We start from the raw sequence: 115,343 nt of genomic DNA, 5'->3' as shown, positions 1-115,343 counted from the left end.
CACAATCGGCAGCCCGCAAGCCATCGCCTCCATAATATTGACGGGCAGCCCTTCGCGCAGGCTGGAGGCAACCGCGACGTCGCACATCGGCAGCAGGCGGTCAATATCGCTGCGATAGCCTAGAAAATGAACCATGGAGCTGATTCCAAGCTGATACGCCAGCTCTTTGCACGCATCGAGCAGCGGCCCCGTTCCCGCAAGGAGCAGCCTTGCATGCGGCACCTGCTCTTTGATCGAAGCAAGCGCATGGATCAGCAGCTGATGGTTTTTGTTGCGATTAAACTCAGCGGCATAGAAGAGCAGGAAATCATCGGTCCGATAATCCAGCTCCTGCCTAAGCCGCCATTTATCGATTTTTTGCATCGGCTTATATTGCATCGTGTTTACCCCAACGCCATGTACCTGCGCAATTTGCTTCGCTCTAAATTTTTTGGTGACGGCAAGCGCATAATCCTCGTCATTTATCGTGATTAGGCAGTCGGTTAAGCGCGACAGCCTTTTTTCAATCGGATAATACAGCATCCAGTTAAGGAGCGACGCCCCTTTGCAAAAATGGAAGCCATGCGCCGTATAAATGACCTTCGTGCCGTTTTTTCTAACCGACGCCGCCGCAAGCCTCGCAAGCACGCCGCCCATCGGCGTGTGGCAGTGAATGATATTATAATTCTGCTGCTCGACGATGGCCTTCAGCTCTTGATGAGCCTTTATATTGTTCAAACGCAAAGGCGACCGCTCAATGGACAAATTAAACTTCCGATCAACGAAAGGGAGGTCCAGCTCGCCCTTTGCGGCGACATGAACCTCCCAGCCTTGCTGCTTGAACCATTCCATAATAGGCAGATGAAAGGCCTTGAAATGATAATCAACCGTTGCGCAAAATAATATTTTATTAGGCATAAGTTTACCATCCTATACTAGAATTATTTTCTAGCGGCTTCTCTTTCAACCATTTGAGACAAATAGTTTAATAGCTCATATCGCAGATCCTCGCGCTGAAGCGCAAATTCGATCGTCGTCTGGATGAAGCCCATCTTCTCGCCCACGTCATAACGCTTGCCCTCGAACTCGTAAGCATAAACGGCTTCGGATAAATTCAAAGCGGCAATCGCATCGGTAAGCTGGATTTCGCCTCCCGCGCCAGGCGTTTGATTGCCCAAAATGTCAAATATCGCAGGGTTTAAAATGTAGCGTCCCATAATCGCCATATTGGACGGCGCCGCTTCTCTTGCAGGCTTCTCTACCAAATGCCTGACCCGGTGGAAGGAATCCTCCATCAGCGTGCCGTCAACGATGCCGTAACGGGAAACTGCCTCGTCCGCTACGCGCTGAACGCCGATTATCGAGGTGTGATACTGCTCATATTTTTCAATCATCTGCTTGATGCAAGGCTTCTCTGCGGAGATAATATCATCGCCCAGCAGTACAGCGAACGGTTCGTCTCCAATGAACTTGCGGGCGCACCAGATGGCATGCCCTAAGCCTTTCGGCTCCTTTTGGCGAATATAGTGAATATCCACCATATCAGCCGATTTGCGAACCTCGCTTAACAATTCGTACTTATGCTTAGCCTCTAAAATTTGTTCAAGCTCCAGCGAATTGTCAAAATGATCCTCAATCGCCCGTTTGCCTTTGCCTGTCACGATAATAATATCTTCAATACCCGACTCGATCGCTTCCTCGACAATATATTGAATTGTCGGCTTATCGACAATCGGCAGCATTTCCTTCGGCATCGCTTTTGTTGCGGGCAGAAATCTGGTTCCGAGTCCCGCTGCTGGAATAATGGCTTTTCTAACTTTCATAACGTTTAGCAACTCCTTCGTCTTTTTAACCTGTAACGGATGCAAATTCGGGAAGCTCCACGATGTTGTTCGCAAGATCAAGCAACCTGATCCGCAATTCCGCTTTGCTCATACTGTCATGGAGGGCGATTATTTCTTCGATCTGTTCAAAATAAATCTCGAATGATTTCCCTATGTAAATTTTCGGGTAAACCTGCTTTTCATTCATTTCATTGTCCTTGAGCATTTCCTCAAAGAGCTTCTCGCCCGGTCTGATGCCCGTGTACTGGATGCCAATCTCCTCGACCGTGTAGCCTGACATACGAATGACGTTTTGGGCAAGATCGGTTATTTTGACCGGATCACCCATGTCTAGAACGAATATTTCGCCGCCTCTAGCGAGTGCGCCCGCCTGAATAACCAAACGCGAAGCCTCCGGTATCGTCATAAAATAACGAACCATGTCGGGATGCGTTACGGTGACAGGGCCGCCCTTCTCGATTTGTTTCTTAAACAGCGGTATAACGCTTCCCCTGCTGCCAAGGACATTGCCGAAGCGAACCGCCACAAACTTCGTCGTGCTGAACCGGTCCATATGCTGAATGACCATCTCCGCAATTCGTTTCGTCGAGCCCATCACGCTGGTCGGGTTGACCGCTTTATCGGTAGAGATCATGACAAAGGTATCAACGCGCGCCTGGCTTGCCGCTTTCGCCGCATTTAAGGTTCCCATTACGTTGTTTTTGAACGCTTCCTCCGGATTTCGCTCCATCAACGGCACATGCTTATGCGCTGCCGCGTGATAGACGACCTGTGGCCGATGAGCTTGCATGACTGCCATCATTTTGTTCGCATCCTGCAGGTCGGCGATTTCGGTAATAAATTCGATTTGGGTATGACCGTAAAGCTCCTTAAGCTCCATCTCTATGGAGTAGATGCTGTTCTCCCCATGTCCGAGCAAAATAAGCTTCTCCGGTAAAAAACGGGAAACCTGCCGGCATACCTCCGAGCCAATCGAACCGCCCGCTCCCGTTACCATCACGACCTTTTGGGTGACATAACCCGAAATGCTCTCGATATCCAGCTCTACAGGCTCGCGGCCTAACAAATCCTCTACCTGCACATCACGAAATTGGCTGACAGAGATTCTCCCTGTAGCCAAATCCTCCAGCATCGGTATAATTTGCGTCTTTGCTTTCGTTTTCGCGCATTCGCTAAAAATCGTATTCAGCTGTTTCTTGCTGAGCGATGGAATCGCGATCACGATATTGTTGATGTCATGCTCAAGCGCAACCTTGGCGATGCTTGCAACCCCGCCGAGCACCGGCAATCCCATAATGTCGAGATTATGCTTGTTGACATCGTCGTCTATGAAAGCCATCGGAATTAACTCCGTATCGCTGTTGCTAAGCAGCTGCCGAGCAAGCATCGTACCCGCTGAACCGGCTCCAACGATTAATGTGCGCTTGCGCAGACCGGCATGCTTATTGTAGCTGCCTCGGAAGATTCGCCAGCAAAGCCTTGAGCCTCCGATCAGCAGCATATGAATCATCCAAGTCACTGCGAGCAAGCGCATAAACACATCGCCCAGCACGACCTGCTGAATGACCGCTGCTGCAAGAATGGAGAAAGAGACTGATTTTGATATGATCAGCAGCTCCCCGACGCTTGCATACTCCCATGCCTTCTTATACAGCTTGTAATAGAAGGAGAAAAAATGATGACTCAATAAGAGCGTGATCGAGCTGATCACGATCGGCGCCGTTACCACATCAAGCGAAGCGCTAAGTAAAAAACGGCTAAAAAAGATGGCGGTAAGAACGATAATTGAGTCGATTAAAATCAATAAAGACAATCTTTGCCGGTACGTCAAAGCCATTTCACCCTTTCCTGTCATACATCAAATAAAGTGGATGCTAATGAAGCGTTAAGCTTTCGCCAATAATCGAGGAGTTTTGATGTAACACCCCTTTAGAGTGTTTAACTAAAAGGCTTTGAACAAAACCATTTAGTTAAAAACTCTAATGCAAAATCCAGGGCATTCAACCCCGCCTCACACCACACTCTTGACGACTCGCGTCTAAGGTTTTTCGTAACCCACAGCATGGCCGAGTGCCTCCATTGATAACGGTGAGGAGACATTACCGAACGTGACTGCCCTTATTAAAAGCATCTTTTGTGCTTTATAAAGAACAGTCGCCCCGTAAAAAAAGCGCTATCCGATTGAGATCATCAAACGCTCTTTTTGTTAAGTATGACGCCGAGAATATTCGCTTTGGCGAACAGCAAGGCACGTTTTGCTTCAATGGCATGCTCTTGCTGCGTTTTGCCGGTTTGCAGTAGCAGGAGCACGCCGTCGCATTTGCTAACAAGCGCATTCGTATCCGGTACGCCGAGTACGGGCGGGCAATCCAGCAGCACCATGTCGTAATGCTCGGATGCATACTGCATCACATCGACCATAAGCTGTGAATCCAGCAGCTCTGTCGAATTATAAAGGCGCTGCCCGCTCGGCAAAATATCCAAGCCTTCGACTTCCGTATTGTAGATAGCCTCGCGAATTTCGAGCTGTTGGCCTAAGATGTTCGACAGCCCTGGCGAGGTTTGCACACTAAAGATCTTGTTAATAATCGGGTTTCTGAAGTTTGCGTCGATGATGAGAACGCGATCGCCTCGCTGCGCCATGCATACCGCCAGATTGACAGTCGTTGTCGATTTGCCTTCACCCTCAGAGGGGGAGGTGACAAGCAGCGAATGAACCTTGCTGCCGTTTGAAGCATACTGAATATTGTTCCGAATGGTTCGGTACTGCTCTGAAATAGAGCCGTGAGGATTAATGTAAGCAAGCAAGCTTCTATTTACATAAGACTTTGACGCTTTTTGCCGTTCACGAACCAATCGTCTCACCCCGCGCAACAATGCTTTTTTGTTTCTTTGATTTTCTGGCATAATCTTTTCGTTTCATTTTGGTTACTTGACCCAGCATCGTTAAGCCGAGCAGCTCTTCAATCTCTCGTTCCGACTTCATAGAATCATCAAGCGAATCGAGCAAGAAGATTAAGCCTATACTTAAAATAAGACCTGCCATAAATCCAACGAACACCATCGTGTTGCTCTTCACGTTAATCGAGAAAGGATTTTCTTCCGCTTTCGTTAATAGCTGAATGTTCGTTACACCGAGCGTAGCTGCCGCTACTTGCCGGAAAGCTTCAACGCCGACGTTGGCAATCTCAGCAGCAAGCTTCGGATCACTGTCCACAACCGATACGACCGTAACAAGCGAACCTTCTACGCTATCGACTCTGATTTGGCTTCTTAGCTGCGAGACAGAACGATTAAGCTCCAGCTCCTCTATGACCTTGTTAAGGACGATAGGCTCGCGAAACAGCACCTTCACCGTGCCCATCATTTCTGAGGACGCAGCAATAATCATTCTTGCGGATGAGGCATACATGGGCGTTTCGGGTCTAGAGTTGTAAACGCCTGCTAGCACTGTAACGGCCATCGTAATGAGCACAACGATCCATAGCCGCTTTCTAACCGTGGAGTATAAAGCTTTGAGATTAATTTCTTTGACCTTTACTCTGTCTATCTCGTTGCGTGACGCAGATAGATCCTCTAACCTTTTCCCATCCATTCGCACACCTGCTTAATATGTTTGTTATAAAGAACGATAACACAATATTAGTTCTTTATATAGAACATGTCAATACACGTTTTTCTTTTTTTTCACTCAGCTTCAGTTATCGATATGAAGAATAATGATATTTGATGTTTTCTTTTTCTCGCTCAAATAGACGCTGTCCTCCGTCCTGTTTTCCTTCCACATGTTCGAGCGGATCAGGTCCTTTAAAGCTTGAAAATCGCCTTTGCTCATTCCCTCATCAACAGCGTTTTTAATAATGGATCGCCATTCCTCGTCCAATACTTCATCGTCATGAATTTTTGGTAAATGCTCTTCTCCAAGCAAATACTCAATGTTAGAATCCAAAGGAGCTGCAATTTTTGCCATTACCTGAAGAGATGGGTTGTTCTGCATATTGCGTTCGATGTAGCTCAAATAGGACTTGGATACGCCTGCTAGGTCGGCAAGCTTCGTTATCGAATAGCCCTTTTTTTCCCGTAGACTTTTAATCCGTTCCCCAATCATAAGATTCTCCTTCGGCCAGTTTAGATCCTAACGATAAGCTAACAACCTGCAACCAAAATAAAAGACGTTATAACAGACAATATAGCTATTGTAGTTCTTTAAAAAGAACAGGTCAATACAATTCCGCTTTCTTTGTCAAAAAAATGCGCTTTGAAAAAAGAAAAAACACCGATTACCGGTGTTTTTCTCGAACCTTTTTATAGGCAAAATGCGGGAATGCGGCTTTCTTATTCCTTGTTGCCCTGTTCCTTATCCTTCTCCTGCAGCTCGAGCAAATAATCTTCAAGACGATCGTATCTCTCTTCCCATAGCCGGCGGAAAGAATCCAACCAATCATCCAGCTCAATGAGCGGCTGATGCCGCAGCTTGTATATGCGCCTGTTTGCGCTAGGCTGTACTTCAACAAGTCCGGATTCATAAAGGACCTTAAGATGCTTGGACGTTTGCGGCTGATTAAAGCCAAGTTGTTCAGCTACTTCTCCCACGGTCAGCGGGCCGCTGCGCAAGAGCTCGACAATATGCAGACGGTTTGGTTCGGCAAGCGCGCTAAATAACGTTTCATTCATACTCAAAACCTACTCCAAAAAAGCGATTATAGTAACGATGACCTTACATGACTCTATACGTATTTTGTTCATTTCCTGCTTCGAACATACACTAGCCGGAATATTCCTGTCAAGGAATGCATTTGACAATTAGATGAACATGCGAAAAAAAAGGCTGAACTAGGCTAAGCCATGTTCAACCTTTTTTGACGGCTGTCTTGATCGATACAGAGCTCCATCAGCTCATCCATAATGGTTTGCCGCCCAATAGGCGTCCAGCTCATTACGAACCAATTTTGTATGAGTTTGGCATTATCATTCGGTACGGCCGGTATACGATTCCATGTGCTTGTCTGTATCATTCGCTGGTACATCCTCTCGCTGCCTGCGAGCACATGATGCTTATGTATAAACAAATGCTCGGTTTCTAAAATAGGCATAGACTCTGGCAGCATTTCCTGTCTCCAAATATCGCCGATTCCCGGAGCGCCTGGCTTCAATGCCAGATCACTATAAAGCAATTCATTTAACGGATGGCCTGCCGTGCCTTGAATGCCAATCATCCGATGATTGACCTGCATAACCGTCACCCGGCGATCTCCCAAAGCTTGCTGCAGCGCCTGCTTGACCTCCGCAGTCCGCATCTCCAAACGGGTTAACGTTTGAGCCGCTTCACTCTCGCGGCCAAGAAGCTCTGCAATTTTCAAAAAATTGCGTTTCCAGTCCCATACCGATAAGTCGAGAATAACCGGAAATGCGATTTCTTTTAAGGTCTCACGGAAATCCATTTGATAATGGTCGGCGATAATAAGGTCGGGGGCAGAGCGCTTCAACTGTTCCCGTTGGCTGCGGAACCGTTCCGCATACTCCTTCTCCCCTAATCCGGGATAATGGAAGAGATCAAGCACGCATACTGGCTCAATCCCTAAAGCTTGCAAATATTGCTGGAAATCCAGTGAAGAGGCTACTGCTACTCTTAGCGTCTCCCGCTTCATATAGATAGTAGGAGACACGCCCACCATACGCTGGAACATTCGGCTGAAATAAAACTCGCTGCGAAATCCGACAGCGGCAGCAACCTCCTTGACACGGTTATGATTTTTGCTCAGAAGCTGCTTCGCTTTGTTCATTCGAATCGTGCCCAAATATTCCACAGGAGGGCAACCGGTAACTTTAAGAAACAGACGGGAATATGCGACTGCCGGCATCCCCGCAGTTTCTGCAAGCTTTCCGATATTTATTTTGTCCGTATAATGCTGCTCCATATAAGCAATGCTTCGGTTAATGCGCTCATCGCTTTGCTCAGCTGGCTCCGGCGCACTCTTGATTATCGCTTGGATAAATTGTTCCAGCTGCAGCCGGAGCGATAACCGGTCCTTATTCCCCTCTTCCCTGCTGCTTTCGTACATTTGAAGAATTCGCTGCAGAATCTGCTGAGGTTGAGGAACAGGTATTTTACCGGGAAGAAGAAAACCCGACAATGATATTGAGCTGGACAAAATCATGTTTCCTTTACCTTTTACTAGCGTTAACGGCTGAAAAAACACACCGTAGTATGCAAAACCGCCGCTTTGCTCCGATATCTCCACAACCATGCCTGGCACCAGCAAAAACAGCTCGAATGGACGAATTCTGCACAGTGCGCCATCTATGAGAACAACGCCTTCCCCTTCTGTAATAAAGCATAATAGATAGACAGGAATCCGATAGGCGCGAATGCCCGGCTTGCCCGCGAAACTTCTCTTGCGCACCGATGAGAATAGGTAGAGTGAATGGGTATGCGTGGAATGAGGCATCATTTAGCAAAAATAACCTGCCTTTCGTAGAGCCTTAACCTTTTCCATTTATTATAATGCTCTACGGCGAATCAGCAAAGTAATCATATATGGCGCGCCTATCAATGCAGTAATTAACCCCACAGGGATCTCAAATGGCGAAAAGAGCACTCTCCCCAGCAAATCTGCCAGCATCACGATGAGCCCTCCGAGTAGTGCGGCAACCGGCAGCCTTTTCATACTCCGCGTGCCTACCAGATGTGAAGCCATATGCGGAGCCATCAGCCCGACAAAAGCAATCGTTCCGGCCATCGAGACGGCTGAGCCTGCCAAGCCTACACTAAATAAGATGAGTAAAAATCGGACTCGTTCGAGCCGTATCCCCATGCCAATTGCCGAGCTGTCACTGAGCAGCAGTAAATCCAATGAACGTGTATATAACATAAGCAGCACAAATAAAATAACGATCCATGGAAGCAGCGGCCAAAAATGCTCCCACGTCCGGCCATATAAGCTGCCGGCCATCCATACAAAGGCTTGGGATACGCGGAAAATTTTGCCCACTGTCAGCAAGTACGTAATAAGCGCGCCTGCCATTGCAGATATGCCAACGCCAACCAACAGCATGCGCTCGGTTGAGCTTCCTTTTTTCCAAGAGAGCCTGTAGATGGCTAACGCGACCAGAAGCGCACCCCCAAAGGCAACCCAAGGAAGACGGCTCATTGGAAAGGAAGGGACAAGCACCAGCACGGCTACCACAGTGGCAGCGGCGCCTGCATTCAGTCCAATGACACCAGGCGATGCCAGCGGATTACGGGTAACGACCTGCAGGATCGTCCCTGACAAGGCTAAGCCGCAGCCTGCCAGAAATCCGGTTAGCACCCTTGGCAGCCGCACCTCGCGAATCGTAAATGCAAATTCATCATTCCCCATGCCTATAGCTGTCTGGATGGCGTCCATAACAGTCACATTTCTTTCACCGATAGTAATGTTCAAAAGAAGCACAACTACATTCATGACAAACAACGAAATAACGATCCACAGCCAGCGTCCCTTTATAATAGAAGAAGTTATGTCGTCCCATCCTTTCTCTGAGCCAAATAAATTAAAAATGGCGCTCCGAAGAAAGCAGTGACGACACCTACAGGAATTTCTTGTTCAGGCAGTACAAACCGCGCGCCAATATCCGCAAGCAGCAAAAGCAGAGCGCCGAGCAATGCGGAATAAGGGATAATCCAACGGTAATTCAGTCCTACAAGGGAACGTGCAATATGCGGAATAGCTAGACCGATGAATCCGATAGGACCAGCGATGGCAACCGCGCTTCCTGCAAGCAGCACAATAGCGACGATACAGATTGCTTTAATAAAAAACACGCGTTGACCAAGTCCTTGCGCCATTTCCTCTCCAAGACCGATCACATTCATATGATTGCTTAGGCCAAACGCACAAACCAAACCAACCAGCATATAAGGAAGCACCTGCATAAACAATTGCAGATCCCGTCCTGTAAGCGAACCAGCTAGCCAAAACCGCATCGTATCCAAAGATTGTTCATTTAATATAAGTATCCCTTGCGTTAGGGACGTGAGCAAAAGGTTAATCGTAGCGCCGGCAAGGACTAGCTTGACCGAAGTCAATGAATCTCTGCCAAGCGAACCAAGCAAAAATACCGATGCGCCTGCAACCGCAGCGCCGAGTAACGCCGACCAAGAGAAAACGGCAAGCGAGGTGGAATTTAATACAATAGAAGCGATAACTACTGCTAAAGCAGCTCCGTAGTTCACTCCGAATAGTTCGGGGCCTGCCAGCGCGTTTCGGCTAAGCGCCTGCATCAAGCAGCCGGCAACCGCGAGCGATCCGCCTACCGCCGCGGCGATCAGTGCCCTTGGCAGCCTAACGGATCGGATGATCAGCTGCGCTTCTTGGGAAGCATCGTAAGACCAGAAAGCATTGGACACGGCGCGTAACGGAATTTGTACAATTCCAAACATAATACTTCCAACTAAGGCAGCACCAACAAGAATAATAAGAACAGCCACTCCCATCAATCTGGGCTTCACTTCCCATACCTCCAGCACATGATTGTCAAATAAACGAAGAAAGATTGGGTCGCCACTCGGACGGCCCAATCTTTAATTATTTTACAAGAAATGTTTGCAGATCATCGACGACCTTATTCACTGCTTGAATGCCAAGACCGCTCATCCAATATTCCCAATCTACCGCATGGACGCTATTGTTTTTGACCCCGTTCAAGGAAGCCCATAGCGCGCTTTTTTCAACCTTGGCAAACGCATCCGGCTCTCTGTTGAACCAAAGGATCACATCTCCATCCAGATTGCTCATTTGCTCTTCAGTCACGTCCTTGGAGAAACCTTCGATGTTCTGTGATTCGGGACGAGCAATGCCAGCGTCACTCATGATGGTTCCAGCGAACGTATCCTTCAAATAAATTTGAATTTTGTCGGCGCGTGGACGGAATAGCGATACCGTCTTGCCTTTATCAGCTAATTTTGATTTTAACTCCGTTATTTTAGCATCGTAGGCTTCCTGCAGCTTTTTGCCTTCTTCCAGCTTGTTCACTGCCTCAGCATGCAGCTGCAGGTTGGCTTTCCACGTTACGCCTAACGTTTCTACGAATACGGTAGGCGCAATTTTTGCCAGCTGATCGTGTATCGCATCATGCGTATCCTTGTTGCCGATAATCAGATCAGGCTGTAATGCATCGATCGCTTCCAGATTAGGCTCATTGACCGAGCCGATGTTCGTAATTCCGTCTGTCCCCTTCAAGTAAGCCGGATAAGGATCTCCGGCAGCTAGAATGGATGGCGCTCCGACAGGCGTAATCCCTAGCTCCAGCAAATTATCAAGCGCGCCGATATCAAGCACGACGATTTTCACCGGATTAGCTGGAACTTTCACGTCTCCGTATGCATCTTTGACCGTCCGCTCCGTTGCTGGCTCAGTTGATGCTTCGGAGGTTTCCTCTCCCGCATTTGCAGCGTTGTTTACTGCATTTTTTTCTGTGCCCGATTCGGCATTGCCGCATGCAGCCAACACCAAAATCATCAGCGCGATAAGGGAAAGCGATACCCCTAATTTAAAATTTCGAATTCGATTGCTTAACAACATTCCTTTATCCCCCTGTGTCTAATTAAGAATGATAACCATTATTAATAAAATAGCCTACATGCTATAACGCTGTCCATGCATAAACTTTTTCATTTCATGTACTATTTTTTCATTCAGTAGCTATCTACCCATAAATACCCATTTTTCTAGCTGCTATGCCGTGATAAGGGATTGGCCACCTGGTGGATGCGGAGCTCTGTATCCGGAAACAATCGGCGTGCAGTCAATTGTTCTACCCCGATCAAAGGCTCAAATAAATAAAATTGGCTGTACCGCTCGTTATGCTCAGGGAATCGCATCTGATATTGTTCAATCAGAAGACGAGCCTTGTTCCAAAACGTGATTTCATCCAATCCGAACTGCTCCTGCAGGAAAATAGCCAGCTCTCCGAGATTAATAAAAAAGAATGCATCATGCACAAAGTCGCGTACAGCGGAAAAATCCGGTGTCTCGATAAACGAATTGCGATTAATCCGCTGATGATATTCAGGAGTTTGAACCAGATCCGGGCAATCCGCAGCATCGCTCAGCCCGTCCCTCGTAAACCGGATGCCATCATGGAAATCTTTTAGCGCTACGCGGACCGGCAGCCCTTCCCGGTGGACAAGCGCCATGTTCTGGGCATGTGATTCCAAAGCGAGCCCGTGCGCATATAAAAAATGAATGATCGGGCTGATGCTTGCCTTCAGCAGCTCATCAAGCCAGCGCTCGATTCCATAACGTTCAATCCAAGGGGCGATAAACGGCCTCTCATCCGTATCCAAGGCGCACAAAGCGTTAAACGGAATCGCCGATTCTTCGTTTTCCAGCTGCGTATGTATGCTCTCCCGCCAAATACAAGCGAGCGCCCCATAGGATTTAGGCTGCAAAGGTGAGGGAATATGGCTGTTGTCATAGGAGATGCCAGCGACCTCGCCTAACAAAATGACACGTAATTCGTCGCGCAAATAGGGGTCATGACTCGTTATCCGCTTTAGCCAGTCCGTAATAATAGGCGCATTCGCTACCGTATGAGGGGCAAGGACTCTTCCCGTCGACGTATTCAAAATGCTGAGCGGCAGCTTGAGATATGCTTTGCTCGGCGCGGTGCGATTAGCCAGCGTACGAATAGACTGCTGGGCGGTATATAACTCCACCGCACTGCCAAGCGGCAAAATATGATGATTGTGAATGTCGGATGCAAGCACCGAAGTTAAAATAACTCTCCATTGCCATGGATGGACAGGCAGCAAAATATATTGATCGGGGTCAACGCCAGCCTGCCGGATTCGAGCGGTAAACTTATCCAACGCCTGCTCGCCCAATTGATCTTGAAGCCACTTTGTTGAACCAGGATTCGGAGTGCCGAAGGAATGGCTTATTTGAGCGCGCTCACGGCGGATAGCTACCCATAGCGGAGCAATAGGCTCGGCGAATTCAGGTCCAAAAGTCTGCTGATCCGACATGTCAAAGCCGATGCGCGACTTATAGCTCGGATGGTAGGGATGTCCGTCCATTATGCCGCTTTCCCAATCATCATAAGGCAGCTCATGCAAGTTTAGCTTTTCTTGATGGCGCTTGTACTGAGCCATCGTATCGTTAATCAAGGTCTGCTCCAGCTCTTGTATAAAATGCAATACCTTCTGCTCATCGGCGCCGATTGCGCCCGCAATCTCCAGCAAGAAGAGCCCGATGGATTCTGCCTCCGAAGCCGATTCTTCTGCCTGCCTTATGACAGGTCCTTTATTCAGCCTAATGCGGCCGAATGTATGACGCCGCGTACCATCGAAGGCGTATACAACCGGCTGCCCCGATAAGCTCATTCCTGCAATGGTCCATGTTGTACCAGCCACTCCATCCATCACGGTGTGGGCAACAATGTCCTCAAACAGCATCGACTCTACCAACTGGCGAAAAATTCGCCTTCTAACGGTTACGTAGTAAGGCGACAGCATCGCTGCCTTATAGAAAGTAAACCTCTTATGTGTTGCCCGCTTGTCGCTGGACGTATCTTGCTCGCTGACGATCCGCACCTCTCTCACTCCTCGCTGTATGAATAGCGCTCTAACCAGTAAGCATGAAGCGGATTGCTTACACGGTGAACACAATCGATCGTTCCATCATCAATTCGGCGTCTGGCTAATTGCTCTACCTCGATTTCGGGTGTAAAAACATCAAAACAATCAAACCGGCTCTGCAGCTCAGGAAAATCTTTTTGATACGCGATAACGGCTTCCGCCGTCACTGCCCAAAAACGGCGTTCCGCAAAGCCGTAATGCTTCTCCAAGAAAAACGCAATCTCAGAGAGATTGATGAGAAACAGAGCGTCAAGCAAGAAATCAGTCAGCTCCTCCGGCCGATCCTTCTCGATAAACGAGTTTCTGTTCAAGCGCTGGTGATTCGCAGGCGGATATTCAATCGCCGGATACCCTAGCGGATGAGGCACACTCGGTGAATAACGTATGCCGTCATGAAAGTCTTTCAGCGCAATACGCCGGGCAATCCCCTGCTTCATCATGACAATCATATTTTGCCCATGCGACTCCAAAGCCGCGCCGTGCGCATACAGTAGATGGACTAAAGGCAAGACTGATACTTGGATCAGCGTCTCCAGCCACTTTTCAAGGCCATGCTCCTGAACCCAAGAGTCAATAAAGGGGCGCCCATGAAGATCCGTATGAACGAGAGCGTTAAAGGGAATCGCTTCTTCACCCGGCTCCAAATAAGGATGCAGGCTTTCCCGCCATATGGCGCCAAGCGAGCCGTAAACCTTTTGCTCCAAAATATTCGGAAGCTTCTGATGGTGATAGGACGCGCCAACCACTTCTTTGAGCACGATCACTCTCTGCGCATCCCGTAAATAATCATCGCCCGCTACCACTTTACCGAGCCAGTCCGAGATGCGCGCCGCATTCATAATCGTATGCTGGGCTAAGATCCTGCCCGATGAGGTGTTCGTTATGTTGAGCGGCAGCTTAACGTAAGCCTTCCGCCGGTCGCTCCTATTGGCCATAGTCCGTATCGACTGCTGCGGACGATACAGCTCATTGCCCCTGCCGAGGAAGATCAATTCACCGGTACGCATCTGTTCAACGAATTCTGTTGCAATAACATGGTCCCACTGCCAAGGATGAACGGGAATCATGATATAGTCCTCGGGGTCTTGACCGCGTGTTTTGATCATTTCGTTGAACAAGCCGTAATCCGATTCCAGCTCGCAAGCCATATAAACCTCATAATCCAGTGCTTCCGATACCGAGAGCTTTGCGGCGCTGCGGCGAACCGCCGCCCAAACAAGCCTGACATCCTTTTTGAATTCAGGCCCATAAGCCGCATTATCGCTTAGCGTAAACCCAATTCGCGATTTGTAGCAGGGATGGTACGGATGACCGTCCATCAGGTCGCCTTCCCATTCGTCGTAGTCCGTCAGCTTTGAATTTTGCGGATTCTTGCTCAGCTGAAGAGACATCGTATCCTTCAAAAGCGTCTGCTGAATTTCATCGATGAAGGAAGAAAGCTTATCCTCCTTTGCCGGAATGGAAGTGGACATCTCTAGTAAAAATCGGGAAAGTGATTCCGCCTCTCGCGATTCTCCTGCTGCAACCCTTATAACAGGCTCCTCTGACAGGCGGATGCGTCCAAAGCTCCATTTTCGCGAGGCCTTGAACCGGTATTTTACAGACTCCCCCCGCTCGCTTACCCCGTGCAGCACATACTCGGCTTCCGCTTCCCCGCTAACGACTGTGTCTACTAAAATCCGTTCGTACAAAAATGACTCTATCAATTGCCGAAAAATGCGCCGTCTGACCAAAATGATCTCATCCGACTGTACTAATGACCAAGCTAGTTCGCTCATGCTCCACCTCCAAAGTAAATGCCAAAACCGCTGCATGCCGCCGAATCAATGCTTCTGCTATTCCAAATAAATATGCTCCGGATGCGGATGACTCAAAAAATCATGGTGGGATATCGCCCAGCCGTATGCCCCCGCAAACTCGAATAGCAGCACATCACCTGCACGCACCTGCGCCACTTCAACGTCCTGGGCCAAAATATCCTTTGGCGTACATAATTGGCCAACAACGGTAATGGCGGCTTGGGTAAGAGAGGGACGCTCATAGGAGTGAGGCCAATCATCAATCGGAACCAGTTCGAATGGATGGCTGTGCTGCCAAGATACAGGCAGGCGAAAATGATGCGTGCCTCCCCTGACAATGACGTAAGACTTGCCATGGTTTCGCTTGATATCCAGCACCTCAGCGGCATAATAACCGGTGGAAGCCGTAATATAGCGGCCGCACTCAAAGAGAATCGTCAAACCATCGCTTTTCTCTTTCACTACCTCTTGCTCCAATCCATTTACAAAAAGGCTCCAATCAAACTGCTGCTCCAGCTCGGAATAGTTAACGCCAAGGCCGCCGCCTGCATTCAAATAACGAAGCTCGAGGCCATACTCTTCTGCCCACTGCCGCGCTATTACGCAATAATATTGGACTAATTGCACATGCTGCGCCGCATCCAGATTGTTGGATAAGGAATGAAAATGAAATCCTTCCACCCGAATATGCGGAAGCTCCTTGATATGCTCCATCACTTGCGGCAATTGCGATTCGTCAATGCCAAACTGCGTAGGGCGTCCGCCCATCGCCAAGGTAGCTTTAGGAAGCGGCCCTTTTAGGTTAATGCGCAGCAAAACCGAGGCAGTTCTGCCATAGCGGCCTGCGATCGCATTTAGCTTGTTCAATTCATGGACACTCTCGGCATGGATCAATTGCACATTATGCAGCAAGGCGCCTTCCAGCTCAGCCTCTGTTTTGCCGGGCCCGCCGAACAGAATCGGAATATTGGGAGACACTTGGCGCACCTTCACCACTTCCCCGAGAGAAGCAACCTCGAAGCCATTCACAATAGGGGCAAGCGCCCGTAAAATCGTTTCCTCCGAATTGGCTTTAATCGCATAAAATAATTTGCAGAATTCGGGCAACGAACGTACCCGGTCCGCGGTTTGCTTCCGCAGAGCGGTCATATTGTGCAAATACGCACAGAATGGTCCGTTCTGCTGCTGCTTCCGCTCACGTATGACATCAGCAATCCGCGCTATCTCTTGCTTTTGTCCCGTAAACGTTATAGACATAACCGGGTCCCCTTCCCTGCAGCTAGCGCCTTTGTATACAGCTCGGCCGCACTCGCGATATCCTCAACGGCCATACCCATCGGATTCAGTACAATAATTTCGTCATCCGTCTCGCGACCAGCCTTGCTGCCAATAAGAATCTCGCCTAGCTCAGCGTGCAGCTGCTCGCGAGAGAACTTGCCTTCAAGCACCAGCTGGTTAATCACCTTCTTCTCCCTGTTCGACTGATCCCAGTCATCTACAACGACTTTATCCGCTTGCGTGAACACATCCTTGTGTAGATCCATGATCGAAATGTTGCTGACAAACGTGCCTTTTGCGAGCCATTCAAAAGGAATATGCGGCGCGGATGCTACCGTTGCGGTTACGAGAACCTCCGCCTGACGTACGGCTTGCTCTGACGTTTCTTCGATTTTAACCTCGACATGATTGAATTTATCGCCAATCTCCTGGGCTAGCTGAAGTGCCGCAGCCGGTTTTAGATCGAACAAGTGAACGGTGTGAATCCCCTCAAATTGTTCAAGCAAGGAATTGATTTGCATCTTGGCGATAACGCCGCACCCAATTACAGATACTACGCCAAATCCTTCTCTAGCCAGAAGACGTGCCCCGATTACCGTAACGGCAGCTGTGCGCATGCTGCTGATCAAGCTGCCTTCCATAACGGCAATGGGATAATTGGACTCGGGATCATTCAAAATAATTAACGCGCTTGCCCGCTCTCTGCCTCGTTTCGCGGGATTATCATGCTTGCTGCCTATCCACTTTAGGCCGCTTACGTTAACATCTCCGCCTACATAAGCCGGCATTGCGATAATCCGATCGGCAATATGGCCTTCATTGCCCTCCATTCGCAAATATGGCTTAAGCGGCTGCACGTACTCGCCTTTGCAATGCAGCATAAGAGCCCTGCTGACAGCAGCTACATATGGCGCCGAATGCGCGCCGCCCAAATCGATAATATCCTGCTTGCTTAAATACAAAATCTCTTGCTCCTCAGTAACAACCATTCTCCATTCACTCCCTGATTTAAGTTTGATAATTAGACAACTTCAACATGTTCCGGCAGCGCATTTACCCATTTTTCGTCGTATACGCTGTCAAGATAACGCTCTCCGCGATCTGGAAAAATAGTAACCACCTTGGAATTCGGCGGTATGGTAGGCAGCAGCTTTTGCAGCGCCGCAACGATGGAGCCTGTTGAGCCGCCTGCAAAAATCCCTTCACGCTCCATTAGCAAGCGGCAGCCTATTACCGACTCACGGTCATCTACGTGAATGACATGGTCGATTTCTCCCGGCGTATACAATTCGGGAACGCGATTCGCACCGATTCCTGGCAGCTCGCGCTGGCGGGATGGCGTTCCGAAAATAACGGAGCCTACCGCGTCTACCGCAACGATTTTGACATTCGGATGCGCTTCCTTCACCCTTCGCGAAACGCCAAGTATGCTGCCTGTCGTACTGACCGCGCAGACCAGATAATCGACTTTATCGCCCATTTGCTGTACAATCTCCTCGCCCGCTCCATGATAGTGTGCCTGCCAGTTAAGCGGGTTGGCATACTGGTTAATCCAATAGGCATGTTGATCCTGCTCCACCAATTCCTTGACTCTGCGGATGCGGGTTTGCAGGTAGCTTCCTTGTTCGTCAGGTGTTTTCACCATGTCCACGTTAGCTCCCAAATACGTAATCAAGCGCAGGTTGGTCGACGTTATTTTGGGATCGACAACGCAAGTGAACTTCAAACCGTATCGCTTAGCAGTCATCGCTAGCCCAATCCCTAAATTGCCTGATGTACTCTCGATGATATGAGTGTTCTGCTTTATGGTTCCATTCTTCAGCCCTTGCTCGATAATATAACGGGCTGGACGATCCTTCATGCTTCCGCCGGGATTCATCATCTCCAGCTTGGCATAGACCGATGCTCCATTCGGAGCAAAGAGAGAACCCAAGCGAACCAATGGCGTTCGTCCGATACAATCGATAATGCAACCAGCTGCCTCGGGCAACTTTTCCGTTAACTGCAAAGAACTTTTTTCCATAAGTACACCAGCTTTCCTTCGGTTTTTATCGCTTATTTTCGCGTAAGTGATAATGATTATTATTTTCATCACAAACACATGCCCATTATGATATCCCTTTTTGTGCATGTCAACATAAAATTTTCCATGGATAATTTTTAATGTTTTCTAATTGACAATGATTATTATTCTTGATAGTCTGGATTCGCAAACCATATCCCCCATCGGAATAAGGCAGGTGTGTTTACGTTCATGCAACAACCGTCATGGAGAAAGAATGCCAGAATTTTATGGGGAGGCCGTTTTTTAACGAGTATGGGATTGACGGGGATCAGTCCATTCATTCCTTACTACTTGGAAAATCTAGGCGAGAATAGCCCAGAGAATGTCCTTCTTTGGACAGGTCTTGCCCTTTCCGCGCCAGCTGTATCCTACGCTTTGCTCACCCCCTTCTGGGGAAAGCTTGGCGATCGCTGGAGCCGGAAATGGATGGTCGTCCGAGCGTTGCTCGGTCTCGCAATGAGCATGTGTTTAATGGCGGTGGCGCAAACCCCTTTGCAATTTTTTCTGTTTCGCTTATGCCAAGGCGCTTTCGGCGGCATATCGGATGCAAGCAGCGCCTTTATCGGCAGCCACGCCCCTCGCAAGGAACAGGGACTTGCACTTGGCCGCTTGGAACGCGCATCCGCAATGGGGCTGCTCCTAGGGCCATTGCTTGGAAGCTTATGCGTCAGCACCTGGGGAAGCCGCCCCTTGCTGTTTATTACCGCCGCCTTGACCGGACTGCTTGGCCTGCTTTCCGCATTCGTATTATCCGACAAGGGCGAAGAGAAGACTGTGAAAGCGGATGCGGATGCCAAGAGCAGCGGCGTTATTAACGCTTTTCTTTCCTTGTTCCGACAGCCCGTTGTCAGACGCTTTGTCGCAGCAGGGATCTTGTTTAAGCTAGCTGATTTTTCCATATTCGCGATTTTCACCCCATTTATTCGCGAGATGTTCCACTCTCCCGCCAGTGCCGCAGCGACTGTCGGCATCCTGCTTGCCGTGTCCTCGCTAGGGGAATTGATCGGCGCTCCATGGTGGGGCAAAAGAAATGATCGCAGCCGTCTCGAGCGCAATCTCATCATGGCCGGTGTATTATGCGCCATCTGCTTAGCTGCTCAAACGATGCCATTTGGGATAGCTTGGCTGTTGTTTGTCCGTTTTTTCCAAGGGTTCTTTTATAGCGCCCTGCTGCAAACCGTCATGCTTAGCGTCTTACGATCCTCCTCCGCCCATGATCGCGGAGTGCGGGTCGGCGCTACGAACAGCCTGCTGATGATCGGCCAAATATCAGGCCCGTCTATCGGTGTATTTATTGCTGCCCAAATCGGGCTGCCATCCGTTTTTCTCGTCATGGGAGGCGTCATGACTGCGGCATCGCTGCTGCTCTGGCAGCTGCCAATGCAAGCGAAGCAGCCAAAAGTTCAACTGCCATCTAAATAACCAATCGAAGGGAGCCTGAGTATGATTCCGCTCACGCCAACCAAAGAGCTGTCAGCGCTAGAAAGCTCCGCGGCATTATCGCAAACAGAAAGCATAAGCCGCCTATTGAATACCTATCTTCGCGAGACTGATCAGCATATACCAACATACAGCAATCCTGAACGGCCCGACCTCACCTTGATCGTCTCGCTCCCGCAATTGCAGCAGACAATATACGGTAACTTGCTGCATTTATCAGACGGCGGGCATCACGTTTACGGCGACGTTTTTTATACCGAAGAAAACGGGCAATGGCAGGAGCTAACCGCAAAAAAACTCATCACGCTGCTGCTCGATGAAGTTTCTTATGCAGAGCCAGAACCAGTCTCTCGGCAATTGAAGAAGCAAGAGCTGGAGGAGCAGCTCCTAAACAGCACGCGGCGTATGGAGAGTTACTTTCGCTATGCTGCTGATCAACCCGCTGCGCCGCTTGATTTCCGTACTTGCGAGCAGTCTTTGCTAAGCGGGCACCCTTTTCACCCTACGCCAAAGAGCTTAGAGGGATTCACCGCGGTGGATGCACAAACGTATTCACCGGAGTACGGCGCCGCTTTCTCCCTTCATGGCTTTGCTGTAGCGCTGGAATATGTGGTGGAGGACTGGCTGCAAACAAGTGGTACTCAGGTTGACTGGATTCCGAAGGAAATGTTAGCGGCTGCAAAAAACAAGCTTTCGGACGATTACGAGCGCTATGCTCTTATACCTTGTCATCCCTGGCAGGCGAAATATTTGCTATCGCTTGAGCGGGTGAAAGAAATGATCCAAAACAACACCCTTGTAGATTTGGGGCTTACTGGCCCGCTCGTTTATCCGACCTCATCGGTTCGAACCGTATGGGATCCGGGTCAAAGCTGCTTTTACAAGCTTTCGCTTCATATCCGGATTACCAACTTCGTTCGGGAAAATACCTATGAGCAGCTGCTGCGCACGCTTGATGCCGCGAAAGTAGTCAATGAGGTCAGATCGGCTTACACGAATGAGCAGTTCAAGATTTTGCTGGAGGAAGGATATCGTACGATTGGTATGCCGGGAGAGGAAAAATCGGGGGACGAGGAAATCCGGTCAGGCTTTTCTATGATTTTGCGGGAAGCGCCAGAGGCCTGCAATGATTCAGATCGGGCGCCTTATGTGATCGCTTCTTTGCTGGAGGTGCCTCCCGGACATAACGAGCCTATTTTGTTCCGGGCATCACGTGATGGGATGGCTGCCGGACAACTAATCTGGAACGAATGGCTGAGACAATATCTCCAAATTTCCATGAAGCCTATTTTGCATCTATTCGCGGAGAAGGGAATCAGTCTGGAAGCCCATGTCCAAAATTCGATGGTAAGTCTGTTTAATGGAATGCCGGCTGTTTTTTATGTGAGAGATCTCGAAGGCATCAGCGTGAACAGCGATTTTGCGAGGCGTGAGGGCTGGATCGGCAAACTAGTAACGGCAAATAGCCCCGTCCTTTATTCCGAATCAGAATCACGCCATCGGTTAAAATATTATTTTTTCGTCAACCATCTTTGCCACCTGATTCAGCGGCTGGCGGTATATTCGGGTCAGGAGGAGCGGCCCTTCTGGCTTGTTGTAAATGAAACGCTGGAGCAAATGAAGCTGGACTCGGGCAATCTTTATTTGTCGAATGTTATCGATGATTTGTTAAGCAGCGACACGCTTCCTGCAAAAGCGAATCTGCTCAGCCGGTTTCTTAAGCGGGGAGAAACGCCTCTGTATGTAAACATCCCTAATCCGATCAAATTGTAATCAAAAAAAAGATCTCCTGATTACGGCATTAACCGTAGTAGGAGATCTTTTTGATTAACTAATAAGCGATATCAAGCTTTTAAATTCCAGCTCTTCAAACTTCAGCAGCACGCTTTCGCGTTTATACGCCCAGCAGCAGCCGTCAAGCTCAGCCGATACCGGCACATCGCAGCGAATGGTTGCCAAATCGCGTGATAGATGCAGCATATCCAGATCCGCTTCGATTTTTACCCGTATCGTTTTGGACACGGCCTCTAAATTAGCAAGCAAACCATCGATGGAACCATGCTCCAAAATAAGCTTATGAGCCGTTTTCTCGCCAATGCCTTTAACCCCCGGGTAATTGTCCGCTGTGTCGCCCATTAGGCCTTTGATGTCGATAATTTGAACCGGCGTGAGCTGGCGTTCCTCCATCAGCGTCTCCGGCGTATACACCATATAGTTGCCGATCCCCTTCTTCATAATGGCAACCGAAACCCGGTCGTCCACCAGCTGAAGCATATCATGGTCACCCGTAACGACAAAAATTTGCGCTTGATCCTTAAGCGCGGCAGCGAGCGTACCGATACAGTCATCTGCCTCGTAACCCGCAATGCCGATATTCGGCACATCGAAGCTGGTGACAACCTCTTTCACAAGGTCGAACTGCGGCACCAAATCCTCTGGCGCTGCCGGACGATTCGATTTGTAGCCGTCATATTGCTCCGTACGGAAAGTGGTGCTGCCCATATCCCAGCAGCAAGCGACATGCGTTGGATTAAACGTATTGATGGCATCCATAAAGTATCGAACAAAGCCATGTACAGCATTTACGGGTACGCCTGTGCTCGTCTTGCGCACGCTGCCTCCGAACGAAGTAGCGAAATAAGCCCGAAACAAAATCGCCATACCGTCTACCAACAGCAAACGTTGTTCACTCATTAACTAAAACCCCTTTCTAGCATTTCGACTTTCATTGTTACTTGTATTCCCCGCGTATGAACTTTCCAATACGTTTGGCTGCTTCCTGCAATCTTTCTTCGCTTTCTACAAGCGCAATCCGCACATAACCCTCGCCTTCAGAGCCGAAAGCCTCGCCCGGAACGACGACTACTCCACTCGCCTTAAGCATTTCCTGGGAAATTCGCCTTGAATTCCATGGCTCGTCCAATGTCCACTCCATCGGAGGAAGCTTCGCCCATACAAACATCGTAGCCTTCGGAGCAATTACATCCCAGCCTTCGACTCGAAGCGCTTCAAGAAATGTATTCCTCCGCTGCTCGTAAAGCTTGCCGGCCTTAGGCAGCTCCGCGTTTGAAATCGCCTCTTGCAGCGCAACGATGCCTGCCTCCTGAATAGGATCAAATACGCCATAGTCAATATTCGCCTTCAGCTCGCGAAGAGCGCCAACCGCCGTCTTATTGCCAGCCAAAAAACCGATCCTGCAGCCTGCCATATTAAAGCTTTTGGATAAGGAATGAAACTCGACGGCTTGATCGATTGCGCCCGGCACCTCGAGAATACTTGGCGGCTCGCAGCCGTCAAATCCCATTTCGGAATACGCCAAGTCATGTACGACCAATACGCCATGTCGGCGTGCCTTCCCCAGAAGCCGCTTAAAAAACGCTAAGTCCGCTACAGTCGATATCGGATTATTAGGATAATTCAGTAAAATAAAAGTTGCTCGATCCCAATCCGCGTCTGGAATAGCGTCTAAGTCAGGCATAAAACCGTTCTCTTCCCTAAGCGGCATGAGCTTTGCTTCCACGCCCGCCAGCGCCAAAGATGCAGCGTATATGGGATAGCCGGGATCAGGCATCAGCGCCATGTCGCCCGGATCGCAAAGCGCCATGGCAAGATGCGCCAGCCCATCCTGCGAACCGAGCAGCGTTACGATCTCGCTCGCTGCATCCAGTTCTACCTGAAAGCGATGCTTCATCCAAGCTGCGGCGTGCTGCCGAAAGGGCAGTCCGCTTCTCGTCGCGGGATAGGCATACATATCGGAGCGCAGCGCCGCTTCGCTAAGCGCTTGTCGCACAGCAGGCGACGGCGGCTGATCCGGGCTGCCGATGCCAAGATCAATAATATCGAGACCGCTTTCCACCGCTGCCAGCTTCCAGGCTGCTACTTCAGCGAAGATGGAAGAGCCAAGCTGCGAGAGCCTGTCTGATCTCCATTTGGTTTGCGACATAAGTCCAATCACCCTTTTTTAGTTGTTCCAAGCTTCATTATATTGCTCTTCCTTATAGCCGACCGTTGCCTTCTTGCCATCGGTTACTATGGGACGCTTGATCAGCATGCCATTCGATGCCAGAAGCGCATATTTCTCATCCTCGGACATGCCCGCCAGCTTGTCCTTCAAGCCAAGCTCTCTATATACATCACCTGACGTATTGAAAAACTTCTTCAGCTCTAAGCCGCTTCTCGCAACGAGCACCTTCAGTTCTTCTGCAGTAGGCGTGTCTTCCACAATATCACGGGATACAACGTCATTGCCTTTGCTCTTGAGCGATTTAACCGCTGCCTTGCAGGTGCTGCATTTTGGATATTGAATAATCGTTAATTGATTTTGTTCCACCATACCATGAAATCCTCCATTATGCTTATGCCATTTCTTGTTTATTCGGACAGCGCCTGCTCCAATTGCTCAAGCTCCGGCGGCAAAGCCGCCTGCCATTCCATCCATTGCTTCGTAAGCGGATGAGTAAATCCAAGTATCTCGGCATGCAGCGCTTGGCGGCCGGCCACCGTCTCCCATGCCTCTACAGCACCTTGCTCCGGTCCATACATTTTATCCCCGATTAACGGACATCCGATATGCTTCATATGCACGCGGATTTGATGCGTCCGCCCCGTTTCCAGCTTCAAACGCACCGCAGCTGCTTGCATGTTTCCCCCTGCGGACTCAAAGCTCGAAATGGTCTCATAATGGGTAACCGACGGATAACCTTCCGGCGTTACAATTCGGATATGAGGCTGGGCTGGGTCCCGGTCAATCGGTTCATCCACCGTTCCCTCTGCCGGAACCGGGCTCGAATATACATAAGCGCGATACAGCTTTAGAAAACCGTTCGCCTGCATCTGCTCTGACAGCTGCTGATGCACGTAGGATGTTTTGGCGACCGCGACTAGGCCTGATGTTTCTTCATCCAGCCGGTGAACGGGCCGAAACCGTACCCGCTCCCCTTTCTGCTGCCAGTGATAGACGACGCCGTTAGCTAATGTACCGGTGTAATGTCCATGCGTCGGGTGGACGATCATGCCTGCCGGCTTGTTAAGGATAAGAAGATCGTCATCCTCAAACACAATTTGAAGCGGGATGGGCTGCGGCAAAATATCCTCCGATATTTCCCGCTCCATCCGAACGCGTATAATATCACCGGCGGCAACGGGAGCAGTCGTATAGGCGCGGACCTCGTTAACGGTAAGCCCATGCTCTGTCAGCTTTACCTGCGACAGCAGCTTGCGCGATACGCCAAGCTGCCGCTCGAGTACCGTCCGAACCGTCTTGCCATGCTCCGCCTCCGAAACGATCGCCACGAGTGGCGAATAATAGAGCGCCTCCAATGTTTCCGTCATTTTTTTGGCTTCCGAAACACTTCCGCGCTTCTTGCATATTCGGTATCCGGCACGCCTAGCTTCGCATTCGCAACTCTAGCGGCAGCGAAGAAAAAGTCAGACAGACGGTTTAGATAGGCTTGCACGTCAGCATTAATCGCATGCTCGGCAGCGAGCGTAACGACGCGGCGTTCCGCGCGGCGGCAAACCGTTCTGCATACATGGAGCAGCGCGGATACCGAGCTTCCCCCCGGCAAAATAAATCTCGTAATTTCCGGCGCCTCCGCAATATACTGATCGATCCAGCCTTCCAAGCGCTCGGCTGGCTCCGCGGTTATTTTCAAAGGAGCTCCCTCTACGGCGTACGCAAGGTCAGATCCGCAGTCAAACAGCTCTTGCTGGATTTCGATGAGCCATTCAGCCATTTCCGCCAGCTCTTCATGCTTAGCGGCATCCGCGGCAGCTTGCCCGACGAAGCAATTTAATTCGTCAATTGTCCCATACGCCTCAACGCGTATGTCATCCTTCCGAACACGCCCGCCTATCAAGGATGTCTGGCCGCTGTCTCCGGTTCTCGTATATAATTTCATCTTCCTTTTGGCCCCCTCTATTTGTCAGATGCTCTTAATCATGCAAACAGCAGGCCGGATGCGCTCCTGACCTGCTGTTCATTAAAGTGAAGTAATTGGCGCCAGATTAGCCTTGCTGCTTCAAGCGATGGACAAAGTTGCCGATTCGATCTAGCGCTTCAGTCAGATTCGTAACGGAAGTGGCGTATGAGCATCGGAGATGCCCTTCGCCTCCAAGGCCAAATACATCGCCCGGCACTGCCGCAACATTCGCTTCATCAAGCAGCCGCTGCGCGAATTGCTCACTCGTGAGCCCCGTCGACACGATCGACGGGAAAGCATAAAACGCTCCCTGCGGCTCATGGCAATCGAGACCGATATCCCGGAATCCCTTCACGACGAGGCGGCGCCGCTGATTATATGCTTCGACCATCCGGTTCTTCTCTTCTAGTCCGTGCTGAAGCGCTTCGAGCGCAGCATATTGTGCCATAATCGGCGCGCACATGACGGTGTATTGATGAATTTTCAGCATAGCTGCAATCAGATCAGGATGCCCGCAAGCATACCCCATCCGCCAGCCGGTCATCGCGAATGCTTTCGAGAAGCCGCTGACGAGAATGGTCCGATCCTTCATGCCCGGCATCGCCGCGAAGCTCACATGCTTCTCGCCATAAGACAGCTCTGCGTAAATTTCATCAGAGATGACAATGAGATCATTTTCTTCCACTAGCTTCGTAATAGGCAGCCAATCCTCATAGCTCATCGTACCGCCGGTCGGATTGCTTGGATAACATAATATAAGTACTTTAGACCGTGGCGTAATAACCGCTTGTAGAGACTCCGCCTTCAGCTTAAAAGCATCCTTCGCATAGGTTTCGATGCCCACCGGCTTGCCGCCGGTAAGCGCCGTAATCGGCGAATAGGATATATAACAAGGCTCAGGAATCAATATCTCATCCCCTGGCGCAATCAAAGCCCGAAGCGCAAGATCGATCGCTTCGCTTCCGCCGACCGTCACCAAAATTTCATTCGCGGGATTATACTCCACGGCAAATGAATCGTTCAAATATTGCCCGATCGCTTCGCGCAGCTCAGGCATACCCGCGTTAGAGGTATACTGCGTTTTGCCCATTTCAAGCGCGTAGACCGCAGCTTCCCGAACATGCCATGGCGTAACGAAGTCGGGCTCGCCTACTCCAAGAGTAATAACATCCTTGCGCGTGCTGACCAAATCAAAAAACCGACGGATTCCCGACGGTTTAATGCCCCGAACGAGCGGGGACAAATAATCAGCCATCGATTGATGCTGCAAAGGTGCGGAGGGTTGTTTTTCGTCCTCTTTAATCATTGCCATCACCCTCTTCTCACGGCGAAACCATCAACCGATGATCACCTTCATGCTCCTCGAAGATAATGCCGTCTTGTTTGTATTTTTTCAAAATAAAAAATGTTTTAGTCGATAATACCGCATCGATCGGCGATAAGGTGTTGGATACGAAAGAGGCAACCTCTTTCAGGTTTTTGCCTTCAACCTCAACCAAAAGATCGTAAGCCCCTGACATTAAGTAAACGGATTTTACCTCTGGATATAAATAAATGCGCTCGGCGATTCCTTCGAATCCGCGACCGCGCTCGGGTGTAATTTGTACCTCGATAAGTGCTGTTACCTTCTCGTCATCTATCTTGCTCCAGTTCACGACTGTTGCATACTTTACGATAATGTGGTCTTTCTCAAGATCCGCTATCGCCTGCTTTACTTCATCTGTCGGTACAGCAAGCATCGTTGCGATCAGCTCTGCATCCCGTCGCGCGTCTTCCTGCAGCAGTTCGAGCACTTTCAATTGTAATTCGGTCATTGTATAACTCCTTCCAGTACGACTGCGATTATAAAGAATATTTTACAACTTTTTTGAATCCCGTGCAATCAAAGCGTGAAAGGCAAATCATCCAAATCCCTTATAAAAAAAAGACCCCGAAGGGTCTTTTACGCGTGTTTACATGTAATATTGTTGATTGCTTTGCTGATGCTGGCCGGATTGCTGATGCGCATTCGGCGAATACATCGATTGTGTTTGCTGCTGACCTAGCGTTTGCTGCAAAAACTGGCTCGTCTTTTGTTTCGTTTGCTGGTATTCCTTCATTTGCTTATCAAGCTCCTGACGAAGCGCAGGCGATGAAGTATTGTACATATTCGCTTGCTGCATCGCTTGGAACAGCTGGCCTTGAAGCGCCAAGGTGCTGTCCGTTAATTTCGTGAACAATTGACGAATATCCGGACAAGTCGACTCCGTTGCCGCAGTCGCATACTCACGCACAACTCTTTTTAAATCGCTTAAAATCGTGCCTGCCAAATCTTCCTCAGTCAAAATCGATTGCTTTTGTTGTTGCTGGTACATAACGATTTCCCTCCTATACTTTTTTTCAAGCTCCTAATTGCTTTTATTGCTGCGGCTGGGTTGGAGCCAATTGCTGATGGTGCGAGATAGCGTGCAGTAAAGAATCATAATGCTGCTGGTGGGTATGCAGCATTTGTGAGCATAGGTTCGTAATCCCCGGTGTAGTTCCCGTAGCGATTACCGCTGCACACTGTTTAATTAATAAATCTTCGTTGGACATTGAATCTGCGATGTACTCAAGCTCTTTCGCCGTGATTGGCTGCAACATAGGTCTTCCTCCTCTTAAACTAGGTTCGTAAGCACATGCCATTCCATTTTTTTCGTGCCAAACGTATTATGAGCTAATTTTCCTTTATTTATGTGCCGTCTTCATCTAAACCAAAATTTCCGGAATGAGTGACATTAAATTTTACCACTATGTTTATCTGCTCCGGCTTCGGCAGCCATTCTTTGCCCTTGCATTCTTTTTTCCAAAAGGCATAGTGGTATCGATACAAGTTATGCTCGAGCCGGAACAAATCCATGCCCTTAGTCAGTCCCTTGCGGTACGTACTCTCTAACTGCTGCTTTACCTTCGCTTCAATAGACGCGACAATCTCGTCCTCATTCATGTTCTTTAATACTTCAGCAACAGCGCCAGACATCTTAACCTTTAGAACAAAATTCGGCGAATTCCCTTTGAAGCTCGTCTGAATACTGCTTTTTGAGCTGCTTATGTTAACAGCCGCGCTTCCATGCTCGCTTTCGGCCTTCAGTATAAAATGTTTGAATTCTGGATTGATCCAGCGCAAGCCGGAAGCCTCTTCTTCCGAGAGATAACCTAAATACTTAAGCTCCTTGAATACAAATACTCCCTCAATCATCTGAATTTGCAGCGGCAGCTTTTTCCTTGTCCATTGATTTTCATTGGCTGTCAGAGCAGCGAACGTCGTTACCATCGCTGGCTCCTTCAACGTTTGTACGGCAACCTGCAAGGAGGAAGGACGAATAAAGCTCCTTTGGCCTTCAAGAGGCTGAGGCATATACATGATACTGTTTAAAGGAGATTGGTCATAAAAGGTATCCGTCGTAAAAATCTTTTCGATCGTGTCCTTCGTCCCATAAATGAGCGACGTATACCGCGATGCCCGCTGACGATTCAAGCCGTCCATAATGTCATCTATCTTTTCGAGCGCTCTGGCTTGTATAACCACCGTTTTTAAATGCTCCAAGCTTAAAATCGATTGGCCGGATCTCGTGAGATTATTCAACGCTAGCAAAATAGAATCACCTGTTCCTCTGCCGATCCATACTGGATTTGGATCCGGCTGCAGCGATTCCGTCTTCGCGATGAGACCAAACTTTATCGTTTGCCCGTAGATTTCATATTTCCCATCCTTAAAGTCGATGCCAAGAGCCGAAATATAGCTAACATCCTGTAGATTGATTTCATCCCAGCAGCCTTGAAGCAGCAAGGTGCTGATTAGCAAACTAATCAAGGCAGCACTTTTTTTCCAAAGCTTAACCCGCCGGGATTGCGCAGCAGCATGCTTCATTTGTTCCTCCTATCGCTTCTAAGCTTCCACGGCATCTGCATAAGCGCCGGTATCAACTGCTTGAAGCGAAGCGGTGCAAGCGGCTCTAAGTAAGGGCGCCCGAATGATTCTAATTGACACATGTAAATGAGAACGGCAAGCGTCCCGACAAAAAATCCAAAGATGCCTAGTATGGAGGATAAAATAAGAACCAGGTAGCGAATGACGCTTACCGAGCCGCTTAATGACTGATTAACCAGCGTAAACGTAGACACCGCTGTAACCGCAGCAATGACGAGCATCGTAGGTGAAGTCAAGCCCGCACGGATAGCGGCGTCCCCTACAATTAATCCTCCCACAACCGAAACCGTTTGCCCGACTGCCCTTGGGAGCCTTACGCCCGCTTCTCGGAAGAGCTCGAACATCGTTAGCATGATAAACATCTCCATCGTAGCCGAAAGGGGCAGCCCAATTCGCGATATCGTTACGGTGGCGAGCAGCGTGAACGGAATTTGATCCGTATTAAAAGCGGACAGCGAAATCCAAAGCCCCGGCAAGCAAATAGACATCACAAGCCCGATCAGCCTCAGAATCCTCTCCAGCGATACATAGTAATAAGGCAAATGCGCATCCTCAGGCGATTTGATCAGCAGCAATAGATTGCCTGGAGCAATAATGGCTGCCGGGGAATCATCCATTAGAATCGCCACCTTTCCTTGCAGCAGCGACTGAACGACATAATCAGGCCGACCGACATATTCAACAAGCGGTAATAAAGATAAGCGGCGGTCCGATAACAGCTCTTCCAACTGACTTCCGCCAATCAATGCAGGAACCTCAATATTATCGAGGCGCCTTTTTGCTTCCGCTACGAGCTCAGGCTTCGCTATCCCTTCCATGTAAATAAGGGCAACCTCCGTCATCGATTCTTTGCCGATTCTTTGGTATTGGATATGCATATCCGGCGTTCTTAACCGCTTGCGGACCAAAGCCACATTCATTGAAAGCTGCTCGACAAACCCATCGCGCGGTCCACGGATCGAGACTTCCATCGTTGACTCATCCGGCGCCCTTCCGGGCTCGCTGCTTATATTAAATTCGAACAGACCTTTAATTTTCTCAAAGGATAAAATAACGCTGCCCGCAAACAATCTGGCATATAGATTGCTGCCATTATGTCCGCATCTCAATCTGCTGAATAACATGCTTGGCTTATGCTCTTCGCCTTCTATGACCGGAAAGGTGCGCAGCTGTTCCGCCCATTTCTCTAATAACGGCAGTAAACCTAGCTGCATTTGTTGATTGTCAATCAACCCTTCGCAATAAAACATAATGACTTCCACCGGGCCATGAATATCAAGCGTAATCTTGTATTCAATGACATCATGACAATCCTTCACATGGTTTCTAAGCTGCTCTAATGGCATGTCCCCCCAGTCATTTTCATCATGCTGCCCGTTCTCAACCCAATCGTTATGATTCATGGCTGCTCTGCCTCCTCGGAGCCGATAATTGCTGATCGATTGTTATTGCCTTGCTTTTTCTGGAACAGCGACACGATCCAAATGATACTGGTAAGCACCATTATGGCTACGCCTGTATACAAAAAGAATTTTTCCAAAATAACTTTAAACTCAAGCATATGGTTGATGCCAAAATAGGAAACGACTAAAATGATCACGCCTAGTATTGCCGGTGAGATCCATCTTTTTTTCGCATGGCGAAAAGGTCCGAACTCAGACAAAATATGAATGCACAGGGATAGGCGAATAAGCGCCCCCGACATCCATTGGAAGATCGCAAAAAAATCAACATGCTCAAAATATTTTCCTATTGAAACAAGCCGCCATTGCGAAAATGCTGGGTAACGCATCTTATCGGCTTCAACGGGCCCAAACTCTGAGATCGAACCCATTACAGGGCCTAGCGTTAACATGGATAAGAACACAACAAGAAATAAGAAGGGCCAGCGCTTGAACTTCCCGCTTACATGATGCTGGATGAACATAAACACAAACAGCTCTGTGGACGATGTTAGCGTATATAATAGGCCTTTTATAATGGACCACGGCGAATTCTCAAACATCGGCAGCAGATAATGGTAATCCTTGTGCGGCATATTCGCAGACATGACGAAATCACCTAGCAACACAACAATCGGCAGCAGTATGCAGCTTACATAGGCAATGGTGCGCAGGCCCGAGATGGAGGCGTACAAGCAAAGCGCCAAAAAAACGACGCATACCACAATCGACGGGGTATTCGGCAAATACGTTGTTGCAGTCCACGAGACCGTCATAATAAGCGTTTCAAAGGCAATTAACAATTGCACAAGCAAGAAAACGCCCATCATGATCCATGCCAAAAAATTCGGCATAATTTCCTTTAACCACTGATCGACCGGCTTGCCCTTCAATCGTTTCAATATGCCTAGCTGGGGGATTAGTGCCCAGGGCAGCACGACAACAAGTCCCATAAGCACGCTTATCCAAGCATCACGCTTAGCTGAATCAAACAATAACGGGATGACAAGGACGTGATTTACAAGCCCCACTGACAAAACGACCATCATAATCGAAGGCAATATACCAAATGGTTTCACTTTCATTTACCAATCACTTCCTTCCCCCTTAATGTTTCCAGATTCATCTATCTCATGCATCTGCTACTCTTTTTTTCGACATTATTTACAAAAAAAAAACTATGCTCATGCCATAGATAGGCAGAGAGCACAGCTTGATTAAATTAGGGGATATGCACGGTTTTCACATGGTCAAAGTGTAAAAAAACAGCGTTTCCGCTTGCATTTGCAAGCTCGATCATGCTTTGATCAACGCTTTTTAACACACCGATCTTGTTCGAATTTTCGCCTAAATCAAGCACGACGAATTCACCGACTAGTTTGCGCAGCTGTTGATCGAGGGTTCTTGCTAGTGTAATCGGGGAGGGTCTGAGCGGGAACTGCTCCGGCGTTAACGTATAAGGCGTTACGTTTGGATTATAGGGGATCAAATATTTCATATGGTGGAGAGATACAATAACCGTATGATAGACAGGCGAATAGAAAACAAAAAAATCATTCATAATCGTAGTCAGATAGCCGTGGATGGACTGATTCCCTGTTATATAAATCTCGGAGAACATGCCCTTGGCGTTCATTAGTATTTTGCGATAGGAGATTGGCTCATTGTAGGGCTCAAAGGGCAATTCAGGTATATCAACCTTTTCTTCTTCTTCTCTCGTCGAAACACGAAGCTGCTGTAGGTGGATAAGCGGTATATACAAAAATTGAGTTCCGTTGTGCAGCACTAAAATATCTTGGCCGAACTCGATCAACTTCCCTCGAATCGGTGCCACCTTCCCTGAAATCTCCAATTCAACCTGCCGGTCCAGCAGCGGATGACGGTTTTTCATGCGATCAACCTCCTTTCATCCGGGTAGATAGTGGAACCAGGCAAAGGTCAAGACCTTTGCCTGGCAAATCGGCAGACTTACTTCACGGAACGGCGAGCTGTTTTTACGGATGCTGCATTGGCACGATTTCTGCCGCCGCTGCGGTTGCCTTGCGTTCTGTTGTTGTTGCCGTTTCTGTTGCCGCTTCTGTTACCGCTTCTATTGCCGCTTTTATTTTTGTTGTCGTTTTTGTTGTCGTTTTTGTTGTCGTTTTTGTTGTTGTTTTTGTTGCCGCCGGATTTATTGCCTGTGCCAGCTGATTTAATTGTTTTAATATGATCGTTCTGGATTTGAATGGCTTGATTACCGGATACCAACAGGATTGATTCATTGCCAGCTTGTGCGATAAAGCCTTCTACTTTCTCAGGGCCGCCCCAGTTGATTTGCACGAATTGTTGATTGAATGCACGAATAACTCCGTTGAAGTTGTTCGCATTGATCACTTGTTGGTTGCGACGTCCGCTTCTGTTAATTCCGCCGCTAGCATTGCCGCCGCTTTTGCCACCGCTTTTGCCACCCATTTCCGTAATACTTTTAACGTGACTGGAAGCGACATAAACGACACCTTGGTTAGTACCTAATACAAGATAATCACTTCTTACTGCAATAAGCTTGCCTTCAAGCGAATCCGGGCCGCCGCGATTGATTTTCACATTTTTACCGACTAAGCTTTGTACAAAATTCTGATTATTATTACCGCTTCTGTTGCTCTTGTTGCTTTTGTGACAATTGTTTTCACCAGCGAATTGGCCGGCAACGAAATGATGGTTACAGCAATGATTCATAAAAAAATCCCTCCGATAATTCATAATTAGTAGTTTCAAGATTTGAATCTTTTCAAAACCGACGTATTGACCTTGTCACCAGCATCATGTTTGTGCGGCTTCTCATCCCCTCCAAACCTTCATTCATAGCATCTATCATGAGATACGTTATGTAATATATTTATATGTATACCGTGTACCAGTGGTACTAGATTACTATCTATTTATTAAAGATTGAGCACGTAACCGTTACCTATACTAGTTTCCTGTCATAGATTATATTATCTTCATCTTAGGAGGAATTAGATTTGGCCAAAAATAAGAAGAGCAAGCAAAAGCAAAAAGTGAGAGCAATTCAAAGCGATGCGAATTTATCAGACGGCAACCGAATGATAAATGAACGCACGAGCGGCAATCGTTCGGAAGGGCTTCTCTCTGATGGCAATCGTACCGTAGGTAATCGTACCGTAGGTAATCGTACCGAAGGCAGTCTAACAGGCGGTAACCGAACAAACGGCAATCGCACGGAAGGCAGCAGGCCCGGCAGTAATAGCGTTACCGATGGAAACCGCAGCAATCGCGACGTCCCGTTCTTTCGATTTGAAGAAGGCGTCGTCCCGGCGAGCTTTGTTTGGGAAATCAACATTTAACAAATAACAGTGACCATCTGGGCAGCAACCGAATAAGTTAAATAAGATCAAAAGCCTATCGTTTATCGGTAGGCTTTATCTTTTGCCTCGGGAGATGGTTAGATGGCTACTGAAACCTTGCCTGCTCGCACCATACGCATAAATGTTTCTGATCTTCAAGAGATAAAGAGCAACGCTTGGGGGCGAGACTTCAAGCCTGCGGAGCTGGAGATGGACGGACAAACCTTTAAAGCGGAATTTGGGCTGCGGGGCGGACATACGCGCAATTACTCGAAAAAATCATATGAAGTGCGGTTGGAAGGCGGCAAAACGCTGCATTGGAACGCCGAATATGACGATCCCTCCATGATGCGCAACGCGCTTTCGTTTTATTTTTTTAATAAAATCGGCGTTCCATCACCTGAAACAAACCACTTCTGGCTCATCATTAATGGCGTTCCGGAGGGCGTTTATTTGGAAATCGAAGCGGTCGATCGGCTTTTTTTCGAGAAAAGAGGCATCGGCTACCGCTCGCTCCTATACGCAGTCAACGATAGCGCTGATTTCAGCTTAACCGATCCGATCTCTAAAGATAAGAAGCCTTCACTGTTCGATGGTTATGAATTAATGAAAGGGAAGAAAGGGACGAAGAGCAGACTCGTATCCTTCGTGCGCAATTTGAATCGAATGTCGGGGAAAAATCTCGGTGTCCACACGGCTAAGCGGCTAGACGTAAACCAATATTTAAAGTGGCTGGCAGGTGCCGTCCTTACTGGAAATTATGATGGCTTTGATCAAAACTATGCGCTGTATGAGCATCTCTCTAGCAGGAAGTATCGCGTAATTCCATGGGACTATGAGGGTACTTGGGGCAGAAATTGTTATGGGAAGCCTTGCGGCAGCGATCTCGTACGATTGCAGGGGTATAACAAGCTGACCGAAAAGCTCTTTACGTTCCCGGCTTGTCGCCGTAAATACCGATCCATCGTAAAAAAACTGCTGCAAAACGATTTCACAGTCGAGCAGCTTGAGCCCGTAATTTCGCAGATGCATGTCGAATTATCCCCTGCCATCCGCAGCGATTATACGAGAAAGGCCAGCTACGACACGTTTCTGTCGGAGCCAGCCTTCATCCATAACTACATTCAAGAAAGAAGAGAAATATTGCATCAATCGCTGCGGGAGTGGCATTAAAATCCCCCCGTGCGCATCTCAAAAAATATCCATGCTCATGTAACGCTCACCGGTATCCGGCGCGATGCAAAGAACGCGTTTGCCAGCGCCGAGCCGTTTTGCGATTTGCATGGCTGCCCATACCGATGCGCCGGATGACGGACCAAGCAGCAGACCTTCCTTCGTCGCCAGCTCTCTCATCGTGGTTAACGCATGCTCGTCGGATACTTGAATAATTTCATCATATATGGAGGTATTAAGAATAGCCGGAACAAAACCAGGGCTCGTACCGACCAGCTTATGCGGGCCAGGCTGGCCGCCGGACAAGACAGGCGAGCCTTGTGGTTCTACTACGGCTACGTACAAATCCGGAAGCCATTCCTTTAAACGCTCGCCAGTTCCGGTTATCGTTCCGCCGGTGCCTGCCGTTGCAACGAAGGCGTCCAGCTTGCCGCCCGTTTGCTCCATAATTTCTAATGCAGTCGTCATTCTATGAATATGCGGATTAGCCTGATTTTCAAACTGATTCGGAATATAGCTGCCTGGGCGCTGCAATTGAAGCTCTTCTGCTTTGCGGATTGCTCCCGGCATTCGCTCCGCAGCAGGGGTCAGCACGACCTCTGCTCCGTAAGCTTGCAGCAGCTTTATTCGCTCTGCCGTCATATTGTCCGGCATAACCAAAATCATTTTATAACCTCTTGCTGCTGCATTCATGGCAAGCCCAATGCCCGTATTACCGCTTGTTGGCTCAATAATGGTATCTCCGGGCTTGATCAGTCCGCGCTGCTCCGCGTCATTAATCAGCGAGAAAGCGGCTCGATCCTTGACGCTGCCGCTTGGATTAAACCGCTCCAGCTTGACGCATACTTCGGCGCTGCCCTCCTCCGGAATGCGATTTAGCCGAACAACCGGCGTATTTCCGATTAATTCTGTAATATCCGATACGATTCTAGGCATTCCTTGTTCTCCTTATCCTTTTGTTTCTGCAAGCCGCTGCTCCTCCAAGAACGGCTTCATAAACCACCAGCCCGCTATGGGAACGACGCCAACGGCAAACAGCAGCCACGTAATCGCAATAGCCGAATGGTTCAGCGGCAGTACAATTAAGTACGACGTTAAGCCGATAACCCTGCCGGTGACGAGTCCTGCCTCGCGGAGCACGATAAATTCCTCCCGCTCCCGCGCGCTTTCCTCGGATTGTCCGATGAGATCAAATACTCTGGAGGTCATCGGTATAATATAAAGCGGCATAAATAGGGACGTGCCAATGCCAAACATCAGCAGCGTAGCGTAAGATACTTTCCAAAATAGCGGCAAAATAACGACCGCAATCATAATGGCGCCAATGAGCATCGCCAGCTTGCGATTGCTTTTTTTAAGCATTTTGCCAACGATCCAAAAGCTAATTAAAGCTACAAGGGACGTGATTAGCGAATAGGTGCCCAGCTTGCTTTCGTTTTGGGTGGCCACGTATACCGTTAAGCCAACCAAAAACATAAATACGCCCTCGCGCACCCCTTGAGCCGCTATTGCGGGCAGCATCCTGCGCCAAGGATTCCCTTTTTGCATCAGCTGCTGCACGCCATGTTTCCAATTGTAGATGCCTTGGACTTTCCGTTTTTTTAACCAGAAGCTGAGCACGACGCTTGCCGAAAATATAACGAGCGAGATGGTGAAAATAAGCCGGTAGCCCTTCTCTCCCTGCATCGACGTAATAAGCAGCCCCGATACCCATGGCGCAACGATGCCCGCTGCCGAGCCGAGCAAACCTGCCCAGCCGTTAAAACGGTCCCGGTTATCCGGGTCTGTCACTTCGAAATAGACAACGTTAAATGCGATCCAAAAAAAGCCCATCGCCATCCCGTTCAAAATGCCGAGCGGTATGTAATAAGCTTTCGCTTGTTGGCCAAGCAGCAGTACGGTGCAGTAAAAGACGCCGGACAAAATAATGCCTGCCCGCAGGCTATTCATTTTGTTATGCTCTTTCACCCACTTGCCTGCGACCCAAAACGTCAGTCCGCTCATGACATATTGGCCCAGCGTGAACCAGCCAATTAGCATATACGATTGGCTTGCTTTCCATAGGTATACCGGAACAAATGTCCCAGATAGCGCATTAGCCACACCATAAAGCGCCTGAACAATAAGTAAAAGAGCAGCTTGTCCATTCAAAGGGTTTGCCGATGTTTTAGCCAAAACGATTCCTCCTGCCTCAGGGCAGATCATGGCTTCCCATGTCCAACCCTTCACAAATCAGAATTTCGTTTTGTAAGGTTCCCTCTTTGACAGCTGCCCATGCGTTTTCTATTCCATGCAGAATATTACTCTTCCGGCGTTAACCGCTTGATCATTTGCTCTCGATCGCTAAGGCTTAGCATCGAGGAAGTGTGGTAGCAAGCGGGACAGACGTACAAACTAAGCTTGAATGGTGTCGTTAATACAGGACCGCCAAGCGATGGCGCAATTCGTGATTCGAAATTTTGATCCCCAACCATCTGCACGCCAGCCTCCACCATATACGAACGGCAAACCGGGCATTCCGGCACCTCGTCTTGATCATCAAGCACACGCTGGATGGTTTCTTCTACCGCAAACCGCGCGCTGTCAGCACTGCGGTAGCCATCACCCTGCTCCAGCCAGCGCTTGTGATTCGGATCATCCGAATCGTCTTCTTCCTCTTCCTCAGCCGCCTCATCCTCTGACCATTCATCCTGCTCGAATGCGCCATTTTGCTTAGCGGCTCTGCGTGCATCATTAATTTTCAGCGCTTGAACTGACCGTTCATGCTCATCTTCCTCGACCTCATCCTCATCATAACCAAGCTCAATCGTCCGATAAGCGCTTAGCTCATTATCGCAATGCGGGCAATGCGACTCCGGTCCAATCTCTTCATCCCATACAATTTCCGTTAAACACCACGGACAGATCAAATGCTCTTCCATCGTTTGACTTCCTCTCTAATGGTTCATTACATAAACGACGCCAAATGCAAAAAACAAAATAGCGGCAACGACTAAAACTCTCCATAAATATTTCAAAATATATTCCTCCGTTATATAATGACCGTTGCTCCGATGACGTAGGAAAGAGATACGGAAATAATCATCGCGATAAGGCCTACCGCGCGGTTATCGCGGGCGATCTCATCGTCAATCCGGAATACAGGCGTTAAAAACTCGAATAAAAAGTAAGCGGCCATCAATATGACAAATCCGAATGCGCCCCAAATAAGGCTTTGATACACCGAATCATTAGACTCAATCGAGAAGCGGAAAATATTGCATATGCCAAAAATTTTACCGCTAGTCGCCATTGCAACGGCTAGGTTCCCCTTCTTGATCTCACTCCAGCATTTATATCTGGTAACAAGCTCAAAGCAAGACAAAAACACGATGAGAGACAGCACCGTAACCGAAACATAAACAAGCGAAGCTGCGTATGGATTGCTTAGCAGGTTATCAACTTCATTACTCAATCAAAGCTCCCCTCCCCCATCAGGCCTTCCTTATGTGCTTTATTTCAACTCAGCAACGGTAACGCCTACGCCGCCCTCGCCGTAGTTGCCTAGACGATAGCTCTTGACATGGCTATGCCTGCGCAAATATTGCTGTATGCCTGTTCGAAGAACGCCTGTGCCTTTACCGTGTATGATCGCCACTTGAGCAAGACCAGACAAGAAAGCCTCGTCAAGGAAGCGGTCAACCTCAAGAATCGCCTCTTCCAGATTCTCCCCGCGCAGGTCAAGCTCCATTTTGAAGTTGTCATCTTTCGAACGCTTTAAGCTGGCCGCAAGCTTCGGCTGCTGCACTTTTGTCGCTCCATTTGATTTAAGCAGCTCCAAATCATCCAGCGCGACCTTCATTTTCATTATGCCAAGCTGCACGGTAGCATCAGAACCATGAACCTCTACGACAGTGCCCTTTTGATTCAAGCTGTATACCGTTACTTCATCGCCAGCTTCGATCTTCGCTGGCTTCGCAGAAGTTTTTGAACCACCGCGCTTCGTTTTTTGCTGCTCAGGAGCCGCTTCATCCAGCTTGCGGCGTGCTTCGATGAGCTTATGCTCCTTAACTGAGGCTCCTTCTTCCATCGCAAGTTTCCGCAGGTCGGCGATAATTTGCTCCGCCTCCCGCTTTGCCTTCGCAACGGCTTCGCGCGCTTCTTCCTGCGCTTTAAGCATCAGCTTTTCCTTCTGTTCCTCAAACCGCAAACGTTCCGCTTCATGGCGGGCTCTAAGCGTCTCCATCTCGCGGCGGAGCGACTCCGCAGTCTGGCGTTCGGTTTCAGCGCCGAGACGATTTTCCTCGAGCGAGGCAATCATATTTTCTACCCTTTGGTCCTCTTCGCTAACTTCGCCTCTTGCATGCTCGATAATCGAACGGGCAAGACCAAGGCGCTCAGCGATGGCAAAGGCGTTGCTTCGTCCTGGAACACCCACTAGCAGCCGGTAAGTCGGGCTTAATGTCGCGACATCGAACTCCATGCTCGCATTAATAACACCCTTGCGATTATAAGCATATGCCTTTAGCTCGCTGTAATGCGTAGTAGCTACAATTCGGCTGTCCATTGCATGCACATGCTCCAATATCGCAATAGCCAGCGCCGAGCCTTCTGCCGGATCCGTTCCCGCGCCAAGCTCATCGAGCAGCACTAAGCTTTTCGACGTCATCGAGCTCAATATGCGAATAATGTTTTTGAGATGGCTGGAAAATGTACTAAGGCTTTGTTCTATACTTTGCTCATCGCCGATGTCGGCATAGATCGCGTCAAACACGCAAAGCTGGCTTCCATCCTCAGCCGGTACAAATAAGCCCGACATCGCCATTAGGCTGAGCAATCCGATCGTTTTTAAAGAAACCGTCTTGCCGCCTGTGTTCGGTCCTGTTACGATTATGGCGGTATATTGATTGCCGAGCTCCACATCAATAGGCACAACTTGCTCCGGCGCAATGAGCGGATGACGGCCGCGCTTCAGCTTTAGGAAGCCGCGGTCGTTCATGCGCGGCAGCGTCGCCTTCATGCTATGAGCAAGGCGCGCCTTGGCATAAGCAAAGTCGATTTGGCCAAGCAAATCCAAGTTGAAAATAAGATCTTCCACATAGTCCGATGTGAGCGCGGTGAGCTTCTGCAATATTTTCTCGATTTCCCGCAGCTCGCCCGCCTTCAGCTCACGAAGCTTGTTATTCATGGCGACGATAGCTTCCGGCTCAATGAACAGCGTTGCGCCAGATCCCGATTGGTCATGCACAATCCCGCCAAAGTGAGAGCGGTATTCCTGCTTAACGGGGATAACGTACCGGTCGTTGCGCAGCGTAACGATAGAATCCTGCAGCATTTTTTGTACCGTTGAAGAACGGATCATTTGATCCATCTTCTCACGTATACGCGATTCCCCGTTCCGAAGTTCCCGCCTAATGGAGCCTAAAGCTGCGCTGGCGCTGTCCATCACCTCTGCCTGATCGTCGATGCATTCAAAAATCGCATCCTCAAGCTGCTTATGCTCGCTAATTTGATCCGCGACCTCATGCAGCATCGGAATCGGATTATCTTCATGCAATAGGCTGATATGCTTTTTCACACGGCGGCCGCCTCGTGCAGTTGCCGCTATATCAAGCAGCTCCGCCGGATTAAGCGTACCGCCGATACGGGCACGATGAAGCGGTGCCGAAATATCGACAACGCCGCCAAACGGCGCGCTTCCCTTAAGACGGTCAGCCGTATAAGCTTCATCGGTCGCCTGCAAAATCCGCTTAACCGCTTCCAAGTCGGATACGGGCTGAAGCGACTCCGCTGCTGCTTTGCCAAGCGATGTTGCCGCATGCTGTGATAATCTATGTATGATTTTGGGATATTCAAGTGTCTTCAAAATTTTAGTGTCCAACAAATAACACTCCTCTCGCCTTCCTATTATAGCCGAACCGGGACTTTCGTGCACGGGCTGAACCGTGGTTTCATACATAAATGATGCTCAATTGGTCACAATATAAACGAAAGAGCTGTTTTTCGACGTAACTTTTGCATTGTACCACCGAGGTAAGTGCTTCTGATTTGGTTTAATGCGGCCTCTAGCCGCAAAAAAGAAAAGAAATTGCATGCACTGCAGTTTCAATTCGCAAAACTTTAGGAGGGTATCTCAATGACATTTTTGGGCCATGTTGTTCGGTTTATTGTAGCCGCGCTAGTGCTTATGCTTGTCGGGTTCATCGTTCCTCAGTTTAGCGTTGGCGGGTTTTGGAGCGCATTCTTCCTCGCTCTTGTCATCGCTGCGCTCGGCTGGATCATTGAAGGCATCTTTGGCAAAAGAGTTACACCTTTCGGACGCGGTATCGTCGGCTTTATCGCCAGCGCAGCCGTCATCTGGATCGCTCAATTTATCGTCGGAGGCGTATCCGTAACGCTGCTCGGCGCCATACTGGCCGCGCTCGTAATTGGGATTATCGATCTGTTCATCCCAGTCAGCACGCCATATGAAGCTGGCAGACGAAGCCACGACTAGCTGAAAACCTCTAAATCCGGCCGTACAAACGCACAAGCCTTTGATTGCCATGCAACGGCGGTCAAGGGCTTGTGCGCTTATACGGCATTCCATTTTGATAGCGGATCTATATATTGACTTTTCACACGTTCTTCATGAGTTTGTCATATCACTGTCACTGCATTCAATGCCAAGTTGGAGTACAATGGATAAAGCAAACCGAAATGAAAAAGCTGGACAATCGAAAGGGGAAGCTATACAAATGAAAAAATGGCTGCTATTTGCAAGCGCAATGTGTCTTGTATTCGTTATCGCCGCATGCGGCGCGAGCAACACCAAAGAAGAGAATAAGGAAGCAAACACCACTGTCGCAGACAGCGGCGCAGCATCGTCCGACCTTGTAATAACAGCATCTAACTGGAAGTTCGACCAGAAGGAATATAAAATCAAAGCTGGCGAAACCGTTAATCTTAAGCTGGATTCCATAGACGGCATGCACAGCGCGCTTATCAAAAAAACCGACTATGAGATTAAAACAGGCAAAAGCGTTGCAGTAAACATCAGCGAGCCGGGTACTTATGAAATGGTGTGCAATATTCCTTGCGGCGCAGGCCACAGAGAAATGAAAACGACGTTAGTCGTTGAGTAAATAATAGTTGCAAAATAAAGGCTGCTCCGTTGGTTTACACAAACCTTCGGAGCAGCTTTTTTTTGTTTTTCCGGTCTATTTTTATAAGCAGCTCTGTCTTTTTTTCCATTCGCTTATATAATCATTACTTTGGGATTAACAAAAAAACTCTAATCGCTCAGCCTCTTCCACTGCCGCCCAGCCTCTGATAAGATATTCACAATACAAACTGCGAATGGAGGAATGGTGATGGGAGCACTGCAAAATCGGGTCGCCATTATTAGTGGTGCTGGAACAGGATTGGGCCGCGCAGCAGCCATTTCTTTTGCTGCCGAAGGCGCGGAAGTCGTCCTGCTGGGAAGACGTCTGGCGAAGCTTGAAGAAACGGCAGTGGTCGTGCAAGAGAAGACGGGCAAAACCGCCCTCGTGCTGCAAACGGACGTATCTGACGATCAGCAGGTACAGGAAGCGGTCTCTGCTGCAACCGCGCATTTTGGCCATATCGATATTATTTTGAACAATGCAGCCGTACTTGAGCAAGGAACTGTACATGAATTATCGTCTGACGAGTGGCAAAATCAAATCGCTATCAACTTAACGGGACCGTTTCTGCTGACAAAGGCTGCACTGCCGGTTATGCGCAAAGCAAAGTACGGACGAATTATCAATATAACCTCCGGTCTTTCTTGGAACGGAGCAGGCGGTTACGCAGCATACAGCGCAGCTAAAGCCGGACTTGAATCATTAACGCGCACGCTCGCAGATGAAGAGCATGAGCACGGCATTCTCGTTAACCTATACAATCCAGGTACTCTTCGAACCGAAATGCATGCAACAGGCAAAGATCCCGCCATCGTGACCCCTGATCTGATACGGCTAGCCAGCTTATCCGCCCTCGGTCCTACCGGTACGATTGTCTCTTATGGTTAATCTGATATATGAAAAAAAGCGTTACAGGGGTTTGTTCCTGTAACGCTTTTTTTAGCGTGGTATATGGCTGCTTGTTTAGTCCGATTGTGTTTTGAGCAAATGAGAGCGGCCGTCCAACCTTTTTATACGAGAAGCGGTACCGCTTTTTGTACATCACCTTTGCTGTAAATCAGAAGTTAGCTGTGCTCGATAAGCTCAATCCACTCGTTATATTCGGTTTGCAGCTTCGAGTATTCGTTTTTCAGCTTATGATGCTGCTCAAGCAAATCCGCGTGATCCTCGGCAAGCTTCTCCGCGGAACGCGTTGCTTCATCGCGCTCATACGACAACGACTCCAAAGCGCTCGCTGCCTCATCGCGCTCATAGGCCAGCTTCTCTGCTTTACGCGCAGCCTCGTCGCGCTCTTTCGCAAGCTTCGAAGTGTGCCCGCTAAGCTCTTCCTTCAGCTCAGAAGCTGAAGCGGCTTCCCGCCTTGCTCTCTCTAGCTGTTCAAGGAGCGCCTCTTCGTCCGCTTCGCGCGATTGCTTCTCTAGCTCCAGCTGCTTCGCCTCAGCGGCTATCTGCTCCGCATATTGCTGCTGCGCTTGCAGGCGCTCGCTTAGCTCGCGTTCGCGCGCTGCCGCTGCCTCGAGCTGCTGCGAAGCGATACGCTCGCGTGCTGCCGTAAACTCAAGCTGCTCGGTCAGCTCCTGCTCCCGCGCTTCCAGCTTCTCAAGCTCGGCCTTGTAGGCTTGCTCGCCGTCGGCAGCAGAAGCTGCTATCTGCTCGATTCGATCAAGCTGCGCCTGCAGCTTCTGAATCGTCGTCTCATAATCATGCTGCTGTTGAAGCAGCAGCTCCTCTTGATTGGCCGTGAGCTGCTTTTGCTGTTCATCGTATTGTGCAGTCAATTGCTGCAAGCGCTCCTCGCGCTCGTCCGCCAGCTGCTTAAGCTCTTCCTCCTGCTTCGCGGCAAGCTCATTGTAACGCTCCTCATACTCGTCAACCAGTTGTTCAGAGCGAGCAGCTTCCTTAGCGGCAATCACTTTCGCTTGCTCTTCAAATTCGCTAGCCAGCTGTTTATTTTGATTCTCATATTGAATCGCCTGCTCAAGCAGCTGTTCCTCATACTGACCGGCAAGCTTCTTGGACTGCGCTTCCAGCTCGGCCGCCTGTTTTCTTACTAGCTCATCATACTCACGAGCCAGTTGTTTATAACGCTCGTCATGCTCCTCTGCCTGCTGCCTTGCCCGTTCCTCTAATTCACGAGTAAGCTTGTTGTTTTGCTCCTCATGCGAAACGGCTTGCGCCAGCAGCTGCTCTTCGTATTGATCAACGAGCTTTCTATCATTTGCTTCACGTTCAGCAATTTGCTGGTTAACCCGCTCCTCGTATTCATGAGCAAGCTGCTTGGATTTTTCATCAAATTCATGCTTAAGCTGCTTGTTTTGCTCTTCGTATTGAACAGCCTGCTCAAGCAGTTGCTCTTCATTTTGATGAACCAGCTTCTGAAGCTGCTCCTCGTGCTTCGCGGCAAGCTCCTTTTCCCTTGCATCACGTTCGGCTGTTAGGCGCTCATAGCGCTCATTGCTTTCTGCGGACAGTTGTTTGAACAGCTCGTCGTTTTCCGCTTCTACCACTCGAAGCTGCGCTTCCTGCTCCAGTTGAAGCGAGCTCACGAGCTCACGCTTCTCTTCCTCCAGCGACTGCAACTGCTGCTCGTGCTCTTCATTCAACAAATCTCGCTGCTTCTCTAGCTCGGCGCGCAGTATATGCTGTTGTTCTTCGATATGAGCTAGATGAATCAGCTCTTTCTCTTCCTGCTCGAGCTGCAGCTTAAGCAGCTGCTCCTCAAGCTGGAGTTGCGCCTCCTCCTGCTTCTGCTCCAGCTCTTGCGCATCTTTCAAGCGCTGCTGCAGCTCCGTAGCACGCTTATCCGCTGCAGAGACGTGGCTCCGTTCATGGGCTAGCTTCTGCTCCAGCTCTTGCACCTGCGCGTTTGCTTGGCTATTGTGCTTTTGCAGCTCCTCAATTTGGGTTCGAGTCTCATTCAACTCGCTTTGGGCAAGCAGCAGCTCGCTCTCCCGCTCTTGAACATCCCTCTCCAGCTGCGCAAAAGACGTCCGGAACGTCTCTTCCTGTTCCATCGCCTGAACGAGCTGATCATCCGCTGCCGTTAGGCGCTGCTCCAGCGCTTCCTTATCTGCGTTCCAGCCTTGCTGAAGCTCGGCTATCTGAGCTTGCAGCCTGCTCCGCTCCTCCAGCCAGCCGTTTCTGCGTCGCTCAAGGTCAGCGCGGAACGCTTGCTCCGCCTGAGCGGCTTCCGCCTTCCATGCCTGCTCGCGCTCCTCGCTCTGCCGGGCAAGCGCAATCTGTGAAGACTCTGCATGTGCCAGCCAGCTCAGCTCGCGCTCATCCCATTTGCTCTGCCAGCTTTCTTCAAGCTTGGTCATTTGCGTCTCTTTCTCTGCCGCCTCGGCTGCCAAAAGCGCTTCGTGCTCGGATTGCAACGTGGATAGCTGATTATCCTTCTCGCTTCTTAGCGACTCCAGCTCTTCCGCTCTCACTCTTTCAAGCTCGGCTAGCTGTAACTCCTTATCCAGCTCAAGCTCCATCAGCTGATTTTCTTTGGCCTGCTGCAGCTCTGATAGCTCCGCTTCCAACCGGGTTTTCAGCTCAGTCAATTCGGCTTCCTTAACCCGTGCCAGCTCCATGAGCTCCGCTTCTTTTGCACGGCTTAATTCGAGCTGTTCCGATTCCATTAGACTATGCAGATCCGACAGCTCTGCATCCGTTCTGTTTCGAAGCTCAGTCAGCTCTTCTTCCTTCACGCGCGCAAGCTCGGCAAGCTCGGTTTCCTTAAGCCGCGCAAGCTCATCCAGTTCAGCCTGCTTCTCCGATTGAACCTTCGCTAGCTGTTCGTCTTTCTTCGTTCGAAGCGCCGCGATCCGCTCCACGTTCTCTTGCGTAAGCCGAAGAATCGTTTCCTCCTGCAGCCTGATTGCCTCCGCCGCTGCCGCTTTCTGGGCCGATGACTGCTCTTCCGCGAGCGCAAGCATTTCGGCTAGCTCCGCCTCCGCAGCCTCCTTCGCCTTCTGCAGCTGCTCGCTCGCCATTCGTTTCGTTTCGGCAAGCTCAGCCTTCAGCGAAACTGCCTGCTCGCTTATTTTCTCAAGCTCCTGAATCATGAGGTTAAGCTTTGCTTCCTCCTCCAGAAGCCTCGTATTATCACGCCGCAGACGGAAAACTTCCTCCGTAATTTGCACGGCTGAGAGCACCGCGAGCTTCGGCATGTCGAGTCTCGGATAACCTTTTGCCAGCTTTTTCATGCTTTCGTCGATTGCTGCTGCAACCCTTTTCATATATTCCACATTGGAATGACCTTTTAATTTATATTGAACTCCATATATATCAACCGTAACTACTGTTTGTTCAGCATCCATTAAGGCGAATCCTCCTATTGTCCAAGTAGAGCAAGCGTAAACGGCTGACCGCAGCCTTTGGCTTCAAAAGTTCGTTTCACGTTGAAATACAAGCATAATCATCGAAGAAATAACAATTATGCCTTGTATTACAAGGAAAAAAGCCGCATCAATAGCTCACTAGGAACTATTTCGATGCGGCTTTGAAGGTTTCCTGCCTACTTACGCAATTCCGCTGCAAAAGATTGTTCTAATTGTAATACAACCTTCCCATGCAGCTCCGTTACCTCTTCATCAGTCAATGTACGCTCGCCGTGACGGTAAACTAGCGACAGCGCAACGCTCTTTTTGCCTGCTCCAAGCTTCTCTCCGGTATATACGTCGAAGACGCGGACAGATTCGAGCAATTCTCCTGCAATCTCCCACGCTACGCCCGTTAGCTTAGCAGCCGCAACCTCTTGGTCAACGACTACCGCGATGTCACGCTGCATAGCCGGATAACGAGGAAGCACCTTGTATTCGATCTCCGAATCAGCCAGCTCATAGATCAAATCAAGACCGATCTCAAGCACATAAGTGTCAGCTAGATCCGATTCAATTTGAAGCGCGGGATGCAGTTGTCCGACATAGCCGATCACTTCATCGCCCTTCGGCGTGTGAAGGCGAACGGCAGCAGTTCTGCCCGGATGGAAATGCTCAGGTTGAGCCGCTTCATACGTAACGCTTGCCGTTAAGCCAAGCACCGCAAATATCGTCTCCAAAATCCCCTTCGCATCGTAGAAATCCACTTGAGCTGCCTTCATGTTCCACTGCGCCTCCGAGCGGTTGCCCGTAAGGAGTGCTGCAAAACGATGCTTCTCATGCGGCAAGCGCGTCAGCTGCTCTTCATCGGTATGGAATACGCTGCCGATTTCAAATAGTGATGCAGATTCATTTTTACGGTTGCGGTTATAGGCCGCTGTTTCCAGAAGCTGAGCGACAAGCGTCGTGCGCAGTACGCTGCGGTCTTCGCTCATCGGCATCGCAAGGCGAACCGGAACCGTTTGCTCAGCTAGCGCCGGGAATAGCTTCGTGCGCTCAGGCCCTGTGAAGGAGTAGCTAACCACCTCGTGAAGGCCCGCATCCGAAAGGCGCTTGCGCAGCTCGCGGCGAATCGCTTGCGGCTTCGTCAAGGAGCCCGGCACAACATCGCCATGAATGAGCGTTGTCGGAATTTCATCGTAGCCGTGAAGGCGAGCGACTTCCTCTATCAAATCAACCGCGCGCGTAATGTCGCCGCGACGAGTCGGTACATTTACCGAAAACACATTGCTTTCAGACAGCTCATATTCAAAATGCAATCGGCCAAAAATCGTTTGAACCTCTAGTCTCGAAAGCTCCGTACCGAGGTAGCCGTTAATTTTGTCCAAGGAAACCGCCACTTTGGCTGGCTTCGCTTCTCCCGCCGTTACTTCTACGATACCTTCCGCAACTAAGCCTTCTGCAAGCTCAGCGATAAGGGATGCAGCGCGGTCAAGCGCAGGAATGACTCTCGCCGGATCAACTTCTTTCTCAAAGCGGATGCTTGATTCCGAACGAAGTCCAAGCTGACGAGACGTTTTTCTTACCGTGCCGCCATCAAATTTAGCCGATTCGAGCAAAATGTTAACCGTCTCGCCCGATACCTCCGTGCTTGCTCCGCCCATTACGCCCGCAAGCGCGATCGGCTCCTTGCCATCCGTAATGACAAGCATATGCGGCTCAAGCTTGCGCTCTTGGTCATCCAAGGTTACAAGCGTTTCGCCTGCTTTCGCTAGGCGCACATCAATGCGTCCGCCCGGAAGGCGGTCTGCATCAAAGGCATGCAGCGGCTGTCCATATTCGAGCATAACAAAGTTTGTAACGTCAACGACATTGTTGATCGGACGAACGCCGGCAGCGATCAGCCGGTTTTGCAGCCACAATGGGGAGACGCCGATTTTTACGCCTTTAATATAGCGTGCCGAGTAATGCGAGCATTGCTCCGGCGCACTGATGCTGACCGACACAAGGCTGTCTGCGCGCTCAGTTGTGTGATTAATGACTGCGCTTGGCAAACGCACCTCGCGGCCAGTCAAAGCCCCGATTTCATAGGCTACGCCCAGCATGCTCAGGCAATCCGAGCGGTTCGGCGTCAGATCGAGCTCAAGCACTTCGTCGTCAATAGCCAGCACATCGCCGATTGACGCTCCAATCTTCGTTGCTGCCGGAAGGACCAGAATGCCCTCCTGCTGCTCCTTCGGAAGAAGCTTATCGTTAAGGCCAAGCTCCTTCGCCGAGCAGATCATCCCTTGGGATTCAACGCCGCGCAGCTTCGCGCGTTTTATTTTGAAATCGCCGGGCAGCACAGCGCCAATAACAGCAACCGGAACAAGCTGGCCTGCATCGACATTTTTCGCGCCGCATACGATTTGAAGCTCTTCGCCCGTACCAACGTCCACCTTGCAAACGTTCAGCTTATCCGCATCCGGATGTTTTTCCTTCGACTTCACATAACCGACTACGACGCCGGTTACGCCCTTGTTGCGAGATTCGACAACGTCGATTTCAATGCCGCCGCGCGTCATTTTCTCAGCAAGCTCTTCTCCGCTGAATCCGGACAGGTCGATATATTCATTTAACCATTTATAGGATACATTCATCTCTCTTCTTCCCTTCTCTCATTGCTACATTCTTGCGAATTGGCTTAAGAAACGCAGATCGTTCGTATAGAAATGACGAATATCGTCAATGCCGTATTTCAACAACGCGATACGCTCAACGCCCATACCGAAGGCGAAGCCGCTTACCTCTTCCGGATCATAGCCGCCCATTTCGAGAACGCGCGGATGAATCATGCCGCAGCCAAGAATTTCAAGCCAGCCCGTGTGCTTGCACATCCGGCAGCCATTGCCGCCGCATTGCACGCAGGTTACGTCAACCTCTGCGCTTGGCTCCGTGAAAGGAAAGAAGCTTGGGCGAAGCCTGATTTGCGCTTGCGCGCCGAACATTTGCTGCACGAATTGCAGCAGCGTGCCTTTCAAATCGCTCATTCGAATGTTTTTGCCGATGACAAGGCCTTCGATCTGATTGAACTGGAACGAATGCGTTGCATCGTCATCATCGCGGCGGTATACCTTGCCTGGACAAATTACTTTAACCGGCGTTTGACCGTTCATCGCCTTCATCGTCCGAACTTGCACCGGCGATGTATGCGTGCGCATGAGAATATCATCCGTTACGTAGAATGAATCCTGCATGTCGCGCGCTGGATGGTTTTTGGGCAGATTAAGCGCTTCGAAGTTATAATAATCCGTTTCCACCTCTGGACCTTCGGCGATCGTGTAGCCTAGACCGATAAACACGTCCTCAATCTCTTGAGCAACCTTGTTCAAAGGATGCACGGAGCCCGTCGGAAGCTGCTTGCCTGGAAGCGTAACGTCAAGCGTCTCCGCCAAAAGACGGTTATTCGTTTCCGCTTGCTGGAATGCCTCCTGCTTCTCGTCAATAACCGTTTCAATCGCTGCTCGCACGTCATTCGCGACCTGGCCGATTACCGGACGCTCTTCAGCGCTCAAACCGCCCATTCCACGCAAAATTTCAGTCAAAGCACCTTTTTTGCCAAGATATTTGACGCGCAAATCATTTAACTGCTGTGGGGTTTCTACATGCTGCAGCTCTTGCAGCGCTTCGCCGCGCAGTCCTTCCAATCTTTCCTTCATTCTTCTTCGCCTCCATATCATCATCCCTAAATCATGACACAAAAAAAGGCCCTCTCTCCCTAAAGGGACGAAAGAACCGTGGTACCACCCTAATTCGGATTACGCTCCAGCCGTAGCGGATTGCAATCCCTTAGCCCCATAACGGCGGGAACCGGACTTCCCCTACTCGCGCCATGCGGCATGCCGCGGCGGCGTTTCAGGTGTCTGCTCCGGAGTGAATGTTCGGCAGCCTAATTTCACAAAGACGCTCTCAATCTACGGCGTCTTCTCCCTGTGCGAAAGCACTGCTTACTTGTCTCCATCATCGCTTTACTTCGGATATGAAACATTAATCTATATTATATGCAATCAACAGATGCGATGCAACAGCAAAACCTGCTTTTATTACGAATCAATCCGCATCATCATCTCTTCCAACAGCCGGATGCGTGCGAACGAAGCCCGCAGCAGACCGATCCCGATCTCGGGATACAAGCGGATCAGTCTGGAGACGTTATCGCCTACCAGCTTCAAAACCCGTACATCTCCGAGCAAGGACTGCGCCGTTACGGTAGACGGCGTGCTGTCGAGCGCTGAAGTTACGCCGCACACATCGCCCGTTCCAAGCACGCCAATCGTGCCTTCCCAGCCTGCGGCAGAGATGCTCGTCAGCTCGATATTGCCGTCAACAATGACGTACATCGCTGGATTGGGCTCTCCCCGCTCCAGCAGGTTCTCCCCATCCAGGCATGTATGCTCCTCCGCAATGCTCGCGATCAATCCAAGCTCCTCCAGCGACAAATCGGTAAAGTAGGGAACCTGTCTTAGAAAAACGACCTTATTTAGTCTGCTCATCATCTGCTCGTCGCTTGCCATATGCTCCCCCTCCTCTACTAATGCGGCTGCGGCAATCTCCCGCCACCAATCATCGCTTCCCTTTACGGCCGCCTCCAAAATGGAACGCGCTTCTTCGTCCGACTGAACGGGCTTGCCTTCTTCGCCTCGTTCCAGTACGGTGAGCAGAAACTGCGATAACCGCCGCTCGCCCATTCCCTCGGCGAGCACTTCCCATGCGTTGCTGCGAATCTCTTCGTCCTCATCGGCAGCCGCATGTTTAATTGCATCCACAACCTGCTCATCGGCCAGCTTGCTTAATATCGCCCATACGCCTGCAAAAATAAAGGAACGAACCTCCCGCCAGCGCATAAGCGCAAGATGCGAAAGCTCTGCCTTGCCTAGCTGCTTGAGCGATAACGAATAACCGGAAGCCGCCTCAAGCTCGCTGAGCCGCTTAAGCGCCTCATCCGTCAGGCCCGTCCGCACCTGCTCATCTGGCAGCAGGGCAGATAATGCTGAGACCGCTGATGTCCAGCGCTTCGGCGGCGCATCCGGCAAGCAGTCAAGCAGCGGCTTCACCGCGCTGCTGCCCATTTGAATAAAGCTCTCCGTCGTCGTGCGGAACATCTCCTGATCCATCATCGGAAGGCGCTCCAGCAGCTTCGGAATAATCGACGTTACTTGCAGCGTCCCTAAACAAGAAATAGCTGCTACCCTTGCCGCGGGATGCGCTTCATCGACAAGCCTCTCGATCTTCGGAACGAAAGCATGGAGCTTTAGCTCTGCGACTACCCGGCATATATAGACCGACGATTCGCCGCCCTCGTCCAGAATACGGTCGATCACCTCCGCGCACGCTTCATAGCTTGGCGCGTTATTGAAGGAGTACATCGCTTTAACCGCCTCGGCTACGACGCTTGGATGCCGATCGAGCAGCTTTTGCCGCAGGAAAAAGAACGCTTGGTGCTCCATATGCTTCATCCTGCCGATTTGCCTTACGCCCTCGGCGCGCATCTCGTCATCTGGGTCCTCCAGAAAAGCGGCTACTTTAACCATTGCATGCAAATCCGCACTCTCTAGGTTCATCGCGCGAACGGCTGCCACACGAATGCGAGGATTAGGATCATCAATAAGCGCTAGCAATTCCGTCACGTCATTCGGATTTTGCAGCCTGCCTAAAATTTGCAAAGCAATTTCTTTGGCTGAGTCCTGCGGAAGCTTCAGCATTCTCCGCACCTCATCGATGGCTGCATCATTGCGGCTGAATTCATCGAACTGCTCCGCCAGATCATTTTCCCCAAGCGTCTGTACGCTGTTAACGAGCTCGCGCATATAAAACCTTCTGCCAAACCAAGCGAGCACAAACAGCAGCGCCGCTCCGGCTAGTCCAACGAAAGATAGCAGCGTCCAAGATAGGCCAAAGCCTGAATGCAAAAACTGCAAGCCAGCGCCGATCAAAATGCCCGCGGATGCCGCAATGCCCTGCGCCGCATACCGGTAGCTGTCCCGCTGGGCAAGCGGAAGCGTTTTGAAAAATAGCTGGTAAGAAGGCTCCGCTGAATAATAAAGCAGCAAATACAGCAGCATGTAACCGGCCGAAATGATCGGAAGCGCAGCCGAGCCGCCTACAAAAATCAACGCGCCGGCAAACGAAATGACATATACGCCCGATATCGCCGTGAGCATTTGGCTTGCGCCAAGGCGCGCCATCAGCTTACCCGATACGGTCTGCAGCAAAAACGCGAGCACGAACAGCACCATCGTAATCATCCCAAAAAAACGGCTGAATGCTTGCTCGCTCGGGAATGAGATTTTGGTCACGTTCAAAAATTGATATTCCATCAGAAAATAAAGCGCTGGCATAAGCGTCATCAATAAGATGACCGTTAACAGAAAGGGCGATCGCAGCGCATGCTTAAACACCGCAGCCGTCGAAACCTGCTCCTCTTCCTGCGCATTTGCTTCGAGCTTGATCGATAACGGAACCAAATAACGGGAAATGACTTTACGGTAATTGGGCAGCGCCGCCAGAAGCAGCAAACCGCCAGCCGCATATACAACCTCAGGCCCAAAAGCAAGGCTGATAAGCTGCGCAAGCAAACCTGCCGCTACACCGCCAAGCGTTGCCGAGCCAACAAACACGGGCATCAGTCGCTTCGCCTGCTGCGTTGAGCATAGATCAACCGCTAGGCTCCACAGCAGAATCGTCTGCTGCCTGACGACAAAGCTTGATGCAATGAACAAAACCGGATAATACCATCTCAGCTCAAGCCCAAAGCTTTGCAGCACCAGCAGCACCAAGCCGTTAACGACAACAATGCCGAGCAAGATGCCATATAACACTCGCATCAGCTTTGGCTTGGGAAGTCTGGCAGCCAGCCAGGACAAAAGCCAAGCTTCTAACGGCAAAATAAAAGCCTCCGCCGCGTAAACGTAAGGGAGGTACTCGCTTCCGAAGCGTTGATTGAACAACGTCATGAAGCCGTTATAATTTAGCATCTCGGATATTCCGCAAATAAAAAAAACGGGCGCCATCATAAGCAGCTTTCGCTGATCCTCTGGACGGGCACCGATTGCACGCAAAAATCTGTCCATATTCATTTCGCTTTAAACCAGCTTTCGATGATAGATTAACCGGTCTTCCCCTTCGTAATAATAATCTGGGCATCTGCCAACCAGCGTAAAGCCGCTTCGCTCAAACAGTTGTCGAATGCGGTCATACTCCGGCAAGTCGCACGTATAGGTTACTAGATATCTAGCGTTCATCGTCTTTAAAAAAGCATACATTTGCTCAATAAGCATCGCTGCCAAGCCTACCTTGCGATATTGATGGTGCACAACGAGATAATCCCAGCTGAAGCCGCCGGTCTTCTGCTCATTTTCCGCAATGCAGTTGATGCCAATGATGTTGCCAAGCTCATCCTCGGCATACCAGAAGAAAACTTCCTCTTTCAGAGCACGGTAGGGGAGCTCGCGAAAATGAACCAGCTCCCCCGGCGTGTAGCGCGTATCGTCAAAGGAATGGTCCGATAGCAAAAAATCGACGATTCTCCCTGCTTCTTCGGTTGTAGAAATGCGTTCAATCCGATACTGTCCCACTAGCATTCGTCCCGCCTCCACCTTGCTCCTATTGTTATACGGCCAGCGTTCCGTTCCAGCCCTCTGTCGAACCCTTCTGGTAATATTCATCGCAAAGGTAGAAATAAAGCTTAGCCGCTTTGTCGAAGCGATTGATTTTTATGACCTCGATAAACGTTTCCCGCGCATCGAAGAAACGCCCCTCTTGGCACAGCATAATGCCCTTCTCGAACATCAGCCTCGTACGATCCTTCAAGCCGCGCTCCGAATCCGAATCGCCCTCGTAAACGTCGATTAGCTCAATCGGATCATCCTTGCCGTCAATCCGGACGCGTCCAAGCTGACGGAAGCGGTACTTCTCGGGAGAGCGAAGCTGCTCAAAAAAAGTACGGGTAACCAGTATAGAAGCACCCATCGTATCCGACATGCGCTCGAGAGTAGCGGTAATGTTCACATCATCCGAAATGACGTTGCCCTCCATCCGCTGCTCCTCGCCCACGATGCCCAGCATCAGCGGTCCCTTATGGATCGCCATTCCAAGATCGACGGCAGCGAAGCCGGAAGCCTTCAAGCTTTCATTATAGGATACAAGCTCTCTGCGTATGGCGACTGCCGCGCGCAGCGCATCCTCATTCCGGGCAGGGAACAGCGCCATGAAGCCCGCTCCTAAATATTTGCTGATCAGCCCTTCCTCCGTGCGGACAAACGGGCTAAAGCGCTTAAGAAACATATTCATGAAATCAAAATTTTGCTTCGGCGAAAGCTGCTTCGAAAGCTGGTGGAACGAGCGGATATTCGCGACCATCACCGTCATATTTTGCTGAACCTGGTCGCCGAGATGGATGTCCGTAATGCCTTTTTTGCCTAAGTATTTGAAAATTTGCTGCGGTACAAAACGGTGCGAGGCTTCGCTGAACGACGTAATGTCCTTAATATAAGTGCGAATATGAAGCGCCATTCGGTTAAACTGCTCACCCAAATCGCCCACTTCATCCTGCGAGCGGATATTGACTCTCACATCCCAGTTGCCGTTTGCCATCTCCATGACGCTTTTGCGAAGCTTGCGAAGGGAAGACAGCAGGTAATAGGTAACAGCCAGCACCAGCACAAGGAGTACCAAGCTTATAAGCCCAATATTCCGCATGACGCTTTTGTAAATCGTTTGATTGGATTGATAGAGAACGTTCAAATCGCGGCCCGTTTCATATACGCCGACAATTTTGCCCGAGGAGTCATAGATAGGTCCGATTGCATACAGCCACTTGCCTGTCGCATCCTCCCAGCGGTCGGTCAGAACTTCGCCATTCTCAACGACTAGCCGATTCTGATCATTGACTGGAAACGGCTTATACATATTAACGCCGTCATCATCATCCATCATGATAAAGATTTCGCCGTTCTCGTATTTATACAATGTGCTGTATAAGCCCTTGCGGTTGGCAGCGTCCTCGCTTTCGAACAGGAAGTTCATTTTGCTGCGGATCGTTTGATAGTCTTTGTTCATATAATCGTTAGGCGAGGTGAGTCGATTCAACTGGTCGCCGTTAATCATATTTTGGCCATTGCGCGCAAGCAGCGAAAGCTGCCTTTGCATCTCATCCTCCATCCTGCTGGAGAAGCTGTCATAGATGAAGTTGGACAACAGGACCATTGCAATGATCAATATAGGAACAATGGCGAATACTTGTTTAAAAAAGAGTGAAATTCTGCGATTGAGCACATGTACGTAAAATAGCCTCATCAGCAGCAAAAGAATAATCGCCAGCACGGCAGCAGACAGCCAAATCAGCCAGCCCTTTACGATGGAGCTGCGCTCATAGGTTAGTTTTGTCAGCATATTGGTTTGGCCCTTAGCCGCGGCTATGCTGACAATGCGATCATCCAGCACGATATCCATCTGCCCCGCATTATCGATCGTCAGGTCCATAATATCCAGACTCTCGGCGTTCGGCGCGATTTTTCTCAGCGTCGCTTCATCTATTTCCGTAACCAAATCGCTGGAATCTACCGCATTCATGCTCGTAACCGCATTAACTAAACGATCTACAAAATATAATCTTCCGTTATCTTGAAGCAGCAGCCCTTCCGGGAAGTTTTTGCGGGTGCGGTCCATACCGTCCAGCGGATAAGAAATCTCGCTCGCCCCGTCAGCCTTCACCCGAAAAATAGCGCCGCGCTTCGTCGAATAATAGATATTGTCCGGCTTGTAGCCTACAATTTCCGATAGATAACGATCTTCCGGCAAAGCAAACGTCAGCGTAACCTCGGGCTTGCCGCCTGCTGCCGACAAATGGTTCAACTGTACCTTGTTATCTTCATTAATATAGAAATAAACATCATTTCCTGCGACCTGAAGACCCTTGATGAGGCCTACTCGCTTGTTCGTGCCGCTTCCCTTGAACGTAAAAAGGTCTTTGCCGCGCGTATCGCCCAGCGTATAGCTTATGATCCGTTCCTCTTGCACATAGAGCCCATAGCTGTCCAAGACGGTATCAAGCGCATAGATCGTACCGTCCTCCGCAACCGCGATATCGGTAAAATCATGCCTGATGCCATCGTCAGCATTTTGGCGGATAAGCTCTTTAATTTTGCCATCGCTGCTCATTCGCACGATTTCTTGGCGAGAGTCTCCAATAACGATTAGGTCCCCGTCAGGGCCAGCGGAAGTTTTCGACAAATAGGTGAGTGGTTTTTCTGTCGTATAAGGAGGGGTCTGAAAGTGATTTGAATTCGGATAAAGCCAGAAGCCGAGGCCGATCGCTATCATTAGCAGCAGAGCAATACCCATTGTGGACTTTCGCATGCGCACCATCGCTTTCACTTTGCATAATTCTTCTATTTCCATAGTACTACATGTTTTGCTGTTTGGCATTAGTTTACTTGTAACTATCGCTCGAATGTTAGCTGTTTCCGTAGGTTTTTGTTGATGGCGTTTAGGGCTTATAGTACTATGAATATAGTAGAAAATAGGAGGAGCAGACCGATTTGTGCTCACTCGCGGAAAGGAAATTTATGGGACAACTCGTATGCGGCGGAGCCACGATGCAATGCTCCTTCGGAGCAGCTCCAAGTACATTAAATGTACTTCCTGCCAACCGTGTTTTGACGGCTATGCCGATCGCAAACATAATGGATAACAAGCCGATGGTTAATATTTTACCCTTTGGCGTATGCAACTCGATGGCGAATCCCATGGTCGCAGCCGCAACGGCTGCCGCTTTAGGCGTACTGACTCCTCAGCCCTGCATTCCCGTTACAGCCGCTCCATGGGTACCCGGCTCGCCAACCGTGCTGGTGGCGAACATGCCCGCTCTCAACAATTCTTCAAAATGCATGTGCAACTGGGGGGGCGTCATTCAGCTCGTAAATCCAGGACAAGTGACGATACAGGTGCCATGACATGATCGAACAACTGCTCAAACCCATCATAAAGCCGATTCAACGCAAAATCATTGCTCCGATCAAGCGCGCCAAAACGCTGCCGAAGCGACTTTTCGCGCTGCTGCGCAAATGGCTCGTCACCGCTATTTTCGGGCCGCTCCGATCGCTTAACAATTATTTGAAGATCGGAAGCTACTTCATAGCGAAGAAGCTGATTGCGCTAATTGTCATCATTACGCTTGTGATCGTCTATTTTGGCTTTATTAGCCCGCCTGCCTTAATTAACAAATGGTTCGGACGGACGCCGCAGCTTGAAGCATCCGCTGCAGCAGCAAGCAGCTTTACGGGACCGGCAACCATTACGGATGCGGACGGCAGCTTGCTCTTCTCGGGCCAACTGGAAAACGGACAATACACGGGAGCCGGCAAGCTTTATTATCCAAACGGCAAGCTGCGCTATCAAGGCGACTTTGCCAAAGGAATGATGGCTGGGGCAGGCGAGCTGTATGACGAAGAAGGCGTCCTTCTCTATCGCGGGGAGTTTGCAGGCGATCAATACGCAGGTGCCGGAACGTTATTTTATCCAGACGGCAAGCCCAAATATGAAGGACAGTTTCTAGCTGGCGCATATGAGGGTGCCGGAACATCCTTTAACGCTGACGGCAGCATCGTTTATGCCGGCGCATACGTGAAGGGGGTTTACAGCGGCGACGGCAAGCTATACAGCGGACCGGATAAGCTGCTTTACGAAGGGCAGTTCAACAACGGCGTCTACGAGGGTGCAGGCAAGCAGTTCGACAGCAGCGGCGTGCTCCTCTATGAAGGAAATTTCCTTGCCGGCAAGCTTTCAGGACCCGGGAAACAATATTTCCCATCCGGATTTGTGAAATACGACGGAGCCTTCCTGCTAGGCAGCTATCATGGCATTGGCAGCTTGTTTAATGAAATGGGCTCCGTCGTCTATACGGGCTCGTTTGCCGGAGGACAGCAGAACGGCACCGGGCAAGCTTATAACGCCGCAGGCGGCATCGTATATGACGGCAAATTTGTAAATGCCAAATATGAAGGCGTAGGCGCGTTGTTCGATATGGACGGAGCGCCGCTCTATAAAGGTTTTTTCCGCGGAGGCAGCTTATTTGCGGAAGGCTTCATGGATCTTTCACTCGTCAAGCTGCAAGAAACATTAGGCGCTCCCGATGCGCCCGTAATCGCGCCTGAGGAAGACGCGGTAGACGAAACGGCTGGCTCCGAGGAGCTTGCCCCTGATGCAGGTGCCGAGTCCGAGGCTGGCGTCATTAATCCGTCACCAGCAGCGACAGCAGCGGGAGAAGCAGCCGGGCAGCCATCAGCTACGCCAACATCTGCCGCCGGCGCAGAAGCGTCTGCAGCACCAACATCAACCCCTGTACCGTCAAGTGTCGAAGTTAAGACATTAGCCGCAAGCAGCGAGACTGCCGTGCCGAGCACCAAAGATACAGCTTCTGGCGCAGCAAGCAGCTCTGACGGTTCCGCTTCTGATGAGAGCTTGACCGCAGAGCCGATCTTGCCGCAGACGCTGACATTCAGCGCGCTGCAAATGTCCTTTCAGCTTGAAGTCGACGAGGACAATCCTGAAGCCTTCTTTGTACGCCAGCTAACGACTTGGAATTCCACCGTAATGGAACAGACTTACGCGCGGCTGTTAGCCGCGAAGGCGGTTTCCACGAAGGAGAAGCTGGAGAACGGCCGGTCGACCGTCTTGTTCAAATCAGGCAACACGCTTCTTACCTTTTTGTTAAATAAAGACAAGCCCGTCAGACTTGAAATGACGTACATCGTACCTGAGCCATAACATTAAGCAGGCAGAGGAAATTTCCTCTGCCTGCTTTTTTTTTAGAACATCTTATTGCTGAGCATATTGCCTGATAAAAGCTAATATCGGCTCTGGCTGCTCCAAGCTATGCGGGTGATGGCCGACTCCCGGCTTCACGATCAGCTTAATCGTCCCGCCCAGCTGCCGATATTGCTGCTCGAACGGTAGCGCATTCTCCGCTATAGGCAGTGGAATATCCACATCCCCCGCAACGATGAGCACGGGAATGTTTGCAGTTGCAAGCTCTTCTACTCTATCGAGTGGAGAGCAGCCCGCAGTGGCAATTGACTCCTCTGTCCTATCATAAACGGACAAGCACTCCTCCCATTCTGCCTGCGCTCCAGGGCCTTCCCCTTTTCCGCCTGGCCAGCTTTGCATATCCAAGACAGGGGCATCCAAATACAGCAGCTTTACTTGCTCCGGATATTTAACAGCGTAGTTAAAAGCATATAGTCCGCCGCGGCTAAAGCCAAAGAGAACCGTTTTTGGAGTGAGCTCGAAGGTGCTTGTCACATAGCTTTGAAACGTCCGCATTCGCTCCACTGCACCAGGACAGCCATACATATTGCTTAACCTGTAATAAGCGATAGCCCAGCCCTGCTCCAGCAAAGCCATATCGGCATAAGCGAAGGCATCAAAAAACTCAGCGCGCCATATCCACGGCTTCCCGGCAGCAAACTGCTTTGGAAAAACAATGAGCCCTTCTCTTCCATCCAGCATAAAATCGACTCGCTCATAGCCCTTCCAAGACGAGGTTCTAATTCTACCCTCATTTTCCGGCAGTGCTGCAAGCTCTCGTATCTTACTTGCAAGAGCAGCGCCTTTCAGCAAAGCCAGCTCAATCGGAAGCGCATCGGCTTTACCCGGATTCGTATGGCCGATATGCTCCTTCCAAGCGGAGCTAAGCAAGCGATGCCGCTCTAGAACGACTGTGAATAGATCCGAGCTGCCCGGCTCCAGCACGTATTCCGGCGTTTGCTCAAGCGAAATATTAAACAGCACGCGGAGCAGGCTGCTTGCAATAAGCCAGTGCCCTTCTGCATTCGGATGAATGCCATCCCCTGTAACATGGCGCGGGTCCATCTCGCGCTTCTTCTCCCATAGATGAAGCATCTGATCATGAATCGGGACAAGCGCATCTGCGATTCCTTCCAAAGACATTATCCAGTCTGCATAGCGCTTCAACACATCCTCATACTGGGCAAAGGGCGCTGCATAGCTGTATGTAGATTGACCGAGTGGCATTAAGCTTCCGGCATCAAACGATTCCGCATCAAACGGAGGAGGCGTCATTAGAATAACTTTGGCTCCCGCTTGCTTAATCTTCCCAACAGCGCTTAGAATCCCTTGCTGATAGGCTTCAAATCTATCTTCGGAGAAGGGATAATAAATGCCGTCATTCATCCCATAGCAGACAACGACCCAGTCCGGCTTGACCTCCGATAGTGCCTTGTCGATTCTCTCATGCACGCAGGGGCGCGGAAAAGGATGGTCCGGTTCGCTAAGTCCGGATGCCGTCTCGCTGCTTACTCCTAAATTAACGAAAGTGATCTGATGATCCGGCAGATGCTGCAGGAAATAAGCATCCATAAAGGCAATAAACGTCCCCTCATCCGTTATGCTGTCTCCAAGAAATACGATTGTTTTCTCATAAGGAATGGCGGAATCCTTTCCGTACAACGGCTTCATGCTAGTATCCTCCCTGAATTTAGTTTGACTGCATATTGATGCATGGCGCCTGGCAGTCCTCGAAAGGCTAAATAACCATCGCTAATTAACGTCCACAGCCGGTATTCAATAAATGGATAGTCGATAAGCTGAGTACAACTCCCCCAGATTTCCCCTACAACAGCTCCGGCCTTCACGAAGCCGTCGTCCGTATCTTCCGTTAGCTTGCCAATCACGTCCATAAGCCGTTTATCAAGCTCATTTTCAGCTGCATGCTTTATTTGCCCATTCTCCCAAAGGCGAAGCTTGCTCTTTTGCTGCGCAAGCTCCAGCCACTCTGCTTCATAGCGCTGCCTATCGAATTCCGATAGCAGCTCCGCTTGCTCGAAGCACTCTACCATTTTCAAAAAAAGCTCCGGCTCCAGCAGCCCCAGTGCGTAGTAACGATTGCTGCCTTGCGCGTCTGCCAGGCTATTCCGATAAAAAAGTGAACCATTCATCATTCGAATCTCATTCTCTCGGCCTTTCAGCAAATGCATAACGAATCGCAGCCCGACCTGTTCATGAGCGTTATCCCCGCACCATATGACGATTGACTTTTGCCCTGCTATTGCGGCAATTCTCTCAATCATCCGCCCGATCTTATGCTCATGATTCATATGATGGTTAAATAAATAACCCGAAAACCGCTCGGAAAGCCAGCTTTCACGACTCCGCTGCCCCTCCGCCTTCACAAGCTCGTTGATCGGTCCGGTTGAGAAGCAATCATTAAACGCAAGCACCTCGTTTTCCATGCGTTTCCCAAGCTTGCTGAGCGTTACCTTCAAGGAACCGGCATCTGACAGGCTGAACATGATATGTACCGTACGCTTGCGCTGCTCGGCTTCAGCAGCCCGCTCCACATGCTTGCTGTACAAGTGCCTAACGGAATCTGCAAGAGCCTTATGCTCCCCGTCTCCCTGCTTTGTGGATGCCGTTGTCAGCTTTAGCAGGTCGTTCAGCAGAACTCTAACCTCTCCCTCGCTAAGTTCACTAAGCCTCTCAAAAGCATCCTCCACGATCAACTCTCCTTATAATTGGAATAAAATTGTCTCTATTATAGCTCTATCGCTTTTTGGTAGCAAAAAAACTGTCCAGCAAGATCATCGTGCTTATCGATCTTCTGAACAGCTTATCATGGTCTATTCCTGCTGCGAGGCAGCCGCTTCGGCGAGCCCTTGATCCGAAGGATCCTCCGTTTGCTCGCCAGCCTGAGCAGCGCCCAAGCTCTTAAACGCCCACCAACGGACCGCTATTACGGAGGCAGATGACTCCGTCTCGCCCTGCAGCTTCATGCCGATACGGAATGTGCCTTTCTCTGGATATACAATCGTTCCCAGCGACACATTCGGAATATCCGGCTCAAACTCCGTCCCTTTAAAAACATCGCTTTGGCCGTAGTATACCTTTTTCATCGTATTCGTGCCGCCACCTTGGATCGTCCGGTCTACCTCTTCCAAACCTACGACAACCGATACCTGGCCATCGCCCAAACCATGCGGAATCTCATCCGATACGTAGTTTTTCTTCCCTCGCGAGAAGAAGAAGCCGCCCGTTTTGCCGATAGATTCCAGCGCCACTTCCATCGTGCCGGTCGCAATCTCGTCATAGAGATGCTGCGGACGCGGAATGCCGAGCTTGAAATCAAATTCATTGCGCTCGGGATGATATTGCACGTCTAGCGACGGCTTCTCGTCATATTCCAAATCATGCGTCTCCGCGCTTGCATAAAACTTGTGCAGCGACGATGAACGTGTTGTTTGCGCAAGGCGCTGTAGGAGCGAGGTGCTCTCGATATATTCGTCAAAAGGAACGCGGTCAACCTTCTCAATCATGTACGTCGGTCCCATTTGGAGAAGGCTGATCTTCGCTAAGCAAATGCTCTGATCGGCTGCGCCCTCAACCGCTTGCTCCAAGGTACGCTCATGCCAATCCTTCAAGATCCGGTTCGCAACCGGCTCATCCAGCACATCGATGACATGCTTGGCATTCGTATCCAGCGGTATAACGGAATCGCCTATCGTCAGCTGCGCTGCGCGGTTCGGAACGGCAAGCTCCGCTTTGACGCCCGCCGTCTGCGGTGCCTTCACATGGAAGCTGACCGAGTATTCCGTCTCCTGCGCATCCCCCGGCTCTACAAAGGATACGTGGTTGCCATCATGCCCGACCGAAGTGAAGCCCGCTGCTTCATAGTCATAGGAGAACGCGATTCGAGGCGTTTGCAGCGTTTTCTCCACTACAAGCTTAATCTCGACTACTTCACCGACGTTTACGTATTTTGGCATCCGCTGCGTAATGCGAACATTCGCATCCTCATAGATCGTAGCCACATTTTCCAGCAGCCTGACGAATTCGAACGAGGAAGGAGCCGGCGCTTCTTCATTGATGAACAGACGGTAGGATTCCAATACACGGTTATATTCGCTTACCTCATCATTGCGAATAGCGGAGTTGCCGACCGAATGAATCGGCTCCTTCCCCTTCTCGTCATAAGCGATGCACAAATACACGTTCTTCTTATATTCATTGTTCGTGAAGCCTTCAATCATCGACAGCTTCAGCGTAACTGGAGACGGAATGACGAGCTCGCGCCCGATATAATCGATTGCTACGCCCATTTCGACCGAGATCGTTTTATCGTCTACCGCGACCACCTGCATGCCGGACAACACGCCGCTGCCATAGAGCAGCCGGTTCAACAGCCTTCTTTTATCGTTAAAATATTTTTGCTCCGACTCGAAATCGCGCACTGTCAGCAGCTTCCCGTAAAAATAACGATTTCTCTCAAATGGATACAGCCTCGATTTTTTCACCTGTACCGCTCCTTCGCGTTTTTATATTATTCCAGCTCTGAATCCATTTCTAAACGGGTATGGACATCCAAGCGCTTCTCCATGCCGATGTCCACGATCAGCGTATCGTTTGGCATCGTACTGTCTGGGTTAAGCTTGAGCAGCGATGGCTCGGTAAGCACTGTATTAATCCCTAGGTACGTGTGCAGATCCAAATACATCCAAGGCTGCAGCAGCACAAGCTTCGCTTCCGTAAAGGCAGGCTTCTGCTCGTCCAGCAGCTGTTCAATGACGACCCGCTGCTTCTCCGTTGGTGCCTGCTCCGGCCTTAGCAGCACCGTAAACGTATAAGGGTCGCCGCCGTACAGCTGGTCCGTCAAATGCCGCAGCTCGGCGTTGTCACGCATCGCCTTTGTCTGAAAATATTCAACGATGAGCGGCGTTATGCCGGTGTAGATCTCGATCGTTTTCATCAAGCCCTGCCGTGTGCCGCGGAATCGGTACAGCTCCGGCGCCGCCTGAATGAATGCTTGTACCTGTTTATCGGTCCAATAGTCATCGGTCTCCAGACCAACCCAGGTTGCAAGCCACCGCAAATGCTCGCCTGTTGCCCGTTCAGGATCGATGTACGCCGATAGGTCCTCGATTTCTTCCTCAATCCCGGAAAACAGAGTGCCGAATAATGATAAATAACGTTCAAGAAAATCACGGCTTGCCGGATCCTCTTGATAAACAGCAGGCAAGTAGGATAAGTAGGTGTCCCTTGGAAAATAAACCCGCATCGCTTCCAAAAGCGGCGTATATCGCTCCGAAGCGATCCATTCGATCTTCAGCCATAAGTAACGGCCTTTCGCGCCAAAAAACAACGCGTCCCTCGGATTAATAACCGGGGGCGACCAAAAACCCTCGAGCCCCTTCAGCTTATCGCGATAGGGGATCGTCGAATCAGCCAGCCAGTCGTCCACCTTGCGGTATCTTCCGTCGATGATGCAGCTGTCATCATTTTGGCTGAAATACGAGACATGAAGCTGCGTCCCGTCAGGAATAAACGTTTCGAGCGCCATTTTGTGCCAAACCGTCTCGGCCTCTGCGCTGTCGAACGCTTGCGATAGCCAGACACCTTCGGGTACGCCCGTTTCCTCCATCAACAAGGTTTGCGGCTGCAGGTTCAATATCGTAACCGTTCCGTCCTCGCCGTTTAATATGTACATGCGGTCCTTCTCATCGATCAGAAGCTGGTCCGCTTTGCCGCGAAAGCCCGTAATCCGTCCCATCAGCTCGCCAGCTGCATTTAATTGCAATATAAAACGGTCATCCTCGCTGACTTGGTCCATCTGCCGCGAATCGCCTACATAAAGCGTCCCGCCGCTATCGACGCACAAGCCGGCATATGGAAGCGAGGCTAGCTCGCGCCTTGCGAGCATCTGTCCGCTTGGTCCAAAGGCAAACAGCTTGGCGTATAACGTATCGAAAATATAAAGCTCGCCGGAAGGCGCAATCGTCATAAAATACGTTCGATTCAAATGCCTAAGCTTAGCCCGCACATGCTGGGTGAAGCTGGCATCGCTCCAGACGCGAGCGATTGCGCCGCCAAGCGTAAATTGTATAATGCCAAGCTTGGCTCCTGCCGCCACAGTAGGTTCATCCGCTCCGGCATCAAGCTCCAGCGGCGTTAGAACATACACATAACGTTTATCTGCCGCGATAGCAAGCGGCTGCAGCGCAATGCCGTCAGCCTCGTCGCCCATTCGCGACCAAAGCGTTTGTCCATTGCCTGTATGATAAGCCGCCACCGTTCTTTCGCTCGTGCGATCGGCGGCAAATAAAAGGTCGCCGGAGGCAGCAAGTCTAGCATGATTGCTGAACAGGCCATGCCCCTGCGTAAACAACCGTTTATGATCCGAATTGCGGCGATCATAAATCCACACATCCGCCCGCTCGTCCAGCAAATACAAATGCTCATGCTGAGAAACGGCAAGCTCCTTGACCGATGCCGTTCCTGCGAGCTCATTTAGCTGCAGCGTGCCGGCTATCCCATATTTATGGTCGCGGCGAACGCCGTAGCCCGCCAAATGATACTCCAGATTGTACCCGGTGCCGCGCAGCCAGTCCTGCTCGCGGCCAATCGAGAAAAAGTGGTTTTGTCCGTTCATGCTGTACCTCCTTTGCAGCCGATTTCCACGATGCTACAGATGCGTGCGACTTATGAGTTCAATTTCATGCTCGCCAGAGAAAACAAGTCCATGGGGCGGAAGATTTATGTCTCCGCCTGCGCTCTTTCTCACATGAGGGCCCTCTGCGTCGATCCACAAATCCTGCACATAAACAACGCCGCTTCCCATGCTGAGCGCATTATAAATATCGCCTTTATAGACGGAGCGGCCAAATGTCCAGCCCTTCGTCCCATGCTCGCCGTCAAGCGGCCTTAGGAGACGCTTAAGCTGCTCAACCAATCGTTGTCCCTCGTCGACGAATTGCGGCTCGACGACTACAACCGCATTCACTGTCACTTTAATATAGACCGGAGGAATGACATGAACCTCTGTCGTGACCAGCCTTCGCGTATCGATATGGCGCTTTACGGTCTGTAGAAAACCCGCACTAGGTACCGGTGTCTCGCTTATTCCGAAAGGCACGACAACGACTGAGATCTGGCCAGCAGCCGTTTCTCGCGGATAATCGGCTAGCCCCGGCGTAAATAGCGGAATGGCATGTACTCTAGCGACAGCCGCGCCGGGCGTTGCTTTGGCAATCGTTTCGTAATCCTCATTCGTTACCGCGCGAAACGTATGCTTTAGCTCGGCCTGTGCCCGCTGCAGCGTCCCCTGCAGCGTCTCCGCTTCAGCACCGCCTGCCGCAAACCCAGGATTGCTTACCCCGATTTGCAAAGCCTTCTGCGCTTCATTCACCCATTCCGAAATCAGATGCGGCTTCACATTGCCGCGATTGCCGCCTCCAAGCTCGCAAGCAATGAGCACGATGTTTGTGTCTAGGCTTGCTGGCGGAATAGCTCCCCGCTCGCCGTTGCCAAAGGAAATGAGCCGCTTGATAGGATCATACACAAAGTGGCGGTCGCCTGGCTTCGAGCGGTCAAATTCGTCTACTCGCGCCCAGTCCTCCCACTTCTGTGTGCCATCCTCCTCCGCCACGCCAATCTGCAATCCAAGCGCATCACGTTTTTTGCATGAAAGATTGTAAAGCTCGAACGTCTGGTTTGGCAGGCCGTTGCTTCTTCCTACTAACCGGTACAGATCAAATTTGGTTTCGCTCGCAATGACGCGAACGCTCCTTCCTGGAGGCGGGACCGCGCCCGCCCTGCCGTCTCCGAACGCAATCGTGACATGATCTAGCGAAGCATGCCTTGTGAGCGTATAGACCGGAAGCGGACGGTCCTCCTGCGGCATAGCATCAAGATCAGCCGACTCCTGCCAGTAATGCCATGCGCCCTCCGCATCTCTTACCTGCAACCGAATTTGTCCAAACACCGCTAAATAGGTATCGATATGTATCGCTTCATTCGGCTCCCCTTTAACAGTGAAATCGATGATTTCGCTTAACGTGTCTTTTTGCTCGGCCTCAACGGTATGCAGCATCAGCTGCCTGACCCGAGGCGGCATTTCGTAGCCGGACTCCTCAACCGTGCCGCAAATCCAATAGCGTGCATACTCGCTTGCAGGATGAACCGTAACGGTCCGCATTGGCGATTTGACGCGAAACGTTATTTTTCCGCTGATCGTAAGGTGAAGCGTCTCATCCTGAGTAATTTCGACAGGCAGCCAACCAGCTGTACCCGACGCTTCATCCCAGCAGTAAGCCTTCCATGAGAGGCGGGCAGAAGGCGAGATGACCGAACGATCGGTAATGTGCTTATGCTCGGCTTCCTCATGAATATCTTTGCCGGCATCCAAAAGCTTCACGTTGATCGTTACTTCCTCAAATAGCGCAAGCTCGCGGTCGAAGGAAAGATACAGCTTCGAGGCTGTCTTTGCGTCCTTGCCAAAAGCATAAAAGGCTACGTTCGCATGATCGTTCGTTGCCGTTACATCGTTCGCTTCCCGCTCCGTACGGGTTACGATCCGGTCCAGCGCAAGCGGAACGAGCGAGATAGAGGCATCCGTCTCGAACATTTGATCCTCTGCCATCAGCTTCGTTCCGCGAGGCAGCGTAACCGGCTCCGTAACGTTCGTGAAGCGAACGACTGCCTTAGCAGAAATGGCATCGGCAGGCGAAATGCCGAGCAGATCAAGAAATCTGCGCCTGTTTTTGTCGGGAACGCGGCCAATAAAGTAACGCTGCATCTCCGTCAGCCATGCGAACAGCTCAATAAACGTGATGCCCGGATCATGCGCATTCTCATCGGTCCACTCTGGAACGCGCTTCGGGATCAGCCTTCGCGATTGCTGGACAATTTCCGCATAGGTGCGGTCATCCAAAGGCAGCCTTGGCAGCATATGATCTCTCCTTCCTTAACTTGATTGGCAATATGTGCAGCGCCGCTCATTTTTATTTGACATCAGTTGGCGCCGGTATGGCAGTAATGGTATGAGTGCCATTTACGACAATGCCGTGAATGACCTCGTCCATCCGGGCCGGGTCCCATTCCGTCCGGTTGCCGTTCTCGATTTTGATCACATGAATATAGAGCCGTTCAATATATAAAAGCGAGCGGACAGCATGCAGCAGCGAGTGAAGCACTGACACATGCAGCGCTTCGCCAATATTCCATCCTTTTCCGTCCGTATTGCCGGATACTGAGTTCAGGAATGCGTTAAGCTTGGACGTGCACGCCATTTCCAGCGGCAGCAGCTCGTCTACCGAATCAGACGCAACCGTGGCATTCACCGATATTTCCAAATATGCCGGTTCGATCACTCGGATAGCGCCGCCCAAAGATACGAGATTTGAGGCAGATCGCATCAGCTCGCGCTCCACAGCCTTGCGGAGCTCAGGAAACTGCGCCGCATTCGCCATGCCGCCCGCCGGAAAAGCAACGACCGTCATCGATCCCGGAGAACGCTCAAGCAGCCCGTTTCGGTTGCTTAAACATTTTACCTTAGCAATTTGCGGGTATGCCTCTCTGGCAATCCACTCTACGTCCTTGGCGGTCACCGCCCGGCCGCGATGCTTAAGGCGCTGAGGTCCCCTCAAGAGCACCTGCTCGATTCGCTCTGCATCGCCACCGCCGATTGAAGGCGCCGGATTGCTGACGCCGCTTACGAAAGCAAACGGCAGCACCATGCCGGTAATTTGCCCGGCTTCCACATGCCCGCTTGCCCCTGCGGTCGTTTTAAAGCGAACGCGCACCGTCTCTGCCGTATCGGAGGAAGGCAGCTTGCCTCTCACGCCATCTCCGAATTGCAGCGTTCCGCCTGCTTGATCCGGCGAATAATGACGATCGACCGGACCGGACTCCGCAAGCGAGGCGACTGGCTGCCACCTCACCCAAAAACGCTGATCATTGCCGTCGCCATCCTTTTGAAGCGAGTAATAATCCGGTTGGGCGTCAGACAATGCGATGCGATCCATCGGCGTAACATGCTCCAGCTCATCAACCCACACCTCTTCCTCGATAAAAGCAGATGGAGCCAGCTGTACGAAACCATCTGATGGAATCGTGACCTCTTTCTCCTGGCTTACCTGCTGCCTTACGGACACCGCATTCAAATGCATGCTTGCAGCAACAGGATTGCTAGGGTAAGAGTCTCCGAGCACGCTATCGCGATTGACCGCGCGGATCCAATAGCGCTCGCGGCCAAACAAGCGAACCAAAGCCATCGACGGCGGGCCAACCCACTGAAGCTCCCCGCTTACCGTGAACGACTCCGTGCTGTCCACAACCTTCAAAGGCTGCCAAACATGGCGTCCAGCCTCCATGCAAAGCGCCTCCCATTCGACCCATGGCGGCTGATTGCGCGCCGTAAATCTTCGCGCCAGCTCCATATGCAGACGAATCGGGCCCTTTAACGGCGCGATATCAAACGATGCATACATCGTTGGAAAACGGGACGGAATCGGTTCAAACAACCGAAAGGATGGATTCCCTTGCTGGGCCGAGGACGTTCGGTCAAAATTATCGATATTGCTTCTTGTATACACATCCTCCGGCATAAATAACGTCTGAGAGGGATGCGCATAGGTGAGCACGGGCTGTGACAGCCACGGCGACATATATTCAACAACTGCCGCTATTATAGGGTCCGTCTGCAGCACCCGCGCCCGAATCCAATAATCGGATGCGCCATTTACGAAGGTTTGCGCCATATCCTCCGGACATTCAAACGTTAAGCTGAAGCTTCTTGCTTCTTGCTCCGGCAGCTCCGCAAACAAAGTTCCGAATTGCTCGCTGCCCGGCAGCCTTGCCCAGTTATTTCCGTCCCAATATTCCCATTGCACGCTGCGTATGTTAATGCGCGGAGGATCCTTCTCTTCAAAGTCCGAGGTGCGCATGACCATCTTCCACTTCACCTCAGGGTTCTGGGCCATCCGCAGCCTGCTCGGAATCGCCTTTGCCGTGAAGGTCAGCTTCATCTTGCTTTGGCGTTTGCTGAACGCTTCCTCGCATGATAAATAAAAAACGGAATAGGGAACAAAATGCTCCCCAAAAGGGTAAAAGCCATCCTTTAACAGCTCGGTATCGTTAAAATATAAAGCGCCTGGCTGAATGCCTTCAGCGTCGCCGGCCGAATCATGCGCGGCCCGCAGCCTAATTTTGTCCATTTCCAGATGCATCTTAAGAAGGGGCGAAGCCTCGCCTTGCAGCTGCTTTACCGTACAGCGGATCCAGCGGCCAACAATTCCCTCATGCTCCGTTAGCTCGAGCTTTCCTGCTTGCTTTTTATGTAGAACAACCATATTTCCCGCTGCTGTCGCCTCATCAAATTTCACCCATTCGCCTTTGCAAGGGTACGTCCATTCCACCCACTGCGATGCTAGCGATGCCGCAAGCTCCGGCTCTGAATAACGTTTTTCGGCATGGTGGACGTGAAGATAAAACCGGCTTGGCCGGTCCACCAGAAAGAGATCATCATGTCGGATAAACAGCGTATGCTCCTGCTCATTTGCCTTAGAGCTCGTATCGAACAGGCTGACAGACTCTGCGAGCCCGCCCTTTAGCCGATCGCCATATTCCAAGGCAGCCGTAGCGATGTGATCCCGTTCAGGATGCACGTTGATCCATTCCATCAGCTTAGCCGGCGTGGCAACAAGCACCTTCTCTGTCTCAAAAACGAGCGGCTCGCCGCCCTCGGGATGAGGGGCAGTCAGTGCGATTCCCTTCGGCAAATAGACCGGACCGGCCGTTCCTTCACTGAGCTGGAACACAACGGAAGCGCGGGCTGGACGCGGCGGCTGCAGCTTAACCTCTATGAGATCAAGAAAAGCGAGAAAATGATTAAGCGGCGCCTGATTGAGCCGCTGAACCGTTTCCTCCAGCATCTCCGCGGTCAAATAGGCGAGTCCCGTCCCCGCATCCGGCTCCTCCTGCGAGAAGCGCCATTCCGGTGTATAATGAGGAGCCATTTCCTTCAGCTGAGCCATAAAGGAGCTTAATGTATGTTGGTTAATTTTCGGCGGACGGTTGTCACCGCCATTTCTTCCCCCGTGCTTCATCACGTTGTTCGCTCCCGTTATTTCGTTCCTTCCTCCAAGTAGAAAGGAAAGACCTGATTAAATAAATTGTTGGTTGACCGCACCGCGTATGAAACGCTCATAAGCACGCGGCCGTTATTTTGACGATCGGGCTTAACCTCCACCTCTACGTCCTTCACTCTAGGCTCCCAGATGCGAATCGCTTCCTGGACATCGCTGGCAATAAGCCGAAGCGAAGTCTCATCCGTTGTGCCAAACACAAAATCCCGCAAGCCGCAGCCAAAGTCGGGACGCATCAAGCGCTCGCCCTTCGACGTGCGGATGATGATTCGGATCGCTTCCTCAATATCCTCTTCACCCTCCGCCATCCGAATGCGGCCGGTCGTAGCGTCCACTTGAACGGGAAATTTCCAGCCCTTCCCCAAAAATGAAGCCGACATATGCTGCAGCCCCTTTCCGCTGTTAATTGATCTTGACCATCGCGCCCTTCAGCGACAAAATGCCGGTCGCCTTTACTTCGAGCATGCCGTTCGATTGGAGCGTCAACGCCGCATCGGCCTCTACCTTCACCTGCGTGCCTTTAACGGTAACGGATTTGGTGCCCGTAACCTTGACATCGCCCTGCGCGTTCATTTCAATCGTAGAGGCCGTCCCGCATTTGATCGTGACCTTCTTTCCTGTCTCGTCCAGCTTGATCGATTGCTGCTTATCCTGCGTCTCGACGGTAACCGTCTTTTCCTTGTCGGCAAACGTGATATGGTGGCCCTTTGACGTTTTGATCGTAACCGTGCCCGCACTGCTTGTATCGTCAAACGTAATTTCATGCCCGGTCTTTGTTTTGATTTTGCGAATGTCGTTTTTATCGTTTGGCGCCGGCGGCTTCTGCTTCTTGCTCCAAAGTGATCCAATAACGATCGGCTGATCCAGCCGTCCCATTAAGAAGGCGACAAGCACCTCATCATTCACCTCAGGCAAAAAGAGCGAGCCCATATCGTTGCCGCCCATCAAGGTAGCTACGCGAACCCAATCGGTTTGCAGCTCCCCTTCGCGCAGCGGAAACTTCACCTTAACTCGGCCAAGCTTATCAGGGTCTTTGTTGTCGGTAACGACGGCATTCCACACACCGGATAGCTGCTCGGATTGCATGGAGCGCTGATGCTGGTCAAAAAAACCGGGATACATCGTGCTCATATCGCATTCCCCTCCGTCTCAAAATAAATCATGTAGCCATCCGTAGCGTCAATTCGATGCGTAACCTTCGTTAATCGCAGCAGCTGGTCCAGCTTCTCGCTGCCTAGACCTTCAATTTTGATCAGCTCGCCTGGCTTTAGCTCTGGAAAACCTATCGAAGTTCCGCTGCCCGCAACGAGCTCGCGCGATATCCGGTCGAGCATCGCTTTCGCGAGCGCTTGCGCTTCATCCTTGGAGGCGGCCTGCGTGTACACGACCTCCATTTTTTGGTTCGAAAGCATGCTGGCTACGCTTGGGCCGCTCTTCGCATTTCCTCCGATAATCGTGACGGAGCTGGCAACCGATTCTATCGCTTCCATCTTGTCAACATCGTAGCCCCGCACCGTGACCTTGGAGGTTTGGCTTGAAGCATCGACGGTCAGCGTAAACGAAACGAGGTTTTTCCCGTACTTGAGCGTAATAAGCGGCGTACCGGACGTTTTAGGTTTTTTGAAAATAAGCTTGGATGCTTCCACGTAAAAATGCCTGTCATTATCCATAGCGAGCGAGCGGATAAAATGATAGTCGCTCACGCCGATTTGCTCGATCGTATTTTTTGTGACCGTGGTATCGTCCAGATCGGCGGTTAAGCCGTAATTGCCGGCGATTTGCCGAACGACGTCGCTGTCCTTCATTTTGTTCCACACCTTGGAATGCGCCGTCTTCATCATAAGAAAGGAGCGGTCCATAGCCGTCACGACGATGCTGGGACTGCCATTCGACGGAAAATCGACGGTGTAGCCGGTAATAATGCCATCAAACACCTGTGATTTTTTGTCGGCGTAACCAAGCTTGATTTGCAGCTTCTTGCCAACCGCAATCGTCGAGCCGACCCATTGCATGCGGGATTCGCTCCAAATGTAGCCGTTCGAGATCGAAAATCTTGCTATATCGGCCTGCGCGTCCGTTGTTTGCTCAACATCGACCCATTCAACGGCCATATTCGAAAGCCTCGCCAATTGGCCTTCTATTAAAATATCAGCTTCAGGCGCGCTAAAGTCGCCATATTTGGATTCCAAACTTTCAAAGGAGTTTCCAGCCACAATCGTCACTCCAATCTCGGAATCGTCAGATTTCTGCCTGACAGCAGCATGCGCGGATTATCGATGCCGTTCGCTTCCGCGATATGCCGCCATGCGCCAGGGTCTTCATATTCCTCGGCCGCAATCGACCAGAGCTGATCGCCCTGCTTAACGGTCTTCTGCTTCGTGCGATCGGCGGATTGCCGCGGAATCGCTTGATATTGCTCCTTCATCGTTTGCGAGCTCAGCATGACGACCGTTAAAGATGCCCTAACAGGTACGCCAGTTTCCAAAAACATCGTATATCTTTGCGAGATGCTCGTAATGACGCCTTTAAAATCAAGCGAGCCCCAAATGAACTTACAGGTTGGCGGCGTATGCAAGTCCGAATCGACGTCGAGAATGCCTACGATTTTGGAGGTATGCGTACGAACGTCTATCCCCGCTTCGTAGGTATCAAAAAATAAATTAAGCGTCAAAGTCGTCCGGTCGCCGCTCGTGAATTGCGAAAGCGGGGTTTGCAAACCCGCAATCTCCTTCTCCGCGTACTGATTGCCGGAATCCATCTCATACTCCGTCGGATTAAAGAGTACGTCTACCTTCTCGGTCTCTTTGGCACGAAAAATCCAAAATTGAGCTTTGCTTAATGCCATTCGCCGTTCCCTCCTATCCGGTCATTCTAGAAGCCGCGTCTGCGCTGCTCCAGCTTCATCTTTCTCTCCAGTGCCTTATATACTTGATCCGCAATCGCTTCGGGACGAAGCTGCGGCATTTTCATAATCATTTTTTGCAGCTTCTCAGGGTCCAGCTCGCGCGGCGCGTCTACCTTCACCTGACGCTGCGGCTCCTGTACCGCCGCTTGCTTCGGCTTGTGGTGCGCAAGCGTCGGCATCGAGCCACGTTCAGCAAGTGGCGACGGGCTTGTCCCCTGGACGCTTGCGATCAGTGAATCCGCTGCTCTTTGATTGCCGGCGGTCACCGCATAGCTGAGCCTAGCTTGCTCATTGCCTGTGCTTATTGCTTGCGCCTGATTAAATCGCTCGTTGCGGGCTTGCACAACCGTCGTTAAGTTAGCCGGCGCTTCATAACCTATATTTGCGTTGCTGGCAATACCGGTTCGGCCTGCATGCCGCTGCACGGTTTGCAGCAATTGTGTTCCAGCCGCTGAGACTTTCCCTTGGAAGGGAGCAGCAGCATGCTGACGCTGGCTGCTGCTCACCGCTCTAGCCGCAGTTAATGCTGGGCTGATCCTACCGCTAATGCTGCGTTGAATGACCCGGCTTTGCGCCGCCGAAGGATGGCTGACTGGTGCTGAGGAGCCGGACATGGCAGAAGCTGCTCCGCTTGCTTGCCTACTCGCGGATGGCTCTGCCGTGCTTGCTGCTGTGTGCGTAGTTCCCCTCATCACTCGCTGGTTTAAGGAGACGTCGAGCTGAGCAAAATGATTCGCCGTTCGTACCGCATTCCCTCTTACCGTCTGATTCGTTCTGTTCGCTGCTTGTTGTGCCGAGCCTAGCCCAAGTTGATTTGCTCTAGCTGTAGCTTGCTGCGCTTTGTCCTTCGCTAACTGATTCGTTCTCACCGTCGCACGTTGTGTTAAGCCCATCGTTGGCTGACTCACTCTATCTGCTTTGCGTGGGGTTAAGCCCTCCACTGTCTGGTTCGCTCTATCCTCCGAGCGTTGCGTTAAACCCTTAGCTGTCTGGTTCGCTTTATCCGCCGAGCGTTGTGTTAAGTCCTTCGTTGATTGGTTCGCTCTACCCGCCGCACGTTGTGTTAAGTCCTTCGTTGATTGGTTCGCTTTATCCGCCGAGCGTTGTGTTAAGTCCTTCGTTGATTGGTTCGCTCTATCCGCCGAGCGTTGTGTTAAGTCCTTCGTTGATTGGTTCGCTCTACCCGCCGCACGTTGTGCTAAGTCCTTCGTTGACTGATTCACGTTAACCGTCGAGCGTTGTAATAAACCCTTCGCTGACTGTCTCACTCTATCCACTAAGCGTTGTTCCGAGCCCGTGTCCGCTTGGCTCATTCTAACTGTTGCTCGCTGCACGAAGCCTGGATCTGTCTTGCTTGACACAACTGTCGCACGCCGTGCTGAGCCTGCATTCGCTTGAACCGCTCTAACCGTTAATTGCTTTGTTAACCCTGTCTCCGGCTGTTCCGATTTAAACGCAGCTTGAGTTGCTGATCCAGACTCCGGCTGATTCGTTCTAACAGCTGCCCGCTGTACGAAGTCAGCCTCCTGCCGATTCGCTCCGACCAAACCACTTGCAGGAAACTCTCCGGCAAAATATCGATTAGTCCGGCTTGCTGCTTGATGTGCTGCATGCAAGGATTTTTCGGCTTGCGCTTTTGGCGTTTGCGCAGCACGCTCCGAAGCCGCTGCGCCGCTATTTGCTCGTGCTCCGCCATGCGTGTGCGATAGATCCGCATTGGCGCGCACTCCCTTTGCTTGATTGCTCGTTGCTCTTGCGACTAGCTGCCCGCGAGTTACAAGCAATTGCATCTCTGCTGGCAATGACGATACTGGCCCGCTAGTCTTAGCGGAAGTGGGCTTTTTCAGCTCGTTTACTCCGCTTGCTTCGTTAGCATGTGCCGCTAACGGTTTAATCTCGTTATCATTTGGGCTTGCTCCCAATATAGGAGAAGCTTTAGTCTGTCTATGTACAATCGCCCTGCGGCTGCGCGATGAAGGAAAAGAAGCTTGGTCACCTTTTCGATCATCAGTAAAAGGTTGGCCCGCTTGCCATTCGCGCTCGAATGCGCCTTCCGCTGCATTTTTGCCGACTCTGTTTAATCCTTCACCCGTGTTCTGACCGGATTGTTTCCGGCTGGATTGTGTAGGATTAGACCGCTTCTGATCATATCGCCGCAGCACCATTTGCATCAGCCTAGGTGAAATCATCCGCTCTCTGATTGCAGCAACTTTCAATTGTGCCGTCGGTGATATATTCACTGCGACGCTGCGCTTCAACGAGCCGGCTTGATGGGGCGTCTGAATCAAACCTTTTGCAGTTGAAGCTTCCTCGGCGCTTATCTCATTTAGTTGCTTGCGGCCATCGATTTGTGTTGGCTTTGTTCCGTTATCAGCCGCCAACTTGCGATTTGGCGGGACTACTGGCTTAGCCATGCTGCTAGTTATTGGGTTTGCGGCAACGCTGTTGTCCGCCTCATGCTGCGTTTGATCCGCTTGCTTATGGTGCGATCGGTGGATAAGGCGCTTTGCGTTAATTGCAAAACGGCTTTTTCCATCGCTTGGTTCTTTATGCCATGCTATTTGTTGCGGCTCGCGCTGCAGCCTTAGCGTAAGCAGCCGATTCCGGTTGTAATCGAATGTAGAAGTAGCTGTTACCTTCAAACCAAGCTGGCGCTGCTCATTCCATAGATTGACCGTTTTTTTCTTTAATCCGGATGTGATCGCTTGAATAGCAGCATCATTTACCTTTATATCTGCTAACGCCGATGATTCCGCCTGCTCGGCTGAATGTTTTCCTTCCGCGCGATGCTCTAGCCGTCGCGGCTTATTACCGTTTGCGCCTTGCGCCGAATACGCAGATGACGAAGATGCTCCTTCATCCTTCGGTTCCTCATGATCGCGCAACGTTCGTGCCAAAGCATCGGATCGCTTCACCGTCTCCCGCTGCTCCTTGCCCAGGGCAGCCGTCCGCTTCTCAGCTTCCTCCTGCTCCACTCTCACAGCATCGGATCGCTTTGCCGCCTCCCGCTGCTCCTTGCCCAGGGCAGCCGTCCGCTTCCCAGCTTCCTCCTGCTCCACTCTCACAGCATCGGATCGCTTCGCCGTCTCCCGCTGCTCCTTGCCCAGGGCAGCCGTCCGCTTCCCAGCTTCCTCCTGCCATGCAGCATCAGCTTGCTCCTTCATCTTCGCTAATGCCCTGCTAACCTTCCCGTCCTGCTCGGTTTGCTGCTCCTGCACCTTATCTCCTCTTCGAGCATTCGTGAGCTGCAACGCCGAGTAACGATTTGCGCGGCCCTTCTCAATAGAGGTGAGATGCGCGCGCTCCTTCGCAAGCGGTTTAATTAACATGTCCAGCTTGCTAACAGATTGAATTACGATATTAGGATGAAGCTTTGCTTTTGCTAGCAACCATTTATAGGAATCCGCCTGCTGCTCTGCCTTCAATGCTTGAATAGGCGCCAGCGATGACTGCGGTATCGTTCTTTCGGATCGGGTACGCTTTGAAATTTCCTTAACGGCAGCCGTTTCTCTTTTCTGCTCTAATAGCCTTTGTTGCACAGTTTCTTGGTTGCCCTGCTCGCCCGCAGGCTGCATAATGGCTATTTCCCTTACCGTTCGCTGTTCTTTAACCACATGCGTGATATCTCTAAATACGATCGTTTCTCGTTCTACCGTTACTCTCTCGCGCTCGATTATTCGTTCTATTTTGCGCTCGGGGCTCGGCACTGCCTTCTTGCTGTTATTCACCTTTGAAGCGTCCGCCTTAGGCGCCACCACTTGAACTTGCAGCGTTTGCTGGATGACATTCGGCTGGCTCCGCATCACATGAGACATCGCTAATCGACCGAAGTTATTCCGCCCAGCTCCCGTTTTATATTTATTTAAGATGCCTCCGGCAAACGGCTGAACCGACGTTGATGGCTTTGCTGCTGCTTTGCTCGTTCGGTCCAAAATACGTTTCATACGGATGCATCCTCCCATTCCTGCTCAAAAATGCTATTTAAACTACATCGCTCATCTAATTAGGCTTGAAAATCGCCATATAAACCGCTGTGGATAATTTCAATCGTTTCAACTGCTATATCACTCGTACTTGCATTAAGATGGGGTCCCGTCCACTTGACCGGATAAGCGTCAAAAAAGCTCCACCGCCCAAACTCGGTACCGTCCGCGGATTGCAGTACAATCGCGCCCGTCTTGCGTTCAATGGTTCCGTCGATCGTGCTTTCGTACCAGCTCCAAAGCGCTGGCGATTTCGTCATTCCCTTGCGCAGCACCAAATTCGGAAAACGTACGCCTTTGGGCAGCTTATGTACGTAACCATTTACGCCGCCTTCCCGGTATTCCTCGATCTCTGTCTCCGCCTCAAGGCCCGACACTTCCGAGAAGCCTGCAACAAAGATGTCGTCTAGCTCCACCCAGAACTTAAACGTTGTCGCTACATCGTGAAAACGACCTTGCTCTTGCCCCTTCATGACTGCCACCGTGCCATGTCACCTCTTCCCAAATACGTCAAAAATGTTTTTCTTGCCGCTGCCGCTATCTGTTTCGTCGTTCATTTTGCGATTGATTCTGGAAATTTCATCGCACCAACGGCGGCGCTCGGCATGCTCCATGTTCATGATGTCATCATGCGACCAATGAAAATAATATGCGACGAAGCCTACCTCCTCGTACAGCCGGTCAACCGGATAACCTAAGAGAGAGCTTCCGTTAAGGACAAAAAATCGACGGCCACCTCGAACTCATGGTCGCATTTTGGACATGCGGTCAGCACTTTAGGCGCTTCCAAGTCATTGATTTGACGATATAAATTTTGCAGGTAAGCGAGGTCAGCCGTGAAGAGCTTCTCGATTAGCTTCGTGTCGATATGCCGAACATCCCCAAGCCTTGTAACGACCCTTGCCATCAAAATCACGGTCAAATAGCTTGGATTAGACTGCACGCGCGGGTCCTTCATCGGCAAAATTTCATCAGCTGCGGTTGCGAGCCTCATCACGCCGCGGCGATGCAGATTGCCTTGATCGTCGACGTAGCCGCGCGGTAATTCAAATTCGTATTCCGTTTGAAACGCCATCGAGCCATCACTCCAATGCACAGATTTATCTTTCATGTTAAAAAGCGGAAAACAAGAGAGGAGCGTGCGGCTATCCGCCCGCTGCCATCCCTTGTTCGCCATAAACCAGCTCTAGTTACTCGTGCCTACGCCGTACGCGTCAAGCCTTCATGCGCGAATTCGACGAGCTCAAGCGCTACTTCATTGCCGGTACCGTTGAAGGTAGGCGCGGTATATTTAACCGGCCAAGCCTCGATAACCTGCCATGTCGCAACATCTTCGCCTTCTTCATCCAGCGCGATAATCGTAATCGTTTTACGCTCAATGGTGCCCTCAGCGCATTCCTGAAGCCATTCATAAAGCTCCATCGATTCGGTCGTGCCCCATTTAAGCGAAATGTTACCGTACTTAATCAAGCCTGGAAGCTTGCGGGGCGTAATCACTTCGTTGCCCTCGCGGTATTCGACAACATCAAACGTTGCCTCGAAACCGGAAACCTCGCTAAAGCCTGCTTGCTCAAGACCTTCAACTTCTACACGAAATCTAAAATTGCGATATGGATCAATACGATCACCTGGCATGTGGATCCCCTTCCGTTATTCGATATGGAAGCTAATTATTATTCCGAGCCTGTTTTTTGAGTAATGCGGAACACGACGAATTCAGCAGGCTTCACCGGCGCTACGCCGATTACGCAAATCAATCGTCCATTGTCGATGTCGTCCTGCGTCATCGTCGAGCGGCCGATCTCGATATAAAAGGCTTCAGACGGGCTAGTGCCCGACAGAGCGCCATCACGCCATACGCGGGTCAGGAATGCATCGATCGTCCGCTGCACGCGAGCCCATAGCTGCTCGGTGTTCGGTTCGAATACGACCCAGCTTGAGCCGTTCTTGATTGAGCCTTCGATGAAAATAAACAAACGGCGCACGTTGATATATTTCCAAAGCGAATTGGATGAGCAAGTGCGAGCGCCCCATACGCGGATACCTTGACCGGTAAATGCGCGGATCAGGTTAACGCCGGCAGGGTTAAGGATGTCTTGCTCGCCATTGTTGTATTGCACGTCTAGTCCAACTACGCCGCGAAGCGTTTCGTTGGCAGGCGCTTTCTGCACGCCGCGCGTCGTGTCCGAACGGGAGTATACCCCAGCAATCGTACCGGACGGCGGTACAAAGATATTGCGTTTATCGAGCGGATCAAACACTTGCAGCCATGGATTGTACAAAGCGCAATAGCTTGAATCGAATAGCTCGCGGTGAGCGAGCACATCCTGCACCTTCGTCGCTTCGCGAGGAAGATCGAGAATGGCAAAGCGGCTGCCCAAAATTTCGCAATGCGCAACCAGCGACAATTGTACGTTCGGGTCAGTTACGCCCGGAATCGCCATAATGCTGACAACATCGTTATCGATAAACGATTGAATGCCCGTTCTTTTGCCAGGGCCAAAGTCTTCGCCGATAAAATCAGCAGCCGATAGGCTTGCAGCCGTACCGTCACTACCGCCCGACAGCAAAATTTCAAACGAAGCCGTCTCGGCGCCGGCTATTTGCTCAAGTGGAGCAACGTTGCTGTCTTCTGCCTTAAGCACCTGTACGTTGACGATGTTTGAGCGAGCAATAAGCTTCTCTACATAGTTTGGAGCTTCAGGGTTAAGCGAAGCCTTCTCGAATGCCTCCGTCTCCGATCCGTAAAGAACGTTGACCGTGAACTCCGAAGTGCTAAGCACTTTAGCAGGAACAAGCGCTGTATCCACAACGTCTCCGCTAAGCGCTTCTGCCAGCTCAATCACTTGATCATGGACGGATACGACGCGGTTGTATTGCTTTTCTGTTCCGTCAGTAAAGACGACTACATCGCCCGCATAGAAGCCGGAAGCATTCTTCACGCGGTAACGATTGCCTTCGCCCGCTTCAAAAATCGGTGTTTTTGCTTTGCTTGCAGGAGCGATTACTACGCGAATCTGGTTGCCCCAAGCGCCTGGATTTTTAGCGGAAATAGAGAGAACCGCTTCCTTCTGAGCTTCATTGGAGGCTGTTTTTGCATCCGATGGCGCTACCCGGGTAATGTAGCAGCGGGAGCCCCCATTCGTGAAAAACTGGTTAACCGCGTAAGCAAGATAACGGTATGAGCCGAAAGCATTCTCAGATAAATAGGAACCGTATACGCGTCCAAAATCAGCAGGACTTGTAATAAGCTGCGGCAAGCCTTCGACTGGACCGCGAGCAGCAAGACCGATAAAGCCCGCTGTGCTTGTACTAACCCCTTCGAGCGGTTTGGCGCCGCTTTCGAATTCCTCCACATAGACGCCTGGCGATAAATACTCAGCCATGTGTGATCTCCTCTCTGAATCTATTTATGTATTAGGTAACGGCAGGCATAATTCTCCTGCATCAACCCCAAGACCAATTGGAATGCGACAGTCTGCTCTACCTTCTTCTAGTGAAGAGTTAAGGACTGCGCGGTTATAACTTCTCCGGCGCGCGCTGTCAGCTCGGCCGAGGCATTGCTGCTCTCGCTCTCTGCAAACGCTTTAACCGCAAAGCTGCGCGGCAGCGTTCCTCGAAAGGGGAGTATGACAATGCCGTTATGTGCGCTTCTCGTATCGACTGCCGGAAGCAGTGCAGCACCTCTTCGGTAGCTTCCTTTGACTGGCTGCTCGAGACGAATACCGCCTCCATGCAATACTTCTGCTACCCGTACAAGCTCTTCCATCCCCTGGCCTCGCAGCAGCAGGCTCTCGCCGGCAACCGTCTGTCCTTGCAATAAACCGATCATGGCCGTATCTGCTCCGGCTGGCAGCAAGTCTTGGGATATCCGGCCTCTAGCCGATGTATCCTCGCTCGCATAAGCCCATACCTTGACGCCAGCGCACGGCGTACCGGAAGCATCATTTAAGGCAAAGGCAATAGCTGTCGAGGCTGCCGGGTAAGCGTAGCCTGGGCTAGGCAAAAGCGGAACGGTTACAATTGGGTTTAATGGTGGTAGAGAAGCTGTTTCAATTATTTGCTGGTAGGGTATAAAAGAAGGTGAGGTAATCGTGAGCAGGTAGCTGCCCGGCGATAAATCAAGAAACAAGTAGGTCCCATCGGGCTTCCGAATGGGTTTGGTATGGATGCCTTCAAGCAAGACGATCAGCGCAGAGGGCGCAGGGAGCCGTCTTGTCCATACGTCGATTGGTGAGACAACAAGCGAACAGCGTGTAATGGATGTGGAACGAAGCTGTGACAAATTAGCCACCGCCTTTTTCTTCTAGCACAATATGACGCTCGACGACACGCGAAACAGGCTTCACGCGATTGGAATCAAGCATGACAGGACCAACCCGGTAAACGACAGACAGCTTGTACGGCAAATCGCCGAACTGCCACAGCTTCATCAGCTCTTCGCCCTCCATGCTGGCAAGCGTCAGCCTTATCGAACCGCTGCTCTCGGCAAGCGTGCCTTCCAGATAAGGGCCGCTAAGCACGGCGTTATCGTATAGCACCTGCATCGCTCGGCCTAATATGCGATGCTCATCCAGTGAGCGCGTCAATCGGTCGGCATTAGAATGCGCTGTCATCATAAAATAAAAATCCAGCGCCTGCGGCGGATATTGGAGCACGCCTCCGCGATCCACCATGCCCGTCCGGCGCGCTTCGCCATTTTCCTTCACGTTGAACAAAAATAAGGAAAGCGCCAGATCGCCCGCATCACGGGGCGAAGCCATGCCAATCAGGTCAGGACGAGGCACTGGGTCAGGCGTAAGATGATCGCGTAGCAAGCGCAGCAGACTGGCTCCTAAATCCGCAATGACCGTATATCCTCCCATTAGCCTATCACTCCCCAAAACCATAATGGCATGCCTATTTCTATTACGAACTCTATTATATCTCCTCTACTACCAATTGACTACGCAAAATTGCTCATTTTTTGTCAATTCAACTCGGATTACACAACATTCATATTTTCACTAGAAAATGTTTTGAGATTTCGAACAATTCCACTGTTAATTATATGGTTCGAATGCCTCTTTAACGACAATTTTCCCCATTTTATGGAGTTCCTGCCTAGTCGCCTTTACCATATGCCGCATACTGATCGGAGCTTGCTCTGAGGCAGCCATGAAAGCAGCCGACAAAACGATATTTTTAATATGGCCGCCGGATGCATCAACGCGCGATGCGAGAAACGGCAGGTCCAAATCAGGGTCAAGCGGCGCTTCCTTCGGCAGCAGTGAGCGGAAAATTTGCTCGCGCTGCGCTGCGTCCGGGAACGGGAACTTGACGATGACCTGCATTCTCCGCAAAAATGCCTCGTCCATATTTTGCAATAAATTCGTTGCCAAAATCGATACGCCGTCGAAGGTCTCGATTCTCTGCAGCAAATAGGCCGCCTCCATGTTCGCGAACCGGTCGTTCGAATCCTTAACCTCCGTCCGCTTGCCAAACAATGAATCTCCCTCGTCAAAAAATAGAATAGCGCCGCTATTTTCCGCTTCCGCAAACAGCTCCCGCAAGTTTTTCTCCGTTTCGCCTATGTACTTGCTCACGACGCGCGAGAGATCGATCCTGTAGAGCTCAAGTCCTAATTCTCCCGCCACAACCTCAGCGGCCATCGTCTTGCCCGTGCCTGGCGGCCCAGCAAACAGCATGCTTAAGCCTCTCCCGTAAGGCAGCTTTTGGCCAAAGCCCCAGCGATTAAAGACCGTTTCGCTGTATTTATGTCTGCTGCAAGCATCCTTCAGCAGCTCAAGCGGCTCATCCGGAAGGACAAGATCCTCCCATTGCCGAATCAGCTTCTGCTTCTCCGCAAGCTCTGACAATCGATGCTGCACCTGCGACCTCGAAGCGGAAGCATAATCTTCAAGCGTCGGAGCAACGCGATTATTTCTGCGCGCCAGCCGCTCTGCTTGCTTGCTCATTCCCGCGATCTGCCCGGCGGTAAAGGCATATTTATCTGCCACGCGCTTAAGCAGCTCCTGATCCGCTCGTTCGTCACTGCAGCGCTGCCATAAAAGCAAGCGTACTTCTGCAGGAGGGATACGAATGTCCTGATTGATCAAAGCAGCTGCTTGAGGCAGCGGAAGCTGCGATGGCCGTCGCTCCATCCTCGTCAGCCATAGCACTGCCGGCAGTCTAGATAATTCCGCATACGAGTTCATTGCCGCTCGGATCCGCTCTTGCTGCTGCGGCCAGCCCTCTGCTGTTACAGCCTCGCTGTCGCCTTCGTCAAAGCAGAGCATTGCACCCAGAAGGAGCGCTTCGCGCACGATATGCTTAAGCTGCTCCTCCGCTGCATCGCCATCTCTTGTAAGCCTATCAAGCTTTACGAGCAGCAGCGGCTGCTCATGCGCTGCTGCCAGATGTCTGGCATGCAGCTTTTTTCCCGATCCCGAGGCGCCGCATAGCTGAATAAACGGCAGTATTCCCTTCACATCACGAGCACGTTCCAGTCGTACAGCATGCCTTAAGCTTTCTTGCAGCTCAAGATCAAATTCCAAATGGCGAGCCGGCTCATCGGTGTCATAAAGCTTGCAAATGGCAGCAATTCGCGAATCTAGCGATTCGGTTTCCAGCAAATAAGAAATGATGCGAGAATCCAGCCGCAGCGGCAGCTTGAGCGAGCTGCGCTCAGATGCGGCCGCCGCTTTATCGGACCGGAGCACGAATCTGCCAAGCGTCGAATAACCAGCGAGCATCGGACGCGCGAAGGAAATCTCCTCCTCAGAATCTCCGAGCAACCGAAGCGCAAGCTCAGCGGTAGGCATCCTTAAAGTCACATCATCATTTAAATAGCCGAACCAGCTTTCATAGCGGGAATCAAGCTCCGCGGCAAGGCAAAGCAGCACGCAGCGCCGCTCCCATGCTGAGAGCCCTAGGCGCCATGACAAATAAGCGAACGGGAGCCTTCTCCCTTCGCTTATGCTGCCTTGGATAATTAGCGCAAATTGCCGCTCTTCTTCCAGACGAGCCTGCCTGTATTCGGCAAGCACATCCTCATCCTCACGATATTCATTCTCTTGTAGCGAACGTTCGATATCCGCTGCACTAACGATCAGCCCGCGCATCGACATGGGGGTCTGTCCATCGATCTCCTTGCTCTCAAAATCGGCAAGAAGAAGACGCATCCCCTTCTCCAATACAGCCAGCTCGTCTAGTAAATAATCTTTTCCCGTTTCGTATATTCGCATGATGAATCACCCTTATCGGTAGGCATTGCGCTTAGCGGCGCATGAGGCAGAGAACCGCAATGTCGTCGGATTGAGGCGCTCCGTCCGCGAACATAAAGACATCCATTAACAGCGCATCAATAATTTCGGCGCTGGAGTAGCCCGACGTCTGTGATAAAAACTGCTGTAAACGATTCGTAGAATATTGCTCCTGAAGCGCGTTCTCCGCTTCGGTAATGCCATCGGTATAAAGGACGAAACGGTCGCCGCGGTCTAGAGCGATCGTTTGGTCTCTATAGGTAAATTCAGGGAAGGAGCCTAGCGGAATGCCCTTCGGCAGCTTAATCGGAAGCACCGTTCCATCCGCCTTCACAATATAAGGGGTGCAATGCCCGCCATCGCTCAATACGACTTCTCCAGTCGAAATATTCAGCACGCCGCATACGATCGTCGCAAACAGCTGCGCATTATCCGTGCAAAGCTCGTCGTTCACCTTCTCCAAGAGCTCGCCCGGCGATAGGTTCGAATTCATTTTCCCTTTGATTAACGAAAGCGTCATCGCCATAAACAACGCAGCCGGAATCCCTTTATCCGATACGTCCCCAAGCGTAAAAAACAGATGCTCCTCATCGATTTTGAAAAAGTTATAGAAGTCGCCCCCTACTTCTTTCGCTGATTTCAGCAGCGCACAGACATCAAAGGGCTCATTCGCGGAGGGCATCGTCGTTGGAAGGAAGCTCAACTGGATGCTTCCTGCGATCTGGAGCTCATTCTCCAAGCGGTCCTTGAGCGCCGTTGCGATTTGCAGCTCGTTAACCGATTCCTCAAGCGCTTCGTAGAGCCTCGCGTTATCAAGCGCCAGCGCCAGCGGTCCCGCGAATTTGGTCAGCGTCTCGATATCGGAATCGCTGAACGGCGTTCCTCCGCTCTTCCCGGCAGCTTGCAGGACGCCAAGCGTGCGGCCTCTCGCAATCATGGGGACGGTGACGGTTTCGCCTTGCGCTCTGCCGCTTATGGCGCGCGCCTCTAGCATTCTATTTTGTCCCAGAGCATCGTCGCCGTCATCTGCAAGCCCGACGGCTGCCTCCTCGGCAAAAACCAGCCTCTTAGCCGCTTCGTTCACCGAGTTTAGAAGCTCAGGCTTATGAAGCGAGGAGTGGACCTGCGTGCTCAAATCAAACAGCATCTCCGCACGCTTTAGCTTAGCGGCAAGACGACGGTTGTGGATGAACAAATATGCCGCTGCACCGAGGCTCGCTGCACCGATAATTAAATAGATTACGGACAAGATCGGTACCGCCTTTCTAGCATCAGCTGAAAAGTCATTATGCGTTTGCTCCTAATTTCTCGAACGCCTCTTCACGCGTTGCCGCCATTTCCAAAATCGTCGTAAAGCCGGACATTTCGAACACATCGTACACTTGCTCTCCTAAGCATGCGCATACCATGCGGCCTTTGGAGGCTCTAAGCTTCTTAGCTGCCACGAGAATAACGCGAAGCCCCGCGCTGCTTATGTATTGCAGACTAGTGAAATCAAATATAAACTGCTGCTTTCCCTCGGCAAAAAGCGCCAGGAAGGCTTGTTCCGCCACCGTCGCATTGTTGCCGTCCAATCTTCCCTCTAACGGAATAATCGTTACGCCGTTTTGTTCTATTGCTTGTATATTCATTCTATTTATCCTCCCGCTTACCCGTGATCGTCATTATCTTCCTTAAAGCCAAAATGCTTGCGCATGCGAAAGCGATTAAGGCCTCCCGCATATTCATAATGAATGTCGTCCATTAATCGTTTGACAAAAAAAATACCCAATCCCCCGATTGGACGATCCTCCAGCTCAAGCTCTAGCAGCGCCAGCGGATCCGCTTCCTGCAATGGGTTAAAGGGTACTCCTCCGTCTTCTATTTTCACTTCGACACTGCTCGGAGACGCTTGGATCAAGACTGCAATATGATGTTCTCCTCCTGATGGGAAGCCGTAATTTACGATATTGACGACAAGTTCCTCACAGGCCAGAGACAGATCAAGAACCGTGCGCTCCGTCCAGCCAACTTCAGCTCCGATTTCTTCGAGCCCTTCATTCAAGCGCTGAAGCTCGTCTATGCGATTGCAAAGCTTTATTTCACGATCGATGGGAAATTGCCAATCTTTAGACATTCACTACCCCCCAATTTGAATCTGACTTGTCCGCTCTGAGGCTCATAGGTTACAAATCTAGTAGTTCTACGAAATTTGTACGAATCCTGCTGATCCTGTCGAATAGATTCAAATGCCGCTTCGACATGCTCTTTTAAGGTTCGACAATGCCTTGCTCAAATGCGTATCGTGTCAGTTGCACCCGATTATCGAGATGTAGCTTTTGCAAAATGTTTTTGAGGTGGTTTTTGACCGTATGCTCGGATAGGCAAAGCTCGCCTGCGATCTCGCGGTTAGACGCACCCGTCGCAACCCTCTCAAGCACCTCTTTCTCCCGTTCGGTCAGCGGAGTCGTGATCACGTCGGCATCCTTATGCAGCGATTGTAATTTGCTTGTAGGCCGCTTCGCCTCCTGCGGCTTGCTTGCCGAGAATTCCTGAAGCAAGCGGAAGGCCAGCTCCTTCGACATCGGCGCTTCATCCAGCGAAATCGCGCGCAAATATTCCATCCAAGCGGATGGCGCTAAATTTTTGAGCAGATAGCCCTGTGCTCCGCGCTTGATGGCTTCAAATAGATGCGTGATATCATCCGATACCGTAACCATTACAATCTTGAGCGATGGCATAAGAAGCTTCAGCCGCTGCGTCGCTTCAAGACCGCCCATGCCCGGCATATTAATATCCATGAGCACCAAATCAGGCTTTAATTGTTGAATGTCAGCTATCGCAGCTTCCCCGCTGTCGGCTTCCCCTACCACGTCAAAAGAGTTATCGCTCATCACAATATCGCGCATGCCTTCTCTTCCATGGGGATGATCGTCTACCAAAAAAACTCGTACCTGAGCCGTTTGCCCTGTCATTTGGATTCGCTCCTACCGTTAATTTCGACTAGAGTGCCTTGCGGCTCCGCTTGCTGCAGCGTCACGCTCCAGCCCATGGCCTCCGCCCGATCGAGCATCATTCTGACGCCGTATTTTCCTTTTTCAAAAAGCTTCTCCTCGGCTGCGCCTATGCCATCATCATGAATGGAGCAGCGGAAGCTGCTTTTCTTCCCGTCAGGGCTGATCTTGCCTTCGCCTTGAATAACGATATGTTTTGCATTCGCGTGCTTCTGTACGTTCATAAGCGCTTCGCGCATAATGGCAAGCAGCTCTACCTTCTGCTTATAAGTGAGCAGACCATCCTGCACTTGCCAGTTCACCGTCGTTTGTATGCCGCATGTCTGCTCCATTTCTTCCGTTAAATGATGAATGCTCTGCATCCAAGACACATCCACGGGAAGAGGGGAATTGTGCAAATTAGCGATCGACTGCCTCACGTCATCGTAGACATGCCGTACCGTCCTTCTAATCTGATCCGTCGTCTGCTGCGCATCCGCATCAGTCTGCACCCGCTCCAGCTTGTCCAGCTTAACCGAGAGCATAAACAGCGATTGCGAGATGCCGTCATGAAGCTCGCGCGCAAGCTGCTCCCTCTCCTCGAACGCAGCCTTAACAATTCGCTCACGCTGCAGCGTCTCCTGCATCTGCTCAAGCCTCGCAAACAGCGCCCGCAGCAGCGTAAGCGTAAGGAGAAACACGAATACTGGCGCAAGCAAATTGCCCAGCTCCATCGAAATGAACGGAAGCAGGAGCGAGTGGCGCAAATATTCCCACAAGCCAATCGCGACGGTCGGAATCCAGAGGATGAGCCATTTTAACCATTTATAAGACATGACCTACTCCTCCTGACTCTCATTAATCATTGCGGAATGGGATGAGATGCTTCGTTTCCGCGCCGCTCTGATCCGTAACGATAAGCTCTGCCGTCCATTCGCCGCGCGTTGGCAGCTCAACCTTGCTCGCAGCATAATCCGTCTCAATAAAACCCGGGAAGGATAAAAAATCCTCGCCGTTGTCTCCTAATAAATGCACCTCTATCGCCTTGCGCTGCGGATGATCTATTGATCTCAGAAGCAGTTGAACGGAGGTTGGAGCACCAAGCTGCTCTGGCAGCCATACCTTCAGCGAAATGCGGTTAGGCCCGGGTCCGTTTGGCGTAATCCCAATCGTGTAATGCATCTTCTCGCCCATTTGATGATAAGAAAACGGCTCAGTATCGGGAATAGGACTAACGTATGTAAAAACACTTACGATAATCAGCACCATGCCCATTAATAGCCCGTCCAGCTTCAGCAGCTTGCCGCTTGGCAGCCTCCCATGCTTTGCTCGCCTATGCAGCAGAAATCCAGCGCATCCGATGAACAGAACCAATACCGCTTTGGCAAGCAGCATAAGGCCCCAATTCGTATAATACAAATAACGCCAGGACGGCAGAAGAAGCACCGTCATCAGCGTTCCGCTCACCGTAAGCAGCAAGATGGTGAGCCACGCTATTTTCGTAAAACGTTCCGCAAATCTTCCCGCTTCCTTGCGGTCAGTCCGCCAGAACAAAAGCAGAAGCAGCAAGCCGCCTGCCCAGAGGGCAGAGCTTGCGATATGTATAAAATCGAGCACGATAGCAAACGTATTGTTCGGGAGCGCATTCACATGTCCGTTAAAGCTCTCCGTCGCTGCAAGCAGCAGTGCCCATATGATTTTGAAAGAATCATTTAATTTCAGAACGACAAACCCAAGCAGCGAAAGCACGATTAAAGCAAGCCATGATTGTCCGGTCGCCGTTTCCGTAAGCAAGCGAATCCATTCGCTTTGGTCGCCGCCTTCATAGCCTTTCAACAAATAGCCAACATGGACGAATACGAATACAAGGACAGCAAGCAGCAGTCCTCTCAGCGTGTAAATCCCCCATTTGTCTGCCAGCTTGCGCGCAGTGTCGCTTGTTTGGTCCGCAAACGCGATGGACCACAGCATAAAGCCGGCTGCCAGCATAAATGCGAAATAATAAACAGCTCGAACCACAAAAAATAAAACCTGCTGTACCGTAATCCCCTCTTCTATCGCGGCCGATTCCGAATGATTGTGGCCAACCTGCTTATGCGGATCGAAAGAGGCCTGACTGGCAGCAGGCTGCGCGAGCGCTTGCTGCGGCGGGATCAAAAGGGAAGAGAATAACGTGAGAAAGAGAACCAGCATCCCAAACGCTAAGTACGATAAGTAATTAATGCGCTTAAAGTATGTGGTTAGATTTGCGTTAGTTCGAAGTCGAATATTATCCAATGATGTCACATCCCTTTATGTCATTCAGCTCTAGTGTACTAGACCCATGCCAAAAGAACAATTCCATAAAATCGAACAAATATAGCCTCGCAAATTAAGTTATCGCGTATAGCAATATGCTTTAAAGCCCATTCTACAAATAAAACCGCAGCAGAAGGGGAGGGAATGACCAAGATGGACAAGGATTATCGGATCGCCGAGCTGAATAGTCAAAGCGATGCGCTGGATGCTATCCGCAAGCTGGAGCAGCAATTGACTGAAGCCTATGGCTCGGATGTCGCGCTTATCGCTTATGCCGCTGAGAACGAAGAAGACAAGGGCTAGCTTTATTTTAAAAAAGAAAGGCATGTTCCCAGCAAGTATGCGGAGAGGGAGCATGCCTTTCTTTATAGTATTTTTCGTGCGAGAAAATCCGGCCAATACTCCTCCTCAATAGGTAGGCAACCTCTGCTCGTACCCCATACGTACACCCAGCCCGACACATTGTCCTTTTGGGCATCCGTTACCCAAACTCGTTCATAATCATTTTGCTCCTCGATGCCATAAAATTCCTCAAGCGCATCCATGGAAGCCAGACCGGCTCTATCGACGGTAATCCACTGACCGCGTATAATACTATTGCGCTGACTCGCCAATGCATCTCGAACGGCTGCCGGATAAGCGCCGCAATCCACTAGCCTGCCGGAAATTTGACCCGTACTATAAGTATGGACAAAGCTTGATACGACATGGTGGTTGCTGTGCCCGGGAAGTAAAGTGCCGTATATAAACACGGATATTAGCTTTGTCATGCTTTTGCCCCTTTCTTATTAAAATAAATGGCTATTATAAAGATTAGTTAAATGAAAGGCGTATATGGACCATTCTCTTATGGAGGTGTTTTTTGTGCATGGCGACGCAGCAGCCTTACGGCGTTTATGGCTACCGTTTTCAAGATCCGCCGGAGCTTCCGATTTATCAGCTGTTTGCCACGGGTTATCAAGAAGTGACAGAGCAAGATTATTATTGGGATGGCATGAAAAGGATCGACGGCCCGCTTTATTTGTTCCAGTATACCGTATCCGGCTTCGGCCATTTCAGGCTTGGAGAGCAAACGCATGAGATTCATGCCGGAACCGCTTTTTTGGCAGAAATTCCGGGCGACCATCATTATTGCTTGCCGCGCGCAAGCGACCATTGGTCTTTTTACTTTGTATTATTCCGCCAGCAGCATTTGCATGCGCTATGGAATGAGCTGCTTCAAGCCGTTGGCGTCACACCGGCATTCGAGCCATCGAGCGCCGTCGTTCGCACGCTGCAGAGCCTATATGCGGAGGCGCGCAGCAACCGTATACGAAGCAGCTATCAAGCTTCTTCGCTTATTTATGGATTTTTGATGGAGCTGCTTCAATCGAGCACGGCGCAGCAGAAGGAGAAGGCGAATTGGCCGCAGCCAATCAAGCAGGCAGCCGCTTTTATGGAAGCTGAGTTTCACCGGCTGCAAAGCTTGGACGATGTAGCCGGAGCAGCCGGGCTGTCCAAGTATTATTTTACGAGAATGTTCACCCAGACGACCGGGATTTCCCCAATGGATTATGTGACGAAGCTTAGAATTGAAAAAGCCGTCCGGCTGCTTCGGAGCAGTTCTCTCTCGGTGGAGGAGATTGCCTATGCTGTGGGTTATGCGAGCGGCAGCTATTTCAGCAAAGTGTTCCGAAGCCGGGTCGGCTTCCCTCCTGCCGATTTCCGGTTAGCAAAGGAGCTTCCATCCATCGACCGTCTACAATTCGATTAGAGAGCAATATTTTACATATGATCGCAATATATTGTGCTAGTCACTGACTAACGTTTCGTTTTACGATTATCGCATAAAGCAATATTACGATAAGAGAGGACGAAATAATATGACTACACCATCCAAGCACCATCAATTTGCCGCTGTGCCGCCAATGGGCTGGAACAGCTGGGATTGCTACGGCGCCAGTGTTAGAGAAGATGAGGTGCGGGGGAACGCGAATTATATGGCCGAGCATTTGAAAGCATTTGGCTGGGAATACGTCGTAGTCGATATCCAGTGGTATGAGCCAGGCGCTGACTCCTCGCAGTACCGTCCCTTCGTACCGCTCGAAATGGATGAGTACTCCCGTTTGATGCCTGCAACGAACCGTTTTCCGTCCGCGGCCGGGGGACAAGGCTTTAAGCCGCTTGCGGATTACGTGCATGCGCTGGGACTCAAATTCGGCATCCATATTATGCGCGGCATACCGCGCCAAGCGGTCCATGCAGATACCCCTATCCTAGGAACGATTGCGACAGCGCGCTCGATCGCTCATCCAAACTCGATCTGTCCGTGGAATACGGATATGTATGGGGTTGATGCAGCCAAGGATGGCGCGCAGCAATATTACAATTCCTTGTTCGAGCTGTACGCCTCTTGGGGTGTGGATTTCGTCAAAGTAGATGATATCGCGGCATCTAGAATTTACGGCATACATTTGGACGAGATCAAATTGATCCATAACGCCATCGAGCAATGCGGCAGGCCCATGGTGCTCAGCCTCTCGCCTGGGCCGGCTCCCTTGGAGCATGCGGTGGCGCTGACTGCTCATGCGAATATGTGGCGGATGACCGATGATTATTGGGATCTATGGCATCTGCTGCACGAGATGTTCGAGCGTTGCGAAAAGTGGGCTCCGCATGTTGCGGAAGGGGCATGGCCGGATTGCGACATGCTGCCGCTCGGCCGCCTTGGCATACGCTCCGTCGACGGCGGAGGCAGCGATCGCTGGACAAGATTTACGCGGGACGAGCAGGTGACGATGATGTCGCTGTGGGCGATTTTCCGCTCGCCGCTTATGTTCGGCGGCGAAATGCGCGATAACGACGAGTGGACACTGTCGCTGCTTACAAACGAGGAGGTGCTGGCACTGCACCGCGGCGGCCGCGGCGCAAGCCAGCTTTTCCGGGAGCAGGAACGTATTGCTTGGACCTCCCGTGACGAGGAAGGCGCGCTTTACGTGGCGTTATTTAACGCGGGGGAGCAACCGGATACCGTTACGGTCACGCTATGCCAGCTTGGCTTAACCGCAGCTCCGCAAGTGCGCAGCCTTTGGGCACGTAAGGAGCTCGGCACATTAAACGAACTGTCCATCTCGCTGCCTCCTCACGGCTCGCTTCTTCTGAAACTAACGTAATAGTTGGGGCTTAACTAACCTGTATATTTGGGTTTGCACGCCTAGGAATGTTACTTGTCCTACTTCTGCGCAGCCGCATTCGTCGCCTAGGGACTGCGCAGACAAATTCATTTAGCTGTAATTCCTCCCGCTAAATTGACCTCTGAACCGTCTTTTTCTGCATTTACATGGAAATTCTCCTGCTAATTTCTCGTATTTCTCACCAGCTAGACGTTTCGCGGAAAATTAACAGGAGGTTTTCCAGCTATTTGGTCGGATGAGCTTCTTTCGGCGAAATTAGCGGGAGATTTTCCTGTTAATCCAACAAAACTTACTCCAGCCTACGTAACTTTGAACTTTATCTAACAAACCTGCCGTTGGTACCCTTGCTTCGGCAGGGTTGGCACGCCTAGGAATGTTACTTGTCCAACGTCCGCGCAGCCGCAGCTACATTCCCGCCAAGAGACTGCACAGATAGACTCATTTAACGGGAATTCCTCCCGCTAAATTGACCTCTGAACCGTCTTTTTCTGCATTTACATGGAAATTCTCCTGCTAATTTCTCGTATTTCTCACCAGCTAGACGTTTCGCGGAAAATTAACAGGAGGTTTTCCAGCTATTTGGTCGGATGAGCTTCTTTCGGCGAAATTAGCGGGAGATTTTCCTGTTAATCCAACAAAACTTACTCCAGCCTACGTAACTTTGAACTTTATCTAACAAACCTGCCGTTGGTACCCTTGCTTCGGCAGGGTTGGCACGCCTAGGAATGTTACTTGTCCAACGTCCCTGCTGCCGCAGACATACTCAAATTGCCCGGAGAAACCACCTTTTTTCCGTACTTTCACGAGAACTCCCCGCCCTCTCGTCCCCCTAAGTTTTGGTTTACCCGTTCCAATATGTTACAGTTAGTGTTCAAGCGCGTGAAGGGTCTAGCTTTTGCCGCTGGGCAAATGGACACCTCGCTTGGGAAGTTTCATCTCATTCCAAAACACAGAGGAGGTCGTTTAGTTATGGCAAGCCAAACAGGAGCCATCGTACAGCAATCCTTAAATGCTTTAATGGGTGACAACGCCTTTTTACCAAATTTGCAGAACCAAGCACGCGAGCAAGCCTTTCTTTCTCTTGCCGCCATTCTATCTACACCTAACAAAGTACATAAAGCCTTTTTGCGGATAACGGTCGACAACGGCGACGTCGTGCGCATTCCGGCCTATCGGATTCAACATAACGATACACTCGGGCCTTATAAAGGCGGCATCCGTTTCCACGAATCGGTAAGCGAAGATGAGGTAACGAATCTAGCGGCGCTGATGACGCTTAAAAACGCCCTGCACGAAGTGCCTTTTGGCGGAGGCAAGGGCGGTGTCGTCATCAATCCACGTTCTTATTCTGCGAAAGAGCTTTATCTCATTTGCAAAAAATATGTGCAGTACTTCAGCGACGTGCTGGGTCCGGACAAGGACATTCCAGCTCCTGACATGGGCACCGGCGAGCGCGAAATGGACTGGATGATGGCTGAATACAAAAGCATTCATCCCGGCCACCCCTACCTCGGCAGCTTTACCGGCAAAAGCGTCATCAACGGCGGCTCGCTTGGCCGCAGAGAAGCAACCGGCAAGGGCGTCTATTTCACCTTCCGCTATATGCTGCATGATTTCCTTAAGGCGCAAAGCAGCTGGCTAGCAGGCAGCACGAATCCGTTTGTGCAAACCGCGCTCGCGCATGCGGACAAGCCGCTGTCGATCGCTGTGCAAGGCTTCGGCAACGTAGGCTCCGTCGCAGCGCTGGAAGCATATAAATGCTCTTATTTGCACAATAAAGTAGTTGCCGTAAGCGACCGGAACGTCACGCTCTACAATCCAGACGGACTGTCGATTCCAGCTTTGCTCGAGTATGCGGTGCAGCATCAGGGAGACTTGCCTGCTACCGAGGCTGCACTAGCCGAGCTTGACCTAAAAGCGCAAGTTCTCGGCCGCGAGGAGGTGCTCTACTTGGACGTTGATGTGCTCATTCTTGCGGCGCTGGAGGAGCAAATCCATAAAGACAATGTCGAGCGTGTAAAAGCGCCCATCATCGTTGAAGGCGCGAATGCTCCTGTCACCGGTGAAGCGGACGAGGTACTGACGGCTAAGGGAACGATTATTATCCCGGATATTTTAGCTAACGCCGGCGGTGTAATCGTCTCCTACTTTGAATGGCTGCAGGGACGGGAAACGCAGTTTTTCAGCGAGGAGCAGGTCTATAAGATGCTCTATGATAAAATGCAACGAACATTAAACGGCATCTTGCCAGCCTTTTTCGGCGATCCCCTTCCGCTTCGCCAAAACTGCTACAATCACGCCGTCATGAAGCTCTCCACCGTGCTTTACCGCCAAGGCAAGCTTTATTAATAAGCGGCAGCCGAGCAAAAAAGGGCAATCCCAGGCAGCAATAAGCTGCTTGAAGGATTGCCCTTTCCTATTTTACGCCCTACTCCTGCACGTAACGGTTAATAACCTCCACAAGCAAATCATTCAGCAGCTTTACCTCATACTCACCTACAGCCGGTTCAAGATGTTCGCTCCCGATGCCGCTATCGTCAGTCAAAAATAAATAGGTGCCGCCTGTCGCCGTTGCCATGAACCGCATCAAATATTCGGTTTCCACGTCTACGCCGCTCGAAGCTACCGGAATGATCCGCACTCCTTGCTCAGCCGCATCCTCCGTAAGCTTCTTCATCTCGTCAATAATTTGAGGATCATCATGCGGCGGAGCATCCAGCACGAGGAACAACAAGCGAGCCCGCGCTTCCTTGCTCCACTCATGCTCATGCAGCGCATCCCGCAGCGCCTGATCGACAGCCTCAGGGAAGTCACCGCCGCCTTCTGCCTTTTGCTTGCTGAACTGGTCGGTTACTTTATTTACATCCGTCGTAAAAGGATACGGCTTTACGATATAATCGTCATGCTTATCCCTGTAAAAATTGGCGCTAAGACGAATGCCAAGCTGATTCGCATGCTCATCCGATACGCGTCTCACAACATCCTTAAGCTCTGCTGTCAAATAGTTCAGCTCATCCTCCATCGAACCGGTCGTGTCGACCACAAACATGATGTCTACTTGATCCGATACTTTGTCAGACTTGCCTAAATCAACCTTAATGCTGCCCTGCTCCGGAATTTCCAGCTGCTGCGTCGTTTTGCTTTCCTGGGCAGACTGTACTTTTACTGTATATGCGCCTAAATTAGCGGTATCCCGATCGAACAGCCCTGCGTACACATAAGTTCTGCCCTCTGTATTCGTACGCGCCTTCCAAATCGCCTTCTTGCCGGCAAGCAGCTCCACGGTCGCATCCGATACCGCCTTGCCGTTAGCTGTCACGATAACCTCCAGCCGGTTAAAATTCCAGAACTGCCATACCTGCTTGCTATAATCGCCCTCTTGCGCATTAAGCAAATTGCCGAACCTCTCCCACGCCGCAAGATCATCCCATTCGCCAGCTGTCAGTTGTCCTGCCTGCACGTCCTTATTCGGATTTTGATAGCCACGCTTGCCGCCTTCTTTCTCTCTTTCAGGCTTTACGGTTAACGCTTTATCGGTGCCTGTACTAGTTTCCGCCTCTGGCGACTCATCGCTGGAGGAACCTTTACCTACACTTTCCGATGCCATGCTATTGCCCCTGTTTGACGCATCGTTCGAAGCGGATGAGCAGGCGCTGAGCGCTAAAAACATCACAAGCAATACAGTGGCGATCCAGCTATAACCCCTTTTTTGCCGAATTGACTTTTTGAGAGAATGACCCACCTTCATTCCTTCAGCCCCTTATCTTTGTATTTCCTAATCTGACGAAATTTGCCTTTGGAATGTTGCATAAATAAGCTGCTACCCTTACAATCGTTAACAGACATGCCTCGAGCGAAAAAATCGACTGCATTAAGCTTCTATACAGGAGGTCTTCACCCTTGGAAACATTCGAATTGATTGCATTTGAAATGACCTATCAGCAGGAGACGATACAGCTATCCTTCACTTCCGCCGAGCTTGTCCGCGTTACCGAATATGGCGATCGTTTATGGTACGTAGATATAAACGGCGTAGGCGACCGTGAGCTATTGGCGAGGTTTGGCAGAAGCGAGGATATTGGGATTGAGCTTACAGCTATCGCCAGCAGCGGCCAAACGTTTCGGGGGAAAGGTTATTTCCATCCAAACGAGCCGCATCAAGCGGCAGCCGTACGAGGCGACGGAGAGCTGCTTGAACAATAATTGAGGCAAAATAAAAGGAAGCCCGGCAAATCTCTTGCGAGATTGTGCGGGGCTTCCTTTAATTTATTATTATTTGCCGTGAGCGATCTCAGGCGTTGTAAGGCGGTCGTAGAACTCAACGCCCTTGTCTTTGTCTTCTGAGTCGCGAAGCGCCATCGCGGAGCGAGGATGCTCATCCAAGATGCCTGTAATCATGTAAGGGATGATATAACCCCATTCTTCCTTCTCGCGAAGGGGAACCATGTACTTCTCGATCATATCGAGTACAGGACGGATGTTGTATTTCGTATTTTGAAGCTCAGCTACAAGCAGCTCCGTGTTGCAGTTGCCGGCTGCGCGGCCCATGCCGTAAACGGAAGCATCAAGAAGCTCAACGCCTCTTTCTGCTGCGAGCAGCGTATTGGCGAAAGCAAGCTGAAGGTTGTTGTGCGCATGAACGCCAAGACGCTTGTTCGGAAGGTGCTGGCGGAACTTGTCTACCAGGTAGCTCATATCGTTTGGCTTCAAGCTGCCGTAGGAGTCAACAACGTATACGACGTCAACAACGCTTTCGTTGATGAGCTCGAACGCTTCAATCAGCTGGTTCTCCATTACGTTAGAGAGAGCCATAATGTTCAGCGTCGTTTCGTAACCGCGATCGTGGAATACTTTAACTAGCTCCAGCGCTTTGTCTACATCTTGGATGTAGCAAGCTACGCGGATCAGATCAAGCAAACTCTCGCTGCGCGGCAAAATGTCGTTTTCATCAACACGGCCGATATCAACAAGCGCAGAAAGCTTCGTATTTCCTTTGTTAGGAATAACTTTTTTCAAGAAATCATCGTTCAGGAAGCGCCAAGGCCCTGCACTCTCTGCGCCTTTAAGCAGCTTTGGAGAGTTTTTGTAGCCGATTTCCATATAATCGACGCCGGCTTCGTTCAAGCTTTGGTACAAATGCTGAACAAACTCGACACTAAAATCCCAGTTATTTACGAGTCCGCCATCGCGGATCGTGCAGTCAACAATTTTACAGTGGCTCGTTTTAGATTGCATGCTTTGTAACTCCTTTAATTTGAACATGAGTTCATTTTTTCTCATCATACTTGAAAAGGAACCGGAACGCAAAATAATTTTGTCGTTTTATGGCTATTTTAAAAGCTTTTCCGCTTCTGCCTACAGCCCTTCTCGGAACTGTTTTTAACTATTTGTTCACATATTCCGTTTGGACGGTTTCCTCTCTGGCGCGTCCTTGAACTTGCCCTTCGTTTAGTATGACCATCCCTTTGCATCATTCATCCGTCCTTACCTTACTTATGAATGATGATCGGTTATGCAATATAGACGATACGTCCTCCTAAAATGTTCTCGACAAAAAAACCGTCCCCGCGACATTGCGCAAGTAACGGCTTGATTGCTTATTTATTTTGTTATTTTACAAGCGTGCGAGGCTCTTGATCAAAATGGCCCGATCGACTCTTTTTTGTCTGAATATATTTCTCGTTATAAACGGAAGAATTGCCCCATAGCGGCACTCTGCCTGCCACGTTCATGCCTGCTTTGCGCAGCGCGTCCACTTTGCGCGGATTATTCGTAATGATCGACACCGGCAGCGTGCGCAGCAGCTTCAGCACGGCGATCGCATCGGTATAATCACGCGCATCGTCCGCAAAGCCCAGCTCAATGTTGGCGTCTACCGTGTCAAGGCCATCCTCTTGCAGCAAGTAAGCGATCGCTTTGCTGAACAAGCCAATGCCACGGCCCTCATGATTCGCTAAGTAAAATAAAGCGCCCGAGCCGTGCTCGGTAATCATGCGCATCGATTGTTTGAGCTGAAAGCCGCAATCACATCTCGCGCTCCCGAAAATATCGCCCGTGTGGCAGATGCTGTGCATCCGAATGAGCGCATCCTCGTTATTTTCAAAATCGCCGTATACGAGAACGCTCGATTGCTGCAGCTCAGCGTAAGAGAAGCGATTCAAATCCTCGACGAGCTGCTCGGGAGATTTCTCCTCGCCAGCCTCCTTGCGAAGCCAGCTGTACCAATGAAACATTTTGGTGTCGCCGTCCAGCTCAACCGGCAGCTTAACGGGCCCGATAACATAAATGTCGTCATTTCCGCATTGCGTTCGCTTTAATTTGTTTTTAATAATGGCTGCTATATTGGGTTTAATCATGTTTGTTCACCTTCTCTAAAAGAATATAAAATTAAAATTGCATCGATAAGTAGCTTAACGTACCGAATTGATAGCTTCGGTAAATTACTTTTGGCGCCGCTTCCGCATTGCCGCTTCCAAGCGCTATATATAATGGAACAAAATGCTCAGCGCGAGGTACTGCCATTTTAGCATGTGGAGCAAGCTGTTCATACTCGAATAGTGAATTTATATCATGCTTATTCATTTTTTCTATAAGCCACTCGTCAAACTCTACCGCCCAGCTCTCCGGCTCCTTCTGTCCCCAATTGACCGCACGCAAATTATGAACGGTAACGCCGCTGCCAATCAGCAAAATATTTTGGGAGCTTAAGCTGCGCAGCGCTTCGCCAATCTTGTATTGCTCCTGCATAGAGCGATAGGGGTTAACGGAAACCTGAACGACTGGAATATCCGCCTTCGGAAACATATGCTTTAGCATCGTCCACGAGCCATGATCTAGTCCACGTTCTGTATCATATGCAACGGGAATGCCATTTTCGCTAAGCAATTGGCCAACAAGGGCAGCTACCTTAGTAGAGCCTTTAGCCGGGTATTTAACCTGGTACAGCTCATCCGGAAAGCCGTAGAAGTCATAAATCGTTTCGTATTCATCATCCTTGGATGAGATCGTAACCGCCTCGGTCTCCCAATGTGCGGTAAAAATAACGATAGCGTCAGGCGCAAGGCCCGCTCCGGTTTGTTTAAGAAATTGACTATATTCATTCTGCTCGACAGCGAGCATCGGTGATCCATGTGCCAAAAACAAGGGATTCATGTAGGGTTGTGCCTCCTTCATATCACTTACTATTTGTAACTAATTATAGTTTTATAACTAAGGATAGTCAAGTAATTAACAATATTCAGGTGTGCTTGTATAAATAAGATATTGAGGTTATACTTAATGCAAGTAAAAAGAGGTGATGCGCATGGAACAATCTAACCTTTGTCCCCGTTTTCAAAAGGGAATGGACATCATTAGCAAACGTTGGACCGGCCTTATCGTATTTCAGCTTTTGTCTGGCCCGCAGCGTTTCTGCGCCGTTCAGTCCGCGCTGCCGATCAGCGGCAGGCTGCTTTCGGAGAGATTCAAGGATTTAGAGAATGAAGGAATTGTCGACAGGCATGTCTATCCCGAAATACCTGTTCGCATAGAATATTCGTTAACGGAGAAGGGCCGGGCGCTTGAGCCGATTATCCGTGAAATACAAGTGTGGTCACAGGACTGGATAGAACCTATTACAGAAGCCTGATCGGTTCGAATTGAACAAAGGGAATATCCCGTAAGCGGCAATTGCTGCTTACGGGATATTCCCTTTCTTTTATCTTTACATTATATATCCGTTGCCCTACATGCGATTCGCCACGATAAGCACATCCATATGCCGCCCTGCCTGCAGCAGCTCGCGAACGATATTGCCACGGAGGATCGAATACCATGTCCTGCGTCCCGATTGCCCGACGATTAGCTGTGTAGCCTTCGCGCGGCTAGCAGCCGTGAGCAGCGTGCCTGCAATGTGTTTCCTGCTCTCCGCCTTGGACATTTCGAATACGCCGCCCAGCCGCTCTGTCAGCTTCATTAAGGCATCCCGTTTATGAATGGCTTCACTTGTCCAAGGGGCGCCATCCTCCACATAATGCACATGCCACTGCGCCTTCAAGCGGTAAGCGATACGGAAGCCGCGGCGTATAAGCCGCTCGGCATCAGCATGGATATCGACGCCAACGAATATAACCTCTCTTCTGCGCAAGGTGCCGCGCAGCGTTTGATTGCGGTCCCAAGCCTCAAGCCGCTCGTCGACATCATCAGCAAGCTCGCGAAGCGCAAGCTCACGCAGCGCGATTAAGTTGCCGGTCGTAAAAAACGCGCCAAGCGCTTGCTCGACTTTATCCTTCGCATAAATTTTGCCCTCGCGCATTCGCTGCTGCAGCATTTGCGGAGTGACGTCAATTAACTCCACCTGGTCAGCCAGCCTTATGATCGCATCCGGCACCGTCTCTCTAACCCTGACGCCGGTTACTTGCTCAATCGCATCGTTCAAGCTTTCAATATGCTGCACATTCATCGTCGACACGACGGATATGCCCTTCTCAAGCAAATGAATGACATCCTCATATCGCTTCTTTCGCAAACTGCCCGGCACATTCGTATGAGCCAGCTCGTCAACCAAAACAACATCCGGGTTTCTGCGAATAATCGCGTCTACGTCCATTTCGACAAGCGTTGTCTCCCGGTAGCTAATCGTTTGCCGCTCGATAACGGGCAGCTCGCCAATTTGAACGGCCGTTTCCTCGCGTCCATGCGTCTCCACGACACCGATGACGACATCTATTCCCTTACGAAACAATATGTTCGCTTCAGCCAGCATTCTGTAGGTTTTTCCAACGCCCGGCGCCGCCCCGATGTAGAGGGTAAAATGCCCCCTGCGCATCGACTCCATCTGCTCCTCGCGCTCCTGCCGGCTAAACCTGTGGAACAACGCTTTTCGCGAATCGCTCCTTTGCTTAACCGGCAAAATCCGCTCGCCTTCATGCTCTGCCCGGTCAGCCATGAGAAACAAATCGATCCGCTTAAGCTTGCGCAGCATGCTGTCCACAATCGAGCCTTGCCAAAGCTGCTGCCATCTGCTTTGCTTGGAGTGCCCCATTACGATTCGCGTAACCTGATGCGCCTCCGCATACCTTACAAGCGCGGTTGGCAAGCTCCGCCGACTTGGCAGCGGCTGCTCCTCGAAGATTCCGCCTACCTTTGCCGTCAGCTTTTTTATGGAAGCTCGAAAAGATTGCTCCTCCTTGGACCACTTTTTATCCGGATCGATAAAGGAGACGACTATGATATCCCCATTAAGCCTTCTCGCAATTTGCTGTCCTCTTCGGACATATAAAGAGCCATTCCAATGATACTGCGCCGTTACCAGAATACGCTCCGACGCGCCTGAGGGACCGGTAAGTCCCATCTCCTCGCGATGCTTCTCAAGCGATTCGTTAACGCCCTCGGCGACAAGGCGCAGCGCCAGCTCGCGGAGCACGGCCAGATTTCCGCGCAGCGAAATCGCCGGATCGGGGTGCAAGCCCGGTTCTCCCTCCTCAAACCGTTTGAGCATCGTTTCGGGCGAGACGTCGATCAGCCTCACCTCGTCGGCAAGCTCAAGCGTATGGGCAGGCACGGTGCACGGCGTGCGAATCCCGGTCCATTTTAGAGCAATCTCGTCCACGCCCTCCAGCTCGTAAACGTTGATCGTCGTAATGACGCTTATGCCCTTGCTGAGTAGATGCAGCACGTCCTCCAGCCTCGTCTTAAACGGCGCCCCCTCTCGATTCCGGTGTGCAAGTCCGTCAACAAGCACCACCTCGGCATTTCGCGCAAGCAGCGCATCCAGATTCAGATCCTCCTGCTCGGCACCATTCTTATGCCAAATGATGCTTGGCACCCGCTCGAACGAACCGGCCTGCTCCAGCGTTTCCGCATGCAGAAGCGGCGTTGCCGCGCAAAGAACCACGTCGATCCCGTCTTGCTTCAGCTGGCATCCTTCACGGAGCATATGGTATGTTTTGCCGGAGCCGCTCACAGCGCCAATTAATATTTTCAATCGTCCCTGATGCAGCTTCGCTATGGAGAGCAGAAGCTCCTCGGGCGTCTTCCTCTTTAGCGGAGCCATAAGGCTATCCCCCCAGCAATGCAGACAATGCTAAATTCAGCTTCAGCACATTTACCCTTTCATCGCCAAACACGCCTAAATCGCGACCTTCCGTGTTCGCTTTGACCAACTGTTCAAGCTCGGATACAGACACGCCCGTGAGCTTGCTAATTCTGGCGATCTGTACATCTGCCGATTGCGGCGTGATGTGCGGATCAAGTCCCGAGCCCGAATTTGTAATCAGCGCAATCGGCAGCTGACTGATAGGCACATCGGGATTTTGCGCCTTCCAAGCCTCGATTGAGGCTTGCGTTCTCTCCAACAAAGCCGGATTCGATGGACCAAAGTTGTTCGAGCCGGAGCTCGCCGCATTATTGTCAATGCTAGATACCCGTCCTTGGAACCACTTCGGATCAGTGAAATTTTGACCGATCAGCTCAGAGCCTACCACTTGCCCGGAGCTGTCTTCAATAAGACTGCCGTTTGCTTGCTTCGGGAACAGCAGCTGGGCTGCTCCCGTGCTGACTAACGGATAAATAATACCGCAAAGGATCATAAACAATACGCTTATTCGCAAAGGAACCAACAGGGTCGATAACGGAAAGCGCGAGCTGCTTTTTATTTGATCGTTCATATTCTCAATCCTTCTTTCATTATTTCGTATTAAATCCACAAATGTACAGCATAATCAATTAGCTTAATTCCAATGAATGGAACAATGACGCCGCCTAGCCCATAAATGAATACGTTGCGGCTAAGCAGCCTTGCCCCGCTCATTGGCTTGTAGGCTACCCCTCTAATAGCAAGCGGGATAAGCAGCGGGATAATAATAGCGTTAAAAATAAGCGCCGACAAAATCGCAGAGAGCGGAGAGCCCAGATTCATAATATTGAGCACGCCCATCTCCGGAATCGCAAGCATAAACATCGCTGGGATAATCGCAAAATATTTGGCGACGTCATTCGCAATACTAAAGGTTGTAAGTGCGCCTCTTGTCATAAGCAATTGCTTGCCGATGGCAACAACCTCGATAATTTTGGAAGGATCGGAATCCAGATCCACCATATTGGCCGCTTCCTTCGCGGCAATCGTCCCGCTGTTCATGGCAAGGCCAACGTCCGCTTGCGCCAGCGCAGGCGCATCGTTCGTGCCGTCACCTGTCATAGCGACCATCTTGCCTTCCGCTTGCTCGCGGCGAATGACGGCAATTTTATCCTCGGGCTTGCTCTCGGCAATAAAATCATCGACTCCCGCTTCACGGGCGATTGTAGCAGCCGTCAGCGGATTGTCGCCCGTACACATAATCGTTTTGATGCCCATCTCGCGAAGCTGCTCGAACCGTTCCTTCATCCCCGGCTTCACGGTGTCCTTCAAATAAATAACGCCAAATATTTCATTGTCCACCGCCACAGCGAGCGGCGTTCCGCCTAAAGTGGCGATCGTATTCGAAATTTTTTCCAGATCGGAGGGAATGGTTCCTCCTTGTGCCGATACCCATTTGCGAACGGCATCGACAGACCCTTTGCGAACATGGCGTCCATCCGTCAAATCGATGCCGCTCATCCTTGTTTCTGCCTTAAAATCTATAAACTCGCCGCCTTCGGCTAGCGATGCATCATAGCTCAAGCCTTGCTTTTTCATCCATTCGAGCACGGATCTTCCTTCTGGCGTTTCATCCTTAAGCGAGCTGATCGCGGCCCATTCCGAAAGCGTCTGTATGCTGCTGCCTGCGACGGGAACAAGCTCGCTTGCCATCCGGTTGCCGAATGTAATCGTACCTGTTTTATCCAAAATCATCGTGTTAATATCGCCTGCCGCTTCAACGGCTTTGCCTGACATCGCCAGCACGTTGAACTGTGTAACCCGGTCCATGCCCGCAATCCCGATTGCGGATAGCAGACCGCCAATCGTCGTTGGTATCAAGCACACAAGCAGCGCGATCAATACAGGTATTTCTAATTGGATATCCAAATATTTAGCGATAGGCTGCAGCGTTACGACGACGATCAAAAAGATAATCGTCAAGCTCGTCAGCAGCGTATTGAGCGCGATTTCGTTTGGTGTCTTTTGACGTTTTGCGCCTTCAACGAGCGCAATCATCCGGTCGATGAATGACTCGCCGGGCTCGCTCGTCATCCGAACCTTAATCCGGTCGCTAACGACCCTTGTTCCGCCCGTCACGGAGCTGAAATCGCCGCCCGCTTCTTTAATAACAGGAGCTGATTCCCCCGTAATAGCTGATTCATCGACCGAAGCCAAGCCTTCAATGACTTCGCCGTCGCCGGGAATCATCTCGCCTTGGGAGACGATGACGATATCGCCCTTGCGCAGCTCCGTCGATGAAACGACGGTTACAGAGTCGCCAAGCAGCTTGTTCGCGCTCATTTCCTGCTTGGACTTCTTGAGCGAATTTGCTTGCGCCTTGCCCCTGCCCTCTGCAATCGCCTCGGCAAAATTGGCGAACAGCAGCGTAAACAGCAAAATGAAAAATACGGTTAGATTAAAGCCGATTCGCTCCTGCGAATCAAAGTAAGCCGGGAAAACCGCCATCAGCAGCACGATAACCGTACCTGCCTCGACGACAAACATAACCGGGTTTTTCATCATGACAGCTGGATTCAATTTGACAAAGCTATCAAGCACAGCGCGTTTTACGGCATCCGCTGACAGCAGCTTCTTCTTCTGATTGCTATTCATTATCGTTCACCTCATTCGTTAGCGGAGTGTTAAAAATTCTGCGACCGGCCCAAGCACGATGACCGGCAAAAAGGTTAGCGCACCGATTAAAAGCACAGTGCCGATTAATAATCCGGTAAACAATCCATTATCGGTGCGGAACGTGCCAATCGTCTCCGGCACAGTCTGCTTGCGTACGAGCGAACCCGCAACGGCCAGCATCGCAATCATCGAAATATAACGGCCGAACAGCATAACAAGCCCGGTACTCATATTCCAAAAGGACGTGTTGTCTCCTAATCCCTCAAACCCGGAGCCATTGTTCGCTGCCGAGGATGTAAATTCATACAGCACTTGGCTTATGCCATGAAAGCCTGGATTCGTGATGGCTCCCTTGCCCAGATCCGTCATAAAGGCGATTGCTGTAGGCACTAATATAATGAAAGGATGTGTAAGAATAGCGACCGCAATGAGCTTCATTTCCCGCGGCTCTATTTTTCTACCCAAAAATTCCGGCGTTCGTCCAACCATCAGCCCGCATATGAAAACGGCGAGTATCGCATACATAAGCATGTTGATGAGGCCGACGCCCTTGCCGCCAAAGACGACATTCAGCATCATTTCGCCAAGCGGAACCAGGCCGCCGAGCGGCGTAAGCGTATCATGCATATTGTTAACGGTACCGGTCGTTGCTGCTGCCGTCACCGTAGTGAACAATGCGGACTGCGCGATGCCGAACCTTACTTCCTTGCCTTCCATACTGCCTTGCGAAGCATCGATGCCAAGCGCGCTCATCGCTGGATTGCCTGTTTTCTCTGACGTGTACGCTACGCTCAAGAACACGAGGAACAGGCACATCATCGCAGCGAATACGACCCAGCCCTGCTTTTTGTTTTTGGCGAATAAGCCGAACGCATACGGCAGTGATGCCGGCAATGCCCACATCGATAAAATTTGGATGACGTTTGTCAAAGGATTTGGATTTTCAAAGGGATGCGCCGAGTTGACGCCAAAAAATCCGCCGCCGTTCGTCCCCAAATGCTTGATCGATTCCAGTGAAGCGACAGGACCGATTGCAATTTGCTGCATCGCGCCCTCTAACGTTTTGACCGTCAAGGTTGGATCAAGTGTCTGCGGCACATGAAGGGCCACGAGCACAAGCGTAATAACAAAGGATACCGGAAGAAAGATCCGCGTATGTGCCTTGACGAAATCCTCGAAGAAGTTACCGATCGTTTTCCCTTTGCTTGTAATGCCGCGGACAAAGGCAATCGCCACCGAGAAGCCCGTTGCCGCTGACGTAAACATCATCATCATGAAGAGAAATACGATAGGGAGCTCTCTCCGCTGTAATGCTGCAGGTTCGTATTTGTGATAAAGCTGATGACCGTATTAAAGGTAAGCGTCGGCTCCATGCTTCCCATCCCATTTGGATTAAACGGAAGCGCGTTTTGCAAACGCAGAATCAAATAACTGAAAGCTACCAATATAATATTGGTTGCGATAAAGCTAAGGGCGTACATTTTCCAGCTCATGCCCTCGCGCCGTTTTAAACCAATAATTTTATAAATCAGCCGCTCAGAGCCTCCGAACACCTTGTCTAACCGATTTTGCTCATTCGAGAACACGTGATAGACATAGGTGCCTAACGGTTTTACTAGCAATATCAGAATCGCTATGACGATCAGCAATTGCAAAATATCCATTGTAGGTAATCCTCCTCCACTAAAACTTTTCCGGATGAATTAAGGCATATACGAGATAAACGAAAACAAACAAGGCCATTGCCATTACGATGATCATTGGCTTTCGCCCCCCGTTTGGTCGACAACGCTGCCGCACCAAGCTAAAAACCCGTAAAATAAACCGAAGCAAGCCAGCAAAGCGACGATCATATAAACATCTAGCATATTGTTTTCCTCCTGTATTATTTGTGGCTTAATAGAAAACCGACTTCGCCGTTTTGAGAATATACGATATGGTCTGCGCCCAGCCCTTTATAAATCGCCCGCGGATTCCACTGCTGCGTGATCACGTAGATCGGCTTGGCCGTCCATATCCGGCAGCAATGGACGAAGCGGCAGCTAAGCGCGAAGCTGCTCTCGAATATGAACACTTCACGAATCGGATAATGCGGCGGCTGCCAGCTTTGGCGATCATTCGTATTGATGTAATGAACGTTCATGATCCCCTGCTTGCGAAGCAGCTTCTCCTCCTGCTTGCTATTTGTCAACACGATAAATTTCATTTGATGAAACATTAACGTCCGTATAAATGATTTGCCAGATTCGTTGAACCCCGCAACGATAATATGCTCTTCTACCAACACCCGTATCCTCCATTTGGCAAAAATAGCAACAAAAAAGAAGCCTTGGGATAAGAGGTACCAATCCCGCGGCTTCTTATACCCCGCAGCTAAAATAAGCCGCGGGAAGCGCGATGGCTGTTGCCCCTCTCGAGTACACTTACGAGGTTAGCTGTCGGATTCGGGCCTGAGAGTTGCCCTACGCCTGGCTGCTGCCAAGCGATTCACCCCATGAAGCAGCAAGCGTGCTTACACGCCTTATGCTTCGTTGGTTCCCCCGTTCCTGCTGGTGCAGGATTCAGTAAATTTTAACCATTTTCTAGCAATTTCCCCGTTTTTGGGCAGTAAAAAACCACAGAGGCCTATGACACTCTGTGGTCGACTTTAATCGATCACAAGTTTCATCAATCCTCTCCAAGTCCACGCTTACGAGGTTAGCTGTCGGATTCGGGCGGTGAGAGTCGCCCTACTTTGACCGGTGTCCATGGCACCTGTCAAAGATTCACCCCTGCTCTGCGGCCGTTCGACTCTCACATCGAACATGCGCAAAGCTTATTTAGTGGTTCCCCCGTTTTCCGCATTCACGGAAACTCAGCGATCAGTAAATCGAAACTTATTAGTAAATCCTGTATCGAATCTTACTCCTCGCTATTGACACTGTAAAGAGAGTCCGCTGGCGAATTTAGCTAATTTCAGCCCTGCAGAACGTTTCGCAGCGCTTACATAGAATTCGATCTCGATATATCTCACTATTTCTACGCTTTACTCCTATTTTCGAAAATAGTGTCATTCACCCAACCACCGTTTATCAGTGCGAATTATCAGATTTTTCAAAAGGAGAGATTAGAAGAGGATGAACGAGTTTTTCGGTGAATGAAGCTGTTTTTACTGCATAAATGATTGTATATCTTGCAAAATGGCTTTACGATGCCCAATCCCGAAATACCACTGTTTTACAATAATCACAATCGGGTTTACTATAGACGGCAAGCCGATTTAGGCTAACTATTATCGCTGAATTTTTCATTTGAAAAAGCGGGGGAACCAATCGCGGACGGCAAAACAGCTTGTTCGCATGGGGTGAAACCGAAGCCAATTCGCTTCGGTAGGGCGTCTCTCTAGCCCGAATCCGGCAGCTAACCTCGCAAGCGAATTTGAGGAGAGATTATTGAATGACCACGCAAGCAGACATTTTTTCAGAAAAACTAGCAGCGCAGCCTGCAGACTCTATTATGATCAAACGAATCGAAATGTTTGTTCTGCCCTCCGTTTTGCCCGAGCCTTCCAGCTACCGGATTTGTCTCAAGGTGACGAGCGACATAGGCTTGGGCTGGAGTGAATTATTTATAAAACGATCCGAAAAACCATGCGACTGGACTAGATGGAGCAGCATGCTGCTTCGGTTCATCGGCATCTTCCCTCTCGCCGCGCCCTCCCTGCTCCAGCGGAATTCCATGATTAAGGACGAGCGCCTTGTGCATTTATTTGCTGCCGCGGCACCGGGCTTAGTCGGTACTCACTCATTTTGTCCATTCCGTAATCATGACTGGGATGAGGCTGTTTTATTCAAACAAGCAATCTCATACATTTCATTGTTTTAAATCAAAAGATTTACAGATAAGCAATTAAGGAATATAATGAAGAGTACAATATTAACGCTGAATTTTTCGATTGAAAAAACGGGGGAACCAACGCGAACGTTAACTAACGTCCCGCAAGGGGTGAATCCAGGGACTTGTAATCCTGGTAGGGCATTCTCTCTAGCCCGAATCCGACAGCTAACCTCGTAAGCGAGCAAAGGAGAGATTTATTCATGTTGACCAATTGTGCAAACCATCTGCACCATTTCACGGAACAGACCCCTTCTTTATCCGTCACACGAATCGAGCTATTCGTCATCCCTGCTCTCGCAGTCGATTCTGCAGGCTATCGCATTTGCCTTCGTTTAACAAGCAATCAAGGATTCGGATGGAGCGAGCTGTTTGCTAGCGATACCGAGGATTCGATTGACCTGGAACGTTGGAGCGATCTGCTTCAGAGCTTTATCGGCAGCGTCCCTCTTCCGCCGCTTCACCATTTCCAATACGACAAAACGGATGAGGACGGACGTATTCTCGACCTATTCGCCTCTGCAGTCAATCATGTTCTCGCACATTCCGCCGATTCGTCTCCGTACAACAGCGATCTTGAAGAATCTGTTTTGCGTCAACGCTCTGTCTCCTATGTTTCTTTGGATTAAATGATTTTATTGCAAAAAAAAGACAGTCCAGAACAAGCAACTAGGTTCTGGACTGTCTTGCTTTTTGCCTGCTATGTCCTCAGCTTCTGCAATGCCCGGTCAAGCAGCATCTGGCTGCCCTTCTCCGTAATTAGTACTTTGCGAACCATTGATGATAACATCCGCATGCCACCTTGTCGCCTCCACATAACGGTCATGGCTGAATCTGACCACATCAAGATATTCTTTTATCGCTTCTTCCACCGAGTAGCGCTCAATCGACAAAGAGTCATTCAAGTCCTCTAATACCTTATCTATGTCAACAGCGGACGGATCATTGAAGTCTTCATAGGCACTCCCAGTGAATTCCGCTACCGTTATGACGACCCTCTCCAAGCATACTGAATTCACTCCTATTTTAATACATGAAGGATCGCTTGTCCCCTTACTCAGCACGAAAAGCCCGCGCTCTCCTCAGAGAGGCACGGGCTTCTTTGTTTCCGGTCGATAAGCTTAGATCGATGCTAATGCGGCACGCTGCTCTCTAACTTTGTACGTTGCCAGCATCATGTTGCGCAGCGAAGCCACCGTTTCTTCCATGCCGCGCGTCTTCAAGCCGCAGTCAGGATTGATCCAGAAGAGGGCAGGATCAAGCACTTTAATCGCACGCTCGATCATGCTGACCATTTCCTCAACGGACGGCACGCGCGGGCTGTGGATGTCGTATACGCCAAGGCCGATCCCTTGGTCATAGGTGTTCTCCTCGAAGCTGTGAATCAGCTCGCCATGGCTGCGTGACGTTTCAATGGAAATAACGTCCGCATCAAGCGCCAAGATCGAATCGATAATGTCGTGGAACTCGCAATAGCACATATGGGTATGGATTTGCGTCGTGTCGCGCACATCTGATGTGGACAAGCGGAATGCATGCACGCCCCATTTCAAATAAGCATCCCAGTCGCTGCGCTTAAGCGGCAAGCCTTCACGCAGTGCCGGCTCATCCACTTGGATCATCTCGATGCCAGCCGACTCAAGCGCTTTTACTTCCTCGGACAATGCCAGCGCGATTTGGTATGCCACTTGCTCGCGCGTAATATCGTTGCGGGCAAAGGACCAGTTCAATATCGTAATCGGGCCAGTCAGCATCCCCTTCACCGGACGATCCGTTAGCGACTGCGCATACACGCTTTCGGTTACGGTCATTGGCTCGGTAAATACGACATCTCCGTAAATAACCGGCGGCTTCACGCAGCGGGAGCCGTAAGATTGTACCCAGCCGTTCTGCGTAAAGGCGAAACCATCCAATTTCTCGCCGAAAAATTCAACCATGTCCGTCCGCTCAAATTCACCGTGAACGAGTACGTCAATGTTAAGCTCTTCTTGGATTTCGATCCAGTTTTTAATTTTTCCATTAATGAAGGAAGCGTAGTCTTGCGAGCTAAGCTCATTCTTTCTCCACTTCTGCCTTGCTTGACGCACATCCAGCGTTTGCGGGAAGCTTCCGATCGTCGTTGTTGGCAGGAGAGGCAAATTCCATTTATGCTGCTGCAGCTTCTGTCTTTCTGCAAAAGGCTTTTGCCTAGCGGACGGATGAGCGGCAACTGCCGCCGCGTCTGCTGCTTGGCGATTACGGGCTGGCGATACCGACAAATTGTGAATCCGCTCGCCGTTTAGCTTAAGCTCCTCAGCACGAAGACCCGCTGTTTCCGTATCAACGGCAAATGCCGCTTCGCTAAGCCATACGATTTCGTCTAGCTTCTCCTCAGCAAAAGCGAGCGCTTCACGCAGTTCAGCTGGCAAATTATTTTCGTTCTTTGCCGTTACAGGCACATGCAGCAGACTGCTCGACGATTGAATGATAAGGCGGTCAGCCTCGATAGCAACCGAAATTTTATCAAGCAGCGCAAGCTTTTGCTTGTAGTCTGAACGCCAAATATTGCGCCCGTCCACAAGACCGATACCTGCCAGCTTGTCCTGAGGGAATCCGAATTGCTCGAGTGCTTGCAGGTTTTTCTCCAAGCCATGAACAAAATCCAAACCGATCGCTTGCACAGGAAGCCCCACTACGGCTTCATAATGCTCTACTGCATCGAAATACGTTTGCAGCAAAATATGAAGCGCAGGCGCTGCCGCATTTAGCTGCTCATAAATGGATTGCACCAAATTAATCTCGTCCTCGGATACCGAAGTAACAAGGATCGGCTCGTCGATTTGTACCCACTGCACACCCTCTTGCTCAAGCTCCTGAAGCAATTGCGCATAAAGCGGTACAAACTGCTCTACCAATTGCGGAAGCTGCTTCGCATCATAACCTTTGGAGAGCTTTAGGAAGGTGTAAGGTCCGATAATGACCGGCTTGCCCTCAATGCCTAGCTTTTGCTTCGCTTCGCGGTACGCCAGCAATGGACGGTTTTCTGTTAATACGGGTTTAGCGCCGGCAAGCTCAGGAACGATATAGTGGTAGTTAGTGTTGAACCATTTGGTCATTTCGCATGCTTGCGCCTGCTGCGTGCCCCTTGCCATAGCATAATACGTTTTAACAGGAACAGGACCCCCTTCATAGCCAAAACGTTCCGGCACTAGGCCAAACATCGCCGAAGTATCCAGCATTTGATCATACAGCGTGAAGTCATTAACCGGGATGATGGTAATGCCTTTTTCCTTTTGCAGCTTCAGGTTGTTCAACCGAATGCCTTCCAGCGTCTCAAGAAAAACGCTCTCCTCCAAATCGCCTTTCCAAAATGCTTCAAGCGCTTTTTTCCATTCCCGGTTTTCGCCGATACGCGGATAACCAAGTACGCTGCTTTTTAGTTTACTCATACTCCATGTTCCTCCTAATAAATGTAATTAAGTTAAAATAAGAACGCAAAAAGGGCGTCGTTACCTTAAAAGAAACAAAGGTAAAGACGCCCGTCGTTAAATTAAACAGCGGTCCTGTCTTAACACCTCCCTATCTCCCGTAGGTAAAAGCAGTGTCGTTCAAATAGGCAGGTCTCCTGGCTCCAGTATCATCATCTTCAGCTTGCCTTCCCAATCCGCTCGGATCAGTGGCATCAACGCTTGGACTCCTCTGTTACAGTGGCGGGACCGCGCCGGCATCGCACCGGACTTCCCTTTTAAGCTCAAGCCTCTTAAGCATGAGCACCTATTTCCACTTATTCAGTTATTGATCGCTATCAGCTAGCAATACGAATAACCATACACTCGAATTAATAATCATTCCATGCAAGTAACGCATATCAAGCTCAACTACTGCATGGCACACGTAATTATACTATAATATCGCCAATTTAGCGAC

General features: G+C 50.5%; 95 protein-coding genes, 1 pseudogene and 5 riboswitches (1 of these 101 cut by a window edge). Of the genes and pseudogenes, 17 read left to right on the top strand and 79 right to left on the bottom strand.

Features of this window, described 5'->3' with window-relative positions:
- The 16 genes from ADU23_RS16160 to sbnA form a co-directional block, all read right to left on the bottom strand.
- Window positions 1–897, bottom strand: partial view of a glycosyltransferase family 4 protein gene (locus ADU23_RS16160; RefSeq protein WP_053374664.1) — the 5' portion only. 270 nt of this gene lie to the left of the window's left edge; only the first 897 of its 1,167 coding nucleotides appear in the window; its start codon is at window positions 895–897; its stop codon lies beyond the left edge, outside the window.
- A 23-nt stretch (window positions 898–920) separates the two neighbouring features.
- Complete coding sequence (gene galU, locus ADU23_RS16155; RefSeq protein ID WP_053377670.1) at window positions 921–1,802, bottom strand: UTP--glucose-1-phosphate uridylyltransferase GalU; 882 nt, start codon at window positions 1,800–1,802, stop codon at window positions 921–923.
- 25 nt (window positions 1,803–1,827) lie between these two features.
- Window positions 1,828–3,654 carry a polysaccharide biosynthesis protein gene (locus ADU23_RS16150; RefSeq protein ID WP_053377669.1) on the bottom strand — a complete coding sequence of 609 codons (1,827 nt, stop codon included), beginning with the start codon at window positions 3,652–3,654 and terminating at the stop codon, window positions 1,828–1,830.
- A gap of 359 nt (window positions 3,655–4,013) precedes the next feature.
- Complete coding sequence (locus tag ADU23_RS16145) at window positions 4,014–4,679, bottom strand: CpsD/CapB family tyrosine-protein kinase (RefSeq protein WP_053374663.1); 666 nt, start codon at window positions 4,677–4,679, stop codon at window positions 4,014–4,016.
- The gene (locus ADU23_RS16140) at window positions 4,669–5,418 is read right to left on the bottom strand and encodes a YveK family protein (protein ID WP_082198294.1); all 750 of its coding nucleotides are present in this window, start codon (window positions 5,416–5,418) and stop codon (window positions 4,669–4,671) included. Before ADU23_RS16140 ends, ADU23_RS16145 begins: the two co-directional genes overlap by 11 nt.
- A gap of 102 nt (window positions 5,419–5,520) precedes the next feature.
- Window positions 5,521–5,931 carry a helix-turn-helix domain-containing protein gene (locus ADU23_RS16135; RefSeq protein WP_053374662.1) on the bottom strand — a complete coding sequence of 137 codons (411 nt, stop codon included), beginning with the start codon at window positions 5,929–5,931 and terminating at the stop codon, window positions 5,521–5,523.
- A 227-nt stretch (window positions 5,932–6,158) separates the two neighbouring features.
- A complete protein-coding gene (locus ADU23_RS16130; protein WP_053374661.1) occupies window positions 6,159–6,497 on the bottom strand; it encodes an ArsR/SmtB family transcription factor in 339 nt (112 codons plus the stop codon).
- 164 nt (window positions 6,498–6,661) lie between these two features.
- Window positions 6,662–8,275 (bottom strand): helix-turn-helix domain-containing protein, encoded by a 1,614-nt coding sequence (locus tag ADU23_RS16125; RefSeq protein WP_053374660.1) that lies wholly within the window; start codon window positions 8,273–8,275, stop codon window positions 6,662–6,664.
- Window positions 8,276–8,323: 48 nt separating this feature from the next.
- Window positions 8,324–9,268, bottom strand: a complete 945-nt coding sequence (locus ADU23_RS16120) for a FecCD family ABC transporter permease (protein ID WP_053377667.1) — start codon at window positions 9,266–9,268, stop codon at window positions 8,324–8,326.
- A 53-nt stretch (window positions 9,269–9,321) separates the two neighbouring features.
- Window positions 9,322–10,299, bottom strand: coding sequence for a FecCD family ABC transporter permease (locus tag ADU23_RS16115; protein WP_053377666.1), 978 nt, complete (start codon window positions 10,297–10,299; stop codon window positions 9,322–9,324).
- A 91-nt stretch (window positions 10,300–10,390) separates the two neighbouring features.
- Window positions 10,391–11,386: an ABC transporter substrate-binding protein gene (locus tag ADU23_RS16110; RefSeq protein WP_053374659.1), complete on the bottom strand. Its 996-nt coding sequence runs from the start codon at window positions 11,384–11,386 to the stop codon at window positions 10,391–10,393.
- A 146-nt stretch (window positions 11,387–11,532) separates the two neighbouring features.
- Window positions 11,533–13,398 (bottom strand): IucA/IucC family protein, encoded by a 1,866-nt coding sequence (locus ADU23_RS16105; RefSeq protein ID WP_231637416.1) that lies wholly within the window; start codon window positions 13,396–13,398, stop codon window positions 11,533–11,535.
- Window positions 13,399–13,403: 5 nt separating this feature from the next.
- A complete protein-coding gene (locus tag ADU23_RS16100) occupies window positions 13,404–15,221 on the bottom strand; it encodes an IucA/IucC family protein (RefSeq protein WP_053374658.1) in 1,818 nt (605 codons plus the stop codon).
- Window positions 15,222–15,278: 57 nt separating this feature from the next.
- The gene (locus ADU23_RS16095; RefSeq protein WP_053374657.1) at window positions 15,279–16,499 is read right to left on the bottom strand and encodes a type III PLP-dependent enzyme; all 1,221 of its coding nucleotides are present in this window, start codon (window positions 16,497–16,499) and stop codon (window positions 15,279–15,281) included.
- Window positions 16,490–17,509 carry a 2,3-diaminopropionate biosynthesis protein SbnB gene (gene sbnB, locus ADU23_RS16090; RefSeq protein ID WP_053374656.1) on the bottom strand — a complete coding sequence of 340 codons (1,020 nt, stop codon included), beginning with the start codon at window positions 17,507–17,509 and terminating at the stop codon, window positions 16,490–16,492. The genes ADU23_RS16095 and sbnB overlap by 10 nt, the downstream gene beginning before the upstream one ends.
- 32 nt (window positions 17,510–17,541) lie before the next feature.
- On the bottom strand, window positions 17,542–18,543 hold the full coding sequence (sbnA, locus tag ADU23_RS16085) for a 2,3-diaminopropionate biosynthesis protein SbnA (protein WP_053377664.1): 1,002 nt from the start codon (window positions 18,541–18,543) through the stop codon (window positions 17,542–17,544).
- 231 nt (window positions 18,544–18,774) lie between these two features.
- On the opposite strand from sbnA, the gene ADU23_RS16080 reads away from it, so the two are divergent.
- Both ADU23_RS16080 and ADU23_RS16075 read left to right on the top strand, forming a co-directional pair.
- The gene (locus ADU23_RS16080; protein ID WP_082311116.1) at window positions 18,775–20,007 is read left to right on the top strand and encodes an MFS transporter; all 1,233 of its coding nucleotides are present in this window, start codon (window positions 18,775–18,777) and stop codon (window positions 20,005–20,007) included.
- A 21-nt stretch (window positions 20,008–20,028) separates the two neighbouring features.
- Window positions 20,029–21,798 (top strand): IucA/IucC family protein, encoded by a 1,770-nt coding sequence (locus ADU23_RS16075; protein WP_053374654.1) that lies wholly within the window; start codon window positions 20,029–20,031, stop codon window positions 21,796–21,798.
- Between the two features lie 54 nt (window positions 21,799–21,852).
- Here ADU23_RS16075 and ADU23_RS16070 read toward each other — a convergent pair whose 3' ends face one another.
- The 14 genes from ADU23_RS16070 to ADU23_RS16005 form a co-directional block, all read right to left on the bottom strand.
- The gene (locus ADU23_RS16070) at window positions 21,853–22,719 is read right to left on the bottom strand and encodes a 5'-3' exonuclease (RefSeq protein ID WP_053374653.1); all 867 of its coding nucleotides are present in this window, start codon (window positions 22,717–22,719) and stop codon (window positions 21,853–21,855) included.
- A gap of 37 nt (window positions 22,720–22,756) precedes the next feature.
- Window positions 22,757–23,968 (bottom strand): aminotransferase class I/II-fold pyridoxal phosphate-dependent enzyme, encoded by a 1,212-nt coding sequence (locus ADU23_RS16065; protein WP_053374652.1) that lies wholly within the window; start codon window positions 23,966–23,968, stop codon window positions 22,757–22,759.
- A gap of 18 nt (window positions 23,969–23,986) precedes the next feature.
- A complete protein-coding gene (locus tag ADU23_RS16060; protein WP_053374651.1) occupies window positions 23,987–24,358 on the bottom strand; it encodes an arsenate reductase family protein in 372 nt (123 codons plus the stop codon).
- Between the two features lie 38 nt (window positions 24,359–24,396).
- Window positions 24,397–25,356, bottom strand: coding sequence for an RluA family pseudouridine synthase (locus ADU23_RS16055; RefSeq protein ID WP_053374650.1), 960 nt, complete (start codon window positions 25,354–25,356; stop codon window positions 24,397–24,399).
- The gene (locus ADU23_RS16050; RefSeq protein WP_053374649.1) at window positions 25,353–25,925 is read right to left on the bottom strand and encodes a cob(I)yrinic acid a,c-diamide adenosyltransferase; all 573 of its coding nucleotides are present in this window, start codon (window positions 25,923–25,925) and stop codon (window positions 25,353–25,355) included. Before ADU23_RS16050 ends, ADU23_RS16055 begins: the two co-directional genes overlap by 4 nt.
- Window positions 25,926–26,031: 106 nt before the next feature.
- A complete protein-coding gene (locus tag ADU23_RS16045; RefSeq protein WP_053374648.1) occupies window positions 26,032–27,252 on the bottom strand; it encodes an aminotransferase class I/II-fold pyridoxal phosphate-dependent enzyme in 1,221 nt (406 codons plus the stop codon).
- A 16-nt stretch (window positions 27,253–27,268) separates the two neighbouring features.
- Entirely contained in the window at window positions 27,269–27,760 is a 492-nt protein-coding gene (locus ADU23_RS16040; protein ID WP_053374647.1) for an Lrp/AsnC family transcriptional regulator, read from the bottom strand.
- 138 nt (window positions 27,761–27,898) lie between these two features.
- Window positions 27,899–28,300 (bottom strand): spore coat protein, encoded by a 402-nt coding sequence (locus ADU23_RS16035; protein WP_053374646.1) that lies wholly within the window; start codon window positions 28,298–28,300, stop codon window positions 27,899–27,901.
- A 43-nt stretch (window positions 28,301–28,343) separates the two neighbouring features.
- Window positions 28,344–28,568: a hypothetical protein gene (locus ADU23_RS16030; RefSeq protein ID WP_082198289.1), complete on the bottom strand. Its 225-nt coding sequence runs from the start codon at window positions 28,566–28,568 to the stop codon at window positions 28,344–28,346.
- A gap of 88 nt (window positions 28,569–28,656) precedes the next feature.
- A complete protein-coding gene (locus tag ADU23_RS16025; protein ID WP_053374645.1) occupies window positions 28,657–29,835 on the bottom strand; it encodes a Ger(x)C family spore germination protein in 1,179 nt (392 codons plus the stop codon).
- The gene (locus tag ADU23_RS16020; RefSeq protein ID WP_053374644.1) at window positions 29,832–31,298 is read right to left on the bottom strand and encodes a spore germination protein; all 1,467 of its coding nucleotides are present in this window, start codon (window positions 31,296–31,298) and stop codon (window positions 29,832–29,834) included. The genes ADU23_RS16025 and ADU23_RS16020 overlap by 4 nt, the downstream gene beginning before the upstream one ends.
- Window positions 31,295–32,422: a GerAB/ArcD/ProY family transporter gene (locus ADU23_RS16015; RefSeq protein ID WP_053374643.1), complete on the bottom strand. Its 1,128-nt coding sequence runs from the start codon at window positions 32,420–32,422 to the stop codon at window positions 31,295–31,297. Before ADU23_RS16015 ends, ADU23_RS16020 begins: the two co-directional genes overlap by 4 nt.
- A 137-nt stretch (window positions 32,423–32,559) precedes the next feature.
- Window positions 32,560–33,228, bottom strand: a complete 669-nt coding sequence (locus tag ADU23_RS16010; protein WP_053374642.1) for a hypothetical protein — start codon at window positions 33,226–33,228, stop codon at window positions 32,560–32,562.
- Between the two features lie 77 nt (window positions 33,229–33,305).
- On the bottom strand, window positions 33,306–34,052 hold the full coding sequence (locus tag ADU23_RS16005; protein ID WP_053374641.1) for a DUF2642 domain-containing protein: 747 nt from the start codon (window positions 34,050–34,052) through the stop codon (window positions 33,306–33,308).
- A gap of 287 nt (window positions 34,053–34,339) precedes the next feature.
- On the opposite strand from ADU23_RS16005, the gene ADU23_RS16000 reads away from it, so the two are divergent.
- Together ADU23_RS16000 and ADU23_RS15995 are read left to right on the top strand one after the other, a co-directional pair.
- The gene (locus tag ADU23_RS16000; protein WP_053374640.1) at window positions 34,340–34,681 is read left to right on the top strand and encodes a hypothetical protein; all 342 of its coding nucleotides are present in this window, start codon (window positions 34,340–34,342) and stop codon (window positions 34,679–34,681) included.
- Between the two features lie 102 nt (window positions 34,682–34,783).
- Window positions 34,784–35,854 (top strand): CotH kinase family protein, encoded by a 1,071-nt coding sequence (locus ADU23_RS15995; protein WP_053374639.1) that lies wholly within the window; start codon window positions 34,784–34,786, stop codon window positions 35,852–35,854.
- Between the two features lie 18 nt (window positions 35,855–35,872).
- On the opposite strand, the gene cysK is transcribed toward ADU23_RS15995, so the two are convergent.
- The 5 genes from cysK to ADU23_RS15970 all read right to left on the bottom strand — a co-directional run bounded on the left by cysK (window position 35,873) and on the right by ADU23_RS15970 (window position 41,714).
- Window positions 35,873–36,790 (bottom strand): cysteine synthase A, encoded by a 918-nt coding sequence (gene cysK / locus ADU23_RS15990; RefSeq protein ID WP_053374638.1) that lies wholly within the window; start codon window positions 36,788–36,790, stop codon window positions 35,873–35,875.
- Between the two features lie 12 nt (window positions 36,791–36,802).
- Window positions 36,803–38,029 (bottom strand): MFS transporter, encoded by a 1,227-nt coding sequence (locus tag ADU23_RS15985; RefSeq protein WP_231637415.1) that lies wholly within the window; start codon window positions 38,027–38,029, stop codon window positions 36,803–36,805.
- Between the two features lie 125 nt (window positions 38,030–38,154).
- Complete coding sequence (locus ADU23_RS15980) at window positions 38,155–38,775, bottom strand: hypothetical protein (protein ID WP_053374637.1); 621 nt, start codon at window positions 38,773–38,775, stop codon at window positions 38,155–38,157.
- A 110-nt stretch (window positions 38,776–38,885) separates the two neighbouring features.
- The gene (locus ADU23_RS15975; protein ID WP_053374636.1) at window positions 38,886–39,308 is read right to left on the bottom strand and encodes a DUF350 domain-containing protein; all 423 of its coding nucleotides are present in this window, start codon (window positions 39,306–39,308) and stop codon (window positions 38,886–38,888) included.
- Between the two features lie 39 nt (window positions 39,309–39,347).
- Window positions 39,348–41,714 carry an endonuclease MutS2 gene (locus ADU23_RS15970; protein ID WP_053374635.1) on the bottom strand — a complete coding sequence of 789 codons (2,367 nt, stop codon included), beginning with the start codon at window positions 41,712–41,714 and terminating at the stop codon, window positions 39,348–39,350.
- Between the two features lie 255 nt (window positions 41,715–41,969).
- Here ADU23_RS15970 and ADU23_RS15965 point away from each other — a divergent pair, with 255 nt between their 5' ends.
- The 3 genes from ADU23_RS15965 to ADU23_RS15955 all read left to right on the top strand — a co-directional run bounded on the left by ADU23_RS15965 (window position 41,970) and on the right by ADU23_RS15955 (window position 43,866).
- Complete coding sequence (locus tag ADU23_RS15965; RefSeq protein WP_053374634.1) at window positions 41,970–42,329, top strand: phage holin family protein; 360 nt, start codon at window positions 41,970–41,972, stop codon at window positions 42,327–42,329.
- A gap of 241 nt (window positions 42,330–42,570) precedes the next feature.
- Window positions 42,571–42,957, top strand: a complete 387-nt coding sequence (locus ADU23_RS15960) for a cupredoxin domain-containing protein (protein ID WP_063846206.1) — start codon at window positions 42,571–42,573, stop codon at window positions 42,955–42,957.
- A gap of 228 nt (window positions 42,958–43,185) precedes the next feature.
- Window positions 43,186–43,866 carry an SDR family NAD(P)-dependent oxidoreductase gene (locus ADU23_RS15955; protein ID WP_053374632.1) on the top strand — a complete coding sequence of 227 codons (681 nt, stop codon included), beginning with the start codon at window positions 43,186–43,188 and terminating at the stop codon, window positions 43,864–43,866.
- Between the two features lie 176 nt (window positions 43,867–44,042).
- Here ADU23_RS15955 and ADU23_RS15950 read toward each other — a convergent pair whose 3' ends face one another.
- The 6 genes from ADU23_RS15950 to ADU23_RS15925 form a co-directional block, all read right to left on the bottom strand.
- The gene (locus ADU23_RS15950) at window positions 44,043–47,288 is read right to left on the bottom strand and encodes a hypothetical protein (protein WP_053374631.1); all 3,246 of its coding nucleotides are present in this window, start codon (window positions 47,286–47,288) and stop codon (window positions 44,043–44,045) included.
- Window positions 47,289–47,485: 197 nt separating this feature from the next.
- Window positions 47,486–49,927: a phenylalanine--tRNA ligase subunit beta gene (gene pheT, locus ADU23_RS15945; protein WP_053374630.1), complete on the bottom strand. Its 2,442-nt coding sequence runs from the start codon at window positions 49,925–49,927 to the stop codon at window positions 47,486–47,488.
- Window positions 49,928–49,951: 24 nt separating this feature from the next.
- Window positions 49,952–50,986: a phenylalanine--tRNA ligase subunit alpha gene (pheS, locus tag ADU23_RS15940; protein ID WP_053374629.1), complete on the bottom strand. Its 1,035-nt coding sequence runs from the start codon at window positions 50,984–50,986 to the stop codon at window positions 49,952–49,954.
- A 384-nt stretch (window positions 50,987–51,370) separates the two neighbouring features.
- Window positions 51,371–54,397 carry a cyclic nucleotide-binding domain-containing protein gene (locus ADU23_RS15935; RefSeq protein WP_197286071.1) on the bottom strand — a complete coding sequence of 1,009 codons (3,027 nt, stop codon included), beginning with the start codon at window positions 54,395–54,397 and terminating at the stop codon, window positions 51,371–51,373.
- Between the two features lie 12 nt (window positions 54,398–54,409).
- A complete protein-coding gene (locus tag ADU23_RS15930; protein ID WP_053374627.1) occupies window positions 54,410–54,907 on the bottom strand; it encodes a GNAT family N-acetyltransferase in 498 nt (165 codons plus the stop codon).
- A gap of 28 nt (window positions 54,908–54,935) precedes the next feature.
- A complete protein-coding gene (locus ADU23_RS15925) occupies window positions 54,936–57,692 on the bottom strand; it encodes an adenylate/guanylate cyclase domain-containing protein (RefSeq protein ID WP_231637612.1) in 2,757 nt (918 codons plus the stop codon).
- A 200-nt stretch (window positions 57,693–57,892) separates the two neighbouring features.
- Between ADU23_RS15925 and ADU23_RS15920 the strand changes: the two genes are divergently transcribed.
- Together ADU23_RS15920 and ADU23_RS15915 are read left to right on the top strand one after the other, a co-directional pair.
- Window positions 57,893–58,279 carry a DUF4280 domain-containing protein gene (locus tag ADU23_RS15920; RefSeq protein WP_053377661.1) on the top strand — a complete coding sequence of 129 codons (387 nt, stop codon included), beginning with the start codon at window positions 57,893–57,895 and terminating at the stop codon, window positions 58,277–58,279.
- 1 nt (window position 58,280) lies between these two features.
- Window positions 58,281–60,092, top strand: coding sequence for an MORN repeat-containing protein (locus tag ADU23_RS15915; protein WP_053374625.1), 1,812 nt, complete (start codon window positions 58,281–58,283; stop codon window positions 60,090–60,092).
- Between the two features lie 51 nt (window positions 60,093–60,143).
- Here the strand turns inward: ADU23_RS15915 and ADU23_RS32170 are convergent, their stop codons facing one another.
- The 25 genes from ADU23_RS32170 to ADU23_RS15790 all read right to left on the bottom strand — a co-directional run bounded on the left by ADU23_RS32170 (window position 60,144) and on the right by ADU23_RS15790 (window position 91,640).
- Entirely contained in the window at window positions 60,144–61,802 is a 1,659-nt protein-coding gene (locus tag ADU23_RS32170) for a DUF459 domain-containing protein (RefSeq protein ID WP_082311113.1), read from the bottom strand.
- Window positions 61,799–62,839 carry a DUF1835 domain-containing protein gene (locus ADU23_RS15905; protein WP_053374624.1) on the bottom strand — a complete coding sequence of 347 codons (1,041 nt, stop codon included), beginning with the start codon at window positions 62,837–62,839 and terminating at the stop codon, window positions 61,799–61,801. The genes ADU23_RS32170 and ADU23_RS15905 overlap by 4 nt, the downstream gene beginning before the upstream one ends.
- Before the next feature lie 123 nt (window positions 62,840–62,962).
- A complete protein-coding gene (locus tag ADU23_RS15900; protein WP_053374623.1) occupies window positions 62,963–64,633 on the bottom strand; it encodes a hypothetical protein in 1,671 nt (556 codons plus the stop codon).
- A gap of 26 nt (window positions 64,634–64,659) precedes the next feature.
- On the bottom strand, window positions 64,660–66,765 hold the full coding sequence (locus ADU23_RS15895) for a phage tail protein (protein ID WP_053374622.1): 2,106 nt from the start codon (window positions 66,763–66,765) through the stop codon (window positions 64,660–64,662).
- 33 nt (window positions 66,766–66,798) lie between these two features.
- Window positions 66,799–69,063 (bottom strand): putative baseplate assembly protein, encoded by a 2,265-nt coding sequence (locus ADU23_RS15890; protein ID WP_053374621.1) that lies wholly within the window; start codon window positions 69,061–69,063, stop codon window positions 66,799–66,801.
- A 52-nt stretch (window positions 69,064–69,115) separates the two neighbouring features.
- Window positions 69,116–72,220, bottom strand: a complete 3,105-nt coding sequence (locus ADU23_RS15885; protein ID WP_053374620.1) for a baseplate J/gp47 family protein — start codon at window positions 72,218–72,220, stop codon at window positions 69,116–69,118.
- A gap of 17 nt (window positions 72,221–72,237) precedes the next feature.
- Complete coding sequence (locus ADU23_RS15880; RefSeq protein WP_053374619.1) at window positions 72,238–72,639, bottom strand: GPW/gp25 family protein; 402 nt, start codon at window positions 72,637–72,639, stop codon at window positions 72,238–72,240.
- A gap of 22 nt (window positions 72,640–72,661) precedes the next feature.
- The gene (locus ADU23_RS15875; protein WP_053374618.1) at window positions 72,662–73,390 is read right to left on the bottom strand and encodes a phage baseplate assembly protein V; all 729 of its coding nucleotides are present in this window, start codon (window positions 73,388–73,390) and stop codon (window positions 72,662–72,664) included.
- A complete protein-coding gene (locus ADU23_RS15870) occupies window positions 73,387–74,472 on the bottom strand; it encodes a phage late control D family protein (RefSeq protein ID WP_053374617.1) in 1,086 nt (361 codons plus the stop codon). The genes ADU23_RS15875 and ADU23_RS15870 overlap by 4 nt, the downstream gene beginning before the upstream one ends.
- Before the next feature lie 5 nt (window positions 74,473–74,477).
- On the bottom strand, window positions 74,478–75,104 hold the full coding sequence (locus tag ADU23_RS15865; RefSeq protein WP_053374616.1) for a CIS tube protein: 627 nt from the start codon (window positions 75,102–75,104) through the stop codon (window positions 74,478–74,480).
- Window positions 75,105–75,130: 26 nt separating this feature from the next.
- A complete protein-coding gene (locus ADU23_RS15860; RefSeq protein ID WP_053374615.1) occupies window positions 75,131–79,108 on the bottom strand; it encodes a hypothetical protein in 3,978 nt (1,325 codons plus the stop codon).
- A 59-nt stretch (window positions 79,109–79,167) separates the two neighbouring features.
- Window positions 79,168–79,620 (bottom strand): phage tail protein, encoded by a 453-nt coding sequence (locus ADU23_RS15855; protein ID WP_053377659.1) that lies wholly within the window; start codon window positions 79,618–79,620, stop codon window positions 79,168–79,170.
- A gap of 18 nt (window positions 79,621–79,638) precedes the next feature.
- Window positions 79,639–79,824: a DUF6760 family protein gene (locus ADU23_RS33950; protein WP_053374614.1), complete on the bottom strand. Its 186-nt coding sequence runs from the start codon at window positions 79,822–79,824 to the stop codon at window positions 79,639–79,641.
- Between the two features lie 17 nt (window positions 79,825–79,841).
- Window positions 79,842–80,222: a hypothetical protein gene (locus ADU23_RS15845; RefSeq protein WP_053377658.1), complete on the bottom strand. Its 381-nt coding sequence runs from the start codon at window positions 80,220–80,222 to the stop codon at window positions 79,842–79,844.
- Between the two features lie 125 nt (window positions 80,223–80,347).
- Window positions 80,348–80,782, bottom strand: a complete 435-nt coding sequence (locus ADU23_RS15840; protein WP_053374613.1) for a phage tail protein — start codon at window positions 80,780–80,782, stop codon at window positions 80,348–80,350.
- 38 nt (window positions 80,783–80,820) lie between these two features.
- Window positions 80,821–82,533, bottom strand: coding sequence for a phage tail sheath family protein (locus tag ADU23_RS15835; protein WP_053374612.1), 1,713 nt, complete (start codon window positions 82,531–82,533; stop codon window positions 80,821–80,823).
- Between the two features lie 107 nt (window positions 82,534–82,640).
- On the bottom strand, window positions 82,641–83,441 hold the full coding sequence (locus tag ADU23_RS15830; protein WP_157265808.1) for a hypothetical protein: 801 nt from the start codon (window positions 83,439–83,441) through the stop codon (window positions 82,641–82,643).
- Window positions 83,434–84,012: a DUF4255 domain-containing protein gene (locus ADU23_RS15825; RefSeq protein ID WP_053374610.1), complete on the bottom strand. Its 579-nt coding sequence runs from the start codon at window positions 84,010–84,012 to the stop codon at window positions 83,434–83,436. Before ADU23_RS15825 ends, ADU23_RS15830 begins: the two co-directional genes overlap by 8 nt.
- Before the next feature lie 177 nt (window positions 84,013–84,189).
- A complete protein-coding gene (locus ADU23_RS15820) occupies window positions 84,190–86,373 on the bottom strand; it encodes an AAA family ATPase (RefSeq protein ID WP_053374609.1) in 2,184 nt (727 codons plus the stop codon).
- 31 nt (window positions 86,374–86,404) lie between these two features.
- Window positions 86,405–87,640: a PP2C family protein-serine/threonine phosphatase gene (locus ADU23_RS15815; RefSeq protein ID WP_053374608.1), complete on the bottom strand. Its 1,236-nt coding sequence runs from the start codon at window positions 87,638–87,640 to the stop codon at window positions 86,405–86,407.
- A gap of 37 nt (window positions 87,641–87,677) precedes the next feature.
- The gene (locus ADU23_RS15810) at window positions 87,678–88,022 is read right to left on the bottom strand and encodes an STAS domain-containing protein (protein WP_053374607.1); all 345 of its coding nucleotides are present in this window, start codon (window positions 88,020–88,022) and stop codon (window positions 87,678–87,680) included.
- Window positions 88,023–88,039: 17 nt separating this feature from the next.
- Window positions 88,040–88,507 (bottom strand): ATP-binding protein, encoded by a 468-nt coding sequence (locus ADU23_RS15805; RefSeq protein ID WP_053374606.1) that lies wholly within the window; start codon window positions 88,505–88,507, stop codon window positions 88,040–88,042.
- Window positions 88,508–88,640: 133 nt separating this feature from the next.
- Complete coding sequence (locus ADU23_RS15800) at window positions 88,641–89,345, bottom strand: response regulator (RefSeq protein WP_053374605.1); 705 nt, start codon at window positions 89,343–89,345, stop codon at window positions 88,641–88,643.
- Window positions 89,342–90,199, bottom strand: a complete 858-nt coding sequence (locus ADU23_RS15795) for a sensor histidine kinase (protein WP_053374604.1) — start codon at window positions 90,197–90,199, stop codon at window positions 89,342–89,344. The genes ADU23_RS15800 and ADU23_RS15795 overlap by 4 nt, the downstream gene beginning before the upstream one ends.
- Before the next feature lie 22 nt (window positions 90,200–90,221).
- Window positions 90,222–91,640 (bottom strand): copper resistance D family protein, encoded by a 1,419-nt coding sequence (locus ADU23_RS15790; protein ID WP_053374603.1) that lies wholly within the window; start codon window positions 91,638–91,640, stop codon window positions 90,222–90,224.
- 165 nt (window positions 91,641–91,805) lie between these two features.
- Between ADU23_RS15790 and ADU23_RS32800 the strand changes: the two genes are divergently transcribed.
- On the top strand, window positions 91,806–91,964 hold the full coding sequence (locus ADU23_RS32800; RefSeq protein ID WP_157265805.1) for a hypothetical protein: 159 nt from the start codon (window positions 91,806–91,808) through the stop codon (window positions 91,962–91,964).
- A gap of 62 nt (window positions 91,965–92,026) precedes the next feature.
- Here the strand turns inward: ADU23_RS32800 and ADU23_RS15785 are convergent, their stop codons facing one another.
- Window positions 92,027–92,431 carry a gamma-glutamylcyclotransferase family protein gene (locus ADU23_RS15785; RefSeq protein ID WP_053374602.1) on the bottom strand — a complete coding sequence of 135 codons (405 nt, stop codon included), beginning with the start codon at window positions 92,429–92,431 and terminating at the stop codon, window positions 92,027–92,029.
- Between the two features lie 98 nt (window positions 92,432–92,529).
- Here ADU23_RS15785 and ADU23_RS15780 point away from each other — a divergent pair, with 98 nt between their 5' ends.
- The 3 genes from ADU23_RS15780 (at window position 92,530) to ADU23_RS15770 (ending at window position 97,183) form a co-directional block, all read left to right on the top strand.
- Window positions 92,530–93,414 (top strand): AraC family transcriptional regulator, encoded by an 885-nt coding sequence (locus ADU23_RS15780; RefSeq protein WP_053374601.1) that lies wholly within the window; start codon window positions 92,530–92,532, stop codon window positions 93,412–93,414.
- 109 nt (window positions 93,415–93,523) lie between these two features.
- Window positions 93,524–94,813: a glycoside hydrolase family 27 protein gene (locus tag ADU23_RS15775; RefSeq protein ID WP_053374600.1), complete on the top strand. Its 1,290-nt coding sequence runs from the start codon at window positions 93,524–93,526 to the stop codon at window positions 94,811–94,813.
- A 990-nt stretch (window positions 94,814–95,803) separates the two neighbouring features.
- Window positions 95,804–97,183, top strand: coding sequence for a Glu/Leu/Phe/Val family dehydrogenase (locus tag ADU23_RS15770; protein WP_053374599.1), 1,380 nt, complete (start codon window positions 95,804–95,806; stop codon window positions 97,181–97,183).
- A 79-nt stretch (window positions 97,184–97,262) separates the two neighbouring features.
- Here ADU23_RS15770 and ADU23_RS15765 read toward each other — a convergent pair whose 3' ends face one another.
- The gene (locus ADU23_RS15765; RefSeq protein ID WP_053374598.1) at window positions 97,263–98,441 is read right to left on the bottom strand and encodes a vWA domain-containing protein; all 1,179 of its coding nucleotides are present in this window, start codon (window positions 98,439–98,441) and stop codon (window positions 97,263–97,265) included.
- 293 nt (window positions 98,442–98,734) lie between these two features.
- Here ADU23_RS15765 and ADU23_RS15760 point away from each other — a divergent pair, with 293 nt between their 5' ends.
- Window positions 98,735–99,037 carry a hypothetical protein gene (locus ADU23_RS15760; protein ID WP_053374597.1) on the top strand — a complete coding sequence of 101 codons (303 nt, stop codon included), beginning with the start codon at window positions 98,735–98,737 and terminating at the stop codon, window positions 99,035–99,037.
- A gap of 69 nt (window positions 99,038–99,106) precedes the next feature.
- Here the strand turns inward: ADU23_RS15760 and ADU23_RS15755 are convergent, their stop codons facing one another.
- From ADU23_RS15755 to ADU23_RS15745, 3 genes are all read right to left on the bottom strand, one after another.
- Window positions 99,107–100,069 (bottom strand): aldolase catalytic domain-containing protein, encoded by a 963-nt coding sequence (locus ADU23_RS15755; protein WP_053374596.1) that lies wholly within the window; start codon window positions 100,067–100,069, stop codon window positions 99,107–99,109.
- A 374-nt stretch (window positions 100,070–100,443) separates the two neighbouring features.
- A complete protein-coding gene (locus tag ADU23_RS15750; protein ID WP_053374595.1) occupies window positions 100,444–101,190 on the bottom strand; it encodes a GTP cyclohydrolase II in 747 nt (248 codons plus the stop codon).
- A gap of 31 nt (window positions 101,191–101,221) precedes the next feature.
- Window positions 101,222–101,986, bottom strand: coding sequence for a DODA-type extradiol aromatic ring-opening family dioxygenase (locus ADU23_RS15745; RefSeq protein ID WP_053374594.1), 765 nt, complete (start codon window positions 101,984–101,986; stop codon window positions 101,222–101,224).
- A gap of 151 nt (window positions 101,987–102,137) precedes the next feature.
- On the opposite strand from ADU23_RS15745, the gene ADU23_RS15740 reads away from it, so the two are divergent.
- On the top strand, window positions 102,138–102,461 hold the full coding sequence (locus ADU23_RS15740) for a winged helix-turn-helix transcriptional regulator (protein ID WP_053374593.1): 324 nt from the start codon (window positions 102,138–102,140) through the stop codon (window positions 102,459–102,461).
- A 96-nt stretch (window positions 102,462–102,557) separates the two neighbouring features.
- On the opposite strand, the gene ADU23_RS15735 is transcribed toward ADU23_RS15740, so the two are convergent.
- The 6 genes and pseudogenes from ADU23_RS15735 to ADU23_RS15715 all read right to left on the bottom strand — a co-directional run bounded on the left by ADU23_RS15735 (window position 102,558) and on the right by ADU23_RS15715 (window position 109,851).
- Window positions 102,558–104,867: a histidine kinase gene (locus tag ADU23_RS15735; RefSeq protein WP_053374592.1), complete on the bottom strand. Its 2,310-nt coding sequence runs from the start codon at window positions 104,865–104,867 to the stop codon at window positions 102,558–102,560.
- A 4-nt stretch (window positions 104,868–104,871) separates the two neighbouring features.
- On the bottom strand, window positions 104,872–105,480 hold the full coding sequence (gene kdpC, locus ADU23_RS15730; RefSeq protein ID WP_053374591.1) for a potassium-transporting ATPase subunit KdpC: 609 nt from the start codon (window positions 105,478–105,480) through the stop codon (window positions 104,872–104,874).
- A gap of 29 nt (window positions 105,481–105,509) precedes the next feature.
- Window positions 105,510–107,543: a potassium-transporting ATPase subunit KdpB gene (kdpB, locus tag ADU23_RS15725; protein ID WP_053374590.1), complete on the bottom strand. Its 2,034-nt coding sequence runs from the start codon at window positions 107,541–107,543 to the stop codon at window positions 105,510–105,512.
- Window positions 107,544–107,561: 18 nt separating this feature from the next.
- A pseudogene (gene kdpA, locus ADU23_RS15720) lies at window positions 107,562–109,228 on the bottom strand (potassium-transporting ATPase subunit KdpA).
- A 19-nt stretch (window positions 109,229–109,247) separates the two neighbouring features.
- A complete protein-coding gene (gene kdpF / locus ADU23_RS34235) occupies window positions 109,248–109,313 on the bottom strand; it encodes a K(+)-transporting ATPase subunit F (protein WP_369688940.1) in 66 nt (21 codons plus the stop codon).
- Window positions 109,314–109,449: 136 nt separating this feature from the next.
- Window positions 109,450–109,851: a hypothetical protein gene (locus tag ADU23_RS15715; protein WP_231637410.1), complete on the bottom strand. Its 402-nt coding sequence runs from the start codon at window positions 109,849–109,851 to the stop codon at window positions 109,450–109,452.
- A gap of 118 nt (window positions 109,852–109,969) precedes the next feature.
- A riboswitch (cyclic di-AMP (ydaO/yuaA leader) is annotated at window positions 109,970–110,141 on the bottom strand.
- Between the two features lie 94 nt (window positions 110,142–110,235).
- A riboswitch (cyclic di-AMP (ydaO/yuaA leader) is annotated at window positions 110,236–110,434 on the bottom strand.
- A 395-nt stretch (window positions 110,435–110,829) separates the two neighbouring features.
- Window positions 110,830–110,993, top strand: a riboswitch (cyclic di-AMP (ydaO/yuaA leader).
- 6 nt (window positions 110,994–110,999) lie between these two features.
- On the opposite strand from ADU23_RS15715, the gene ADU23_RS15710 reads away from it, so the two are divergent.
- Complete coding sequence (locus ADU23_RS15710) at window positions 111,000–111,428, top strand: hypothetical protein (protein WP_053374588.1); 429 nt, start codon at window positions 111,000–111,002, stop codon at window positions 111,426–111,428.
- 45 nt (window positions 111,429–111,473) lie between these two features.
- Window positions 111,474–111,635: riboswitch (cyclic di-AMP (ydaO/yuaA leader) on the top strand.
- Window positions 111,636–111,640: 5 nt separating this feature from the next.
- Complete coding sequence (locus ADU23_RS15705) at window positions 111,641–112,066, top strand: hypothetical protein (protein ID WP_053374587.1); 426 nt, start codon at window positions 111,641–111,643, stop codon at window positions 112,064–112,066.
- A gap of 99 nt (window positions 112,067–112,165) precedes the next feature.
- Here the strand turns inward: ADU23_RS15705 and ADU23_RS15700 are convergent, their stop codons facing one another.
- Complete coding sequence (locus ADU23_RS15700; protein ID WP_053374586.1) at window positions 112,166–112,441, bottom strand: hypothetical protein; 276 nt, start codon at window positions 112,439–112,441, stop codon at window positions 112,166–112,168.
- Window positions 112,442–112,558: 117 nt separating this feature from the next.
- Window positions 112,559–114,865 (bottom strand): 5-methyltetrahydropteroyltriglutamate--homocysteine S-methyltransferase, encoded by a 2,307-nt coding sequence (gene metE, locus ADU23_RS15695; protein WP_053374585.1) that lies wholly within the window; start codon window positions 114,863–114,865, stop codon window positions 112,559–112,561.
- 149 nt (window positions 114,866–115,014) lie between these two features.
- A riboswitch (cobalamin riboswitch) is annotated at window positions 115,015–115,209 on the bottom strand.
- Between the last annotated feature and the right edge of the window lie 134 nt (window positions 115,210–115,343).

The organism is Paenibacillus sp. FJAT-27812 (genome assembly GCF_001273905.1).
In the GTDB taxonomy this organism is placed as follows: Bacteria; Bacillota; Bacilli; order Paenibacillales; family Paenibacillaceae; genus Pristimantibacillus.
Note: the sequence above shows the minus strand (reverse complement) of the source record. Positions and strands in the feature narration are given on the sequence as shown.

Coding starts and splice junctions, on each gene's coding strand:
- ADU23_RS16040 (WP_053374647.1), bottom strand. CDS start 27,760: ATGACCGAATTACAATTGAAAGTGCTCGAACTGCTGCAGGAAGACGCG.
- ADU23_RS15840 (WP_053374613.1), bottom strand. CDS start 80,782: ATGCCAGGTGATCGTATTGATCCATATCGCAATTTTAGATTTCGTGTA.
- sbnB (WP_053374656.1), bottom strand. CDS start 17,509: ATGGTTGTTACTGAGGAGCAAGAGATTTTGTATTTAAGCAAGCAGGAT.
- ADU23_RS16120 (WP_053377667.1), bottom strand. CDS start 9,268: ATGAATGTAGTTGTGCTTCTTTTGAACATTACTATCGGTGAAAGAAAT.
- ADU23_RS15895 (WP_053374622.1), bottom strand. CDS start 66,765: ATGAACGGACAAAACCACTTTTTCTCGATTGGCCGCGAGCAGGACTGG.
- ADU23_RS32800 (WP_157265805.1), top strand. CDS start 91,806: ATGACCAAGATGGACAAGGATTATCGGATCGCCGAGCTGAATAGTCAA.
- galU (WP_053377670.1), bottom strand. CDS start 1,802: ATGAAAGTTAGAAAAGCCATTATTCCAGCAGCGGGACTCGGAACCAGA.
- ADU23_RS15770 (WP_053374599.1), top strand. CDS start 95,804: ATGGCAAGCCAAACAGGAGCCATCGTACAGCAATCCTTAAATGCTTTA.
- ADU23_RS16010 (WP_053374642.1), bottom strand. CDS start 33,228: ATGAAAAACCGTCATCCGCTGCTGGACCGGCAGGTTGAATTGGAGATT.
- ADU23_RS15980 (WP_053374637.1), bottom strand. CDS start 38,775: ATGGAAGAGCATTTGATCTGTCCGTGGTGTTTAACGGAAATTGTATGG.
- ADU23_RS15805 (WP_053374606.1), bottom strand. CDS start 88,507: ATGTCTAAAGATTGGCAATTTCCCATCGATCGTGAAATAAAGCTTTGC.
- ADU23_RS15950 (WP_053374631.1), bottom strand. CDS start 47,288: ATGGATGCTGAACAAACAGTAGTTACGGTTGATATATATGGAGTTCAA.
- ADU23_RS15765 (WP_053374598.1), bottom strand. CDS start 98,441: ATGGCATCGGAAAGTGTAGGTAAAGGTTCCTCCAGCGATGAGTCGCCA.
- ADU23_RS15835 (WP_053374612.1), bottom strand. CDS start 82,533: ATGGCTGAGTATTTATCGCCAGGCGTCTATGTGGAGGAATTCGAAAGC.
- ADU23_RS15780 (WP_053374601.1), top strand. CDS start 92,530: ATGGCGACGCAGCAGCCTTACGGCGTTTATGGCTACCGTTTTCAAGAT.
- ADU23_RS15955 (WP_053374632.1), top strand. CDS start 43,186: ATGGGAGCACTGCAAAATCGGGTCGCCATTATTAGTGGTGCTGGAACA.
- ADU23_RS15995 (WP_053374639.1), top strand. CDS start 34,784: ATGGCTACTGAAACCTTGCCTGCTCGCACCATACGCATAAATGTTTCT.
- kdpB (WP_053374590.1), bottom strand. CDS start 107,543: ATGAATAGCAATCAGAAGAAGAAGCTGCTGTCAGCGGATGCCGTAAAA.
- ADU23_RS16005 (WP_053374641.1), bottom strand. CDS start 34,052: ATGAATCATTGCTGTAACCATCATTTCGTTGCCGGCCAATTCGCTGGT.
- ADU23_RS15775 (WP_053374600.1), top strand. CDS start 93,524: ATGACTACACCATCCAAGCACCATCAATTTGCCGCTGTGCCGCCAATG.
- ADU23_RS16035 (WP_053374646.1), bottom strand. CDS start 28,300: ATGTACCAGCAACAACAAAAGCAATCGATTTTGACTGAGGAAGATTTG.
- ADU23_RS16020 (WP_053374644.1), bottom strand. CDS start 31,298: ATGAATCATAACGATTGGGTTGAGAACGGGCAGCATGATGAAAATGAC.
- ADU23_RS16075 (WP_053374654.1), top strand. CDS start 20,029: ATGATTCCGCTCACGCCAACCAAAGAGCTGTCAGCGCTAGAAAGCTCC.
- ADU23_RS15855 (WP_053377659.1), bottom strand. CDS start 79,620: ATGAAGGGGCAAGAGCAAGGTCGTTTTCACGATGTAGCGACAACGTTT.
- ADU23_RS16125 (WP_053374660.1), bottom strand. CDS start 8,275: ATGATGCCTCATTCCACGCATACCCATTCACTCTACCTATTCTCATCG.
- ADU23_RS15925 (WP_231637612.1), bottom strand. CDS start 57,692: ATGGTGCGCATGCGAAAGTCCACAATGGGTATTGCTCTGCTGCTAATG.
- ADU23_RS16050 (WP_053374649.1), bottom strand. CDS start 25,925: ATGAAATTATATACGAGAACCGGAGACAGCGGCCAGACATCCTTGATA.
- ADU23_RS32170 (WP_082311113.1), bottom strand. CDS start 61,802: ATGAAGCCGTTGTACGGAAAGGATTCCGCCATTCCTTATGAGAAAACA.
- ADU23_RS16065 (WP_053374652.1), bottom strand. CDS start 23,968: ATGTCGCAAACCAAATGGAGATCAGACAGGCTCTCGCAGCTTGGCTCT.
- ADU23_RS15755 (WP_053374596.1), bottom strand. CDS start 100,069: ATGCAATCTAAAACGAGCCACTGTAAAATTGTTGACTGCACGATCCGC.
- ADU23_RS16100 (WP_053374658.1), bottom strand. CDS start 15,221: ATGAGCGAACTAGCTTGGTCATTAGTACAGTCGGATGAGATCATTTTG.
- ADU23_RS16030 (WP_082198289.1), bottom strand. CDS start 28,568: ATGTTGCAGCCAATCACGGCGAAAGAGCTTGAGTACATCGCAGATTCA.
- ADU23_RS16095 (WP_053374657.1), bottom strand. CDS start 16,499: ATGTCTATAACGTTTACGGGACAAAAGCAAGAGATAGCGCGGATTGCT.
- ADU23_RS15745 (WP_053374594.1), bottom strand. CDS start 101,986: ATGAATCCCTTGTTTTTGGCACATGGATCACCGATGCTCGCTGTCGAG.
- ADU23_RS15885 (WP_053374620.1), bottom strand. CDS start 72,220: ATGAAGCACGGGGGAAGAAATGGCGGTGACAACCGTCCGCCGAAAATT.
- ADU23_RS15965 (WP_053374634.1), top strand. CDS start 41,970: ATGACATTTTTGGGCCATGTTGTTCGGTTTATTGTAGCCGCGCTAGTG.
- ADU23_RS16130 (WP_053374661.1), bottom strand. CDS start 6,497: ATGAATGAAACGTTATTTAGCGCGCTTGCCGAACCAAACCGTCTGCAT.
- ADU23_RS15860 (WP_053374615.1), bottom strand. CDS start 79,108: ATGAAACGTATTTTGGACCGAACGAGCAAAGCAGCAGCAAAGCCATCA.
- ADU23_RS15960 (WP_063846206.1), top strand. CDS start 42,571: ATGAAAAAATGGCTGCTATTTGCAAGCGCAATGTGTCTTGTATTCGTT.
- ADU23_RS15915 (WP_053374625.1), top strand. CDS start 58,281: ATGATCGAACAACTGCTCAAACCCATCATAAAGCCGATTCAACGCAAA.
- ADU23_RS15930 (WP_053374627.1), bottom strand. CDS start 54,907: ATGCTAGTGGGACAGTATCGGATTGAACGCATTTCTACAACCGAAGAA.
- ADU23_RS16135 (WP_053374662.1), bottom strand. CDS start 5,931: ATGATTGGGGAACGGATTAAAAGTCTACGGGAAAAAAAGGGCTATTCG.
- sbnA (WP_053377664.1), bottom strand. CDS start 18,543: ATGGAAAAAAGTTCTTTGCAGTTAACGGAAAAGTTGCCCGAGGCAGCT.
- ADU23_RS16060 (WP_053374651.1), bottom strand. CDS start 24,358: ATGGTGGAACAAAATCAATTAACGATTATTCAATATCCAAAATGCAGC.
- ADU23_RS16055 (WP_053374650.1), bottom strand. CDS start 25,356: ATGACGGAAACATTGGAGGCGCTCTATTATTCGCCACTCGTGGCGATC.
- ADU23_RS15705 (WP_053374587.1), top strand. CDS start 111,641: ATGTTGACCAATTGTGCAAACCATCTGCACCATTTCACGGAACAGACC.
- ADU23_RS15875 (WP_053374618.1), bottom strand. CDS start 73,390: ATGAGCACGATGTATCCCGGTTTTTTTGACCAGCATCAGCGCTCCATG.
- pheT (WP_053374630.1), bottom strand. CDS start 49,927: ATGAATGTATCCTATAAATGGTTAAATGAATATATCGACCTGTCCGGA.
- ADU23_RS15810 (WP_053374607.1), bottom strand. CDS start 88,022: ATGAATATACAAGCAATAGAACAAAACGGCGTAACGATTATTCCGTTA.
- ADU23_RS15785 (WP_053374602.1), bottom strand. CDS start 92,431: ATGACAAAGCTAATATCCGTGTTTATATACGGCACTTTACTTCCCGGG.
- ADU23_RS16025 (WP_053374645.1), bottom strand. CDS start 29,835: ATGAAGCATGCTGCTGCGCAATCCCGGCGGGTTAAGCTTTGGAAAAAA.
- ADU23_RS16140 (WP_082198294.1), bottom strand. CDS start 5,418: ATGGATGGGAAAAGGTTAGAGGATCTATCTGCGTCACGCAACGAGATA.
- cysK (WP_053374638.1), bottom strand. CDS start 36,790: ATGCCTAGAATCGTATCGGATATTACAGAATTAATCGGAAATACGCCG.
- pheS (WP_053374629.1), bottom strand. CDS start 50,986: ATGAAGGAAAGATTGGAAGGACTGCGCGGCGAAGCGCTGCAAGAGCTG.
- ADU23_RS15710 (WP_053374588.1), top strand. CDS start 111,000: ATGACCACGCAAGCAGACATTTTTTCAGAAAAACTAGCAGCGCAGCCT.
- ADU23_RS15820 (WP_053374609.1), bottom strand. CDS start 86,373: ATGCGAATATACGAAACGGGAAAAGATTATTTACTAGACGAGCTGGCT.
- kdpC (WP_053374591.1), bottom strand. CDS start 105,480: ATGAACGATCAAATAAAAAGCAGCTCGCGCTTTCCGTTATCGACCCTG.
- ADU23_RS15890 (WP_053374621.1), bottom strand. CDS start 69,063: ATGCTGCCAAGGCTGCCTTTGGATGACCGCACCTATGCGGAAATTGTC.
- ADU23_RS15825 (WP_053374610.1), bottom strand. CDS start 84,012: ATGGGAGGATATACGGTCATTGCGGATTTAGGAGCCAGTCTGCTGCGC.
- ADU23_RS15880 (WP_053374619.1), bottom strand. CDS start 72,639: ATGTCGGCTTCATTTTTGGGGAAGGGCTGGAAATTTCCCGTTCAAGTG.
- ADU23_RS16110 (WP_053374659.1), bottom strand. CDS start 11,386: ATGTTGTTAAGCAATCGAATTCGAAATTTTAAATTAGGGGTATCGCTT.
- ADU23_RS15800 (WP_053374605.1), bottom strand. CDS start 89,345: ATGACAGGGCAAACGGCTCAGGTACGAGTTTTTTTGGTAGACGATCAT.
- ADU23_RS16045 (WP_053374648.1), bottom strand. CDS start 27,252: ATGATTAAAGAGGACGAAAAACAACCCTCCGCACCTTTGCAGCATCAA.
- ADU23_RS16115 (WP_053377666.1), bottom strand. CDS start 10,299: ATGGGAGTGGCTGTTCTTATTATTCTTGTTGGTGCTGCCTTAGTTGGA.
- ADU23_RS15845 (WP_053377658.1), bottom strand. CDS start 80,222: ATGGCGTTTCAAACGGAATACGAATTTGAATTACCGCGCGGCTACGTC.
- ADU23_RS15750 (WP_053374595.1), bottom strand. CDS start 101,190: ATGATTAAACCCAATATAGCAGCCATTATTAAAAACAAATTAAAGCGA.
- metE (WP_053374585.1), bottom strand. CDS start 114,865: ATGAGTAAACTAAAAAGCAGCGTACTTGGTTATCCGCGTATCGGCGAA.
- ADU23_RS15740 (WP_053374593.1), top strand. CDS start 102,138: ATGGAACAATCTAACCTTTGTCCCCGTTTTCAAAAGGGAATGGACATC.
- ADU23_RS16070 (WP_053374653.1), bottom strand. CDS start 22,719: ATGAGTGAACAACGTTTGCTGTTGGTAGACGGTATGGCGATTTTGTTT.
- ADU23_RS15735 (WP_053374592.1), bottom strand. CDS start 104,867: ATGGCTCCGCTAAAGAGGAAGACGCCCGAGGAGCTTCTGCTCTCCATA.
- ADU23_RS16080 (WP_082311116.1), top strand. CDS start 18,775: ATGCAACAACCGTCATGGAGAAAGAATGCCAGAATTTTATGGGGAGGC.
- ADU23_RS15920 (WP_053377661.1), top strand. CDS start 57,893: ATGGGACAACTCGTATGCGGCGGAGCCACGATGCAATGCTCCTTCGGA.
- ADU23_RS15935 (WP_197286071.1), bottom strand. CDS start 54,397: ATGGACAGATTTTTGCGTGCAATCGGTGCCCGTCCAGAGGATCAGCGA.
- ADU23_RS16015 (WP_053374643.1), bottom strand. CDS start 32,422: ATGAAAGTGAAACCATTTGGTATATTGCCTTCGATTATGATGGTCGTT.
- ADU23_RS15865 (WP_053374616.1), bottom strand. CDS start 75,104: ATGGCATTAAGCAAAGCTCAATTTTGGATTTTTCGTGCCAAAGAGACC.
- ADU23_RS15795 (WP_053374604.1), bottom strand. CDS start 90,199: ATGTCTTATAAATGGTTAAAATGGCTCATCCTCTGGATTCCGACCGTC.